Annotated in this window: 79 protein-coding genes; 54 read left to right on the top strand and 25 right to left on the bottom strand. The window is 65.2% G+C overall.

Annotated features, from left to right (window positions below):
• Positions 1–69: 69 nt before the first annotated feature.
• From smrA to CGS25_RS06930, 3 genes are all read right to left on the bottom strand, one after another.
• Positions 70–663 carry a DNA endonuclease SmrA gene (gene smrA, locus CGS25_RS06940; protein WP_101675020.1) on the bottom strand — a complete coding sequence of 198 codons (594 nt, stop codon included), beginning with the start codon at positions 661–663 and terminating at the stop codon, positions 70–72.
• Between the two features lie 203 nt (positions 664–866).
• Positions 867–1,037 (bottom strand): hypothetical protein, encoded by a 171-nt coding sequence (locus CGS25_RS18970; protein WP_157933791.1) that lies wholly within the window; start codon positions 1,035–1,037, stop codon positions 867–869.
• 187 nt (positions 1,038–1,224) lie between these two features.
• Complete coding sequence (locus CGS25_RS06930; RefSeq protein WP_232802296.1) at positions 1,225–1,980, bottom strand: glutathione S-transferase N-terminal domain-containing protein; 756 nt, start codon at positions 1,978–1,980, stop codon at positions 1,225–1,227.
• A gap of 266 nt (positions 1,981–2,246) precedes the next feature.
• On the opposite strand from CGS25_RS06930, the gene CGS25_RS06925 reads away from it, so the two are divergent.
• Both CGS25_RS06925 and CGS25_RS06920 read left to right on the top strand, forming a co-directional pair.
• The gene (locus CGS25_RS06925) at positions 2,247–3,458 is read left to right on the top strand and encodes an acetyl-CoA C-acetyltransferase (RefSeq protein WP_089032498.1); all 1,212 of its coding nucleotides are present in this window, start codon (positions 2,247–2,249) and stop codon (positions 3,456–3,458) included.
• Positions 3,459–3,478: 20 nt separating this feature from the next.
• Positions 3,479–5,635 carry a 3-hydroxyacyl-CoA dehydrogenase NAD-binding domain-containing protein gene (locus tag CGS25_RS06920; protein WP_101675017.1) on the top strand — a complete coding sequence of 719 codons (2,157 nt, stop codon included), beginning with the start codon at positions 3,479–3,481 and terminating at the stop codon, positions 5,633–5,635.
• A 97-nt stretch (positions 5,636–5,732) separates the two neighbouring features.
• Here the strand turns inward: CGS25_RS06920 and CGS25_RS06915 are convergent, their stop codons facing one another.
• Positions 5,733–7,349, bottom strand: a complete 1,617-nt coding sequence (locus CGS25_RS06915; protein WP_089032496.1) for an AMP-binding protein — start codon at positions 7,347–7,349, stop codon at positions 5,733–5,735.
• 109 nt (positions 7,350–7,458) lie between these two features.
• Here CGS25_RS06915 and CGS25_RS06910 point away from each other — a divergent pair, with 109 nt between their 5' ends.
• Entirely contained in the window at positions 7,459–8,022 is a 564-nt protein-coding gene (locus CGS25_RS06910) for a helix-turn-helix transcriptional regulator (protein ID WP_089032495.1), read from the top strand.
• Between the two features lie 55 nt (positions 8,023–8,077).
• Here the strand turns inward: CGS25_RS06910 and CGS25_RS06905 are convergent, their stop codons facing one another.
• The 7 genes from CGS25_RS06905 to CGS25_RS06875 are packed head-to-tail and all read right to left on the bottom strand — an operon-like array spanning position 8,078 to position 13,819.
• Positions 8,078–9,361, bottom strand: coding sequence for an MSMEG_0569 family flavin-dependent oxidoreductase (locus CGS25_RS06905; RefSeq protein ID WP_089032494.1), 1,284 nt, complete (start codon positions 9,359–9,361; stop codon positions 8,078–8,080).
• Positions 9,358–9,702, bottom strand: coding sequence for an MSMEG_0570 family nitrogen starvation response protein (locus CGS25_RS06900; protein ID WP_089032493.1), 345 nt, complete (start codon positions 9,700–9,702; stop codon positions 9,358–9,360). Before CGS25_RS06900 ends, CGS25_RS06905 begins: the two co-directional genes overlap by 4 nt.
• Complete coding sequence (locus CGS25_RS06895) at positions 9,695–10,693, bottom strand: sll0787 family AIR synthase-like protein (protein WP_101675016.1); 999 nt, start codon at positions 10,691–10,693, stop codon at positions 9,695–9,697. The genes CGS25_RS06900 and CGS25_RS06895 overlap by 8 nt, the downstream gene beginning before the upstream one ends.
• Entirely contained in the window at positions 10,690–11,232 is a 543-nt protein-coding gene (locus tag CGS25_RS06890; protein WP_089032491.1) for an MSMEG_0567/Sll0786 family nitrogen starvation N-acetyltransferase, read from the bottom strand. The genes CGS25_RS06895 and CGS25_RS06890 overlap by 4 nt, the downstream gene beginning before the upstream one ends.
• Positions 11,229–12,338, bottom strand: a complete 1,110-nt coding sequence (locus CGS25_RS06885) for an MSMEG_0568 family radical SAM protein (RefSeq protein ID WP_101675015.1) — start codon at positions 12,336–12,338, stop codon at positions 11,229–11,231. Before CGS25_RS06885 ends, CGS25_RS06890 begins: the two co-directional genes overlap by 4 nt.
• Positions 12,295–13,323 carry a Nit6803 family nitrilase gene (locus CGS25_RS06880; protein ID WP_089032489.1) on the bottom strand — a complete coding sequence of 343 codons (1,029 nt, stop codon included), beginning with the start codon at positions 13,321–13,323 and terminating at the stop codon, positions 12,295–12,297. The genes CGS25_RS06885 and CGS25_RS06880 overlap by 44 nt, the downstream gene beginning before the upstream one ends.
• Positions 13,324–13,336: 13 nt before the next feature.
• The gene (locus CGS25_RS06875) at positions 13,337–13,819 is read right to left on the bottom strand and encodes an MSMEG_0572/Sll0783 family nitrogen starvation response protein (RefSeq protein WP_089032488.1); all 483 of its coding nucleotides are present in this window, start codon (positions 13,817–13,819) and stop codon (positions 13,337–13,339) included.
• Between the two features lie 303 nt (positions 13,820–14,122).
• Here CGS25_RS06875 and CGS25_RS06870 point away from each other — a divergent pair, with 303 nt between their 5' ends.
• The gene (locus CGS25_RS06870) at positions 14,123–15,514 is read left to right on the top strand and encodes an aminotransferase-like domain-containing protein (RefSeq protein WP_101675014.1); all 1,392 of its coding nucleotides are present in this window, start codon (positions 14,123–14,125) and stop codon (positions 15,512–15,514) included.
• Positions 15,515–15,607: 93 nt separating this feature from the next.
• Positions 15,608–15,958 (top strand): RcnB family protein, encoded by a 351-nt coding sequence (locus CGS25_RS06865; RefSeq protein ID WP_157933790.1) that lies wholly within the window; start codon positions 15,608–15,610, stop codon positions 15,956–15,958.
• Between the two features lie 12 nt (positions 15,959–15,970).
• On the opposite strand, the gene CGS25_RS06860 is transcribed toward CGS25_RS06865, so the two are convergent.
• A complete protein-coding gene (locus tag CGS25_RS06860; RefSeq protein WP_101675013.1) occupies positions 15,971–16,927 on the bottom strand; it encodes an alpha/beta hydrolase in 957 nt (318 codons plus the stop codon).
• 199 nt (positions 16,928–17,126) lie between these two features.
• On the opposite strand from CGS25_RS06860, the gene CGS25_RS06855 reads away from it, so the two are divergent.
• From CGS25_RS06855 to CGS25_RS06805, 11 genes are all read left to right on the top strand, one after another.
• The gene (locus CGS25_RS06855) at positions 17,127–17,651 is read left to right on the top strand and encodes a sigma-70 family RNA polymerase sigma factor (protein WP_101675012.1); all 525 of its coding nucleotides are present in this window, start codon (positions 17,127–17,129) and stop codon (positions 17,649–17,651) included.
• Entirely contained in the window at positions 17,648–18,640 is a 993-nt protein-coding gene (locus CGS25_RS06850) for a FecR family protein (RefSeq protein WP_101675011.1), read from the top strand. The genes CGS25_RS06855 and CGS25_RS06850 overlap by 4 nt, the downstream gene beginning before the upstream one ends.
• 546 nt (positions 18,641–19,186) lie before the next feature.
• On the top strand, positions 19,187–21,697 hold the full coding sequence (locus CGS25_RS06845; protein WP_232802299.1) for a TonB-dependent receptor: 2,511 nt from the start codon (positions 19,187–19,189) through the stop codon (positions 21,695–21,697).
• A 23-nt stretch (positions 21,698–21,720) separates the two neighbouring features.
• Positions 21,721–23,403: a choice-of-anchor tandem repeat GloVer-containing protein gene (locus tag CGS25_RS06840; RefSeq protein WP_101675010.1), complete on the top strand. Its 1,683-nt coding sequence runs from the start codon at positions 21,721–21,723 to the stop codon at positions 23,401–23,403.
• A 203-nt stretch (positions 23,404–23,606) separates the two neighbouring features.
• Complete coding sequence (locus tag CGS25_RS06835) at positions 23,607–24,284, top strand: heme acquisition protein HasA (protein ID WP_101675009.1); 678 nt, start codon at positions 23,607–23,609, stop codon at positions 24,282–24,284.
• A gap of 82 nt (positions 24,285–24,366) precedes the next feature.
• The gene (locus CGS25_RS06830; RefSeq protein ID WP_101675008.1) at positions 24,367–26,253 is read left to right on the top strand and encodes a choice-of-anchor tandem repeat GloVer-containing protein; all 1,887 of its coding nucleotides are present in this window, start codon (positions 24,367–24,369) and stop codon (positions 26,251–26,253) included.
• Entirely contained in the window at positions 26,250–27,992 is a 1,743-nt protein-coding gene (locus tag CGS25_RS06825) for a type I secretion system permease/ATPase (RefSeq protein WP_101675007.1), read from the top strand. Before CGS25_RS06830 ends, CGS25_RS06825 begins: the two co-directional genes overlap by 4 nt.
• The gene (locus tag CGS25_RS06820; RefSeq protein ID WP_101675006.1) at positions 27,989–29,329 is read left to right on the top strand and encodes an HlyD family type I secretion periplasmic adaptor subunit; all 1,341 of its coding nucleotides are present in this window, start codon (positions 27,989–27,991) and stop codon (positions 29,327–29,329) included. Before CGS25_RS06825 ends, CGS25_RS06820 begins: the two co-directional genes overlap by 4 nt.
• Positions 29,326–30,747 carry a TolC family outer membrane protein gene (locus CGS25_RS06815; RefSeq protein ID WP_101675005.1) on the top strand — a complete coding sequence of 474 codons (1,422 nt, stop codon included), beginning with the start codon at positions 29,326–29,328 and terminating at the stop codon, positions 30,745–30,747. The genes CGS25_RS06820 and CGS25_RS06815 overlap by 4 nt, the downstream gene beginning before the upstream one ends.
• A gap of 102 nt (positions 30,748–30,849) precedes the next feature.
• On the top strand, positions 30,850–31,473 hold the full coding sequence (locus tag CGS25_RS06810) for a biliverdin-producing heme oxygenase (protein WP_101675004.1): 624 nt from the start codon (positions 30,850–30,852) through the stop codon (positions 31,471–31,473).
• Complete coding sequence (locus CGS25_RS06805) at positions 31,470–31,868, top strand: YbaN family protein (protein WP_198588714.1); 399 nt, start codon at positions 31,470–31,472, stop codon at positions 31,866–31,868. The genes CGS25_RS06810 and CGS25_RS06805 overlap by 4 nt, the downstream gene beginning before the upstream one ends.
• 175 nt (positions 31,869–32,043) lie before the next feature.
• On the opposite strand, the gene CGS25_RS06800 is transcribed toward CGS25_RS06805, so the two are convergent.
• The 7 genes from CGS25_RS06800 to CGS25_RS18960 form a co-directional block, all read right to left on the bottom strand.
• Positions 32,044–33,282, bottom strand: a complete 1,239-nt coding sequence (locus CGS25_RS06800) for an alginate export family protein (RefSeq protein WP_101675003.1) — start codon at positions 33,280–33,282, stop codon at positions 32,044–32,046.
• A gap of 207 nt (positions 33,283–33,489) precedes the next feature.
• A complete protein-coding gene (gene cynS, locus CGS25_RS06795) occupies positions 33,490–33,939 on the bottom strand; it encodes a cyanase (RefSeq protein WP_101675002.1) in 450 nt (149 codons plus the stop codon).
• On the bottom strand, positions 33,936–35,303 hold the full coding sequence (locus CGS25_RS06790) for an FAD-dependent oxidoreductase (protein WP_101675001.1): 1,368 nt from the start codon (positions 35,301–35,303) through the stop codon (positions 33,936–33,938). The genes cynS and CGS25_RS06790 overlap by 4 nt, the downstream gene beginning before the upstream one ends.
• On the bottom strand, positions 35,300–36,454 hold the full coding sequence (locus CGS25_RS06785) for an acyl-CoA dehydrogenase family protein (protein ID WP_101675000.1): 1,155 nt from the start codon (positions 36,452–36,454) through the stop codon (positions 35,300–35,302). The genes CGS25_RS06790 and CGS25_RS06785 overlap by 4 nt, the downstream gene beginning before the upstream one ends.
• A gap of 50 nt (positions 36,455–36,504) precedes the next feature.
• Complete coding sequence (locus CGS25_RS06780) at positions 36,505–37,056, bottom strand: OsmC family protein (protein WP_089032471.1); 552 nt, start codon at positions 37,054–37,056, stop codon at positions 36,505–36,507.
• A 63-nt stretch (positions 37,057–37,119) separates the two neighbouring features.
• Positions 37,120–37,434 (bottom strand): hypothetical protein, encoded by a 315-nt coding sequence (locus tag CGS25_RS18965; RefSeq protein WP_198588713.1) that lies wholly within the window; start codon positions 37,432–37,434, stop codon positions 37,120–37,122.
• Positions 37,435–37,482: 48 nt separating this feature from the next.
• A complete protein-coding gene (locus CGS25_RS18960; protein ID WP_157933788.1) occupies positions 37,483–37,746 on the bottom strand; it encodes a hypothetical protein in 264 nt (87 codons plus the stop codon).
• On the opposite strand from CGS25_RS18960, the gene CGS25_RS06775 reads away from it, so the two are divergent.
• The 11 genes from CGS25_RS06775 (at position 37,745) to tusA (ending at position 48,152) form a co-directional block, all read left to right on the top strand.
• Entirely contained in the window at positions 37,745–38,554 is an 810-nt protein-coding gene (locus tag CGS25_RS06775) for an ABC transporter ATP-binding protein (protein ID WP_089032470.1), read from the top strand. The genes CGS25_RS18960 and CGS25_RS06775 overlap by 2 nt on opposite strands.
• Positions 38,555–38,641: 87 nt before the next feature.
• Positions 38,642–39,892: an ABC transporter substrate-binding protein gene (locus CGS25_RS06770; RefSeq protein ID WP_101674998.1), complete on the top strand. Its 1,251-nt coding sequence runs from the start codon at positions 38,642–38,644 to the stop codon at positions 39,890–39,892.
• Positions 39,889–40,716, top strand: coding sequence for an ABC transporter permease (locus tag CGS25_RS06765; protein WP_089032468.1), 828 nt, complete (start codon positions 39,889–39,891; stop codon positions 40,714–40,716). Before CGS25_RS06770 ends, CGS25_RS06765 begins: the two co-directional genes overlap by 4 nt.
• On the top strand, positions 40,716–42,332 hold the full coding sequence (locus CGS25_RS06760; RefSeq protein WP_089032467.1) for a sigma-54-dependent Fis family transcriptional regulator: 1,617 nt from the start codon (positions 40,716–40,718) through the stop codon (positions 42,330–42,332). Before CGS25_RS06765 ends, CGS25_RS06760 begins: the two co-directional genes overlap by 1 nt.
• 67 nt (positions 42,333–42,399) lie before the next feature.
• Entirely contained in the window at positions 42,400–42,816 is a 417-nt protein-coding gene (locus CGS25_RS06755; RefSeq protein WP_232802294.1) for a PaaI family thioesterase, read from the top strand.
• A gap of 2 nt (positions 42,817–42,818) precedes the next feature.
• The gene (locus CGS25_RS06750; protein ID WP_101674997.1) at positions 42,819–43,415 is read left to right on the top strand and encodes a 2-hydroxychromene-2-carboxylate isomerase; all 597 of its coding nucleotides are present in this window, start codon (positions 42,819–42,821) and stop codon (positions 43,413–43,415) included.
• Between the two features lie 104 nt (positions 43,416–43,519).
• The gene (locus CGS25_RS06745; RefSeq protein ID WP_101674996.1) at positions 43,520–44,581 is read left to right on the top strand and encodes an AraC family transcriptional regulator; all 1,062 of its coding nucleotides are present in this window, start codon (positions 43,520–43,522) and stop codon (positions 44,579–44,581) included.
• The gene (gene purU, locus CGS25_RS06740; RefSeq protein WP_101674995.1) at positions 44,568–45,440 is read left to right on the top strand and encodes a formyltetrahydrofolate deformylase; all 873 of its coding nucleotides are present in this window, start codon (positions 44,568–44,570) and stop codon (positions 45,438–45,440) included. The genes CGS25_RS06745 and purU overlap by 14 nt, the downstream gene beginning before the upstream one ends.
• Before the next feature lie 210 nt (positions 45,441–45,650).
• Positions 45,651–46,688, top strand: a complete 1,038-nt coding sequence (gene rlmM / locus CGS25_RS06735) for a 23S rRNA (cytidine(2498)-2'-O)-methyltransferase RlmM (protein WP_101674994.1) — start codon at positions 45,651–45,653, stop codon at positions 46,686–46,688.
• The gene (locus tag CGS25_RS06730; protein ID WP_232802292.1) at positions 46,678–47,910 is read left to right on the top strand and encodes an MFS transporter; all 1,233 of its coding nucleotides are present in this window, start codon (positions 46,678–46,680) and stop codon (positions 47,908–47,910) included. The genes rlmM and CGS25_RS06730 overlap by 11 nt, the downstream gene beginning before the upstream one ends.
• On the top strand, positions 47,907–48,152 hold the full coding sequence (tusA, locus tag CGS25_RS06725; RefSeq protein ID WP_101674993.1) for a sulfurtransferase TusA: 246 nt from the start codon (positions 47,907–47,909) through the stop codon (positions 48,150–48,152). Before CGS25_RS06730 ends, tusA begins: the two co-directional genes overlap by 4 nt.
• A 33-nt stretch (positions 48,153–48,185) precedes the next feature.
• On the opposite strand, the gene CGS25_RS06720 is transcribed toward tusA, so the two are convergent.
• The 3 genes from CGS25_RS06720 to CGS25_RS19110 form a co-directional block, all read right to left on the bottom strand.
• Complete coding sequence (locus CGS25_RS06720) at positions 48,186–49,088, bottom strand: carbon-nitrogen hydrolase (protein WP_101674992.1); 903 nt, start codon at positions 49,086–49,088, stop codon at positions 48,186–48,188.
• A 5-nt stretch (positions 49,089–49,093) separates the two neighbouring features.
• A complete protein-coding gene (locus CGS25_RS06715) occupies positions 49,094–50,122 on the bottom strand; it encodes an agmatine deiminase family protein (RefSeq protein WP_101674991.1) in 1,029 nt (342 codons plus the stop codon).
• 97 nt (positions 50,123–50,219) lie between these two features.
• Positions 50,220–50,879, bottom strand: a complete 660-nt coding sequence (locus tag CGS25_RS19110) for a hypothetical protein (RefSeq protein WP_198588711.1) — start codon at positions 50,877–50,879, stop codon at positions 50,220–50,222.
• A 238-nt stretch (positions 50,880–51,117) separates the two neighbouring features.
• On the opposite strand from CGS25_RS19110, the gene CGS25_RS06705 reads away from it, so the two are divergent.
• Entirely contained in the window at positions 51,118–52,353 is a 1,236-nt protein-coding gene (locus CGS25_RS06705) for a lipoprotein-releasing ABC transporter permease subunit (RefSeq protein WP_089034524.1), read from the top strand.
• Positions 52,346–53,032 (top strand): ABC transporter ATP-binding protein, encoded by a 687-nt coding sequence (locus CGS25_RS06700; protein ID WP_089032459.1) that lies wholly within the window; start codon positions 52,346–52,348, stop codon positions 53,030–53,032. Before CGS25_RS06705 ends, CGS25_RS06700 begins: the two co-directional genes overlap by 8 nt.
• Before the next feature lie 185 nt (positions 53,033–53,217).
• Here the strand turns inward: CGS25_RS06700 and CGS25_RS06695 are convergent, their stop codons facing one another.
• Entirely contained in the window at positions 53,218–53,748 is a 531-nt protein-coding gene (locus tag CGS25_RS06695; protein ID WP_089032458.1) for a DUF2062 domain-containing protein, read from the bottom strand.
• A gap of 187 nt (positions 53,749–53,935) precedes the next feature.
• On the opposite strand from CGS25_RS06695, the gene CGS25_RS06690 reads away from it, so the two are divergent.
• From CGS25_RS06690 to murB, 8 genes are read left to right on the top strand one after another with little or no spacing between them, the layout of a single operon-like run.
• Positions 53,936–56,167, top strand: coding sequence for a DNA internalization-related competence protein ComEC/Rec2 (locus CGS25_RS06690; protein WP_101674990.1), 2,232 nt, complete (start codon positions 53,936–53,938; stop codon positions 56,165–56,167).
• Between the two features lie 14 nt (positions 56,168–56,181).
• Complete coding sequence (locus tag CGS25_RS06685; RefSeq protein ID WP_089032456.1) at positions 56,182–56,811, top strand: MotA/TolQ/ExbB proton channel family protein; 630 nt, start codon at positions 56,182–56,184, stop codon at positions 56,809–56,811.
• Positions 56,808–57,233 carry an ExbD/TolR family protein gene (locus tag CGS25_RS06680; RefSeq protein ID WP_089032455.1) on the top strand — a complete coding sequence of 142 codons (426 nt, stop codon included), beginning with the start codon at positions 56,808–56,810 and terminating at the stop codon, positions 57,231–57,233. The genes CGS25_RS06685 and CGS25_RS06680 overlap by 4 nt, the downstream gene beginning before the upstream one ends.
• A complete protein-coding gene (gene msbA, locus CGS25_RS06675; protein WP_089032454.1) occupies positions 57,230–58,978 on the top strand; it encodes a lipid A export permease/ATP-binding protein MsbA in 1,749 nt (582 codons plus the stop codon). The genes CGS25_RS06680 and msbA overlap by 4 nt, the downstream gene beginning before the upstream one ends.
• Positions 58,971–59,969 (top strand): tetraacyldisaccharide 4'-kinase, encoded by a 999-nt coding sequence (lpxK, locus tag CGS25_RS06670; RefSeq protein ID WP_101674989.1) that lies wholly within the window; start codon positions 58,971–58,973, stop codon positions 59,967–59,969. Before msbA ends, lpxK begins: the two co-directional genes overlap by 8 nt.
• Positions 59,966–60,724: a 3-deoxy-manno-octulosonate cytidylyltransferase gene (gene kdsB, locus CGS25_RS06665; RefSeq protein WP_101674988.1), complete on the top strand. Its 759-nt coding sequence runs from the start codon at positions 59,966–59,968 to the stop codon at positions 60,722–60,724. Before lpxK ends, kdsB begins: the two co-directional genes overlap by 4 nt.
• Positions 60,725–60,776: 52 nt before the next feature.
• The gene (locus CGS25_RS06660; RefSeq protein WP_089032451.1) at positions 60,777–61,277 is read left to right on the top strand and encodes a low molecular weight protein-tyrosine-phosphatase; all 501 of its coding nucleotides are present in this window, start codon (positions 60,777–60,779) and stop codon (positions 61,275–61,277) included.
• The gene (murB, locus tag CGS25_RS06655; RefSeq protein ID WP_101674987.1) at positions 61,274–62,284 is read left to right on the top strand and encodes a UDP-N-acetylmuramate dehydrogenase; all 1,011 of its coding nucleotides are present in this window, start codon (positions 61,274–61,276) and stop codon (positions 62,282–62,284) included. Before CGS25_RS06660 ends, murB begins: the two co-directional genes overlap by 4 nt.
• A 352-nt stretch (positions 62,285–62,636) precedes the next feature.
• Here the strand turns inward: murB and rne are convergent, their stop codons facing one another.
• The gene (gene rne, locus CGS25_RS06650) at positions 62,637–66,104 is read right to left on the bottom strand and encodes a ribonuclease E (protein ID WP_198588710.1); all 3,468 of its coding nucleotides are present in this window, start codon (positions 66,102–66,104) and stop codon (positions 62,637–62,639) included.
• 698 nt (positions 66,105–66,802) lie between these two features.
• Here rne and CGS25_RS06645 point away from each other — a divergent pair.
• The 3 genes from CGS25_RS06645 to sppA are packed head-to-tail and all read left to right on the top strand — an operon-like array spanning position 66,803 to position 69,414.
• Positions 66,803–67,750: an RluA family pseudouridine synthase gene (locus CGS25_RS06645; protein WP_089032448.1), complete on the top strand. Its 948-nt coding sequence runs from the start codon at positions 66,803–66,805 to the stop codon at positions 67,748–67,750.
• On the top strand, positions 67,747–68,424 hold the full coding sequence (locus tag CGS25_RS06640; protein WP_101674985.1) for an HAD-IA family hydrolase: 678 nt from the start codon (positions 67,747–67,749) through the stop codon (positions 68,422–68,424). Before CGS25_RS06645 ends, CGS25_RS06640 begins: the two co-directional genes overlap by 4 nt.
• On the top strand, positions 68,425–69,414 hold the full coding sequence (gene sppA / locus CGS25_RS06635; RefSeq protein WP_089032446.1) for a signal peptide peptidase SppA: 990 nt from the start codon (positions 68,425–68,427) through the stop codon (positions 69,412–69,414). It abuts the gene before it with no gap.
• Between the two features lie 119 nt (positions 69,415–69,533).
• On the opposite strand, the gene CGS25_RS06630 is transcribed toward sppA, so the two are convergent.
• The gene (locus CGS25_RS06630) at positions 69,534–70,124 is read right to left on the bottom strand and encodes a Maf family protein (protein WP_089032445.1); all 591 of its coding nucleotides are present in this window, start codon (positions 70,122–70,124) and stop codon (positions 69,534–69,536) included.
• Positions 70,125–70,274: 150 nt separating this feature from the next.
• Here CGS25_RS06630 and CGS25_RS06625 point away from each other — a divergent pair, with 150 nt between their 5' ends.
• The 14 genes from CGS25_RS06625 (at position 70,275) to rmuC (ending at position 82,419) form a co-directional block, all read left to right on the top strand.
• Positions 70,275–70,793, top strand: coding sequence for a YceD family protein (locus CGS25_RS06625; RefSeq protein WP_089032444.1), 519 nt, complete (start codon positions 70,275–70,277; stop codon positions 70,791–70,793).
• Between the two features lie 18 nt (positions 70,794–70,811).
• Positions 70,812–71,006 carry a 50S ribosomal protein L32 gene (gene rpmF / locus CGS25_RS06620; RefSeq protein ID WP_089032443.1) on the top strand — a complete coding sequence of 65 codons (195 nt, stop codon included), beginning with the start codon at positions 70,812–70,814 and terminating at the stop codon, positions 71,004–71,006.
• Positions 71,007–71,176: 170 nt separating this feature from the next.
• Positions 71,177–72,205 carry a phosphate acyltransferase PlsX gene (gene plsX, locus CGS25_RS06615; RefSeq protein WP_089032442.1) on the top strand — a complete coding sequence of 343 codons (1,029 nt, stop codon included), beginning with the start codon at positions 71,177–71,179 and terminating at the stop codon, positions 72,203–72,205.
• Positions 72,206–72,357: 152 nt separating this feature from the next.
• Positions 72,358–73,287: an ACP S-malonyltransferase gene (gene fabD / locus CGS25_RS06610; protein ID WP_089032441.1), complete on the top strand. Its 930-nt coding sequence runs from the start codon at positions 72,358–72,360 to the stop codon at positions 73,285–73,287.
• 34 nt (positions 73,288–73,321) lie between these two features.
• Complete coding sequence (fabG, locus tag CGS25_RS06605) at positions 73,322–74,056, top strand: 3-oxoacyl-ACP reductase FabG (protein ID WP_089032440.1); 735 nt, start codon at positions 73,322–73,324, stop codon at positions 74,054–74,056.
• Between the two features lie 241 nt (positions 74,057–74,297).
• Entirely contained in the window at positions 74,298–74,531 is a 234-nt protein-coding gene (gene acpP / locus CGS25_RS06600; RefSeq protein WP_089032439.1) for an acyl carrier protein, read from the top strand.
• Positions 74,532–74,818: 287 nt separating this feature from the next.
• Positions 74,819–76,057, top strand: a complete 1,239-nt coding sequence (fabF, locus tag CGS25_RS06595) for a beta-ketoacyl-ACP synthase II (protein WP_089032438.1) — start codon at positions 74,819–74,821, stop codon at positions 76,055–76,057.
• A gap of 14 nt (positions 76,058–76,071) precedes the next feature.
• Positions 76,072–76,869, top strand: a complete 798-nt coding sequence (gene pabC / locus CGS25_RS06590; RefSeq protein ID WP_232802290.1) for an aminodeoxychorismate lyase — start codon at positions 76,072–76,074, stop codon at positions 76,867–76,869.
• Between the two features lie 74 nt (positions 76,870–76,943).
• Complete coding sequence (gene mltG / locus CGS25_RS06585) at positions 76,944–78,002, top strand: endolytic transglycosylase MltG (RefSeq protein ID WP_089032437.1); 1,059 nt, start codon at positions 76,944–76,946, stop codon at positions 78,000–78,002.
• Positions 77,999–78,625 (top strand): dTMP kinase, encoded by a 627-nt coding sequence (gene tmk, locus CGS25_RS06580; protein WP_089032436.1) that lies wholly within the window; start codon positions 77,999–78,001, stop codon positions 78,623–78,625. Before mltG ends, tmk begins: the two co-directional genes overlap by 4 nt.
• Positions 78,616–79,644, top strand: a complete 1,029-nt coding sequence (locus tag CGS25_RS06575; protein ID WP_089032435.1) for a DNA polymerase III subunit delta' — start codon at positions 78,616–78,618, stop codon at positions 79,642–79,644. The genes tmk and CGS25_RS06575 overlap by 10 nt, the downstream gene beginning before the upstream one ends.
• 136 nt (positions 79,645–79,780) lie before the next feature.
• Positions 79,781–80,128 (top strand): PilZ domain-containing protein, encoded by a 348-nt coding sequence (locus CGS25_RS06570; RefSeq protein ID WP_089032434.1) that lies wholly within the window; start codon positions 79,781–79,783, stop codon positions 80,126–80,128.
• A gap of 165 nt (positions 80,129–80,293) precedes the next feature.
• Positions 80,294–81,091, top strand: coding sequence for a TatD family hydrolase (locus tag CGS25_RS06565; RefSeq protein WP_089032433.1), 798 nt, complete (start codon positions 80,294–80,296; stop codon positions 81,089–81,091).
• Positions 81,088–82,419 carry a DNA recombination protein RmuC gene (gene rmuC, locus CGS25_RS06560; RefSeq protein WP_101674984.1) on the top strand — a complete coding sequence of 444 codons (1,332 nt, stop codon included), beginning with the start codon at positions 81,088–81,090 and terminating at the stop codon, positions 82,417–82,419. The genes CGS25_RS06565 and rmuC overlap by 4 nt, the downstream gene beginning before the upstream one ends.
• Positions 82,420–82,780 lie beyond the last annotated feature (361 nt).

Here is an 82,780-nt window from a genome sequence, read left to right as displayed (position 1 = left end):
TCAACGGCACGGCTTACCCGTCACGCTGCCCTGGCTTGCAGCTTGCAGCTTGCAGCTTGCAGCTTGCAGCTATCTTTGCGCGCGGCTCTTTTCGTAAAAAAATTCGCGGTTCTTCTGGCTGGCGTCGCCGCTTTTGCGCAGTAGCGCCAGGGTCACGCCGGCGCCGCCCTGGTTCGGCGGCGCGCTGTGGAAGGCAAGCACCTGATCGAATTCTTCCAGCCAGTGCAGAACGTAGCTTTTCAGCAGCCCCGGGCGCTCGCTGTGCTGGCCCTTGCCGTGGCTGATCAGAACGGTGCGCAGCCCCTGGTTTTGCGATTCGCGGATAAACAGATAGACCTGATCGCGGGCGTCCATCAAGCGTACCCGGTGCAGGTCCAGGCGTTCCTGAACCTCGTATTTGCCCAGCCGCAGTTTGCGATAGACCCCTTCCTGGACACCGTTTTTCTTCAAGCCGATGATGTCGTGAGGGCCGGCCTGGGGCACCTGCTCGGGAACCGTGAGGGGGTTGGGGTCCTGATTGGGGCGGGCAATCGCGGAGGCTCTACGCAGCCGCTGGGTGAGCGAGGGCTCGCGGCGGGGCGCGGTGTAGACCCGGTCGTCTTCGCCAAGCGGGGCCACGCCGGTCATTTCCCGGCGGAACAGATCGTCATCGTAGTCGCCCATGGCAGCTCTCCTGGAAAACCCGGTTCGATACCTGATGGTACACAAACCGCACGGGTTCGTGCAGTGATTGGCGGTGTTAGGAGGGAAGTCCTGGAATTCGGAAAAAACGAAGACGGTGGGGTATGCGAACACACCCCACAACAGGAAAAGCGAGTCTGGCCCTGGCGCGACTGAATCGGTTCGACAATCAGTTCGCGCGCGGATCAGTCCGGCCGGCGGCCCGGGCGGATACGACCCGCCGGGACGGCGGCGTCGTCATCCTCTTCATGATGACGTTGCAGCTTCGCCTCGCGCTTGCGGCGTTCCTTGCTGACTCGTTCGTGCTCTTCCTGCCACTCTTGGGCATCGTAGTCATCAAAATCGCGACGACTCATGTTCGGTACTCTCGTGATTAGCTATTAGCAGTAAACGTTTCACATCGGTCCTGAACGCCGTGGTGCGGGTGGCACCGGGCGCCGGACCGGCGGGGCGCCCGCGGCGGGCGCTCAGCCACTATATAGCACCGAAAACGCCGGTGGAGAAGGGCGCGCGGAGAATATTCTTCAGCCCGTGGGCGCGCCGTTAACGGGCATAGCTGTGTTGCAGGTAATCGAGAATACGGCGGGAATCGAACAGCTCCACGTCGGTGTTGGGGTCGATCAGGTAGGGCACCGCCACCCGCCCGGTGTGTTCCAGCAATGCCACCCGGTTGCGTTGGCCGGGTTGATAGTCGATATCCAGCGCGGTGCGGGCCTGGGGCAGCAGCCAATCCTGCCAGCGGTCGCGGCCGCATTGGCGCAGCAGATAGGGAAGCTGCAGCTCGGTGAGACGCTCGCGCACCAGCCGCGCGAACGGGCTGGCCTCAAAGGAATACAGCTGCAGCGGTTGCGATGGCGTGGCGCTGTCCTGGTGGCGCAGGCCACGCCCGCCGCGGGGCAGCGAGGCGGCCAGGGCGCTGCCGGTGCGCAGGGTTTTGATTTTCCAGCGCGCCGGCGCCGGCCGCCCCCCGTATTCGCTGAACAGGTAGTCGATGATGTCCGCTGACTCATACAGCGCCGCGCCGGTGTTCGGGTCCATCAGATACGGAAACTGCTGGCGACCGCCCAGCTTCTCCACCAGCGGGCGATAGCGGTCTCCACCCTTGGGGCAGGGGTAAATCAACACATCCAGATCAAGCTCGGTGAGTGTTTCCCGCACCAGCCGGCAGAACGGGCAGCCCTCCATGTCGTACAGCTCCAGGGGCTCGGCCGGCTGGCGGGCGGCCGGACGGGTGGCGATGCCACGTAGCTGTTGGGCGGCGCTGGCGGCCAGGGATCGGGCCACATCGATGGAATGCATCAGGGTCTCCTTGTTGAGCGGTTCATTACCCTAGTGGTCCGCCAGGCCGGCGGCAATGGCCCGGCCGCCAGTGGTGATGGGCGGTTCTTTCCGCTCAGGGCTGGTTTTTGTCGCTCAAGGCTGTCTTTTCCGCTCAAGGGCCCTGAACACTCCTGTCATTGTTGGGGCGCCGCCGCTGGGGCACTCTAGCGGCCTGCTTAGATCCTTATTTTTCCAGCGTCGGCCGTTGCGCGGCCGGCATCAGTCCAAGGCGAGAGGATGGTTAGATGACCGAAGCCTATATTTACGACGCGATCCGCACCCCCCGTGGCCGGGGCAAGCGGGATGGCTCCCTGCATACCGTTAAACCCGTGGACCTGGTGGTCGGGCTGATCGATGAGCTGCGCGAGCGTTTTCCCGACATGGATGTGAACCGCATTGATGACGTTCTGCTGGGCGTGGTGACGCCGGTGGGCGATCAGGGCGCCTGCATCGCCAAGACCGCGGCATTGGCCGCCGGGCTGCCGGATACCGTGGCTGGCTATCAACTCAACCGCTTCTGCGCCTCTGGCCTGGAAGCGGTCAACACCGCCGCGCAAAAAGTGGCGTCCGGCTGGGACGATCTGGTGTTCGCCGGCGGCGTGGAAGCGATGAGCCGCATCCCCATGGGCTCGGACGGCGGTGCCTGGGCCATGGACCCGATCACGAACTACGAGACCGGCTTCGTGCCGCAGGGCATTGGCGCCGACCTGATCGCCACTCTGGAAGGCTTTTCCCGCCGTGACGTGGACGAATTCGCCGCCGAATCCCAGGCGCGCGCCGCCGCCGCCTGGGAGAAGGGCTACTTCCAGCGCTCCGTGGTGCCGGTCAAGGACCGCAACGGCATGACGGTGCTGGCCAAGGATGAGCACGTGCGCGCCGGCACCACCGCCGAGGTGCTCGGCAACCTCAATCCGTCGTTCGCGGTGATGGGCGAGATGGGCGGCTTCGACGCCGTCGCGCTGCAGAAATACCACTGGGTGGAAAAGATCGACCATGTGCACACCGGCGGCAATTCCTCGGGCATCGTCGACGGCGCCGCCCTGGTGGCGATCGGCAACGAGCAGGTGGGTAAGGATTACGGCATGAAGCCCCGTGGCCGCATCGTCGCCACCGCCATCAGCGGCGCCGACCCCACCATCATGCTCACCGGGCCGGCCCCGGCGTGCCGCAAAGTGCTCAAGAAAGCCGGCATGAGCGTGGAGCAAATGGACCTGGTGGAAATCAATGAAGCCTTTGCCTCGGTGGCGATGCGATTCATGAAAGACATGGGGCTGGACCACGCCAAGGTGAACGTGAACGGTGGCGCCATCGCCATGGGCCACCCGCTCGGCGCCACCGGCGCGATGATTCTGGGCACCGCCCTGGACGAGCTGGAACGCCGCGACAAGAAATTCGCCCTGTGCACTCTGTGCGTGGGCGGCGGCATGGGCATCGCCACCATCATCGAGCGTCTTTAAGGACCCAACGGAGAATTCCTATGAGCGACAAAGAGAGCACCATCCGCTGGGAACAGGACGCGGACAACATCGTTACCCTGATCCTGGATGACCCCAAACAATCCGCCAACACCATGAGCGAGCGTTACGTGCGTTCCATGGAAACCATGGTGCAACGGCTGGAAGACGAGAAAGACAAGATCGCCGGGGTGATCGTCACCTCCGCCAAGAGTACTTTCTTCGCCGGTGGTGATTTGCGCGAAATCATTCAGGTCAGTGCGGACCAGGCGGAGCAATTCGCCGCCGGGCTGGAAGGCACCAAGGCGCAGCTGCGCCGCCTGGAAACGCTCGGCAAGCCAGTGGTGGCGGCGCTCAATGGCACCGCGCTGGGTGGCGGTCTGGAGATCGCCCTGGCCTGTCATCACCGCATCGCGCTGAACAACCCGAAGGCGCAGTTCGGCTTTCCGGAAGTGACCCTGGGCCTGCTGCCCGGCGGTGGCGGTATCGTGCGCAGTGTGCGCATGCTGGGCATCCAGAATGCGCTCATGCAGGTGCTGATGCAGGGCCAGCGCCTGAAGGTGGAGAAGGCCAAATCGATTGGCATTATCGATGACATCGCCGACAGCGAAGAGGACATGCTGACCAAGGCGCGGGAGTGGATCAAAGCCAACCCGAAAGCCAAGCAACCCTGGGACGAAAAAGGCCACAAGATTCCCGGTGGCACCCCCAGCACCCCGGCCTTGGCGCAAAACCTGCCGGCGTTTCCCGCCAACCTGAAAAAGCAGCTTAAAGGCGCCAATTACCCGGCCCCGCGCAACATCATGGCGGCCGCCGTGGAAGGCGCCCAGGTGGGCTTTGATGACGCCCTGGTGATCGAGGGACGCTACTTCGTGGAGCTGGTTTGTAGCCAGGTTTCCAAGAACATGATCAACGCCTTCTTCTTTAATCTGCAGGCGATCAACGCCGGCGCCAGCCGCCCCAAGGACGTGCCCAAATACAAAGCCGAAAAAGTGGCGGTGCTGGGTGCCGGCATGATGGGCGCGGGCATCGCCTATGTCACCGCCCGCTCCGGCGCCCAGGTGGTGCTCAAGGACGTCTCCCTCGAGAACGCGGAAAAAGGCAAGGCCTACTCCGAAAAGCTGCTCGACAAGGAAGTATCGAAAGGCAAGATGAGCAAGGAGAAAAAAGAGGAAATTCTTTCCCGCATCACGCCCGCCGCCGATGCCAAAGCGCTCGAAGGCGTCGACTTTATCGTTGAAGCGGTGTTCGAAAACACCGAACTGAAACACAAGGTGTTCCAGGAAATCGAAGCGGTGGTGAACCCGGACGCGGTACTCGGCTCCAACACCTCGACGCTGCCGATCACCGGCCTCGCGGAAGGCGTGAAAAATCAGAAAAACTTTATCGGCATTCACTTCTTCAGCCCGGTGGACAAGATGCCGCTGGTGGAAATCATCCGTGGCAAAAACACCAGCGACGAAGTGCTCGCCAAGGCGTTCGACTACACCCTGCAAATTAAAAAGACGCCGATCGTGGTCAACGATTCCCGGGGTTTCTTCACCAGCCGCGTGATCGGCACCTTCATCAACGAGGCCATCGCCATGGTCGGTGAAGGGCAGAACGCCAACTCCATCGAGCAGGCCGCCACCCAGGCCGGTTACCCGGTGGGCGCGCTGAAGCTGATCGACGAGATCAACATGAAGCTGTCTCTGAAGATCGCCGGGGAATACAAACAGGCGGCCGGCGCCGGCGCGCGCCAGCACCCGGCGCTGGCGGTGATGGAGAAAATGGTCAACCAGCTGGAACGCCCCGGTAAGCTGGACGGCAAGGGCTTCTACGACTATCCGGACGGCGGCAAGGCGCACCTGTGGGCGGGCCTGAAAGAGCAGTTCCCGGCTCAGGACGCGATCCCGTTCCAGGACATGCAGGAGCGCATGATGTTCGCCGAGGCCCTGGAAACCGTGAAGTGCTTCGAGGAAGGCGTGATCGAATCGGTGGGCGACACCAACATCGGCTCGATCTTTGGCATCGGCTTCCCGGCCTGGACCGGCGGCGTGGTGCAGTACATGAACCAGTACCAGGGTGGTCTGCGCGGTTTCGTGGCCCGCGCCCAGGCGCTGGCCAGCGCCTACGGCGAGCGGTTCATGCCGCCTAAGTTGCTGGTGGAAAAAGCCGAGAAGGGCGAGATTTTTAAATAGAAAGGACCTGCCGTGAGCCGATGAACGACGTTGAGCCCGGCCCCTGGAGGGGCGGATGATCCGATACAGGGTCTCCGCTCCTTTATTTCATGGAACTTTACTCCGATCCACCTTCCTGAATGAGCGCTTCCCTAAGACGGAACTTCTGGATCTTCCCGGAGCCCGTTTGAGGGAATTCGTCGACAAATCGCCAAATGCGAGGAACTTTAAATCCGGCGAGTTTCCGCCTGCAGAATTTCTCCAGGCTTTCTGGGTTTTCGGGGGCCTTATTCCTGAGCTGGACAAAGGCGGCCACGGACTCGCCCCACTCCGGATCCGGCACGCCGACCACGGCGGCTTGCACAACATTGGGATGTTCGAAGAGTACGTCCTCGATTTCACGAGGGTAGATGTTTTCTCCTCCTCGGATGATCATATCCTTGAGACGCCCCAGTACCCGGCAATAGCCGTATTCATCCATGCTGCCGAGATCGCCGGTATGCAACCACCCATCTTCGTCCAGAGCTTTCGCGGTCGCCGCTTCGTCATCGAAATAGCCCTTCATGACGCAAATACCTCGGGTACGGATCTCTCCACTGTGGCCAAGCGGAACAGTCCGTCCGGTGGACGGGTCGCTGATTTTGACTTCGATGCCGGGCAAGGGCCGTCCGATGGTGGATGCCCATTGCGGGTGCGGATCATCCGGTGATGTATGAGTGATATAAGGAGACGCTTCAGTTTGTCCGAAGCCGATGGCGACTTTTAATTGTCTCTCCAGCTGCGCGCGCTCGACTAAGTGTTGCGGCACGGGGGCTCCACCGAGCGTGACCAGTCGCCAGCTGCCCGTGTCGTAGGAATGGGTGAGCATTTCATCGAGAAGCCGGATCAACATGGTGGGTACGCATAGCATGATGGAGCCCTTTTCCCGCTGTATCAGCGAGGACACCAGCTCAACGTCGAAACCGGCGGCCAGAACATGCGTGCCACCGGTTTGCAAGGCGCCTAGTGTCGCCAGGCCGCACCCGGCGGTGTGAAAGAGAGGCATGGGGTTGATCCAGACATCCTTCTCCCGCGCGTTGATGAAACGCGCATACAGCCGGCTGTTATTGACCAGCCCACGGTGCGTCAGTTGCGCCCCCTTGGGGAAGCCAGTAGTGCCCGACGTATACTGAATTTGTGCGACACTATCGGGAGTAACATCCGGCAACGCCTGATTCGTCCGCTCTGATTGCAAGAAGGATTCCCAGGTATCGAAGGAGATGATTTCTCGAATATCGGGTAACTGTTTTCGCGCGGTCTCCAGGATAGCCAATAGAGACCTGCCTCGATATTCCGGCTGCAAGAAGACACCACAAACCCTGGAGTGGCCGAGGACATGAATCAGTTCACTGTCCGTGTAGGTAGGGTTCACGGTTACCAGGGTCAGCCCTGCAAGCGCGGCGCCCAGTTCCAGCAGTACCCATTCCGGGCGATTGGCGGCCCAAACCGCAATTCTTTCTCCGGGTGCGAAGCGAGCCCCCAACACCCGGGCAACGCTCTCCGCATCAGTCATTAGTTCAGCAAAATTCCAGGCGCGTCGCCGTTGTTCCGCTATGCCCTCGATCAAAGCGGGGCGCTTGCCGAAAGACATAGCGGCTTGCCTTAAGGCGTCGCCGATTGTCATGTCCATCAAGGATTCGGGAGCATCAGGGTGCCAATGCGATTCTTGCAGCTTGGGAAGATCTTCTTTATGCATTGTTATTCCTCGTTGAATGCGAGAAGCTCGACCTGATTTACACGTATGATCCGAATCGTATGGTCCTATTCGGATGGTGTCAACACCATGAAAGAGCGAGAAACGGTTAATGAAATTCAATCCAGTATCCTATGTGGTCCTGGGTCTGATCGGGCTGCGTGGCCCATCGACGCCCTATCAGCTCAAAAGGTCCGCCGGACGATCCATCAACTATTTTTGGTCCTTTCCTCATTCGCAGCTTTACAGCGAGCCTAAACGGCTGGCCGCCGCCGGCCTGTTATCTGAGGAGGTGGAAGAGGAAGGACGGCGACGTAAGCTCTATGACTTGACCGAAAAGGGACGGACGGCGCTGAAGCAGTGGTTGAGAACGCACCCATCGGAGGCGTTTGAGATGAGGGATATGGCGGTACTGCAGTTGTTTTTCAGCGATTTCATGGAATGCCAAGATCTGGAGGAACTCGCCCGGAAGCAGGTCGATGTCTACTGCGATAGACTGGAGGTCTATAAGGAAATCCTGGAAATCAGAAAGGGGAGTCAGGCGTCGGATCGCCGAATGGCGCCGCTGAATTTGGGATTTCGACTGGTCGAAACCTGCATTGAGTTTTGGGAGGAAATCGCCCGAAATCCTCCCGCGAGCGAGCCGGCGGGGTCGGATAAGTATGGCAACTCTTGAACCCTCACCCGAGTAGCCGGGAACCTTCGCGCCAACCAATACGATCATATACAGTCTAACCGGCCAGATATCGTTCGGTGAGCGGCGCGCGGGCCTGGTCCAGGTGCGCCACTATGTACTCGGCGTCCTCGGCGATGGCGTAGATGCGCCCCGACCCCCAGGTGTGCAGCCAGGGCAGCCCGAGAAAATAGAGCCCCGGGCTGGCGGTGACGCCGCGCACTTGTTTGGGGTAGCCGGTGTTGTCGAAGGCCGGCGCCCGGATCCAGGAAAAGTCCGGGGCGTAGCCGATGCACCAGATTACCGCGCCGATGCCGGCGGCTCGCAGATCCAGTTCCTTGCCCGGTGAAGCCGGCGGTTCCCAGGCCGCCTCGTAGGCGGCTTCGGTGGGCGCTTGAATGCCTTCCCGGTTAATGTACTCGTCAATGCTGGCTTTGATGCGTGCGTTGGTGGCGTCGGCGGCGTCCAGGTTTTTCTTCAGGTCATGGCCAAAGCGCGCCATACCCGCGTCGATGTCATGCAGACGGCCATGCAGCGTCATGCCTTCCAAGGCAAACCGACGCAGGTCAATATCGCGACCCCCGTCGCGGCCGGTGACGTAATGATTGGCCTTGGCACGCACCTGCTCCTCGGTGAGATGCTCCTGCACCGGCAGCCGGTAATGCCCCATGTCGTCCAGCCAGTCCACCACATCGCGGCCCCGGTAGAAGCGCGACACACGAGGTGCCGGGCCCACCGCCAGATGCACTTCGCGGCCGGCCAGGTGCAGATCCTCTGCGATCTGACAGCCGGACTGACCGGTGCCGACCACCAGCACGGCGCCTTTGGGTAGGGCCGCAGGATTGCGGTAGGCGGAGGCGTCCAACTGCCGGATCGAGTCGGGCAGACGACGCGCGTACTCGGGGACTTTGGGAACGTGATAGCTGCTTACCGCGATCACCACCTGGTCGGCGGTGAGCGGGCCCCGGTCCGTGTCCAGACGATAGCCGCCGACGGCCAGCGCGATGACCCGGGTCACGGTGACGCCTTCGAACAGCGGCGGATCGAACGAGGCCCGGAAGCGTTCCATCCAGGTAACGATCTGTTCCTTGACCATGAAGCCGTGCGGCTCGTCGTCGTCGTAGGGGTGATCCGGCAAGCGACATTGCCAGTTGGGGGTAACCAGGCAGAAATTGTCCCAGCGTTGGTTTTTCCAGGCGTGGAAGGCTTCGTGTTTTTCCAGCACCAGGTGATCGATGTGGCGTTGGTGCAACAGGTAGCTGGTGGAAAGGCCGGCCTGGCCGCCGCCTACCACGATCACCGGATAATGGCGACGCGGAAAATAACGGGTCGTGGCGTTCATGAGGATCGAGTCTCCTGGATAACAGCGGCGTTCCCCGCCGAGGGCTTGGTGCCGGGGCGGCCGACGCGCAATACCGTGACCGCCGCGTCCATGTGGTCGGCGAATTGCCGGGCGCGCGTTTCGATGGCCAGCAACTGGCTGTCGGCGCTGGTGCAGCGGAAACCGAATCTGGCTTCCACCCGGTCGCCGGCCAGAGTCAGGGCGTTGCGGCTGAGGGTGAGAAATTCCGCCAGCGGGTAGCGGGCACCGGCGCGGAAATAGTCGTGCACCACGCTGGACGGTGAATAGCAGTGCATTTCACTGTCGTCCGGCCAGCGCACATCGAAATAGACTTCAGGCATGACGGCCTCCTTGATGGCTCGAGGGAGAAGAGGCGGCGGACGCGGCGCGGCCGATGAACGGCTCGCGCGACAAATCCCAGAATCGGTCGCGTTCGTCGCCGAGGGTCAGGTCGAAGCACCCGCCAGCGGTGATCCGGCCCGCTTCGGCGGCGGCCAGATCGCGCTGGTGGAACGCCGCCAGCACCGCGTCACGATGCGTCGGCGCCACCGACAACACGAAACCGTAGCTGGGAAAGGTTCGCAGCCAGCGCGCCAAGGGCACGCCGACGGGTTTGGGCAGGACATCGAGGTCGAGAACCGCGCCCACTCCGGACGCCTCCAACAACATCAGCACGGTGCCGACCACGCCGGCCATGCTGATGTCCTTGGCGGCCCGACACAGGCCCTGTTCGGCCAGCACCGGCAGAATCTCCAGATCGTCACGCAGACGCTCGCCGGGGGCAGCGCTGCTGGCGTCCCAGTTATCACCCACGTCGCGATAGCGGCCACGCGCATCGCAGGCGACGATCAGGCTGTCGCCGGGGCGGGCATCGAAGCTGGTGAGCAGGGCCCGCGCCCTGCCGACGATGGCCACCGACAGTTGCGGGCGATCGGTGCGGGTATTGCTGTGACCGCCGACCACCGGCACGCCGTATTTGCCAGCCGCCTGACGCAGGCCACCAACGATCTCGCCGGCGCGCGCCGCGCCGTCGCTCCACAGGGCGTCGACCACCGCCAGCGGCCGGCCGCCCATGGCGTAGATGTCGCTGACGTTGACCATCACTCCGCAGTAGCCGGCGAACTCCGGCTCGGCGGCGACGAACTCGTTGAGAAAGCCTTCGATGGCGACCAGCAGGTGGCCATCGCCATCCGCCAGCGCGGCGCTGTCGTCACCCAGGGGCAGGGCGCCGCTGTCGATACCGGCGAGGCCATTAAGTATCGGCCGGATGTCGCGTTTGTGATCGAACGCGGCGCTGTCGCGCAGCTCACGGATGATGGCGTCCAGTTTCATGACGCCCTCCTGCCGGTGGTCAGCAGGGGCAGGCGATCCTCGGCCAATGGCGGATAATGGTCCAGTTCGGCGCGCATCAGCACGTGCTGCAGGCCATGCAGGTCCAGATGGCGCAGGGTGCGCCAGTGCAGGCGCTGGAACAGCGGCTCGTTGACCGCCTGTACCCGGGCGAAAAAGCTGTCGCAGCCGCGTGCGCGGGCGCCGCCCACCGCCAGTCGGATCAGCGCACTGCCCAGGTGGGCGTCGCGGCGGTAGCCACGAGCCACCGCCAGCCGTGAGCCGTACCAGATGCCCGGCCGGTCACTGTGGATGCGCACCGTGCCGACCACCTCGTCCGGGCCGCCGGCCACATAGGCGAGCGCGACGACGGTCAGGGCATGACGGTCCAGGGCATCGCCGTCGTCGGCGGTGAACAGGCCCTGCTCGGCGCAGAACACCTGCCGGCGCAGTTCGCGGGCGGCCTGATATTCCCAGGCCTCGGTGGTCAATTTGACGGCGTACTCGCAGCTGCGAAACGGGACAACCGGTTCCAGGATCATGCCGGGGTCTCCTCGAACGCGGACAGTGACGAGCAGGCGCCGCAGCGACCACAGCCGGCTTTGATGTCCGACGAGCGCAAGGCGCTGTCGCGTAACAGGGCGCCCAGCGGTTCCAGAATGTCGCGCATGTGCTGCGCCGATGGCGAGGGATGATGTTGCAGGGGCGTGCCGGAGATTGGCACGAATGGCACCACGAACGGATAAACGCCCAGCTCAACCAGCTGCCGGCACAGCGCCAGGGTAGCGCCCACGCTGTCGCCCAGCCCGGCCAGCAGGTAGGTGCTGACCTGGCCGCGGCCAAACACTGCCACCGCGTCGACGAACGCCTTCATATAGTGCTCGACGGTGATCGACGCTTTGCTCGGCATGATTTTTTCGCGCAACGCTGGCGTGGCGATTTCCAGGTGCATGCCCAGGCTCTGGATGCCGCTGTCATGCAGCCGGCGGAACCAGGCGCGCTCGTCCGGCGGTTCGCACTGACCCTGGATCGGCAGATTGATGGCGGCGCTCACCGCTTCGGCGCTGTCGCACAGCACCCGGGCGCCACGATCCTGGAGATTGGGGGTGCCGGTGGTCATCACCATGTGTTTGACGCCGTCCAGTTCCACTGCGGCTTTCGCCACCTCGGCGAGCTGCGCCGGCGTCTTGTGGGCAATGGTGCGGCCCTCGTCCAGGGATTGTCCGATGGCGCAGAACTGGCAGGACACCTTGCGATTATTGTAGCGAATGCAGGTCTGCATCACGGTGGTGGCGAGCACGTCCTTGCCGTGCAGGGTGGCGATGTGGGAATAGGGGATGCCCTCGGCGGTGCTCAGACCGTAAAAACGCGGGGTGTCGGTGAACGCCATGCGGGCGATTTCCTGCCCGTCGCGCGTCAGGGTGGCGCCATCGCTGTTGGCATCGAGCTGATACGGCGAGCGGCTGGCGCCGGCGGTGTGCACCGGAATCATCACCACCCGGCCACCGATCTCCATCGCCTTGTGGTCGGACGGTCCGGCGCCGCCGCGCCGGCTCGGGGCACCGGCGTCCGGGCCGGTCAGGCGTACGCCACGGGTCTGCAGTTCATTGATGAGCTGCCGGTCGGACAGCGTCGGGTTCGCGCTCATCGTCGTTGCTCCTGGATAGGTCGGTGAAAGAGTCGGCTTGTTCGTCCTGGCGGGTGCGGTCATGGAAAGTTGCCGCCGGGCGGCGGTCAATCAGCAGGCTCAGCAGTTCCGGGCGGGCGTAATGGCCCACCGAGTCCATCATGCGTTTGCGCTTGAGGATCAGGGTCATATCCAGCTCCGCCACCAGCAGGCCCTCGCCCTCGGTGAGCGGCTCGCCGAGCAGCTTGCCCTCCGGCGATACGATCATCGTCATGCAGCCACCACGCAGCGCTTTTTGCTGGGCGGGGTCGGCGGTGATTGATTCGATCTGCGCGTCCTCCAGCCAGCCGGTGGCGTTGACCACGAAGCAGCCGGACTCGGCGGCGTGGTGACGCATGGCCGCCTCGATCTGATCGGCGAACACCGGGCCTACCATGGAGCCAGGGAACTGGGCGCAGTGGATCTCCTCGTGCTGTGTCATCAGCGCGTAGCGGGCCAGCGGATTGTAGTGCTCCCAGCAGGCCAGAGCGCCGATCCGGCCGACACCGCTGTCCACCACTCGCAGGCCACTGGCGTCGCCCTGACCCCAGATCATGCGCTCGTGGTAGGTGGGGGTGATCTTGCGGCGCTTGAGCAGCAGCCGGCCATCGTGGTCGAGCACCACCTGGGTGTTGTACAGCGTGCCCCGGTCGCGCTCGTTGACGCCCAGCACCACCACCATCGAATGGCGGCGGGCCAGGGCGGCGATCCGGTCGATCTCCGTGCCTGGTACGGTCACCGCCTGTTGATACAGAGCGAGATGGTCCGGGCCGGAGAACGCCGGGGTGCGTACGAACGAGAAGTACGGGTAGTAGGGCACCAGGGTTTCCGGGAACACGATCAGTTCCACGCCCTGGCCGGCGGCCGCCTCGATCCAGGCGCAGACCTTGTCCAGGGTGCCACCCGGGGTGTTCAGGACCGGGGCGATCTGGGCCGCCGCGGCGGTGACCGTACGGGCTTCGCTCATCGCGCGCCTCCGCTTACAGGGTCCAGGTATCAAGAATGAAAGCATTGTCCTTGCGGTGCAGCAGAACCAGATCGAGAACATCCAGTGGATTGATTGGCGTAATGCCCTCGATCAATGACGGCTCACCATGACCGTACAGCGCCTGTAAGGCGAACCGGCACGCGAATACCTTGCCGCCTTCGCCCATGAACTTGCTGAGCTGGTTGTTGACCGCCAGATGCCCCGGGAAGGCCTCGTCGCCGAGGGTTGGAAAACCCCGTTGCAGGCCCAGGGTGACGCCTGGGCCATACAACAGGACCGAGGTGTCGAAGCCTTTACGCAGCAGGCGCGTGGCCTGCAACATGTTCACCAGGCCGATGGACCCCTCGAAAGCCACGGTATGGAAGGTCACCAGAGCTTTCTCGCCGGGTTCCGCCTTGACGTCTTCGAACACTTTTTCTTCGTAGTCGACAAAAAAATCGCCTTTCTGATGGGGGGCTTTCTCTACGATGGGCATAGTCGTCTTCCTCTGCGGTTGAAGCGGGGTTCGGAGTGTGGAAAGGGCTCCGCCTCTGTTTGATGCAACCTCCCTTTCTGATGTGTTCAATTGCAATCAATATGCCAATCAAAGTGTTAATTGATTGATTGGTCGCATGATTTATGAGCCAATGGGCGGCGTTTCTCAGTAACGGGCCGGTTGCTCTTCGGGCGTCAACCAATCAAAGCGTGCCGGGGCTGCGCGTGGCGTGGACAACCCTGGTGCGGAAAATGAACTCAAACAGTGCGGTGGTGGCCGTTGAATCAGGCGGAGGGGAGGGGAATGAGCGGTAACGTGGCGGCCTGGCGGCCGGTTTTGAAAGACGGGGTGCAGCCCATCTATCTTCGCATCGCTGATGCCATCGCTGATGACATTCTTTCTGGCAGGTTGGCGGTGGGCGAACGTTTGCCGCCCTTGCGTGATCTGGCTTCCGGATTGAAGCTCAACTACGCCACCGTTTCGCGAGCCTACAGCGAAGCTCAGCGGCGCGGGCTGATCTATTCCCGCGTTGGGCAGGGCTCCTTTGTATGCCGCCCTGGCGGCGTCAGCCGGCGCAGCGCCAGTGCCGGGCGCTCGGTGGACATGACCATGAATCTGCCGCCGGAATCCCAGAGCACGCTGTTACGAGAGCGAATGGAGGCAGGGCTGCGTGCCCTCGGCCCGGATCTGCAGCCGTTAATGCGCTATCAGGAGTTCGGTGGCTCCGCCGAGGACAAAGAGGCGGCGGTGGCCTGGCTGCAAAGACGGCCGCTCAACGTTGACGTTGACCGGGTACTGGTTTGCCCGGGCGTGCAGAGCGCGCTATTGGCGGTGTTGGGCAGCCTGGCCCGGCCCGGCGATGTGGTGCTCTGCGAGGCCTTGACCTATCCGGGCCTGCGCGCCATCGCTGGCCAGCTTGGCATCCGTTTACTCGGCTTGCCGCTGGATGAGGACGGCATTGATCCGGATGCCCTGGCGAGACTATGCGCGGAGCATCATCCCAAGGCGTTGTATTGCAATCCGGTATTGCTCAATCCTGCGGTGGTGACGTTGAGCGAAGAACGCCGGCATCGGCTGGTGCAGATCGCCCGTAAGCATAACCTGGCGATCATTGAAGACGACGCCTACGGCCTGCTGCCCAGCCACCGGCCACCGGCCCTGGCAGCCTTGGCGCCGGAGCTGACCTATTATCTGTGCGGCTTTAGCAAGTCCTTGGGGGCGGGATTGCGAGTGGCCTATCTGGCCCTGCCGTCCGCGCGGTTGCGCTCGCGATTGGCGGTAACCCTCCGCGCCACTACCGTAATGGCTTCTCCGATTACAGCGGCGTTGGCGTCCTATTGGGTACAGGACGGTACCGCCGATCTGGCGTTGTCGCTGACGCGAAAGGAGTCCCAGGCGCGTCAGGGCCTGGTCACCAGAATTCTCGGCGGCGCGGATTACCGCTCCCATCCGGAGGCGTTCCACGTCTGGCTGAAAATGCCCGGGCCATGGAGCCGGGTTGCCTTCGCCGCGCGCTTGCGCGCGCAAGGCATCAATGTGGTGGTCAGTGACGCTTTCGCGGTGAACGCCAAGCCTCCGGAAGCGGTACGTTTATGCCTGGGTGGTCCTTTTAGTCGACAGGAATTGGCGCATTCGCTGCACATGATCGCCGATGCCCTGGAACAACCGGGCGCCGCTGGCGCCGGTTTTTTCTGAGCCGTGATGTTGCGCTTTGCTTGCACGAAAGATGAGGTTTGTTTGCACGGTGCGCGCGCACCGTGGGTGGAATCAAGTCAATCCGGAGTGCCCATGAACATTTTCAAGAACGTTGCATTAGCCCTCTGTCTGACGCTGACCGCCGCCCCGGCGGCCTGGGCCAGCCCGGGCCATGGCGGGCCTGAACGCAATTCCCCCCACACCCATCATCAGGCCGGTCACAACAGCGGCCGGCACCACCACGCCGATGCGCATCGGGCGCGCTGGCACCAGGGCGACAGCTTGCCCGGCGGTTATCGCGGCAACCGCTATGTGGTGAACGACTGGCACGCTCATCGGCTACCGCCGCCGGATCGCCACCATCGCTGGGTGAGCGTGAACGGCGACTATCTGCTGATTGCCATTGGCACTGGCGTGATTCTGTCGGTGGTTGCCGCTCACTAGGGCCGGCAGCGATCAGTGCCAGTCCAGCGCCGGCGGCAGGCCCGCCGCCAGGCGCAGTGTTTCAGGCAACGAGGCGCTGAACATGCCGCCGTGGCCCTGGCCGTCATAGAGCCGGTGCCGGACCCGCAGCGCAGGTACTTGATCAAGGCGCCCGGCGAAGCGATTGAAGTCGCGGTTGGCCCGGCGTTTGGCGGCGGCCCATTGTTGCTCGTCCAAATCGTCCGTTCGCCGGCCTTCTTCATTGCCCCGGCATAACCAGACCTCGGCGGGCGGTGTCGGAGCGTGGGCGGCGAGGGCCTTGAGGTAAAGGTTGATCAGCCCGCCGGCCCACCACAGCGATGGGCTGGTGGGGAAATACTGGTGGAACGCGGCCGGCCTGGTGCACAGAGCGAACAGTGTGAACAGCCCCCCGTAAGAATGACCCCATAAGGATGCCCGCGCCGGGTTGATCGGCGCCAGTGTCGCGACCCGTGGTGTCAGGGTGGTGTCGATCCATTCCAGAAACCTGGCCGCGCCACCGCCGCGCCGATCCGCCCGGCGCGGGTCGTGAATCTCGTGCTCGCCCGGCGCCGCCGGGGTGTAGTCGTACTGGCGGGCGGCACCGTTGAACAACAGGTCGGTGTCGTAGCCGATCATCACCAGCACCGGCGGCGTGCCGTCTTGAATCTGGCCCAGCCAGGTCTCCCGCAGCCGGCTGATCACCGCGTTGCCGTCCAGCATAAACAGAGCCGGGTGGCCGCCCGCCGGCGCCGGGTGTTTGGGCTCGGCGATCCACACCCGGTAATGGCGCTGGCGATCCATTGAGGACAGGCGCAGATCCTGGAAGCGATAGAACGCCGAACCACGGTCCGCCAGGGTGGTGCCCATGGTGCGGGTCAGGTCCGGCCGGGCGGTGGTCAGGCCGGGCAGGGCGACGCCGAGCGCGCCGGCCAGGGCCGCCTGAAGCAAATGACGCCGTTGTCGGTCCATGTGCGGGCTCCTTGTCGATGCGTCGAACCGTCGAACAGTGGCAGGGGTTATATAAGATGAGCCTTTAAAAGTAAATGAGTTCTATTTTCATTTGCGTCTGGGTGGAGGGGGGCGTGGCCAGAGGCGGACTTGTAAAAATCATCCGGAGTGATAATAATGAGAACTATTCTCAAAAAGGGTCGGATCGGGGTTACCACCCATGGGCGCGGAATCTTACTACCGGAACGAAGCGGTAAAGGTGTTGTACAGCCACCACCACGGTTGGCTGATGGGCTGGCTGCGTAAAAAACTTGGCTGTTCCCAGCGCGCCGCGGACATGGCGCAGGATACCTTTCTGCGGGTGCTGACCTCCCACGCCGACCTGAACGCGGTCAAGGAACCGCGTGCCTATCTGACCACCATCGCCGGGCGATTGATCATTGATGACGCGCGCCGCAAGAAAGTGGAACACCTCTACCTGGAGACCTGGAGCGCTCTGCATGGCAACGACGTGGCGCCGTCGTCTCAGTCGCTGGTGGAAGTGGTGGAGTTGCTCACCGCCGTCGCCCGCTTGCTGGAAGGCCTGCCGGAGAAACCGCGGCGGGCGTTTCTGATGAGCCGCCTGGAGGGCCGCTCCCATGGCGAGATCGCCAAAGCGCTGGGCGTGTCGGTGAGCATGATCAAGAAGTACGTGGCCCGAGCGTTGTTGCACTGCCTGGACTTGCTGGACGAGGACCAGCGGTGATTCGCGACGAGCAACGGCGCATTCTCGGCGAGGCGGCGGAGTGGCTCGCCACCCTGCACTCCGGGGACGTGGACGATGCGGATCGCAGCTGCTGTCGGGACTGGCGTCGGGCCGACCCGCGCCATGAGCGTGCCTACCGGAAAATGGAAAACCTGTGGCGGCGCTTCGAGGGCCTGGGCAGTGACGGAGGCGCCGCCACGTCCACGCTCAACGCGGTGCTTGGCGCGCGGCGCCGGCAGCGGCTGCGCGGCGGCGGCGCGTTGGCGGTGGTGTTGCTGGTGGGCGCGTCGGCGTCGTTGTTGAGTCTGCCGTTCGCGCCCCTGGATCTGCTCGCCGATTACCGCAGCGCCACCGGTGAACAACGCCATGTGGCGTTGCCGGACGGCAGCGAACTGGTTCTTAACAGTGGCACCGCCGTGGATCTGGATTACAGCGCCGGCGAACGCCGGGTGCGGCTGCGCCATGGGGAACTGCTGGCGCGGGTGGCGCCCGACCGGGGGCGGCCGTTCGTGGTGGAAAGCGCCGCTGGCACCGCCCGCGCCCTGGGCACGGAGTACACGGTGCGTATCCGGGAAGATGGCATGGACGTGGTGGTCACCGAATCCTCGGTGGAAGTGTGCGCCGCGCCGCCGACGGCATCCGCCGCCCATCATGGTCGTGCCCACTGCGCCGCCGCCGTGGCCGGGCAGCGCGCACGGGTGCGCGGCGACCGGGTCAGTGCCCCCCAGGCGGTGGACACCGCCCTGGAAACCGCCTGGGTCAAGCAGCGCCTGGTCGCCGATGACCGCCCCCTGAGCGAGGTCCTCAAGGAGCTGCGCCGCTACCGGAGCGGCGTGCTCCATTACGACGACAAAGCGCTGTCGAACATTCGCGTTTCCGGCGTGTTTCCCCTGGACGACACCGACCGGGCCCTGGATTTGTTGGCCGCCCTGGCGCCGATTCAGGTGCGTCACTACACCGGTTTGCTGACTCTGATCTCGCCCCGTTGATCTCCTCTAAGCGGCCTGCGGCGCGGCTGGTTTTGGTGGTAAGGCCTTGCTCCCACAGCGGCACCGTAGAAAGGTGTTTTTGTGTAGGAGCAGGCCATGCCAGCGACTCGGCTTTGCCGGGCCTGCCTCGCCTTCCAGACTCGGTTCGCTGGCCAGGCCTGCTCCTACGGCGGCTTCGTAGAAAGGTGCTTTTTGCGGACAGGCCATGCCAGCGAATCGGCTTTGCCAGATCCGCCTCGCCGTTGGCTCGGTTCGCGATCAAGGATCGCGGCCACCTCAGAATCAAAATCCGGCGCAGCCGGGCGGCGTTCCCTTTTCCATCAGGTTTAAGTCCCTGTCACGGGAATGACCCGCTTCACTGTCCGGCCTGCGAGCAACACCGGTTGCCGCTCGTTCGCGAACAAGCAAAAAAATCACCCGCCACTGTCCCGTTGCGTCGTTGATGCGTCATCACTAGTAAAACCAGCAAACGAGAATGGGAATCAGTTTATGGTGTTCAGGTTCGCGCGGCGTTGTTGGGGCGCGGTGACGGCAGGGTCCTTGGCGGTGCTGGGTGTGGTCGCGCCAGGGTTGGCGGTGATGGCGGTGGCCGGGGTGTGCCTGGCGGCGATGCCGATGGTGGCCGAGGCGGATGAGACGGCCACGCCGCCGTCCCAGGCACGTCACTATCGCATCGCCGCCGGGCCGCTGGCGCCGGCGTTGAACCGCTTCGCCCTGGAGGCGGGGGTGGTGATGTATTACCCGCCGGAATTGACCGAGGGGCGCCGCACCGCCGGTCTGCAGGGGCGTTACACGGTGGAACAGGGCTTCCGGGCGCTGTTGCGCGATACCGGCCTGAGCGCCGACCGTGAAGACGGCGGCGTCTACACCCTCACCGACGCGGGCGCCGGTGCCGGGGTGGGAGCGCGCCTGGAACGGGTCACGGTGGAGGGTGAAGAGGACCCACGGCGGGACCTGTACTTGCAGCCCGGGTCGGTGAGCATCGTCACCCGCCAGGACATCGACCGCATCGCGCCGCGCAACACCTCCGATGTGCTGGCCGCGGTGCCCGGCGTGCACACCTCGCAGAGCCGCCAGGACCCGGGGGTGTCGGTGAACATCCGTGGCTTGCAGGATTTCGGCCGCGTCAACGTGATGATCGACGGCGCCCGCCAGAATTATCAGCAAAGCGGCCACGGCAGCAACGGCCAGGTGTACCTGGACCCGGAGCTGCTGGCCGGCGTGGACGTGGCCAAGGGCCCCACCTCCACCGTCGGCGGCGCCGGCGTGATTGGCGGGGTGGTCAACTTTCGCACCCTGGAATTCGAGGATCTGGCCCATGACGGCGCCGACCACGGCGCGCGCATTAACCTGACCACCGGCGACAACGCCTACTACTTCGCCGGCAGTGTCGCCGCTGCCACCCGGGTCACCGACAACCTGGACCTGCTGGCGGCGTTCAGCCGTAAGAACGTGGGGGCCTTCGACAAAGGCGAGCGCGGCAGCAAGGACGGCGGCTACTGGCACGGCACCAGCCAGTTCACCGGTCAGGATCAGTGGTCGGGTCTGTTCAAGAGCACGCTGCGCCTGGGCGACGATCAGCGCCTTAAGTTCAGTTACATCGGCCTGGACGCCGAGTTCGATCAGGGCAGCAACACCAGCGTGTTGGCCGGCGCCACCGACTACAACCGGGTGCGCACCGATACCTTTTTGTTCAATTACAGCCTGTTCCCCGCCAGCAGCTGGCTGGATCTGGACAGCAGTCTTTATTACACCCGCACCGCCAACGACCAGGACCGCCCCGACACCGGCGATGGCTATGGCGCCTTCGCGGTGCGTTACGAAACCAACACCGTGGGCGGCACCCTCAGCAACCGTACGCCCCTGGACCTGGGCGACTGGCCAGCGGCGTTGGAGCTCAGCTACGGGTTGGAGTTCTATCACGACTGGACCCGCCCCAACGCCGCCCAGAGCGGCGAAGGCGACGGCGAGCCAAGCTGGTTTTCCGGGCCCACCCCGGAGGGCGAGCGCAGCGTCGCCAGCCTGTTCAGTCAGGCGCGTTTTGCCCACGCCAGCGGCCTGGAGCTGATCGCCGGCCTGCGTTACGACTATTTTCGCCTCAAGGGCGAGGGCGAAATGTTCGTCGGCTCGGACCAGAACCCACCGGGTACGCGCCCACCGTTCACCTCCTATTACAGCGACTTCGCCGTCGCCCGCCACGATGGCTTTGTGTCGCCGACCTTGACCGCCGCCTGGCAAATCACCAACCCACTGCAACTGTTCGCCAGCTACGGCCGTGGTGTGCGGCCGCCGGCGATCACCGAATCGTTGATGTGGGGCTCGCACATCGGCAATTCGTTTCCGTTTTTTCCCAATCCTGGGCTGGAGCCGGAGCGTTCCAGCAACTGGGAGGTTGGCGCCAACCTGCGGCTGCCTGATCTGCTGCGCGACGGTGACCGACTGCGCTTGAAAGCGGCCTGGTTCAACACCCAGGTGGACCACTACATCACCCAGGCGCCGGTGATCAACCCGACGTCGATTGGCGACGCGGGCGATATCGAGGCGTTCGGTTTCGTCAATCTCGACGACGAAGTGCGCTTTCGGGGGCTGGAATTGCAGGCCGAATACGATCTCGGCGTGGCCTTCGCCGAACTGAGCTGGACCCGCACCCTACATGACCTGGGCCGGGGCGGTTACAACCCTTATCCGCTTGGCAACATCACCGGCTCGCAGCCACAGGACGGCGTCGGCGAGCCCAATGGCGGCGGCATCATCTATCTGCTGCCGCCGCGCAAAAAGGGCACGCTGAGCAGCGGCGTGCGTCTGTTCGACCGCCGCCTGACCCTGGGCGCGCGGGTGCGCTACGAAGACAACGACGGCCGCGGCGGCACCATGTACGCGGACGTGGTCGACTGGACCGTCTACGACCTGTGGGCCAGCTACCAGCCCAGCGACGCGCTCACCTTGCGGCTGGCGGTGGACAACCTGCGCGACCGCAACTACGCGGAACTCAACGGCACTTCTTACTGGATCGCCCCGGGCCGCACGGTCACCGGGACGCTTTCGTTGCGATTTTAATTTTTCTTTTTCAGGAGCATGGCATGAACCGTTCTCTCTTCCCTGGTGCCCCGGCGCGGCTGTTTGGCCTGGGCCTGGCACTGTTGATGGCCGGCGCCCCGGCGCTGGCCGACCTCACGCCCCGGGTGCTGCATCGTTTTGACGCCGCCAGTGCCGGCGCCGGCGCCAATCCGCATCTGCCACCGGTGTACCGCCCCGGGGAGGGCGCTCTGCTGGGTGTGACCCCGTTGGGCGGTGCCGCCACGTCCGGGGCCTATTATCAGTTGCGTGATGCGCAAGGCAGTGAATATCAGGCCGCCGCGTTCGCCGAGGCGGGTGGTCTGGGGCTGAGAACCGGTCTGGTGGTGGACAGCCAGGGGCAGGCTTATGTGGGCTCAACCCCCTTTCTGGGGGCGCCGGGAATGTTTCGCTGGGCAGCCGGGGGCGTGCCGTCAAACGCACTGGCCGGCACGCCGCCGGATGGCTCGGAAGACGCGTTCAAGCCGCGCGGCCTGTTCGCCGTGGACGCCGACGACAATGTCTATTTCGGTGGCGGTTCCGGCCGTGCCGGCAACGGCCTGTTCCGGCTCGACGCCGCTGGCGCGCTGACCTGGCTGGTGGATTTCCAGTTACCGGACTATGTGCAGGGCAGTGGCAACCCACAGACCGTTTATCTGAAAGGCCAGTACCCGGTGGCGCTGGCGGTGGATGACGACGCCGATATGCTTTACGGCATCAACGTGCGCGACCAATCCGCCGGGGCGGGGGACGAGTCCGCGGTACCGGAAGGCGACGAAACCGCCGGCACCCTGTTCAGCGTCGACCTCTCCCAGGCGGTGGGCGAGGGCGCCACGCCGGTGACGGTGCTGCACACCTTCGCGAAAAACGCCGAGGGCGAAATCAAGGGCAACGACTCCGGCCAGCAGGCGCTGGTGCACGACGGTGACTGGCTGTACGGCACCACCACCCTGGGCGTGTGGCGCTACCACCTGGACGATGAAGACAGCTTCACCGTGCTGCACCGCTTCGGCGACGGCGAAGACGGCCAGACCCCCTGGGGGCCGCTGGTACTGGCCGAGGACGGCCATGTGTACGGCACCACCCGGCGCACCAGCGCCGGCGGGGCTGGCGCGCTTTATCGCATTCGCATCGGCGCCGCCGATGACCGCGCCGACGACGGCTATGAGCTGCTGCATCTGTTCGATGTGGAAAGCGACGGCGCCTTCCCCAATGGCCTGAGCGCCGGGCCGGTGAACGACGGCATCCAGACGCTCTATGGCGCCACCAACGCCGGCGGCGCCCCCGGGGACACGGTGTCTTCAAGCAGCGCCACTGGTAGCGGCACCGTCTATGCCCTGGATGTGGCACCGCCGGTGGCGGCCAACATCGATATCCAGGCGCAACCGACCACGCTGACCGAAGGCGAAAGCACCATCCTGACCTGGAGCGTCAGCGGCGCCGACCAGTGCGTGGGCGAGGGCGAATGGGGCGGCAACAAGGCATTGCAAGGCAGCGAAACCCTGACCCCGGACGTGGCCGGCGAGTTCACCTACACCCTGACCTGCGTGGACGGCGACAGCGAAACCGTGTCCGCCAGCGCCACCGTCACAGTGAACGCCAGTGGCAGTGAAGGCGGGGAAGAAAGTGGCGGCGGTGGCGGTGGCGGCAGCGTCCACTACCTGATGCTGCTGGCGCTGGCGGCGCTGCTCGGCCGCCGTACCGCCTGAACGGGCGACGACGGCAACGAGCGCAACGACGGCAACGAGAGCAACGACAGTAACGATCGTCCGAACGCCAGCCAGGGCCAGCCTCGGAGAGGGCCGGCAGGGAACGCCGGTCAGTCACGGCACCGGGTCACCGGTGCCGGCTCCATCGGCGGCGTCGCCAGGACGGCACGCCGCCTTCCAATGACTCAGTAAGGAGATTCACCATGAGCATTACCGTGACCTATTCAGCCACTTTCGATAACTACAGTGACTGGAATGCATCTGATGGCCTTTACACTGACAACGAACTGGAAACCGGTTTCGTGAACGAAGACGGTTTTCTCCCCTTCTACAACAACCACTTCGAGATCGCCGATCACAGCGCCAACCCGGGCGCCTTCGCCGGCGCCGAGGACCCCAACCCGGAAGTGGACCTCGGCATGTGGGGCGCCTTTGGCACTTTCTCCGGCACCCAGTACGCCTCCGAGGGCGAGGCCTCTAGCCTGGACCTGGGCTTTATCGTGCAGGCGGCCAGCGGTGAGTACCTGAACTACACCTTCTTCGCCGGCCCCACCCATACGCTGTACGGCGAGATCGGTTCCATCACCTTCGGCAGCGGCCTGAGCCAGGACGCCAACGGCGAGTTCTACTTCACCGAAGAGCTGGTGACCATCGATGGTCTGGACACCATCGGCCTGAACGGTGGCCTGGACGCCAACGGCGATGTGATCGACCGCAACGACGGCGACAACGACACCCACAACATCATCAACGGTCTCAAGGACGGCGATGCCTCCGCGTTGTGGGCGGTGCTGGACGACGCCGGCTACAGCGAAGTCACCCTGACCAGCCTGGCTGGCGTGGTGGAATCGAGCCAGGCGGAACTGGAACTGGCGGCCTGATCGCCCCTGGCCCGTCTTTCGTCCGCCGCGTATGCGCGGCGGGCGATTTTTGCGTTATGGCTTTTGGATTATGGAGAACGTCATGCCCTTGGTCGTTGCCCGCGCGCTTGCCGCCGTGTTGCTGTTTGCCCTGCCGCCCACGCTTGCCGCCAGCGAAGCGATGGAGGTGCTCAACCTGACCACCTTTCGTGGCAGCAGCGGCGACACCACCTGGCCGCCGGCCACCACCCCGATGGCGCCGCCCATCGTGGTGGGGGAGCAGATCCATGGCGCCACCCGCGTCGGGCTGTTCCTGTTGCCGACCTACCCGGCACAATACCAGGCTCCAACGGATTTCAGAGACGCTTTTCCGGAATTTGGCAGTGGTCTGGCTAGCAGCGGCCCGCTGGTGCACGATCCCGAGAGCGGGCGTTTCTATGGTGTCGGCCTGGTGACAAGCGCATTGAGCCGTGGACCCGGTTTGCTCTACCGCGCCGAATCCGATGGCGCCTTCGCGGAAAAGATCGCCGATCTGAATCAACCCAATGGCGTGCTGCTGATTCAGGGCCGCACCCTGTATGGCCTGGACCGGACCCCGCAGGGCCAAGGCCAACTGTTCGCTCTGGATCTGGACGATGCCCAGGCGTCTCCACGCATCGTGCACACGTTTTCCGCGGATCTGTCCGCGTTCCCGCAGCACCTGAATGGCCTGATCGCCGGCGACGATGGTCTGCTTTACGGCCTGATCGCCTACCAGCGTGGCATCCCCTATATGGCCGGCACGCCGTCGGCGCCGGATACCCCCACCGGGGCCCTGTACCGGCTCGACCCGCGACAACCGGACAGCTTCGAGATCGTGCACACCTTCACGCTGGCCCAAGGTGAGCTGCCCTGGACCTATTGCACCGCCATTCGTTGTTACTTTACGAATGCCGACGAATTGCTGGCCTGGCTGGTGCTGGGCCCGGATGGGTATCTGTACGGCACCACCTCGGTGGCCAACTGCAACGCCAAGGGAATATCGGACGATCCCAATCATTCCCAGTACAGAATGGTCCTGCCGTTATGCGGGGGCCGGCTGGAAGCGACCTCCCATCCCGAACGCTATCTCGGGCCGCCGCCGTACTACGACGGCGGGATTCTCTACGGCGCGGTCTATCGGGTACGCCCGGATGGCAGCGACTTTACCCTGGTGCACCGCTTCTCCGGCGACGACGGCGTATTGCCGCGCGGGCCGCTGGCGGTGGGCGCCGATGGGTTGATCTACGGCACCACCTACAGCGGTGGGCAAAGCGGCGTGCCGCAATCGGCGGACTATGATCCGGCGGCGCCGGGCACCCCGGCGCGTGCTTACGGGGGCACCCTTTATCGCATCGACCCGCAAGCGATTGAGGTGCAAGACGGCACCGTGGTGGAAAACGGCTTCGAGTTCCTGCACAGCTTTGTCAGCGAAGTGGACGGTGCTTTCCCGGTGGGCGTGACGGCGGGGAACGACGGCCAGCTCTATGGCGCCAACTCCAACGGTGGTGAGCGCTATATCAACCAGGCGGGCAAGGAGCAGAAAGGTCAGGGCGCGGTGTTCCAGGTCAACCTGGACCCGAGCGCGCCGCGCGCCCGGGTCACGGTGACCACCACCCCGGTGGAGATCGAGAAGGGCGAGAGCGCCACGGTGATCTGGACCACCCAGAATGCCTTGAACTGCGTGGGCAGTGGCGGCTATCAGGGTGATGGCTGGAGCGGCGCCCGTGCCGCCGCCGGTGAGCTGACGGTGAGCCCGCCGGAGGCGGACATCTACCACTACACCCTGACCTGTGAGAACGCGCTTACCGGCGGCCAGGTGGCGGGCTCGGTCACCCTGGGCGTGGGCGGCCTGGATCGCGACAAGGACGGCAATAGCGTTGAGTACGGCAATGGCAGTGGTGGAGGCCTGGGCCCGCTGCTGTTGGCCGGGCTGGCGTTGTTACTGGGGCGTCGGCGGGGCCGCTCATGAGCGCCGCCCCGGTGGACGAGGTGCGCGCCGCGCTCACCGAACAGCGCGGCCTGCTGGCGTCGGTGGCCGCGTTCAGCGCCGCCATCAATATTCTGATGCTGCTGCCGGCGCTGTACATGCTGCAGGTCTACGACCGGGTGCTGGCCTCGGGCAACGGTGACACCCTGTTGATGCTGACGGTGCTGGTGCTCGGCCTGTATGCGCTGATGGGCGCGTTGGAGTGGTTGCGCGGGCTGCTGGTGATCCGCCTCGGCGACGCTCTGGATCGGCGCCTGGCGGCGCGCGTCTATGACGCCGGTTTCGACCGGCAACTGGGCGGCGGCGCCAACCCCGCCTCCCAGGCGGTCAGCGATCTGAACCAGGTGCGCCAGTTTCTTACCGGCAACGCCATCTTTGCCTTTTTCGACGCGCCCTGGGCGCCGCTGTACCTGCTGGTGCTGTTCCTGTTTCACCCGTTGCTGGGTGCGCTGGCGCTGGTCGGCGCCTTGCTGCTGCTGGCGCTGGCGCTGGTCAACGAGCGCTGGTCGCGGCAGCCGTTGCGCCAATCCGGCCTGCTCAACGCCCAGGCCGGCAAGCTGGCCGGCGATCAGATCCGCCAGGCGGAAACGATCCAGGCGATGGGGATGCTGACCCGGGTGCGCGGCCGCTGGGCCGAGCCCCACGGCGAGGCCGTGGACCAACAACACCTGGCCAGCGAACGCGCCGCGCTGATTACCGCGCTCACGCGCACCCTGCGCATCGCCCTGCAATCGCTGATGCTGGGTGGCGGTGCCTGGCTGGCGATTCAGGGCGATTTGACCCCGGGCATGATGATCGCCGGTTCGATCCTGATTGGCCGCATGCTGGCGCCGGTGGAGCAGGTGGTGGGCGTCTGGCGGCAATGGACCGGCACCCGCCTGGCCCATCAGCGCCTGTGTCTGCTGCTTGGCGCTTACCCGCCACGCGCGGCCGGGCTGGCGCTGCCGGCGCCGAGCGGCGCGCTCAGCGTCGAGGGGCTGTCGCTGGCGCCGCCCGGCGGTCAGCGCGTCACCCTGGTGAACCTGTCGTTCAACCTGGCGGCCGGGGAGATCCTCGGCGTGGTCGGTGAATCCGGCTCGGGCAAATCGTCCCTGGCGCGGGCGCTGGTCGGCGTGTGGCCGGCCCGCGCCGGCAAGGTGCGCCTGGACGGCGCCGATCTGCACGGCTGGGATCGCCAGCGCTTGGGCCCGTGGCTGGGCTATTTGCCTCAAGAGGTGGCGCTGTTCTCCGGTACCGTGGCCGAGAACATCGCCCGCTTCGGCCCGGTGGAATCCGAGCGGGTGGTGGCGGCCGCCACCGAGGCCGGTGTGCACGATCTGATCCTGCGTTTGCCGCGGGGTTACGACACCGTGCTGGGCGACGGCGGCGCCGGGCTGTCCGGAGGCCAGAAGCAGCGCATCGGGCTGGCCCGGGCGCTCTATGGCGAGCCGGTGCTGCTGGTGCTGGATGAACCCAACGCCAATCTTGACGAGCGCGGCGAAGCGGCGCTGGCGGCGACATTGCGCGGGCTCAAGGCGCGCGGCCGCAGTGTGGTGCTGATCACCCACCGCGCCGGGGTGCTGGCCTGCACCGACAAACTGCTGGCGCTCAAGGGCGGCGTGGCGCAGGCGTTCGGACCCACCCAGAAAGTGCTGGAAAGCCTGCGCGCCGCGCGTGGCCCGGCCGCTCCGGCGTCGGCGCCCGGCGCTTACCGGGTCGGTCATTGGGGGGCCGGGCAATGAACGCACGGTTACCCATCGACCTGCCGGTGCCCGCCAGCAGGCCACGCACCCGGCGCAGCCGGGTGCCGGCGGCACGGGTTGGCTGGTGGCTGTTGGCCGCCGGCCTGGGCGGCTTTCTGCTGTGGGCGGCGCTGGCGCCGCTGGACGCCGGCGTGGCCCTGGAAGGCACGGTGATGGTCACCGGCCACCGGCAGACGGTGCAGCCGCCCGCCGCCGGAGTGGTGGCACAAGTGCGGGTGGACGAAGGCGATCAGGTGCGGCGCGGTCAGGTGCTGGTGGAGCTGGATACCGACATGGCCAGCGCCGAGCGGCAAGCCGCCCAGGCCCACCGTGCCATGGCCGCCGCCACGGTGGCGCGTTTGCAGGCGGAACGGAGTGGCGCCGGTACGCTGAATGCCGAGCCCGCGCTGCAAGCGGCGGCCCGCGACGATCCGGCACTGGCGGCGGCGCTGGCCTTGCAAAGCCAGCTTCTGGAGAGCCGGGCACTGGCCCTGAACGCCCGGAAGGAGGCGCTGCGCGAGAGCCTGGCCGGGGTGCAGGCGACGTTGGCCGGGCACCGTGCCCGGGTGGTCGCGCAGAACCGGCGGCTGGCGTTGCTGGATGAGCGGCTGGCGGCGCTGCGGCCGCTGGCGGAGCACAACTACGTGCCGCGCAACCGTCTGCTGGAGCTGGGCGAAAGCCGCGCCGCGCTGATTGGCGAGCGGGCCGCCAGCGAATCGGCGGCGCGCACCGCGCAAAGCCGGCTCGGCGAACTGCGCGCGGAACTGGATGGCCTGGGCCGCGAACGGCAGCGCGACGTGGAGCAGGCGCTGGCCGAGCAACGCCTGGAACTGGCACGCCAGGAGCAGCGCTTGGCGGCGGCGCGCTACCAGGAAGCGCACACCCGGTTGCTGTCGCCGGCGGACGGCCGGGTGGTGGGTTTGAAGCTGTACACCCCCGGGGCGGTGGTCGGCGCCGGCGACACGCTGATGGAAATCGTGCCGGACGACGCGCCGCTGCGCGTGGAAGCGCGGGTGCCGGTGGACCGCATCGACACGGTGGCGGCGGGCCTGCCGGTGGAACTGATGTTCACCGCCTTCAACCGCAGCCGCACACCGCGGGTGCAGGGCCGCGTCGAGCAGGTGTCCGCCGACCGCCTGGAAGACCCGGTCAATCACCGGCCTTATTACAGCGCCCGCATCGCCGTGCCGGCCAGCGCCTTGCGCCAACTGGGCGATGCCCGCCTGCAGGCGGGCATGCCGGTGCAGGCGTTCGTGCGCACCGGCGAACGCTCGCTGCTCAGCTATCTGTTCAAGCCGTTGCTGGATCGTCTGCCCCGTGCCTGGGAGGGCGAATGAGCGTGGCCCTGGTTGAGCGCCGGCGGGCGCCGGCACTGCTGTTATTGGCGCTGCTGGTGGCGCTGAGCCCATGGGCCGCTGCCCTGACCCTGGAGCAGGCGTTCGACGCCGCCCTGCGCCACGACGCCGGTTTCCAGGCGGCGATCCAGGAGCGGGTCGCCGGCCAGGAGTTCAAGGCGCTGGGGCGGGCCAACCTGCTGCCCAGCCTGGCCTACACCTATGGCTGGGCGAACAACTGGTCGGAGGTGGAACAGGATTCGTTGTTCGGGCCGGTCACCGAACAGCGCGACTACCGCAGCTACAGTGCCGCGCTGCGCCTGGAGCAGCCGCTGTTCGACTACGGCGCCTGGGTGGCGCGCCGCATCGGCAATGACCGCGCGGCGCGCGCCGAGCTGGAATTCGAGCTGCGGTTGCAGACGCTTGCCACCGACACCCTGGAGGCTTACACCGGGCTGTTGCTGGCCCGCGATCAGTGGCGCCTGGCCGAGCAACAGGTGGCGGTGCTGGTTGCCTTGCGGCAACGCAACCAGGCCCTGGTCGGGGCCGGGGAGGGGACCGTCACCGAGCGCCTGGAAACCGGCTCGCGGCTGGCGCTGGCCGAGGCCGAACGGATTCGTGCCGAGCAGGAGCTGGCGCTGGCGCGGCGGCGCCTGAATACCCTCACCGGGCTGTCGCCGGCGTTGGCGGCGTTGCCCGAGCGCGGCCCCGCCCGGCCGCCGCCGCTGCCGCCGATGACGCTGGCCGACTGGTTCGAGCAGGCGTTGGCGCACAGCCCGGCGCTGGGCGTGCAACGGGGCGAACTGCGCCTCGCCGAAGGTGAGGTGGAACGCCAGCGCGCCGGGCATTTCCCGCGCATCAGCCTGTACGCCAGCAGCCGGCAAACCGATTCGGACAGCGAGAACACCTACGGCCAGCACTACGACACCGACAGCATCGGCGTGCAGGTGCGCGTACCGCTCTATGACGGCGGCGGCGTCAGCGCCGCGCGCCGCCAGGCGGTGGCCCGTCGTGCCGCCAGCGAATACCGACTGCGCGAGCAGCGCGAAGCGATTCTGGCGGCGGTGGAGCAGCGCTGGCGCGAGTGCCAGGGCGACCGTCAACGATTGCAAGCGCTGGCCCGGGCGGTGGACAGCGCCGATCAACTGGTCACCGCCACCCGCCGCAGCCTGGAAGGCGGTGAGCGCAACAACCAGGATCTGCTCGAAGCGCAACGCCAGGCGCACCAGGCGCGCCGTGATCTGGCCGAGGTGCGCTATCACTATCTCAACGCCTGGCTGGGCCTGCACCGCGAGGCCGGTGTGCTAACGATGGCGCGGCTGCGCGAGATCAGCGCCGCCCTGCAGGCATCGCCCGGCGCTGTCCCAGCGCGCTCTTCAACCGTCATAACGGAAAACAGCAGCAAAAAAAGGGTGAGGTAACCCTCTTCCTCGCTGGTCTTTTATGAACCGGTCTTTGTGAGCGGACCTTTGTGAACAGATCGTCCGGCCCAGCGCCGGTCAACCAATGTGCAAGGAACACCGATGAACGTGATTGCCGATTCCGCCGTGGACGCCCCGCTGTCCGCCCGCCTCAAGCAGCAAACCCATGCCATTCACGACAGCCTGGACAGCCGCATCAGCGGCCTGGCGCCGTTTCTTGATCGCCAGCACTACGTGCGCTTTTTGCGCGTGCAGTTGCGCTTTCAGACCGCCACCGCGCTGCTCTATGAAGACGCCACCTTGCAAGCGCGCTTTCAGGGGCTGCTGGAGCGCAGCCGGCTCGACCTGATCGAACAGGACTGCCGCGATCTGGGCGTCAGCGAGGCGGACATCGCCGCCGACCGGGCCGCCGGCGAAGCGGCGGTGATCGGCGAGGGCGTGGCCGCGGTGGGCTGGCTGTACACCAACGAAGGCTCTAACCTGGGAGCGGCGTTTCTGTTTAAACGCGCGCAGCAGGAACTGCAACTCAGTGCCGAATTCGGTGCCCGCCATCTGGCCGGCCATCCGGACGGGCGCGGCCTGCACTGGAAGCGTTTCAAGGCGCAATTGGACGAGCTGGACCTGAACGCCGCCGAGATCGATCAGGCGGTGGCCGGGGCGGTGGCGGCGTTCGCGTTGGTGCGCGCCGCCGTGGAGCAACTGATGGGAGATGTCGCCGAGACATGATGCGGCTGTTGTTGTGGCGCCTGCTGGCGGTGCTGGCACTGGCCACCGGCATGGTGGGCGTGGTGTTGCCCGGCCTGCCGACGGTGGAATTCCTGTTGCTGGCGGCCTGGGCGGCCGGCAAGGGCTGGCCGGCGCTGGAGCGCTGGCTGTTGGCGCACCCGCGCTTCGGCCCACCGATCCGCCAGTGGCGCGAACACGGCGCGGTGCCGCGCCACGCCAAGTGGCTGGCCACCGTGACCATGGCGGTCAGCGCACTATTGATGGCGCTGTCTTCCCTGCTGCTTTGGGCGAAGCTGTTGATCCCAGCGATCATGGTGGCGGTGTTGGTATGGTTATGGCGGCGCCCGGAGCCGCCGGGGCCGGGCGTTCGGCGGACGCTGGACGTTAGGCGCTAGACGCCGGACGCTGGAATCAAAACCCCACGCGGCCGGCTTTGCGGCCTCGCAATTGCCGTTTTCGTGACCTCAGGCTGCCTGAATAGACCGGCTTCAGGCATCCGCTATCGTGGCCCTCGGTTGTCGGCCATCGCCGTGGCGACGGGCCACGAGATCAAGGTACGAGACGATCCACTCAATAGCTGTATTGAAGCTGTACCCAGGCTTTGTCGGTGTCCACCGAGAAACCCTCTTCGCGGTAGCGGGCTGCCTTCACCGTTGCCATCAGGCCTTTGACGCCGGGGATCGGATGGCCGTAGGCGAGGTTGATTTCGCGCCCGTAGCGATCGCCGCCCTGTTCGGCGCGGAAGTCGTGGTACCAGCCTTGTAGTTTGCCGCCCAGCAACGCCAGTGTGCCGCCCAGGTAGGCGTCCTTGATGCCGTCCGCCGGGGTCACCAGAAACTGATCCGCCCAGCCCTGGTAAAGATGCTTGGTGCCCAACGGCGTCTGGAAAGCGCCGTTGGGGCCGTTGCCGCCACCGAGCACTTCATAGCCGGCTTTCACCATCCAGGTGGTGTGTTGATATCCCAGCTCGGCCAGATAGTAATCGCTGTCCAGACGCCAGGGGTTGCCAGCGGCGTCTTTCTGGTTGGCGTATTCCAGGCTGTAGATCAGATCATGGTAAGTGCCGGTCAGACGTATCCCAGCGTTGTTGGTGGACTGGGTCTGATAAGGCGCGGTGGGGCTGAGCGCCAGATCCTGCAAATCGAAATGGTAGTAGTACAAGGTCGCCTTGAGGGCGGCGGAGAACGCATAGGCCAGGTTGATCAGGTGGCTGTCGCTGTCGATGGTGGCGGCGTTGTTGGGGTGTCCGTTATGGCCGTCCGGGCCGAAGACGGTGCTGACCTGATCAATGTAGGCGTAGGTAAGAGTCAGTCGGTCGCTGGGGTTGAGCACCAGGCTGGCGGCGTCGAAGGTCTGCTCGTTCTGCCGCCAGGCGGCGCCACCAATGTAGCGCTGGTTGTCCAGGCCGAACCGTTGCCGGCCCACGGTCACGTTGGCGTATTCACCCTGATAACGCAGCAGGGCCTGGTTGATGGCGGTGCCGTCCGGGTCCGGCACCAGGGCGTAATCACTTTTGCCGTTGCGGCTGTCGTTGTAGCGCTCGGCGCCGAGGCGGGTCACGTTGTCCGCTTCAACAATGGCGGAAAACCCGTACAGCGGCGCGGTGGCGAAACCGACACGGGTGCGCAGGGTTTGGGCGTGGGCGTTGTCGAGACGGTTGTCCTGGTCGACGAATTCGTAGCGATAGCGCAGATCAAGAATCGGCGTGCCGTCGCTGAATGCCGAAGCAAGCGTGTTCGAAGGCGCGGCCTGGGCCGCGAACGGCACGGCAAGGGCCGCGCCCAGCATAATGGGCGTAACAAAGCGCATAGCAAAATCCCCAAGGGGCGATGACCGGAGAGGGCCGGCCATCGCGGTGGTCGGCGGACGCTGGATGCTGGACGCTAGACGTTGGACGCTCAACCTTGGCTCCGAAGGCTGCGGAGTGTTTTCTGTAACGCCCTGGCAGAAAACACACCAAACCTTCCAGCAGCGGGTTAAGCGTCTGGCGTCCAGCGTCTAGCGTCCAGCCTTCCCTCAATACTGTTTGTAGGGCAGGAATTTCCCGGTCATCAGAACCTTCACCCGATCGCCTTTCGGGTCCGGCTGGCGCTGAATGTCCAGGTCGAAGTCGATGGCGCTCATGATGCCATCGCCAAATTCCTCATGGATCAGTTCCTTGATGGCGCCGCCGTAAACGTGCACCACTTCGTAGAGCCGGTAGATCAGCGGGTCCTTGTGCTGGGTGTCGGAATCGCCGGCTTTGTGCGGCACGATCTGCAGCCAGGCGACCGCTTCGTCGGAGAGTCCGAACAACTCGCCGACGGTTTGTGACTGCTGTTTGCTGAGCGCCATCTGCCCCAGGCAGGCGGCGGTGGTCCACTCCTTGCTCTGGCCGACGGCGTCGGCCACGGAAGACCAGGTCAGGCCCTTGGACACCTTGGCGGCAAGGATCATCTCGGTGACATCGGTACGGTTGGCAATCATGGTTGCATCTCCAGGGTGGTTGAAGGCGGTGCGGTGCGCGGCTGACCCACGCTCAGGGTTGAGATGGCGCGGCCGTCACGGCGCTGCTCCATCAACAGATAATCGGGGTCGTCGGTGACCACGCTCCAGGGTTGGTCGGGGCTGTGTTCGCCGCGCAGCACGATCGGCAGGCGCCGGGTCTTCAGGCGCACCACCGGTGTCCGGTGGCCGTAGCCGGGGTGCTCGATGCCGAGCATGGCGTGGGCGATGGCTTCCGCCTGGCGGGCAATCGGTTCGATAAAACGGCACGGGGCGCCTTCCAGGCTGATGCAATCGCCCAGGGCATAAACGTGTTCGGCGCTGGTGGCCAGGGTACGGGCGTTGACGATGATGCCGCGCTCGAACGCCAGGCCGGCCTGGCGGGCGAGCCGGGATTCGGTGATCAGCCCGGTGGCGGCGACTACTTCGTCCACTTCCAGGTGCTGGCCGCAGCGGGTGTCGATGCGTTTGCCGTTGGCGTCAGCGGACAGGGCGGTGATCTCCACGCCGCCCATGAAGGTGACACCAAGATCGGCAAGGTGGCGGGCCAGCCGTTTGGTGGCCGGCGCGGGTAGCAGGCTTTCCAGCGGTGCCTGCTGGCGATCCACCAGGGTCACGCTGTGCCCGGCCTGGGCCAGATCCTCGGCCAGTTCGCAGCCGATCATGCCGGCGCCGATCACCGCCACTCGACGCGTGGCGCCGTGCAGCGCGGCGCGCAGCCCGGCGAAACCGTGCAGATGATTGATGCGCCAGCAGAGGCTGGCGGGCAGCACCGCCGGCAGAGCCGGGCGGGCCCCGTGGGCCAGCACCAGGGCGCGGTAATTCAGGGTGCCGCGGGTGGTGCGCAGTTGCCGCAGAGCCGGCGACAGGCCCACGGCGAAGGTGTCGCTCAGCAGCCGCACACCCAGGCGCCGGGCGGCGTCGGCACCACTTTCCCGGGCCAGCTGTTCGCTGGCCAGATCGCGGCTGATCGCCACCGACAGCTCCGGCTTGTGGTAGACGTCGCCCTGGCAGGCGGTCACCAGGGTAATCGGAATCTCGCGATCCAGGGCTCGCACTGCCTGGGCGACACTCCAGCCGGCGATGCCGGCGCCCACGATAACGATGCCGTCGCGGCTGGGCGCGCTGGCCGGGGCCGGCGGCGGTGCGGCGGCCGCCGCCGGCGGCTCGTAGAGTTCGAAGTCACTTTTGCCGACACCGCACAGCGGGCATTCCCAATCGTCGGGGATGTCTTCAAAGCGGGTGCCCGGCGGCAGGCCGCCGTCCGGGTCGCCTTGCTCCTCGTCGTAGATCAGGCCGCAAGCCAGGCAAATGTACTGGCGCCAGGCGCGCTGCTGTTCGCTCATTGCGCCCCCTCCCGAGGTTGCGGCCACTGTTCGCGGGACAACTGATCCATTTCCCAACGCAGGTGCTTGATGGCGGGGGTGACGATGCCGACGAATTGGGCTTCGCGCAGGCGTCGCTGGGCGGCGGCGGAAAGCACATAGCCGCGCGCGCCCTGATGCAGCATCGCCGATTGCGCGGCGCGCAGGGCGAACTCCGCGCCCTGGGCGCGCAGATCAAGCACATCGAGCAGATAATCCCGGGAGGTGTCGTAGGGGGTGCGCGCCAGGGTGGCCAGACGTTGCATCATGTCGGCCAGCTCTGCTTGCAACTGCGCCGGGCGGTCGTCGAGGAACTGATTGACGTGGCCAAGCTGGCCTTCCACGTCGATCATCGATTCCAGGGCGCCTTCGGCGACTCCCAGGGCCATGCCCACCTGCAGCAGAATAAAACCGCCGCGAATCCGCGCGATAAAGGGCCGCGCCGGGCTGGCGATGATCCGCTCCGGCGTCACCGGATAATCGTTGAGGCGGATGCCCCAGGTGGAGCTGCCCTCCATGCCGGCGAAGGCGGGGCATTGGCGCAGCTCCACCTGGTCGTCGCAGTCGAGCAGGAACATGATCTCGCCGAGATCGTTGCCCTGGGCATCGCGCACCGCGGCCAGCGCGCCGCAATACTGGCCGGCGCCAATATGGCTGACCCACGGCAGCACACCATTCACCCGGTAGCCATCGCCGTCCGGGTTGGCCACCAATGCCATGCGCTCGATGCCGGAGAGCGCTTTCATCGGGTTGGACAAAGCGGTGCCGCCGAAGCGCAGGCCCTGACTGTGCGCGGCAAGGCGCTCGCCACTGAGCGCGGGGTTTCCGGACTGTTCAAGGTAAAGACCACACACCTGATGGGCCCAGACCAGGAAACCGGTGGTGCCGCAGCGGCGGCTGACTCTTTGCATGGCGGCGATGGCCAGATCAAAGCGCTGGCCGTTGCCGTCCAGATGGGCACCGAGAGCACCGGCCTGGCCAAGTTGGGCCATGATATCCAGTGGATAATAGCCTTCCTGGTCGATGCGATTGGCAAGGCCCGCCAGCGGCCCATCGGCGATTCCGGTGACGGTGTCCAGGAACTGCTCGTCGGCATCGGCGCTGGCCGGGGCGATTGGTTGCGCGCTGTTCATAGGCGTCTCCCTTTGCCGTGGCCGGCGCGGCCGGCCACGGCGTGCGTGTGTCAATCGGCCAGCGCGATCTCGAAGTTGATCGGGTTGCGCATGGTGTTGGCCACCGGCGAAAAGTAGTTGGCCTGCTGCACGATGTCGTCGAGCTGCTCACGGCTGGCGTCGCCTTCCAGCAGCACCCGCACACGGATTTCCTGGAAGCCCATTTGCGAGGGAATGCGCTGCGCGCCGCCGGCGCCCCAGGCGGCCGGGTTGCCGATGTCGCCCTCCAGAAACAGCTCCAGGCGGGACAACTTCACTTCTTTCCAGGTGGCCACCGCGGTGATCCCCACCGCCAGGCAGCCGCCCAACGCGGACAACACGATCTCCCCGGGTGCTGGCGCGGTGTCCTGGCCGAACAGGTGCGGCGGCTCATCCACCACCACCGGCTGGTGTTCGCCGACATAGCTAAGGGTGCGGTATTGGCCTTCGCAAACCGTGTGGACCTTGTTGGTGCCCCGGCTGTTGGGGTTGTTACGGCCTTTCTCCGCGAAGCCGAGCAGGCCGTCGCGATCAATCGGGCGTAGGTAGGTGCTGACGGTTTTGGCGGTGCTTGGGTTGCTCAAGGGACTACTCCTTTTTTTGAGAGAAAAGCGGCGGGGCAGGGAGCTGGTCATTTATCCCGCCGTTCAGGCTTCTGCCAGAGACAGGGCAAGCCTTGTGCCAATATCACGCGGGAAAACAATTTTTAAAAAATAGTCCTTATAAAACAAAATGTTAGAAATAAAAAAATCGCCATGAAGGGTTGATTCCGGCGATTCTGGCGCGCGTAAGGAGACTCGGCCAAAGTCAGCAAAGCCGGACAAAGAATGACAATGTCCATCTTTGTCGATTGATTGTTCATGGCGGGCGGGCGGTGAGTTTCGCCGCCGCTCAAGCGACAGCTCCCTCTGCTTTATATAAAGCATCGATGGTGTTGGGCCCGGCGCCGGCGGGCTTCGCATGGGCGTGGTCAGCCCGGTCGGACAAAGTCCAACAAAGCGGACAATGATTCATTTTGTCGCATTGTCGTGATCGGTAAGGGGCGGGTAGATTCGCTGTATCCCGCCGATTTTTTCCAGGCCGATACGATCGTTTGAATGTTGCTTGCAGGTGTTTGATGGGAAAGGTTTTATTTTTTTTTTCCGCTTTTTGAACGCGGCTGGATGATGACGTCGCAAGAGCACTTTCGCTGCTTTTTTGTGATCTGGCACGGTTTCTGCTGTTGAGTACACATCGACCCGATTGGGCCAGTTGTCAGCGGAGTATCCACACATGGGCGCATCCATCAGCCTCGACGGCATTTCCCATCGCTATAAGCCCGGTGCCAGCACCGTGCTCGAGGGCATCGAGAACCAGATTGGCAGCGGCGAATGCGCGGTGCTGATCGGACGCAGTGGCTGCGGTAAATCCACCCTTCTGCACATGATGGCCGGCCTGTTGCTGCCCAGCGAGGGCTGCGTGCGCATCAATGGCCGCCAAGTGGTCCGCCCCTCGGCGAAGTGGAACATGATGTTCCAGAAGCCCTCTTTGTACCCCTGGATGAACGTGCGCCAGAACGTCGGGCTGGGGCTGGAGTTCGCCGGCACCGGCAAGGCCGAAGTGCGCGACAAAGTGGACCAGCTTCTCGATCTGGTGGGGCTGGCCGACAGCAGCACGGTCAACGTGCAGAGCCTGTCCGGCGGGCAGCAGCAACGGGTGGCGCTGGCGCGTTCGTTGGCCACCCATCCGGATGTGCTGTTGTTGGACGAGCCGTTCTCGGCGCTGGACGCCTTTACCCGGGCCAGCCTTCAGCAGGAAGTCACCGCTATTTGCCGCGCCCGTGGCATCACCCTGGTGACCGTGACCCACGACATCGACGAAGCGATTCTGATGGCCGACCGGGTGCTGATCATGACCCGTAACCCGGGCCGTATCGAAAATGAAATGGCGGTGCCGTTGCCGTGGCCAAGGGACACGGCGTCGTCCTCGTTTCAGGGGCACCGCCGCGCGTTGATGGATCAGTTCGAACAGTCCGACGGCGTGACGCCGCTGCCCGAACCGGAAAGCGACCGGGTGCGTTTTCGCCGGGTCAGCAACGGTTAATCCCTTGAACACACTGAACGCCGCCATTCGGCTACCGATTTCGCGCGCCAGCAACGCCGCGCCTTTGCCCCGTCAGGAGAGCAACCCATGAGCGACCACCGCCACGATGACGATCAGCTGCATACCTGTGAAAGCTGCGACACCGGCTTAAGCCGTCGGGATTTCATGCGCGATATTATCGCCGCCACCGGTGCCGGTATGTTCGCCGCCGGCTCACTGGGCCTTCCCGGCCAGGCGTTCGCCGCCCCGGACGACGAAGTACTGCGCATCGGCTATTTGCCCATCGTCGATGCCGCCGTGCTGTTGGTCGCCCACGCCAAGGGCTTTTTTGAGGAAGAGGGCGTTAAGGCGGAAAAGCCGACGCTGATTCGCGGCTGGTCACCGCTGGTGGAAGGGTTCGCCAGTGGTAAGTTCAACATGGTCCACTTCCTTAAGCCGATCCCGATCTGGATGCGTTACAGCAGTCATTTCCCGGTCAAGATTATGTCCTGGGCGCACGTCAACGGCTCGGCCATCGTGGTGGGCCGGCACACCGGCGCGCAGGAGTTCGCCGACCTGGGCGGCAGCCAGATCGCGGTGCCGTACTGGTACTCGATGCACAACGTGGTGTTGCAGATGGGCCTGCGTCAGGCGGGGCTCACGCCGGTGATCAAAGGGCAGGGCGAGCCCTTGGGCGAGAAGGAAGTGAACCTGCAGATCATGCCGCCGCCGGACATGCCGCCAGCGCTGGCGGCGCGCAAGATCGATGCTTTTATCGTCGCCGAACCGTTCAACGCCGCCGGCGAGATGCTGGCCGGCGGCAAGGTGCTGCGTTTTACCGGCGACATGTGGAAAAACCATCCCTGTTGCGTGGTGTGCATGAACGAGAATCAGGTCAACGCCAACCCGGTGTGGACACAAAAAGTGATGAACGCCCTGGTACGGGCACAGAACTACGCCCAGGCCAACAAAAAGGAAGTGGCTCATCTTTTGTCCAGGGACGGCAAAGGCTATCTGCCCATGAAAGCCGGCGTGGTGGAGCGTGCGATGACGTTCTATAGCGACCAGGACTACGCCTCGCCCGACGCCATCCGCCACCCGCAGTGGGGCAATGGACGGGTCGATTTCCAGGCCTGGCCATACCCTTCCGCCACCCACTTTATCGTTGAACAGATGAAACAGACGCTGGTCAGCGGCGACACCGCTTTTCTCGCCGACCTGGACCCGGCGTTTGTCGCCAAGGATCTGGTCGACGACCGCTTTATCCGTAAATCCCTGGAGGTGTTCCCGGCCTGGAAAAAAGACGCCGGCGTGGACCCGGATGCGCCCTATGTTCGCAAGGAGGTGATCAGCGTATGAAAGCCGCCACCTCCCCGGCCGCCATCGCGGCGCCGCGCCAATCTGGCCCGGGCCTGCTGAACCGCTTGCAACCGGTTACTTATCCGCTGGCCGGCATCGCCGTGATGTTGTTTGTCTGGTGGCTGGGTGGCGAGTACATCGCCAGCAACCCGGACACCATGATCTTCGCCAGCTTCGCCCCCGGGCCGACCTTCGTCGCGTTGTGGAATATGCTCGGCCAGGCATCGCTGTGGGACGCGATTGGCGCCAGCCTCTACCGCATTGGCGCCGGTTTGTTCTGGGGGTGCCTGTTGGGCGTGCCACTGGGCATTCTGGTGGGCTACTTCACCACCGCGCGACAAATGGCCAATGTGCCGTTCCAGTTCCTGCGCATGGTCAGTCCGCTGGCGTGGATGCCGCTGGCGGTGATGATCTTCGACAGTTGGAATGGCGCCATCGTGTTCCTGATTCTGATGGCGTCGTTGTGGCCGATCCTGTTTTCCACCGCCCACGGCGTCAAGCGCATCGACCCGGGTTGGTTCAAGGTGGCGCGCAATCTCGGCGCCAGCGGCCCGCAGATGCTGCGCCGGATTATTCTGCCGGCGGTGATGATGGACATGATGGCGGGCATTCGCCTGGCGGTGGGGGTGGCCTGGGTGGTGCTGGTACCGGCGGAGTATCTGGGTGTCACCAGCGGTTTGGGCTACGCCATTAACGACGCCCGCGACACCCTGGATTATTCGGCGTTGGCGGCGGTGGTGCTGGTGATCGGCGTGATCGGCTACGCCCTGGACGGCCTGTGCGGCATGCTGATGCGGCGTTTCAACTGGCAGCTGGAGGGCTGATGGCCGGCGCCGATCCGCACGCGCTGACCGGTGACACCCAAACCGGTGACGGCGACCTCACGGTACTGCGTGAAGCGGCCCGGCTGATCGGTCGCGCCGAGGCGCCGGAGCTGGCGATCAGCGGTATCCTGCGGTTGCTCTCGCAAATGCTGGGTCTGAACCGGGCGCGGGTAATGTTGCCGCGCATTCAGGATCAGGGGTTGAGCATTCGCTACGCCTACGGCCTCACCGACGAGGAACGCGCCCGCGGTGTTTACGAAGCGGGCGAGGGCATCGCTGGCCGGGTAATGCAAAGCGGGCAGATCGCGGTGGTTCAGGACATCGACGAAGACCCGATGTTTTTGTTTCGCGCCGTCGACCGGCGCACCTTGCCCGATGAAATCGTCGCTTATGTGGCGGTGCCGCTGATGGACGCCGGCGTGCCAATGGGCGTGTTGGCCGCCCACCGGCTTCGACAACGGCCGCGCAAATTCGACCGCGATCTTGCCACCTTGCAGACGGTGGCCGTGTTCATTGTCCAGATCCTTAAATTCAACGCCCTGTTGGAAGAACGCACCGCGACGTTGCGTGACGAGAACCGCCAACTCAAGGACGCGCTCAACAGCGCCCAGCCGGCGCACGGCATTCTGGGCGAGAGCGAGAGCTTGCGCGAGGCCCTGCGCAACGCGCTCAAGGTGGCCAACACGGAGGTCACGGTGCTGCTCACCGGCGAGTCCGGCACCGGCAAAGAGCGCTTCTCCGAATTGCTGCACGATCAGAGTCAGCGCCGCGATGGCCCGTTGCTGGCGATCAACTGCGCCGCGATTCCGGAACAACTGCTGGAATCGGAATTGTTCGGCCATGAAAAAGGCGCCTTTACCGGCGCCACCGCCGTCAAGAAAGGCAAGATCGAAATGGCCGACGGCGGCACCCTGTTTCTCGATGAAATCGGCGACATGAACCCGGATCTGCAGAGCAAGCTGCTGCGGGTATTGGAAAAACGCATGATTCAGCGGGTCGGCGGCCACCGGGACATTCCGGTGGTGGTGCGCATCATCGCCGCCACCCACAAGAACCTGCAGCAGGCGGTCGGCGAAGGGCGCTTCCGGCTCGACTTGTACTATCGGCTCAATGTGTTTCCGATTCATCTGCCGCCGTTGCGCGAACGTCGCGGCGATGTGCGCTTGCTGACCCGCCACTTTCTCTACCGCACCAACCGCGAATACCAGCGTAACGTGGTACTCGGGCCGGGCGTGCTGGAGCGGCTGGAGAGTTACCCCTGGCCGGGCAACATCCGCCAGTTGGAAAACATCATTCGCCGCGCCGTTCTGATGGCCCGGGGACACACCCTGGAGGGCGCCGAACTGGAGGCGATTCTGGCCAGCGAGTCGAGCCAGACGCAGGCGCAGAGCGCGCCGCCGGCCTGGCCCGCCACGACCAGCCCTGCGCCCCCGGCGTTTGCCGGCGAGGCGGAGGGCTTGCGTCCCTATCGCCGGGTTCGTGCACAGGACAGCGCCATGCTGATCCAGGCCCTGCAACAGGCGGGCGGCAACAAATCCCGCGCCGCGCGCAGCCTTGGCATGACACCCCGTCAATATCGCTACCATCTGGATAAGCTGGGCCTGAACCCGCCCTGACCGGGTGGCTGGCTATCGACGCCGTAATCGTCAATGCTGAGTGCTTCGCAATCAGGGGAGCACTCAGGTGGACAGATCGGAGCCATTGGCGTGGGTGATGCAGGCGCCCTTTCTTGAATTGTTGGGGGTGGAAGCGGTTGCCGTGTCACCAGGAGAGGTGACGTCGCGGCTGGCGCTTCGCCGGCAGTTGCAACAGCAAAACGGCTACGTGCATGCCGGCGTGGTGGGCACCATCGCGGATCACACCGCCGGCGCCGCCGCGGCCACGATGATGGCCGACGGCATGATGCCGCTGACCGTGGAATTCAAAGTGAATCTGTTGCGCCCGGCGCTGGGCGCGGCATTGGTGTGCGTGGCGCGGGTGCTCAAAGCGGGCCGGGCGATCACCGTTGCCGAGTCCGAGGTGTTCGCCGAAGACGCCGCCGGGGAGCGCAAGCTGGTGGCCAAAGCCACGGTGACCCTGGCGCTGGTGGCGCGGAGGTAGCCATGGCCGAACTGGAGTTCTGGTTTGATTTCGCCAGCCCGTATTCTTATCTGGCCGCCGAAACGGTGGAAGCCGCCGCCGCGGATACCGGCGTGGCGGTGATCTGGCGACCGTTTCTGTTGGGTCCGATCTTCTCCGAGCAGGGCTGGTCCGATTCCCCGTTCAATCTGTACCCGGCGCGGGGCCGGTATCTGTGGCTGGATCTGAAACGTGAGACTACTCGCCACGGGATTCCCTGGCAGCGACCGGCGCGTTTTCCCTTCAACAGTGCGCTGGCCACCAAAACCGCCAGCTGGGTTGAGCCCGGGCCGGCGTTGAGCCGGTTCTGCCAAGCGGTGTTCCGCGCCGGATTCGCTGAACGGCGTGACCCGGCCACCCGCGCGGTGATCGAAACCTGCCTGCGCCAGGCCGGGCTCGATCACGCCCCGCTTGAGCGGGCGCTGGCCGACGGCGGCGGTGACCGTTGTCGCGACGATGTGGGCGCCGCCCGCGACCGGGGAATCTTCGGCGCGCCCTCGTTCGTGGTGGCGGGGGAGCTGTACTGGGGCAACGAGCGCATGGCCGCCGCGCTGGAACGTGCCTGGGCAGTATCCCGGTAAACCACCCCGATAACCCTCAACGTCTGTGCCAATTGCCGTCAGTTTATTTATCATGGGGCGCTTGCCCGGGCAGGGCGGGGTACCGTGACGCTTCAGGATGGCCGATGATTCAGCGAAGAACAATCAATGTGCACCGGGTGGTGAAGGTTCTGCAGGGGGCCGCGCGGGGTGGCGTGAGCATCCCGGCGCTGCTCGACCAGTGTGGTATTGAGCGGCGTCTTCTTGAACAACCGGACGCGCGCATCGAACGCGATACCTTTATCAAGCTGATGCTGCTGGTGATGGAGCAGACCCAGGACGAGTTTCTGGGCTTCGGCCAGGGGCGCAAATCGAAACCGGGCACGTTTTCGATGATGGCCCACGCGGTGATCAATTGCCCCAATCTGGAAGCGGCGGTGGAGCGGGGCATCCGCTTTTACAGCCTGTTCAACCTGAGCATGGACAGCGATCTGGTCCGTGAGGACGGCCACGCCCGGCTGATCACCCGGGTTGACCCGCGTCTGGATTTTCGCGATGTGATCATCGAGACCATGCTGTTCCTGTCGGTGCGTTTCATGGGCTGGCTGGTGGGCAAGGCGGTGGTGCCGGAAGCGGTGTATCTGGATTACGAACCGGTGCGGGAGGACGACGAGCACCGGTTGATGTTCAACTGCCCCACCCATTACAACAGTGAGCGCAACGAGGTGGTGTTTCCGGCCCATTATCTTGATCTGCCCCTGGTGCAGAACGAACTGTCGTTGTCCAAGTTTCTGCGCGATTCCCTGGCGCAGCTGTTCGACGGCAACGTGCACAATGTCGGCCTGCCGGCACGGATCCGGGCGATCATCTCCAACGATTACGGCAATCACTTCCCGGATTTCACCGAGATCTGCGAAAAGCTGGAGATGACGCCGCAGACCCTGCGGCGCCGGCTTAAAGACGGCAACACCAGTTATCAGGAAATCAAGGACTCAATCCGCAAGGACGCCTCGGTGTATTATTTGTCCAAGGCGGAGCTGAGTATCGATGAGATCGCGCTGTTGATGGGGTTCAGCGAGGCCAGTTCGTTTCATCGGGCGTTCAAGAAATGGACCGGCATGACCCCGGCCACCTACCGACGCGACCAGTTTGGACAACCCCCCGGCCATTCCGGCCAGAACCCTGGAGATATCAATGAGCCCCGCTGACGCCGCCACCGCGCGCCTGTTGGTCACCTGTCCGGACCAGCCGGGCATCATCAGTGCCGTGTCCACGTTTTTGTACAACCACGGCGCCAACATTACCGATTTCGACCAGCATTCCAGCGATCAGCAAGACGGACGCTTTTTCCTGCGTCTGGAATTCCAGACCCCGGATCTGGATTGCAGCCGCGACGCGCTGGAGAGCAATTTCCGCAACCGGGTGGCGCAGCGGTATGGCATGCAGTGGCACATCAGCTACGCGGACGACAGAAAGCGCATGGCGATCCTGGTGTCGCGTCACGATCACGTTTTGATGGATCTGCTGTGGCGGGTGTCCCGGGGCGACATGCCGGCGGTGATTCCCATGGTGATCAGCAATCACGACGATCTGCGTGGCGAGGTCGAGCGTTTCGGCATCCCTTATCACCACATCCCGGTCACCGCGGACACCAAGGCCGAGGCCGAGGCCCGCACGCTGGAGCTGCTGGAAGGGCAGGTGGATCTGATCGTGCTGGCGCGCTACATGCAGATTCTCAGCCCTGAGTTCGTTAGCCGCCACCCGCACCGCATCATCAATATCCACCACTCGTTCCTGCCCGCGTTCGTGGGCGCCAACCCCTACCAGCAGGCCCACGACCGCGGCGTCAAACTGATTGGCGCGACCAGCCATTACGTCACCGAGGACCTGGACCAGGGCCCGATCATCGAACAGAACGTGCAGCGTGTGTCGCACCGGCACTCGGCGGCGGAGCTGCGTGGCCTGGGCCAGGACGTGGAACGCCAGGTAATGCTGCGCGCGGTGCGCTGGCACCTGGAAGACCGGGTGATCGTCGACGGCAACAAGACGGTGGTTTTTGTTAAGTAGCCGCAAGCCACGTTTTCGTAGGGGCGGCTTCAGCGGCGATTGAGGCGCAGTTGAAAGTTGAAAGTTAAAAGTTGAAACGCGGGTTGACGCATGCCAACGGTGGGGCCGTGCAAGATCGTTTCAGTGCGGACCTTTCAACTTTTAACTTTGAACTTTTAACTGGCCTTGGCATGGATCGCGGCTGAAGCCGCTCCTACCAAAGGAGGTAACATGTCCGAGGAAGTCTTCCTGGCCCTATGCCGGCCGGGTTTTGAATCCGATCTTGCCGCGGAGCTGAGTGACCGCGCCGTTGATCTGGGTGTGGCCGGTTACCCGCGTACCGACCGGGACAACGGTTATGTGCTGTGGCACAGCCAGCAGGGCTCGTTGATGCCGCTGCTGGACACCGGGCTGATTTTCGCGCGCAGTCTTTACCCCTGCGCGCACGCTTTTACCGAGCTGCCCGAGGCGGACCGCATTGGCGCATTGTGGCCGGCGCTGCAACAGCAGGGGCCGTTCAATGAGCTGTATCTGGAGCACGCGGACACCAACGATGGCCGCGAGCTGGCCCGTTTTCTGCGCGGTTTCCGTAAGGCGTTGGAGCCCCGCCTGCGCAAGGGCGGGCTGTTGCGTGAGCGTGCCGAGCGCCGCCTGCATCTATTTTTTCAGGACTCCCGCAACGGCTGGCTGGGTGTCAGCCCTGTCTCCCTGCCGCTGCCCGAGAACGGCGTGATGCGGTTGCGAATCTCGCCGGAGGCGCCGAGCCGCTCGGCGCTGAAGCTGGAAGAAGCGATGTTGCGGTTCGTTGGCCGCGGTCGCCCGGATGGCGTGCACACGGCGGTCGACCTGGGCGCCGCGCCGGGCGGCTGGAGCTGGCATCTGGCGCGCCTGGGCATCAAGGTCACCGGTGTCGATCACGGTAAGCTGGCGCCGGCGCTGCTGGATGAGTACCCGGTACGCCATGTCTCCGCCGATGCCTTTACCTGGCGCCCGGAGCGACCGGTGGATCTGGTGGTGTGCGATGTGGTGGACAAACCCGCCCGCACCCTGGCGCTGATGCAGCGCTGGTTACTGCAAGGCTGGGCGAAAACAGCGTTGTTCAACCTGAAGTTGCCGATGGCGCGCCGTTACCGGGAGAGCCGCGATCTGCTGACGCGGTTGGATCAGGGGTTGGAGAAGGGCGGTGTGCAAGCCTTGATTCAAGCCGCCCATCTCTATTACGACCGCGAGGAGATCACCGTCTGGGTGGACGCCCGCCGTGACCACTGAGCGCGCCGCGCTGGCGCCGCTGCTGCTGGGCACTTTGTCGGCGCTGTATTTTCTTCAGGGGCTGCCCGCCGGTCTGCTCGCCGAGGCGGTGCCTTCCCTGGGCCGCGAGAGCGGCCTGTCGCGGGAGTGGATCGGCCTGGCCGGCCTGGCGGCGGTGCCCTGGGTATTGAAGTTCCTGTGGGCGCCCTGGGTCGACCGCCTGGGCCGGGGCGGCGCGGATCACCGCAAGCGCTGGATACTGGCCTGTCAGGCGTTGGTGATCCTGGTGTTGCTGGCGCTGGCGGTGGGCGAGCGCGCCTTCTGGTTCGGTGCCGGTTTCCCTCTGTTGCTGGCGGTGCTGTTGTTGCTCAACGCCGCCAGCGCCACCCAGGACATCGCCACCGACGGCCTGGCGGTGCGTTTGCTGAGGCCGTCTTTGCGTGGCCCGGGCAACAGCGTTCAGGTGATCGGCTATAAAGTGGGCCTGATGCTCAGTGGCGGGATGCTGCTGATCGCCACCGACTGGCTCGGCTGGCGCACCACCTTATTGCTGATGGCGGCGCTCACGCTGGCCTTGCTGATTCCGGTATTGCGATTTCCCGAGCCGCTGGAACAGGTGCCGATGCCGGCCCGGCGTCAGGGTGGCTGGCGCATGTTCACCGGTTTCTGGCGCCGGCCGGGCCTGGGGCTGTGGGCGGTGCTGCTGATCGGCTACAAAATCGGCGACGGCTTTGGCTCGCGCATGATCAAGCCGTTTCTGGTGGACCAGGGCTGGAGCCAGACCGCCATCGGCCAGCTCGATCTGGTCAGTTCCATGGCGGGGTTGGGCGGCGCTTTGCTGGGCGGAGTGAGCCTGCTGTGGTTGAGCCGCCGCGCCGGTTTGATCGGCTTCGGCCTGTTGCAGGCGCTGGCGTTCGTGGCGTGGGCGGCGGCGGCGCGAGGCAGCGGCGATTGGATCTGGCCGGCCGCCTTGTTCGAGCAGTTCGCCGACGGTCTGTCCACGGTGGCCCTGTTCGTGGTGATGATGGACTATTGCCGCCGTGACAGTGAGGGCACGGATTACACCCTGCAGGCCTCGCTGTTCCCGCTGGCCGCCGGGTTGTTCACTCTGGTCAGCGGATTCAGCGCCTCGGCGCTGGGTTACGGCGGCCACTTCCTGCTTGCCGCCGCCCTCGGCGGGCTGGTTATAATAGCCGCCCTTTTCTGGACCCCACTCAGCGACACACGGGCAGAGACGCGATGAGCGACGCCACCGAAGCGCAACACCTGCTGGACGCCACCGGCCTGGTTTGTCCCGAGCCGGTCATGCTGCTGCACGGCAAAGTGCGCGACATGGCCCCCGGCGAGGTGCTTGAAGTCCGCGCCACCGACCCCTCCACCGAGCGCGACATTCCCAGGTTCTGTCAGTTTCTCGGCCACCGATTGCTGGATCAGCGCCACGATGGCGAGGTGTATCGGTATTGGATTGAGAAGAAAAAGAGCTGACGCCCGGCTCTATCCTGAATCCTGAATCCGCTGTTAATCCCGGTAACGCTTGGTCAGATCGCCGTAGGCGTCGATGCGGCGGTCGCGCAGATAGGGCCAGATGCGGCGGACGTCTTCGGAGCGGCGTTTGTCGATGTCGGCGATCAGGATCTCTTCACCGTCCTGGCCGGCGTGGGCCAGATACTCGCCCTGCGGGCCGCAAATAAAACTGTTGCCCCAGAACTGAATGCCGTCGCTGTCGCGGGTGGTGTGGGGGGCCGGTTCGAAGCCGGTGCGGTTGGCGACCAGCACCGGCACACCGTTGGCCACGGCGTGGGCGCGCTGCACGGTGATCCAGGCGTCCAACTGACGTTGCTGTTCATCGTTGTCGTCGCTGCGGTCCCAGCCGATGGCGGTGGGGTAGAGCAACAGTTCAGCGCCGGCCAGCGCCATCAGCCGCGCCGCTTCCGGGTACCACTGATCCCAGCACACCAGCAGCCCCAGTTTGCCGGCGCTGGTGTTGATCGGTGTGAAGCCGGAGCGCTGGTCGTTGAAGGTGGCGTCGCCGGGAGTGAAGTAGAACTTCTCATAGAAGCCGGGATCGTCGGGGATGTGCATCTTGCGATAAATGCCGGCCAGGGTTCCATCGCGCTCAAGCACCACGGCGGTGTTGTGATACAGACCGGTGGCGCGCTTTTCGAACAGGCTGCCGACGATCACGATGTTCAGTTCATCGGCCAGCGCGCCCAGCGCATCGGTAGTGGGGCCAGGGATGGTCTCGGCCAGATCGAACACGTCGGTGTCCTCGGTCTGGCAGAAATACAGACTGCGATGCAGTTCCTGCAGCATCACCAGCTCGGCTCCGCCGGTGGCGGCTTCGCGAATCTTCGCCATCGAGCGCGACAGATTGTCGTCCAGGTCGGCGCTGTTGTGCTGCTGGATCACGGCGACGCGCATAAAGCTCACTCCTCGGTGAACGTCGGGTCGAGAACGCCTTCGGGCAGTTGCATGGTGACACAGTGCAAACTGCCATGCTGCTCGATCAACGCCCGGCACGGCACGCCCACCACCAGCCGCTCGCCGGCCACGGCGCCGAGGGCGTCCAGGGCGGCGGCGTCGGTGGCGCACCGGTAGGTGGGCACCAGGATCGCCCGGTTGGTGATCAGGAAGTTGGCGTAGGTGGCGGGCAGCCGCTCGCCTTCGGCGTTGTATTGCGGCACCGCCATCGGCAAGGCCACCAATGTCAGGCCGTGGGCGTCGGCCAGCGCTTGCAGTTCACGCTCCATGGCGGCCAGGGCCGGATAGTGATCGTCGTCGCGGTCCTGGCATTGCACATAGGCGATGGTGCGCGGGTTGACGAACCGGGCCAGCGTGTCCACGTGGGCGTCGGTGTCATCGCCTTCCAGGTAGCCGTTTTCCAACCACCAGATGCGCTCCACGCCGAGCTGCTTTTTCAGGCCGGCTTCCAGTTCCGCCAGATTCAACGACGGGTTGCGATTGGGATTGAGCAGGCAGGCGCGGGTGGTCAGCAGGGTGCCCTGGCCGTCGGTGTCGATGGCGCCGCCTTCGAGCACCAGGTCCACCGCTTCGCGCTCCGCCGACCAGGGCAGGGCGGCGTTGAGGGCGTCGTCGTTGGCGCTGCCAAATTTGCCGCCCCAGCCGGTGAAGCGGAAATCCAACAGCAGGGGCTGGCCATCCTGCTGCACGGTGATCGGCCCGAAATCCCGTGTCCAGGTGTCGTCGTAGTCGGCGATCACGGTGTGCAGACGGTCAACACCGATGTCGGCGGCGCGCAGGCGTTCACGCACCGCGTCGGCGCTTTGCGCATCGCGGCACACCAGCAGCACGCGCTCATGGCCGAGAATGGCGCTGAGAAGATCCTGGTAGCAGCTTTGCGTGTCTTCCAGGGCGTCGGCCCAATCGGTTCGGGCATCGGGCCAGGCCAGCAGCACCCCCCATTGGGGGTGCCATTCGGGGAGCAATCGGCGCATGTCGGGGCTCGGTCAATGGATAGCGGGTGGCGCCGCGATTGTGTTACCCAGGCCCGGTGCCGTCAATATCCGGCCAGCGGCAAGACCGGCCGGCGGGTCAGGGCGCGTCCCCCGGGTTGGTGACCGGCACCAGGCTGCCCCCGTTCGGGGTCGCCACCGGCGGCGTGCCGTCGCCATCGGGGCGCACCGTGTCAGGCGTGCTTTCCTCAGTGGTGATGATGCGACCGCTGGCGGCGTCGTAGCGAGCGCCCCCGGTCTGGTCCTGTCGCGGATCGTCGAGTTCGGCGCGGGGCGTGCGGCCGGCCGGCGAACTCATCGACTCCCGGGCCCGCTCATCGGCGGTTGAATCCGCTGGCGACGAGCGCTCATCCTGGGGCTCGCGCGGCGCCGACTCGCGGGGTTCAGTCACCGGCGGCGGCCGCTGTTCTTGCCCGGCGCCCGGCTGCGGCGCCTCCTGGGATAAGCGCGGATCGACCCGCACCGCACCGGCCCGCGGGTCGGCGGCGCTGGCGCCGGCGTCGGCCTGTTCCATCACCGTATGCAAGGCACGGTCGTTTTCGAAGTAGACGGTAAAGCCCGGGTAATGCCAGCGGGTGATCGGCGGCTGGCCGACCGCGGGCTGTACCCGCCCCGGCGTGCCGAAGCGCTCGCGCACCTGTTGCTGGCTCATGCCGCGCTCCGGCACGTCGGCGGCGCGGGCGGTGAAGGGCACGAGCAAGCTGATGGCCAGCGCCAGGGCGGTGAATTTGATCGTCATGGTCGTTCCCCAATTGAATAAACCGGCGCTCGGACGCCGAGCCTCCATGATAGCAATGCCACCGCCCGATTTGTTATCCCCGGGTCGCGATGGTTGAACCTCTGGTCATCGGCGGTGGTCAATGCTGCGGGCCACCGCGATGCCGTGCATGATTACAGCAGCAGCGGGCGCCGTGGTCTTGGATGCCAGTCACAAAGCGGCTGGCGTGTCTGTCGATTTTAATGCTTAAATGCGCGCCATGTTCCGACCTTTTGCACTGTTTGTAGGGCTGCGCTACACCGGCGCCCGTGCCCGTAACAGCTTTATCTCAGTGATTACCCTGATCTCCGCGCTCGGGCTGATGCTCGGTGTCGCCGTCTTGATCACCGTATTGTCGGTGATGAACGGCTTCGACCGGGAGCTGCAGACCCGCATCCTGGGGATGGTCACTCACCTCTCCGTGCATGGCCGTGAACCGGTGCGCGACTGGCAGGCGCTGGCCGACCGGGTGCAGGGTTATCCGGGCGTGGAAGCGGCGGCGCCGTTTCTGCAGCTGGAAGGCATGCTGACCCACAAGGGCAACGTGGCCGGGGCGTTGATCAACGGCGTGGAGCCGGCGTCGGAGCGCAAGGTCTCGATCGTCGGCGATATGATGTGGCAGGGCAATCTGGAAGCCTTGAAACCCGGCGCTTTCGGTGTGGTGCTCGGCTATGGCGTGGCGCGCAAGCTGGACGCCGACGTGGGCGACAAAATCACTCTGGTGTTGCCCGAGGCGACGGTGTCGCCGGCGGGGGTGATGCCGCGCTTTAAACGATTCGATGTGGTCGGCATTTTCCGCGCCCGGGCGGAAGTGGACGGCCTGTACGCGTACATCAACGTTGACGATGCCGCGCGCCTGCAGCACCAGCCCGGTACCGTGGAAGGGGTGCACCTGCGTCTCAGCGATCTGTTCGCCGCTCCGGAGGTGGGCTGGCAATTGCAACAGGGGCTGGGTGAGGCCTATTACACCACCGACTGGACCCGCACCCATGGCAATCTGTTCCAGGCCATCAAGATGGAAAAGACCATGATGACGCTGTTGCTCAGCTTCATTGTCGCGGTGGCCGCGTTCAATATCATTTCCAGCCAGGTGATGCTGGTCACCGAAAAGCGCGGCAACATTGCCGTGTTGCGTACCCTGGGCGCCTCACCGGGCACCATCATGCGTATTTTCATGGTTCAGGGCACCGTGATCGGCCTGGCCGGAACCATCGCCGGCACCGCCCTGGGGGTGCTGCTGGCCAGCAATGTCAGCGAAGTGGCGGCCTGGGTGGAGGCCACCTTCAACACCCGGCTTTTCGATGCTTATTTCGTCAATTATCTGCCTTCGGAACTGCAGTGGAGCGACGTCAGCGTGATCGTGGCGATCGCCATGCTGATCAGTTTCTCGGCAACGCTTTACCCTTCGTGGCGGGCCAGCCGGGTACAGCCGGCGGAGGCGTTGCGTTATGAATGATGAAGCGGTGCTGGCCGCGCGCGGGCTGAAAAAACGCTATCAGGAAGGCGCTGGCATGTTGGAGGTGCTCAGCGGCGTGGAGCTGACCGTGGCGCGCGGCGACATGGCGGCCATTATCGGTGCCTCCGGCTCCGGCAAATCCACCTTGCTCAACCTGCTGGGCGGGCTGGATACCCCCAGCGATGGCAGCGTGGCGATCGGCGGCCAGGCGCTGGCCGGGCTTGGCGACCGCGCGCTGGGGCGCATTCGCAACCGTTATCTGGGGTTCGTGTATCAGTTCCACCACCTGCTGCCCGAGTTCACCGCCCTGGAAAACGTGGCCATGCCCTTGCTGATCCGGGGCACCCACCCCAAGCAGGCCGCGGAACGCGCCGCCCCGCTGCTGGAGCAGGTCGGCCTGGGACAACGCACCACCCATAAGCCGGCCACGCTCAGTGGCGGCGAGCGTCAGCGCGTGGCGATTGCCCGGGCGCTGGTCACCGACCCGGCGCTGGTGCTCGCCGACGAACCCACTGGCAATCTGGATGAACGCACCGCCGATCAGGTTCAGGACTTGATGCTGGAACTGAACCAGCGCCTCGGCACCGCCTTTCTGCTGGTCACCCACAACCATCATTTCGCCAGCCGCTGCCACACCCGGCACGAACTCCATGACGGTTTGTTAAGGCGCGCGGACTGACACGCCGTCATGGCGCCTGGCTGACATCGTTACGAGCGTTTCTCTTCGGTTATTTTCCTATCCCTGCGGACACCGCCAACGCCCTTTTGGGGGTAGGATCGGTTTTCAGTTTTCAGTTTTCAGTAAGACAACACGCCTCTCCGGGCGGCGTCTTTTACTGAAAACTGAAAACTGAAAACTCTTTTTTACTCCCCATCTTTGGGGCGGGTGCGTTTTCTGCGCCGGTAGCGGGCGCGCAGGTTCCAGCTGCGAATCACCGCCAGGCGCCAGAACAGGCGCACGGTGAGAAACGCCAGCAGGCCGCCGGTCACCGCGCAGACCAGGGAACCGGCCCACAGCGGCACCAACTGCTGCACGAACCAGGCGACGTCGATGCCGTGGGGTGGGCTCGGTGTCATGCCGAGCATCCAGGTGCCGACCCGGTAGGTGAAGTAGAAAATCGGCACATAGGTGAGCGGATTGGAGAGCCACACCAGCACCACCGAAAGGGGCAGGTTGCAGTGAAAGCGCAGCGCCAGCAGGGCGGCCAGGCCCATTTGCATGGGGATCGGCAGCAAGCCGGTGAACACGCCGATAAAGGCCGCCCCGGAGAGCGAACGCCGATTGATATGCCAGAGATTGGGGTCCGACAGAATGCCGCCAAGAAAGCCCAGGGCTTTATGGCCCTTGAGGCGTTCCGGCGAAGGCAGATATTTGCGGAATAACCGTTTCGGCATGGAGATCGCGGTCCCGGGTGCGGTAGGCCGGCGCCATTATGCCGCCGGCGGCGGCAAACGCCTACAAACTGATTGGGTTCGGAGCGGCCGCCAAGGCATGAAGTTCGCCCCAGAGCCACCGGCGGGCCGCTGATTCCACTCTGTCGACGCCGGCGGGGCGTTGATGATAACAAGACCCGGAGCAAGGATGCGATGGTGGTGCGGTGCCGCGGCCCTGGTGGCGGCGGTCTGGTCGGGTAGCCCGTGGCCGTTGCTGGCGGCGCCGGTGCTGATCAGGCGGCGTTGGCGGTTTGGGCTGGTGCTTTTGTTGTGCTGGCTGCATGGGCTGGTGGCCTTGCACCACGGGCTTGCAGCGCGGCTGCCGGAAGCGCTCAACGGCGTCACTCTGGCGGTGCAGGCTCGGGTGGAAGGGCTGCCGGTGACCGAAACGGCTTTCCGCTACGGTGAACCGATGCGGCATCAGCGTTTGCAACTGCGGGTTCGCCTTACCGATAACGCGGGCCGCTGGCCGGGCTGGCATCGGGTGCGGGTGTCGTCCTGGGCGCCGCTGCCGGTTCTCGGGGCCGGTGATCGCTTTCAGGGCGAGGTGCGTCTTTATTTTCCCCATGGCTGGTACAACCAGAGCGGCGTGGATCGGACTCGCATTGACTTGAGTCAGGGCATTGATGGACGCGGCGCCTTGCTGACGGTGGCGCAGCGCCGGCCGGGGCAGGGCGGCCTGGCCGTTCTGCGTGAACGGCTCTCGGCGCGGTTGTTTGATCGGTTGTCGCGCAGCCCGTTGGGCGCGGCGGTGATCCCGGCGCTGGTGGCCGGCGATCGGCGCGGCATTGACGAGCCGCTCTGGTCTCTGTTCCGTGAGCTGGGCACCGCGCACTTGCTGGCCATCTCGGGGTTGCACCTGAGCCTGGTGGTGGCCCTTCTCTGGGGGCTGGGGCGCGCCGTGCTGGCGCCGCTGGCGCAGTGCTTGATCCGGCCGGCGCGGGCGGTGGCGTTGCAACAATTGGCGTGGTGGCCGGCGCTCGCCGGTGCCGCCGGCTACGCCGCGCTGGCCGGGTTCGCGGTGCCTACCCGGCGCGCGCTGATCATGGTGGTGGTGCTGGCGGTGTGCCGCTGGCGCCGGCGGGCCTTGCCCGCTGGCAAGGTGCTGGCGATGGCCCTGGTGGTGGTGCTGTTGATCGATCCGCTGGCGGCCCTCTCGGAGGGGCTGTGGTTGTCGTTCTCGGCGGTGGCGGCGATCACCCTGCTGACCGGCGCGGGCGGCCGCTGGCCGGTGATGGTGGCCCTGCCGACGCTGATGGCGGCGCTTAGCGGCTGGTTGTTCGACGCCTGGGGCTGGTGGAGCCCGCTGGCCAACCTGGTGCTGGTGCCGTTGTTCAGCCTGCTGGTGGTGCCGCTGGCTCTGCTCGGCGCATTGTTCGATCACAGCGGCTTGCTGCTGGCTGCCGCCAGCGGGGTGGAATTGGCGACCGCGATCATGGAGGCCATGCAGAGCTGGCCGGCACCGTCACTGCCGCCGTTATCGGCGGTGGCGGCCTTGGCGCTGCTCGGCGCCGGCCTGTTGATGCTGTTGCCGGCCTGGCCCTGGCCGCGCCGGTTGTTGCCGCTGTGGTTGCTGCCCTGGTGGTTGCCAGCGATGGATTTGCCCGGCCCGGGCCAGGTGGACATGGTGGTGTTCGAGGTCGGGCAGGGGCAGGCCATTGCCCTGCGCACCCGCCACCATGTACTGCTCTACGATGTGGGCCCGGGTTGGCCGGGCGGTTCCGCCGCGCGGCGGGTGCTGGTGCCGTGGCTGCGTGAGCAGCGGCGCACCCCAACCCTGACCCTGGTCAGCCATGGCGACAGCGACCACGCGGGGGGCCTGGCGGACCTGACGGAGGTCGGCCGGCTGTTGAGCGGGGAACCGGATCGCGTGCCCGGCGCGGGCCAGTGCCTGGCGGGCCAACGCTGGCAATTTGACGGCGTGCTGTTCACGGTGGTGTGGCCGCCGCGGTCGGGCGCCTGGCGGGGCAACGCGGCCAGTTGCGTGCTGCGCGTGCAGGCGGCCGGCGCCAGCGCGTTGCTGACCGGCGACATCACCGATCAGGTGGAATACCGTCTGCTTGGATCGGTGGCGCCGGTGACGGTGCTGCAACTGGCCCACCACGGCAGTGCCAGCGCCAATACCGCCGCTTGGATCGCCGCGCTTGAGCCGCGTTGGGCGGTGGCGTCGGCGGGCTACGCGAATCGCTTTGGCCATCCCAACGGGGCGGTGATACACCGCCTTCGGGAGGCAGGGGTCACGCTTCTGCGCACCGACCGGGATGGCATGATTGTGTTTCGCCTGGGTGGCCTTGATAATGCCGCGCTTATAACAAAGTGGCGTTTCGACCATGGCCGGCCCTGGCATCGGCCCGGTTCGGATGTCTTTGATCTTTTGTGAAAGGGGATCGATTCGTGCAGGATCTTGTGCAGTCCGGGGGCTGGATGATGCTCCCGATCCTGATTTGTTCAGTGGTCGCCCTGGCGATCGTGGCGGAGCGCTTCTGGACACTGCGGCCTTCCCGGCTGGCACCGCCGCGGACCTTGCCTCAGGTGCGCGACTGGCTGAAGAAGAGCCAGCTTAACGGCCAGCGCCTCAAGCAGCTGCGCGATGAGTCGCCGCTGGGGCGCATTCTCGCCACCGGCCTGATCAACGCCCGGCACGGTCGGGAGATCATGAAAGAGAGCATTCAGGAGGAAGCCGCGGCGGTGGTCCATGAGCTGGAGAAGTATCTCTCCACTCTGGGTACCATCGCCACCATCGCGCCGTTGCTGGGGCTGCTGGGCACGGTGATGGGCATGATCACGGTGTTCGCCGCGATTATGATCCACGGCACCGGCGACGCGGCCCAACTCGCCGGCGGCATTTCCCAGGCCTTGCTGACCACCGCGGCGGGTTTGATGGTGGCGATTCCGGCGGTGTTCTTTCACCGCTTCTTCCTGCGTCGCGTGGAGGAGATCACCGTCGGCATGGAACAGAACGCGGTGCGGCTGGTCGATCTGGTGCACGGCGATCGCGAGCCGGCCCCCGGGAGCGCCCCGTGAGGTTTCCCCGGCCCCGTCAGGAACCGGCCGGCATGGATCTGACGCCACTGATTGATGTGGTGTTTCTGCTGTTGATTTTCTTTATGGTGTCCACCAGCTTCACCCGTGAGACTCAGCTTTCGCTGACGCTGCCGGAAGCCAAGGGCATAGCGGCGGAAAACGAGGCCGGTGCGGTGCAGATTCTGGTATCGCCGCTGGGCGAATACGTGATCAATGGCGAGAAGCTGGCGGAAAGCAGCGACAGCGCCCTGCGTTCGGCCCTGTTACGACTGGGCCAGGAGAAAACCACCTTGCCGATGATCATCACCGCCGACGCCAACGCCAGTTATCAGGCGGTGGTACGGGTGATGGATGTGGCGGGACAACTGGGCTTTGATAAGCTGTCGCTCACCACCCGTGAAGCGGTTGAAGAGGGCGAATGAGCCAACTACCGGATGATTCCTGGCAGACCTACAAACGTTTGCTTGCTTACGTTAAGCCGCACTGGCTGATTCTATTGGCCAGTGTGTTCGGGTACGCCATCTATGCCGCCACCCAGGCGGCGGCGGCGCAATTGGCCGGCTACCTGGGTGAGACGGTGGTCAATCCCACGCCGGCGCGGGTGCTGGTGGTGTCGATCGCGCCGCTGGCCCTGGCGCTGGCCCAGGGCGTGGGGCAATTCATGGGCAGCTATTCGCTGGCCTGGGTGGCCCAGGAAATCGTCTACCGGCTGCGCAACGAGGTGTTTGGCCATGTGCTTCGTCTGCCCCAGGCGGAGTACAACAACAATGCCTCCGGGCGCATCATGTCGAAAATCATCTTCGACGCCCAGCAGGTTACCAGCGCCGGCACCGATGCCATCATGGTGATGGTGCGCGAGGGGTTGTCGGTGATCGGGTTGCTCGGTTTTCTGTTCTGGCAGAACTGGAAACTGACGCTGATTCTGCTGGTGGTGGCCCCGGTGATCGGGCTGGTGGTGAATCTGACCAGCAAGCGTTTTCGCAAGATCAGCCGGCGCATTCAGGCGTCCATGGGCAACATCACCCAGTACCTGGGTGAAGCCATCGAAGGCAATCAGGCGGTTAAGATTTTCGGTGGCCAGAAACTCGAGGGCGACCGTTTTCATACCGTCAGCCGCCGCTTTGCGCGTCAGAACACCAAACTCAACGCCAGTAAGATCGCCTCCACGGTGATCGTGCAACTGTTCGTGGCGGTGGGCATTGGCGTGATCACCTACCTGTACATCACGCTGATGGGCGAAAACCTCACCGTTGGCGGTTTTCTGTCGTACATCGCCGCGGCGGGCATGGTGCAGAAGCCGCTTAAGCAGCTTACCGACGTGAACGTGAAGATCCAACGTGGCCTGACCGGGGCCGCCTCGCTGTTTGAGTTGATGGACCGCCCCGCCGAGCCCGACGACGGCAGCCGCGAGTTGGCGCGCACCCAGGGCAATATCGAATTCCGCAATGTCAGCTTTGGCTATGACCCGGCCCAGCCGGTGCTGAATAACCTCAGTTTCTCCATGAAAAGTGGAGAAACGGTGGCGCTGGTGGGCCGCTCCGGTGCCGGCAAAAGTACGATTTCGGCGATGCTGCCGCGCTTTTTTGACCCGGACCAGGGCCAGGTGCTGCTTGATGGCGTGCCCCTGGCTGACTATAAGCTGGCGCATCTGCGCCATCAGATCGCCATGGTCAGCCAGAAAGTGGTGCTGTTCAACGACACGGTGCGCAACAACATCGCCTACGGCGAAATGCGCGGCGCCGACGACGCGGCCATCGAGGCGGCGGCCCGCAACGCTTTCGCCTGGGATTTTATTTGCAATCTGGACAAGGGCTTGGACACCACCGTGGGCCAGGACGGCGCCCAGCTTTCCGGCGGCCAGCGGCAACGGGTGGCGATCGCGCGCGCGCTGCTCAAGGACGCTCCGATCCTGATCCTCGATGAGGCGACCAGTTCGCTGGACACGGAATCCGAGCATCATATCCAGCGCGCGCTGGAGCGGTTGATGAAAGGGCGCACCACCCTGGTGATCGCCCACCGGCTCTCCACCATCGAGAAAGCCGACCGTATCCTGGTACTGGACCAGGGGCAGTTGATCGAGCAGGGCAGCCATGCGCAACTGCTGGAGAACAATGGCCTCTACACCCAGCTCTATAAAATGGACTTCGCCGACGTCGGCAATGGTTGATCTGGCGCGCCGTCTCGAAAAGGGCTGGTACCACGACAGCCCCTGGCTGGCGCCGCTGCGGCCGCTGGGCTGGCTGGTGGGCCGGGTGGCGAGCCGGCGCTTGCGGCGGTTCCGCCAGCGGCCGCCGGCGCCGCCAGTGCCGGTGTTGGTGATCGGCAATGTCACGGTGGGTGGCACCGGCAAAACGCCGCTGGTCATCGCCCTGGCGCAACGCGCCACCGAGCGGGGTTTGAAGGTGGTGGTGATCTCCCGGGGCTACGGTGGCAAGGTCGATCAATACCCCTACCGGGTAACCGGCGACGACGACGCCTCCCGGGTGGGCGACGAACCGGTGCTGATCGCACGCCGAGCGGCCGTGCCGGTGATTCTCGATCCGCGCCGCGACCGGGCTTTGCACGAAGCCCTGAGCCTGCGGCCGGATCTGGTGATCAGCGACGACGGCCTGCAGCATTACGCGCTGGCGCGCTCCGCCGAAGTGGCGGTGATCGACGCCGGGCGCGGGCTTGGCAACCGTCGCTGCCTGCCGGCGGGGCCATTGCGTGAACCCGCCGAGCGCCTGGGCCTGGTGGATTTCGTGATCGCCAATGGCGGCGACTGGCCCGGCGCCAGCGCCATGCACCTGGTGGCCGACAGCCTGATCCGCCTGCACGACGGCGAGCGGGTGGCCGCCGAGCGCTTCCACACCCGTTTCGGCGCGGTTCACGGGGTGGCCGGCATCGGCCACCCACAGCGCTTCTTTCTGAGCCTGGAGCGTCTGGGGCTGGCGGTGACCCACCACGCCTTCCCCGATCACCACCGATTCTCGCCGAAGGAACTGGATTTCGGTGATCAGCGGCCGGTGATCATGACCGAGAAAGACGCGGTAAAATGCCAGGGCTTCGACAATCCCCATTTATGGATGCTGCCGGTGCGGGCGGTGCTGCCCGATGGTGTTCTGGACGCGATCCTCGACCGTGCCCTCGGCCAAACCAGTAAAAAGGAAACCGCATGAGTTACTACGTGGTGGTGCCGGCGCGCTTCGCCTCGTCCCGTTTGCCGGGCAAGCCTCTGGCGGACATCGCCGGCCAGCCGATGGTGGCGCGGGTGGCGCGCCGCTGCCAGCAAAGCCGCGCCCTGAAGGTGTTGGTGGCCACCGACGACACACGCGTGCGCGACGCCCTGGACGGCGTGGTGCCGGTGGTGATGACGCGGGGCGATCATCCTTCGGGCACCGACCGCCTGCAGGAAGTGGCCGCCACCTTGAAGCTGAATGACGACGACATCATCGTCAACGTTCAGGGCGACGAACCCCTGATCCCGCCAGCGGTGATCGATCAGGTGGCGGAGAATCTGGCCGCCAACCCGCGGTGCCGCATGGCCACCCTGTGCGAGCCCATTGAGCAGGCCGAGGATCTGTTCAACCCCAATATCTGCAAGGTGGTGTTCGACGCCTCGGGCCGGGCGCTGTATTTTTCCCGCGCGCCGATTCCCTGGCACCGGGACGGTTTCGCCCGTGACCGGGATGACCTTGCCGGCGGCCGTTGGTGGCGGCACATCGGCATCTACGCCTACCGGGTCGGCTTCTTGCATGACTTCGTGGCCTGGGCGCCGGCGGAACTGGAACGGCTGGAATCCCTGGAGCAACTGCGCGCGCTGGCCAACGGTGTGGCGATTCATGTGGCGGAAGCCCGGGAGCCGGTTCCCGGCGGGGTCGACACCGAGGATGATCTGCGACGCATGCGCGATTGGCTGGCGGCGCAACCGTGATCGGCGGGGCTGTGGCGCGGACGTTCCGACAGCCGCCATCGGAGAATAAACAATGAGCGATTCGACAACCGGCACGGCGGGTCCCATTAAGGTGTTGTTCGTCTGTCTCGGCAACATCTGCCGCTCGCCCACCGCCGAGGCGGTGTTCAGTAAACAGGTCCAGGACGCCGGCCTCGCCGACCGCCTTCTCACCGACAGCGCCGGCACCGGCGACTGGCACCTCGGCCACGCGCCGGATCAGCGTGCCCGCGCCGCCGCCGCGACCCGCGGTTACGCCCTGGATCATCTGCGTGCCCGCCAGGTGAGCGCCGAGGATTTTCTGCACTTCGACTACATTCTCGCCATGGACAACGCCAACCTCGAGGACCTGCGCGCCCTTGACCCGGGCCACGGCCGTGCCCGCCTGATGCGGTTTCTGGACGTGCTCGAAGAGGGCGGCCCGGGCGAGGTGCCGGACCCCTACTACGGCGGCGAAGACGGATTTGGCGCGGTGCTGGACCTGGTCGAGCGCGCCAGCCAGCGCTGGCTGGAACGGCTGCGGAGCGAACTGTGATTGAACGGAACGCGGATTTGTCCCGCGCCAATACGCTCGCGTTGCCGGCCCGGGCCGAATGTCTGGCACGCCCGGACAGCGTGCCGCGACTGGCCGAGGTGCTGGCCGGGCGCGCCCGCCATGAGCCCCTGTTCGTGCTCGGCGAAGGCAGCAATGTGGTGCTCGCCGGCGACCTGCCCGGGCTGACCGTGATTCCGGCCCTGCGCCATATTGAGCGCCTGCGTGAAGACGAACAGCATGTCTGGGTGCGCGCCGGCGCTGGCGCGGTCTGGGATCAGCTGGTGGCGGAAACGGTGGCGCGCGGCTGGCTGGGATTGGAAAACCTGTCGTTGATCCCCGGCACGGTCGGCGCGGCCCCCTTTCAGAACATCGGCGCCTACGGCGCGGAACTGGCGGACGTACTGGAAGAGGTTGAAGCGGTGGCGGTGGAGGATGGCCGCACCGTGCGTTTCAACGCCGAGCAATGTGACTTCGGTTACCGGGACAGTCTGTTCAAGAGCCGGCGGCGCGGCGAATTCCTGATCACCCATGTGACGGTGCGTCTGAATCGGCAAGGCCATTGCCGCACTGACTATGGCGGCCTGGCGCAACAATTCGACGACCTGCCGGCGCGGCAAATCACTCCGGCGGCGGTGCGCCGCGCGGTGATTGCCTTGCGGCAAAGCAAACTGCCGGACCCTCGCGCCCTGGCCAACGCCGGCAGTTTTTTCAAGAACCCGGTGGTCGATCATGCCCACCACCAGCGACTGCTGGCGCAGTATCCGGACCTGGTCGCCTTTCCCCACCAGCAGGGCGTTAAGCTGGCCGCCGGCTGGCTGATCGAACGGGCCGGTTGGAAAGGCCGCAACCTGGGTCCGGTGGGCATGCACCGCGAGCAGGCGCTGGTGCTGGTCAATCACGGCGGCGCCAGCGTCAGCCAGGTGCTGACCCTGGCCGGCGCGGTCAAAGACGACGTGCAGCGGTTGTTCCAGGTGGAGTTGGAGCAGGAACCGGTGGTGTTACCGTAGGGTTCGGTGCGGGGATCAGGATTCAGGGATCAGCGTGGGACAGGCCCAGCAGCCACGTCTTTTAGCCGAGTAACACGGGCGTGGTTGCGTTGCCCGAACCTGGTTCGCGGATTAGCGGGAAGTCTCGCTCCAGCCGGGGCGCGGCTCAGGGCGCGACGCCCTTCCGGGACCTTTTTTGGCAGGGATGCCAAAAACGGGAGCGCCCATGGATGGCTCGAGCGATCCCGGAAGGCACCCACACAGATTCGCGTCCCGGATAGAGACCTCCCGAATCGATTTCCAGCTAAAGCGCGATGAACAAAAAAAAGCCGCCCCGGTGACCCCGGGGCGGCTTTTTTAATCAGCGGGTCAATCAGGCGCTGGGATCGGCGTCCTGATTGTCCGCTTTTGCCTGTTGCTCGGCTTGTTGCTGCCGGCGACGCAGGCGCGGGTCATTGCTGGCCCGGCCCTGGGGGCGTTGCGGTGCGGCCGCCGGCGGTTCCGGCGTCACCGCTTTCGGCGCTTCCGGTTTCGGTGCCGGGGTTGTGGCTTCGGGTTCCGGTTGCTGGTGCTCGGGCTGCGGTTCGCTGACCGGTTTGGCAGCGGACGGCGCCTGCGCTTCGGGCTGACGTACCGGCTCGGTCACCGGCGCCGGGCTTTCCGGCTTGGCCGGCTCGGCGACGGGCGCGGGTGCCGCGCCACGGGCGCGCGGGTCGTTGCCGGCCCGGCTGGCGTCGTCTTCCGACGCTGCCTTGTCGTCTTCCGGCTGGACCGCTGCCTTGTCGGCGGGCCGTGGCTCGGTGACCGGGTGGGCATCGGCGGGTTCCGCGCCGGTGTCCGCCGGCGGCTTGTCGCTTGGCACCGCCGGTTCTTTACGCTCGGCGATTTTATCCGGCTGGGGGGCCGCCGGGGCGGTTGGCCGGGGTTCGGCGTTCTGAGCGGCGACCGCCGGTGCCGGTTTGGCTTGCTCGGAGGTCGGCGCGTGGGGCGGTTGCGGCGCGTCTTCCTTGTCGGTCTCCTTAACGGTCTCCTTAACGGTCTCCTTAACGGGCTCTTTAACCGGCTCCTTGGCCGGTTCCTTGACCTCTTCGGCCGGCTCTTTTACCGGTTCTTTTATCGGTTCTTTCACCGGTTCCTTGGCCGCCGCCGGTGGCTGCGGCTGGGCCTGGGGAGCGGCCTCGGCGGGTTTCACCGCCGGGGCCTGTTCCGGTGCCGTTTGGTTGGCGGCTTTGGGCTGGCCATCCTGAGCGGTGGTGTCAGCGTTGGCGGGCTTGGCCTGGTTGTCGTTGCCGTTGCTGGCGCGAGACTGCACTTCCCGGGCCGGCTGGCCCGGTTCCGGCGGCACCAGCTTGGCTTTCGGGTGACGGTTGTCACCGCGCTCCTGGTCCCGTCCGGGGGTATTGTCCTCGGAGGTCATGCGCGGCGGCGTGGCGGCAGCGGCGTCGTCACCGGCGGCCTGGTTACCCTCCGCGACGGGGGGCTGGGCAACGGCATCGGCGGCTTTGTTGTTGCCACCGTTGTCGTTGCCACCATTGTTGTTGCTGTTAGGGCGCTGACGTTCGCGCAGCGGGCGGTCGTCCTTGGCATCGTTGCGGCGCTGGGCTTTCGGGCCGTCGTCTTTGCGGGCTGGCTTGTCGCCCTTATCGGCGGCGGCTTTCTCGGGGGCCTTTTCAGGGGCTTTTTCCGCGCCTTTGCCGCTGTCGGGCTTGCTGTCGTTTTGGCGATTGTCGGCCTGCTTGTTGTCGGCTTGCCGGGCGTCGTTGTTGCGTCCGCCACGGCCACCACGACGGTTGCGGCCGCCGCGACGATTGCCGCCTTCATTGCGGTTATCGCCGCCGTTGTCATCGTTGGCGTCGGCGCTTTTGCGGTTGTCGCCGCCTTTCTCGCCTTTGTCGTTGGCGCCACCGGCGCGGTTGTCGTTGCGGCGGCGGTTGTCACCGCCACGCCGGTCATCGCGGTCGTCGGAGCGGTTGCCGCCACGGCGGTTGCCGGTGTCGCGGCGGTTGCGAGTGTCGCCTTTGGCGCCGCGTTCGTCCCGGTTACGACGCTGGGCGTCGCCGGCTTTGCCTTTTTTCGCGGTCTTGGCGCTGTCTTTGCTGTTGTCCGAGCCGGAGAACAGGCTGGCCAGCCACAGGAAAAAGCGCGCCAGAACGCCGCTCGACACGGGGGCGGCGGCGGTCGGCGGCGCGGCGGCCGGTTTGGCGGGCGCTTCGGCGGCGGGGCGCGGCGCCGGGGGCGCGGTGTCCGGGGCGATCAGTTTGACCGCCGGTTCCTGGGGCTTGGGCGCGTTTTCCTGGGCGTTGGGCGCGCTTGGCTCCGGTTGCGCTTCCAGAAGATCCAGCTCGTGGCTGATCTGATCCTTGGTCTGGTCGTCGCGGATGCGCTCCACCTGGAAGTGCGGGGTCTCCAGGTGCGGGTTGGGAATCACCAGCAGGCGGACATTGTGGCTGGTTTCGATTTCACGCAGCACCTGGCGCTTCTCGTTGAGAAGGAAGGTGGCCACCGCCACCGGCACCTGGGCCTGGATTTCCCCGGTGCGTTCCTTCATCACTTCTTCTTCGATCAAGCGCAGGATGCTCAGCGCCAGGGATTTCACGTCGCGGATGTGGCCGAGGCCGTCGCAACGGGGGCAGACGATGCTGGAGGTCTCACCGAGGCTGGGGCGCAGCCGCTGGCGCGACAATTCGAGCAGGCCGAAGCGGGAAATGCGGCCCAGTTGGATGCGCGCGCGGTCCGCCTCCAGGGCTTCGCGGATACGGTTTTCCACGTCGCGCTGATTGCGCGCCGGCCCCATGTCGATGAAGTCGACCACGATCAGGCCGCCGATGTCACGCAGACGCAACTGGCGGGCGATCTCTTCCGCCGCTTCCAGGTTGGTCTGCAGGGCGGTCTCCTCGATGTCGGCGCCTTTGGTGGCGCGTGAGGAGTTGATGTCGATGGACACCAGCGCTTCGGTGGGATCGATCACGATGGACCCGCCGGAGGGCAGTTTCACTTCCCGTTCGAACGCGGTTTCGATCTGCGATTCGATCTGATAGCGGGAAAACAGCGGCGTGTCGTCGTTGTAGAGTTTGATCTTGTGCTGGAAGTCGGTCATCACCTGCTGAACGAACGCCTGGGCTTCGTTGTAGACTTTCTCGGAATCGATCAGAACTTCACCGATGTCCTTGCGCAGGTAATCGCGGATGGCGCGAATGATGACGTTGGATTCCTGATAAATCAGGAACGGCGCCTTGCGGGTTTCCGAGGCCTCGGCGATGGAGCTCCACAGCTTGAGCAGGTAGTTGAGATCCCACTGCAGCTCTTCGGCGGAGCGGCCGAGCCCGGCGGTGCGCACGATCACGCCCATTTCGTCGGGGATATCCAGGCTGCTCAGCGCTTCCTTGAGCTGCTGACGTTCCTCGCCCTCGATGCGGCGGGAGATGCCGCCGGCGCGGGGGTTATTGGGCATCAGCACCAGGTAGCGGCCAGCCAGGCTGATAAAGGTGGTCAGGGCGGCGCCCTTGTTGCCACGCTCTTCTTTGTCGACCTGAATGATCACTTCCTGGCCTTCGCGCATCACATCCTTGATGTTGATGCGGCCCTGAATGTCCTTGGGGTCTTTCTGGAAGTATTGGCGGGAGATTTCCTTCAGGGGCAGAAAGCCGTGGCGCTCGGCGCCAAAGTCCACGAAGGCGGCTTCCAGGGAGGGCTCAATACGGGTGATTTTACCCTTATAGATATTGGCCTTTTTTTGAATGCGGGTACGGTGTTCGATATCCAGATCATAAAGACGCTGGCCGTCCACCAGTGCCACCCGAACCTCTTCGGGGTGAGTGGCGTTGATCAACATACGTTTCATTTTTGTGCTACCACAAGGTTCGTGGCGGCGTGCAGCGGGCCGGTATGCGCCCGGTATCAGATCAGTCGCCCTGGTGGAGCATGGAAAAGCCGGACAGGGGGCATCGTCACGGGTGGCGGCGCGCAGCGCTCCACACGATCATGGTGTTCCTGTTGTCGCTCTTCCTGATGTCTCCGGGCTCATACGAAGTTGTGCCGTTGGCGTTATTGCTCGGGGGCCTTGGCCCGTGAATCCTGCGTCACGCTGTGTCCGGTGCAAATCGCGGCACCGGACCGGGTAAACTTTTGTCTGTCTGTACCGGCTCAGATCAGTGACGGATCGTCCCGTGTTCCACGCCCTGATAACAATAGAGCGGCGTGGTCCCGAGGCCTGTCACCGGCCTGGCTTGTCTTCGACCGGCTGCAAACCACCTGTCGTTGGTTGTCCGACCCGCCGAGGTCGATTGTGCCATCGGGGGGTCGTTTGCAGCGTCGGGGCCCGGTTTCGGGCCTGTTCGACATAGTATCGGGCGGGGCTGGCGGGTATCTTAGAACCGACGGCGAATGGTCGCTGCGCGTCGCCGTTGGCCAGCCGCGGCCGACACCGGACTATAGCAGTAAAATGACTGTGCGATCAATCAGATAGCGCCGCCGTGTTTACTTGCACGCGGACCCGGTCAGCGCTAGCGCCGGCGCGCCGGCTTGGCTAGAATTCGCCGCATGTCCGACACTCCCGCCGCCGATCGTGTCACCTTCGTTACCATCGATGAGGGGCGCGACGGCCAACGCCTGGATAATTTCCTGATCACCCATCTCAAAGGGGTGCCCCGTTCCCGTATCTACCGGATCATCCGTTCCGGCGAGGTAAGGGTGAACAAGAAACGCGCTAAGCAGACCACCCGGTTGTGCACCGACGACGTGGTGCGGGTGCCGCCGGTTCGCACCAGCGAGTCGGAGGCGCCTCCGGTGGTCAGCGACGGCCTGGCCGAGCGACTCGCGCGCGCGCTGATCTACGAAGATGAACGCATGTTCATCTTCAACAAGCCGGCCGGCCTGGCGGTGCACGGCGGCAGCGGCGTCAGCCTGGGGCTGATCGAGGCGCTGCGGGTGCTGTATCCGCACGAAGCCAGCCTGGAGCTGGTGCATCGGCTCGACCGGGACACCAGCGGTTGCATCATGGTGACCCGCCACCGGGCTTTTTTGCGCCGTTTGCAAAAAGTGATGGTGCAGGGTGGGGTGGAGAAGCGCTACTGGTTGCTGTGTCAGGGCTTCAAGGGCAGCGAGCGGCGCATCGAGGCGCCGCTGTTGAAGATGATGCAGGGCAATGAGCGGGTGGTGCGGGTGTCCCGCGAGGGCAAGGCCTCGGTGACCGATTTCCGGCTGCTGGAGCGGCTCGGTGACGTCGCCTTGCTGGAGGCCACTCTGGGCACCGGGCGCACCCATCAAATCCGTGTGCACAGCCAGTTTGGCGGCTTTCCGCTGCTTGGCGATGACAAATACGGCAGCGACCGCGGCGATCAGCGCCTGCAGGCGCTGGGCGGCACCCGGCGTCTGTGCCTGCATGCCCGCTCGCTGACGTTCAAACACCCGGACAGTGGCAAAACGGTCAAGGTGACCGCGCCGCTGGATCAGGATTTCGAGACCATTCTGGCGGCTCTGCGTCGATGAACTACGATCTGGTGATTTTCGACTGGGACGGCACCCTGATGGATTCCACCGGGCGCATTGTCGCCTGCATGCACCTGGCCGGCGCGGACGTGGCGCTGCCCCGGCTTGAGGATGACCAGGTGCGCGGCATCATCGGCCTGGGGCTGCCGGAGGCGATCCGCACGCTCTGGCCCGGCATTGTCGATGACCATCTTGAGCGGCTGCGGGAGCGCTACGCGGTGCACTTCGTGGCCGCCGAGCAAGTGCCCAGCGCGCTTTATCCTGGTGCCCGCCTGGTGCTGGATGCCCTGGCGGGCGCGGGCTGTCGGCTGGCGGTGGCCACCGGCAAGAGCCGCAAGGGGTTGCAGCGGGTCTGGCACAGCAGCGGCTTGGGGGAGTGCTTCCAGGGCTCGCGTTGCGCCGACGAAACCCACTCCAAACCGCACCCGGCGATGGTCGAGGAGTTGCTCGAGGAAATGGCGGTGCCGGCCGGCCGCGCCCTGGTGGTGGGCGACACCTCGTTCGATCTGGAGATGGCCCGTGCCGCTGGCGTGGACCGGGTGGCGGTCAGTTACGGCGCGCATCCGGTGGAAACCTTATTGAACTATCAGCCCCTGGCGGTGATCGATGCATTACCGCAGTTGTTGCCCCTGATCGGGGTGCCGGCCAGCCATCAGTCCGAGGAGACGGTATAAATGGAATACGACAATAATCAACGGCCCCGCTCTGGGGAGGGCCCTTCCGGCCGTGAGTGGACGTTGATCGAGAAGTTGCTGGGCCAGGCGCAGGCGGAACAGCGCAAGAGCCGGCGCTGGGGCATCTTCTTTAAAAGCCTGACCTTTATTTACCTGTTCGCGCTGCTGTTCATGATGTTTTCCAATCGCGGCGGCGATGCCCTGGCCATTGCCGAGCCGCATGTGGCGGTGGTCAAGGTGAACGGCGTGATCGCCGCCGATTCGCCGGCCAGCGCCGACCTGCTGGTGGAGGGCCTGCGCGATGCCTTCGAGGCGGAAAACGCCCAGGCGGTGATGCTCAAGATCAACAGCCCGGGCGGGTCGCCGGTGCAGGCCAATTACGTCTACAACGAAATCCGCCGTTTGCGCGGCGAGCACCCGGACAAGAAACTGTACGCGGTGATCACCGACATGGGGGCCTCGGGCGCCTATTACATTGCCTCCGCCGCCGATGAAATCTACGCCGATCCGGCCAGTATCGTCGGCTCCATCGGGGTAATCATGGCCAGTTTCGGCATCCAGGAGGCAGCCGAGAAGCTGGGCGTGGAGCGCCGCGTGTACACCGCCGGCGAACATAAGGACATCCTCGACCCGTTCGCGCCGGTGAAACCCTCGGATCGGCAGCATCTGCAGGGCATGCTGGATGACATTCACCAGCAGTTCATCGCCGCGGTCAAGCAGGGCAGGGGCGACCGGCTCAAGGTGGACGGCCACCCGGAGCTGTTTTCCGGGTTGTTCTGGACCGGTCAGCGCGCCCTGGAGCTGGGCCTGGTGGACGGCCTCAAGAGCCCCGGCCAGGTGGCCCGCGACGTGGTCGGCACCGAAGAAACCGTGGATTACAGCGTCAGCGCCTCGGCGGTGGACCGCCTGCTCAAGCGCTTCGGCACCTCGGTGGGCAGCGGTATTGGTAAAAGCCTGGGGCTGGAAGGCGGCGCGCCGACGTTGCGTTAGAGGTGAGCTTCAAGCTTCAAGCTGCAAGCTGCAAGCTGCAAGGAAAACGCGCGCTACGTAGCCGCCCTTGCAGCTTGTAGCTTGTAGCTTGCAGCCGTTTCCCAACGGCACGGCGTGGTCTATGGAACCCCCACCCCTTCCGCATTGAGAAAATCCGTCAGCATGATCAACGGCAGGCCGATCAGGGCGTTGGGGTCGCGGCCTTCGAGGGCTTTGAACAGGGTGATGCCGAGGCCTTCGGATTTGAAGCCGCCGGCGCAGTTGTAGGGCTGCTCGGCGTCCACATAGCGCGCCAGTTGCGCGTCGCTGAGGGTGCGGAAATGCACCGTGAAGCGCTCGCAGCCGGTTTGATGGCGGCCGCTGGCGCTGTTGAGCAGGCACAGGCCAGTGACAAAACGCACCGAGCGGCCGCTGGCGCGGCGCAGTTGTTCCAGGGCGCGTTCGCGGTCGCCGGGTTTGCCGGCGATATCGCCATCCAGGACGCTGAGCTGGTCGGAGCCGATGATTAGTGCATCGGGAAACGCTCCGGCCAGTGCCTGGGCTTTCTCCCGGGCCAGTCTCATGACCAGGGAGGTGGGGCTTTCGCCGGGGCGTGGGGATTCGTCGATGTCCGGGCTGCGGTGCTCGAAAGGCTGCCCCAGCTTATGCAGCAATTCGCGGCGGAACGGCGACGAAGAGGCGAGGATCAGAGGGGGCTGCGCTGGGCTCATAACGGGCTCCGAAATAGCGGGGACCGGAATGGTACTCAGGCAGCCTTTTCGGTGCACGAAAAATCCAGTTTTCTCAGGGGCTTAAGCCGCCCGGGCGAGGCTCAATTTGGCTTTGACACGGGGCGGGCTCGCGCCTAGAATTGCGCGCTTATGTTTTCAGGGCAACTGCCGACGTACCTGGACCCCCGCAAATACGCGGACCAGGAGCGCGTCATCGAAGGCGAAGCCCGCGTAGGGGATTTACCCCGGCTGCGGGAATATCGCGAGAGTCTGGACCAGCCGGTGCGGATCAGGCTGGCTTTTAGCCGGGATGACGATGGCCGGCGCCATGTGCGCGGCAGGGTGGAAACCACCCTGGCACTGGTTTGCCAGCGCTGTCTCGAGACGGTGGAAAGTCGGATCGTCGCGGACGTGGATCTGGTGCTGGTGTGGACCGAAGAGCAGGCCAAGGCGCTGCCGGCGGATCTCGATCCGCTGCTGGTCACCGGCGAGCGCATGACACTGGCCGAGGTGCTGGAAGAAGAGCTGCTGCTGGCCTTGCCGCTGATCGCTCTGCACGACCAATGCCCGAATTCGCCGCTGGAGGAATCCGGCGAGGCGGACGAAGAACAGATCAAACCGGATAACCCGTTTGCCGTGCTGGCCCGTCTCAAGGGTCGCCGCAAGTAACACGCCGAGGAGCATGAAATGGCTGTTCAACAGAATCGCAAGACCCGTTCCAAGCGCGGCATGCGTCGTTCCCACGATGCGCTGTCCGCGCCGACCCTCACCGAAGACACCAACACCGGTGAAGTGCATCGTCGTCACCACATCTCTCCGGATGGCATGTACCGTGGCCGTCAGGTGATCCGCACCGCGGATCTGGACGACGAAGAAGAATAAGGGACACCCGGTTCGCCGGGGCCCGAATGTCGTGGCCGCCGCCGCTCGCTAGAGCAGGCCGGCGACCACGGCGGAGTTAGGCGGGAGCCCTGGTGGCTCCCGTTTCTCTATCCGCGGCCGTGCTCCTCTGCGTATGATGGCCGTGGCTTCGCCAAGCAGGATGAATTGCCATGTCAGCGGTTGTGACTCTGGCGGTGGACGCCATGGGCGGCGATCATGGTCTGCCGGTAACCGTGCCCGCCGTGGCCCGGATGCTGAGCCGCCATCTTGAATTGCGTGTGATTCTGGTGGGAGAACCCACCGCCCTGGCGCCGGCGCTGAAAAAAGAAAAGCTCGAAGGCCACCCGCGGCTGATCGTGCAGCCCGCCTCCGAAGTGGTGGCGATGGACGATCCGGTTGCCGTGGCTCTGCGCCAAAAGAAAGATTCCTCCATGCGGGTGACCATCAACCAGGTCAAGGACGGGCTCGCCCAGGCGGCGGTCAGCGCCGGCAATACCGGGGCGTTGATGGCGGTCAGCCGGTTCGTGCTGAAAACCCTGCCCGGTGTGGACCGCCCGGCGATCTGCACCGCCATCCCCACCGCCCACGGCCATTGCCATATGCTCGATCTGGGCGCCAATGTGGATTCCGAACCCGAGCATCTTTTGCAGTTCGCCCTGATGGGGCAGGCGGTGGTGCGTGCCGTGGACGGCAACCAGTCACCCCGGGTGGCGTTGTTGAACATCGGTGAGGAAGACATCAAAGGCAACGAACAGATTAAAGAGGCGGCGGCTCTGCTGCAGCAGGCACCGAATCTCAACTACGCCGGGTTCGTGGAAGGCAATGGCATTTTCCTCGGCGATGTGGACGTGGTGGTGTGCGACGGCTTTGTCGGCAATGTATCGCTGAAAACCATGGAAGGCGTGGCCAAGATGATTGGCGGCATGATCCGTGAAGAGGCGGACCGCTCGCTGCTGCGCAAGCTCAGCGGCCTGTTCGCCCTGCCGCTGTTGCGCGGCCTGAAACGGCGCATGGACCCGGAGCGTTACAACGGCGCCAGCCTGGTGGGCCTGAACGGGGTGGTGGTGAAAAGCCACGGCGGCACCGGCGTGGAGGGCTTTGTCTGCGCTCTGGAGGTGGCCCAGCTGGAGGCGCGCCGCAATGTGCCGGCCCTGATCAAGGACGCGCTGGCGCCCATCGATCCGGCCGTGGCGGGCTGAACACCGGCGTGCGGCGCCGGTCATAATTTGTTGCAGGGCCGGGCGGACAGGCGCCGGCGTTGCCGGCATACTGCCGCCTCGACCCGCGCATCGCGGACCGGCACCACCGTGGTGGACGGTCCAGGAACGCGAACAGTGAGAGAGGACAACGCATGTCGAAAACCGCCTTCGTGTTTCCCGGTCAGGGCTCCCAGACTCTGGGCATGCTGGCCGGGTTCGCCGATCGCACCGCGGTGCGTCAGGCCTTCCAGGAGGCCTCCGGGGCTCTGGACATGGATCTGTGGGCCCTGGCCCAGGAGGGCCCGGAAAGCGCCCTTAACCGCACCGAAAACACCCAGCCCCTGTTGCTCACCGCCGGCGTCGCCCTGTGGAAGCTGTGGGAGCAGAGCGGTGGCCCGCGCCCCGACCTGCTGGCCGGCCACAGCCTGGGTGAATACACCGCGCTGACCTGCGCCGGGGTGATCAACCTCGGCGCCGCCGCCCGTCTGGTGCGCACCCGTGGCCAATTGATGCAATCGGCGGTGGCCGAGGGCGGCGGCCGGATGGCGGCGATCCTCGGCTTGCAAGACGACCAGGTGCGCCAGGCCTGCGCCGAAGCTGCCCAGGGCGAAGTGGTGGAGGCGGTGAATTTCAACGCTCCCGGCCAGGTGGTGATCGCCGGCCAGGCGTCCGCCGTGGAACGGGCCATCGAGGCGTGCAAGAGCGCCGGCGCGAAACGGGCGATGGCGCTGCCGGTGAGCGTGCCCTCCCATTGCGCGTTGATGCGCCCGGCGGCGGAGTCCCTGGCCGAGGAACTGAAAGCGGCGAAATTCCATGCGCCGGAACTGCCGGTGATCAATAACGTGGACGTGGCCCGCGAGAGCGACCCGCAGCGCATTCGCGATGCTTTGGTGCGTCAGCTCTATTCCCCGGTGCGTTGGTCCGAGAGCGTGCAGGCGCTGGCCGCCGACGGCGTGAGCACCCTGTACGAATGCGGCCCCGGCAAGGTGCTGTGTGGTCTGGTCAAGCGCATCGACCGTGCCATGCAGGCCCGCCCATTGGAAAACGAAGCCGCCTTCCAGGCCGCTCTGAGCGGCGAATAGGCGCTCAGGCCTGACATCATCCAAGGAGAGCTCAATGAGCGAAGAACGCAAGGTGGCGCTGGTCACCGGGGCCACCCGGGGCATTGGCCGGGCGATCGCCACGGCGCTGGCCGAGTCCGGTTTTTTCGTGGTCGGCACCGCCACCAGCGAAAAGGGCGCGCAGGCGATCAGCGAGGCGCTGGGTGCCAGTGGCACCGGCGTGGTGATGAACGTCGCCGAGGACGAATCGGTGGCGGCCACCCTGAAAAGCATTGGTGAGCAGCACGGTGCGCCCCTGGTGCTGGTCAACAACGCCGGCATCACCCGCGATAACCTGATGTTGCGCATGAAGGCCGATGAGTGGTCCGATGTCATCAATACCAACCTGAATTCCCTGTATCGCGTTACCAAGGCGTGCCTGAAGGGCATGACCAAGGCGCGCTGGGGGCGGGTGATCAACATCAGCTCGGTGGTGGGCACCATGGGCAACGCCGGCCAGGCCAACTACGCCGCCGCCAAAGGCGGCGTGGAAGGCTTCACCCGGGCGTTGGCCCGGGAGCTGGGTTCGCGCAACATCACCGTTAATTCGGTGGCGCCGGGCTTTATCCAGACCGACATGACCGATGCTCTGCCCGAGGCCCAGCGTGCCACGTTGCTCGGGGAAATCCCCCTGGGCCGGCTGGGCAGCGCCGACGAAGTGGCCAGCGCGGTCAACTGGCTGGCCAGCGATGGCGGCGGTTACGTGACCGGCACCACCGTTCACGTGAACGGCGGCATGTTCACGGGTTGAGACAAACGGAGCACAAACCGCTAAGCTGCGGCTCTGTGTTATCAGTAGTGTGTTTCGAGGACGCCCCCTCGCGGGCGGTCAGAATCCGCGGAATCTCCGAGGGCCCGCAAAGGATCTTCGGAGGCTCCTTAAACATTTGGAAACTTATGTCACCGGCAGCGGCTTGCAAGCGCAAACAGCGTTCACCTAGAATAGCCGCTCATAGGTGCTCGCACACCATCAATAGGAGAGTTATAAGATCATGAGCAGCATCGAAGAACGGGTCCAGAAGATCATCGTCGAACAACTGGGTGTTAAGCCTGAAGACGTGAAGCCGGCCTCTTCCTTCGTGGAAGATCTGGGTGCCGATTCCCTGGATACCGTTGAGCTGGTAATGGCGCTCGAAGAAGAATTCGAGACCGAAATCCCGGACGAAGAAGCTGAGAAGATCAGCACCGTCCAGGCCGCCGTGGATTACATCAAGGCGCACGGCTGATTTCGGTCGCAGCTAACGTCTACTCGTAAAAAAAAGCCGCAGGCTCACCGAGCTTGCGGTTTTTTTTGGGTAGGATTCCAGGCCCGCCGCCCCGCGTGCGCCGCCGTTTCCGACGGGCGCTTATCGGGTGGGGATCGTGGTAGAGTGGCTGGCGGCCCTGGTCGCTGATCGCAGCCGCCGACGCGGCGCGGAGCCTGGTTTCAAAGGGCCGCCGGAATGTTGTCGCGCCGTCGCCATGCCTGGCGCGGGCGCCTGCCCGGCGATGCCTCAACTCGGGAGGAAAGCAGGTGACACGACGTCGTGTAGTGATAACCGGTATGGGCATGCTCAGCCCGTTGGGGGCCGATGTGGCCTCGACCTGGGATGGCATCAAGGCGGGCCGCAGCGGTATCCGCATGATCGAGCACTTCGATACCAGCAACTTCGCCACCAAATTCGCCGGCCTGGTGCCGGACTTTGATCTGGAAGCCTTCATGCCGGCCAAAGAGGCCCGCAAGATGGATCTGTTCGTCCAGTACGGCATGGTGGCGGCAATCCAGGCGATCCAGGACGCCGGGCTGGAGATGGACAAGGAAAACGGCGAGCGGATTGGCGCGGCCATCGGCTCCGGCATTGGCGGCCTCACCAACATTGAGGAAAACCACCGCAAATTGCTGGAATCCGGCCCGCGTAAGTTGTCGCCGTTCTTCGTGCCAAGCACCATCATCAATATGATCGCCGGCAATCTGGCCATTCTGTACGGCCTGAAAGGCCCCAATTTCGCCACCGTGACCGCCTGCACCACGGGCACTCACAACATCGGTTTCGCCGCCCAACAGATTCAGCTCGGCACCGCCGACGTGATGATCGCCGGCGGCGCCGAGAAGGGCTCCACGCCGCTGGGCATGGGTGGCTTCGCCGCCGCCCGCGCGCTGTCCACCCGTAACGACGATCCGCAAGCCGCCAGCCGGCCCTGGGACCGCGACCGCGACGGTTTCGTGCTCGGCGACGGTGCCGGTGCCGTGGTATTGGAAGAGTACGAACGCGCCAAGGCCCGCGGTGCCACCATTTATGGTGAACTGATCGGCTACGGCATGAGCGACGACGCCTACCACATGACCGCGCCTTCCGAAGACGGCGACGGTGCCGCCCGCTCGATGGGCAATGCGATCCGCGACGCCGGTATCGACCCCGCCGAAGTGAGCTACCTGAACGCCCACGGCACCTCCACCAAAATGGGCGATCTGGTCGAGATCAAGGCGATCAAGCAGGTGTTCGGTGACCACGCCGGCAAACTGGCGGTGAGTTCCACCAAATCCATGATCGGCCACCTGCTCGGCGCCGCCGGCGCGGTGGAAGCGATTTTCACGCTGTTGGCGATGCGCGATTCGGTGGCGCCGCCGACCATCAATCTGGACAACCCGGATGAGGGCTGTGATCTCAATCTGGTGGCCAACCAGGCCCAGTCCATGGAGATCCAGGTGGCGTTGTCCAATTCGTTCGGTTTCGGCGGCACCAACGGCTCGCTGCTGTTCCGCAAGGTGTGAGACCGGCGGCGGACGTGCACGGCGGCCTGCTGGCCGGTGACGACCGGGGGCTGGCCTATGGCGACGGGCTGTTCGAGACGTTGCGCGTGGACGCCGCCGGCCGGGTGCCTCTTTGGCCGCGCCACCGGGCGCGGCTGTTGGCCGGCGCCCGCCGGCTCGCGATTGCCATTGATGCCCCCGCTCTGGAGCGTTGTCTCGCCGACACCCTGGCCGGCGCGCCGGGCGCTGGCGTCGCCAAACTGATCGTGACCCGGGGCGGCGGCGGGCGCGGCTATTTGCCCCCGGCGGCGCCGCGACCGACGCTGATCGGCCGGTTCGCGCCCTTGCCGGTGTACAGCGACGCGGAACGCCGCCGGGGCATCGAGACCGGCCTGTGCCGGCTCACCTTGCCCGACGATCCGCTCGCCGGGCTCAAGCATCTCAACCGCCTGCCTCAGGTGCTGGCCCGCGCCGAGGTGGCCAGCCAGGGATGGCGGGAGGGCATCGTGCTCAACGCCCGGCGCCAGCCGGTGGAAGCCACCGCCATGAACCTGTTCGCGCTCTACGGCGACACCCTGTGGACGCCGGCGCTGGAGCGCGCCGGGGTGGCCGGCGTGGCCCGCCAGTGGCTGCTGGAACAGGCCGCCCGGCACGGTCTGCGCACCTCGGTGCGGTTGCGGCCGCTGTCACAGCTGCGCGTCGCCGACGGCGTTTTTCTCGCCAATAGTGTTGTGGGCGTGCTGCCGGTGCGTAAACTGGCGCAATGGGTTTGGCCGGTGCCGGAGACGGTGATCGGGCTGCAAGGCGATCTGGACGCGCTGTTTCAGGCCTGACCCCGACCGCCCGGCACACCCGGCCTCAAAGGCTCATTCTCAAGCTTTCTTTGTCAAGGAACCGTTCTCACTTCATGCGTCGAAAAATACGAATATTCGGTCTGCTGCTGGTGCTGGCGATCATCGCCATTCCGGCGGCCGGCTTCTGGTTGGGGGGCTATTTGCACCGCCCGTTGCTGCTTGAGCAGCCCACCGTGGTGGAGGTGCCACGTGGCGCCAGCTACACCGGCATGATCCGTGGTTTGCAGAACGACGGTCTGTTGGGGGAGGGCAACGAGGCGCGCCTGCGCCGGCTGGCCGCGCGGCTGTACAGCAGCTTCACCGATGTCGCCGGACGCATGTACGTGGGCGAGTATCAGTTGCAACCCGGTGATTCGCTGCTCACCTTGCTGGAGAAAATCGAGCGCGGCGACGTGTTGCAGCGCAGTGTCACCCTGGTGGAGGGCTGGAGCTTCAAGGAATGGCGCACCCGCCTGGCCGGGCTGGACGGCCTCAAACACACCATCGAGGGGCTCTCGGGGCGGGAGATCATGGCGCGCCTGGACCTGCCCGACAACGAGCCGGAAGGGTGGTTCGCCCCGGAAACCTATTTCTACACCCGTGGCACCAGCGATCTGGAGATCCTGCGCCGGGCGCTGGAGCGGCAACGGCGCGCCCTGGACGAAATCTGGCTGGGCCGCGACGACGACCTGCCTTACCAGAGCCCCTATCAGGCCCTGGTGATGGCCTCGATCATCGAAAAGGAAACCGCCGTGCCCAGCGAGCGGGGCGAAATCGCCGGGGTGTTCGTCAACCGCTTGCGCAAAGGCATGCGCCTGCAGACCGACCCCACCGTGATCTACGGCATGGGCGAACGCTATCAGGGCAATATCCGCCGCTCGGATCTGCTGCGCCCGACACCCTATAACACCTATGTGATCGTCGGGTTGCCGCCCACGCCGATCGCCATGCCGAGCCGGGAATCGATTTTCGCGGCGCTGCATCCGGCCGCCACCGAGGCGGTCTATTTCGTCGCCCGTGGTGATGGCAGCCATCACTTTTCCAGCACCCTGGCCGAGCACCGCCGGGCGGTGCGCGAGTACCAATTGCAACGGCGCGCGGACTACCGCTCGCGCCCGGAGGCAACGCCGTGAGCGGTCGCTTTATTACCCTGGAAGGCGGCGAGGGCGCCGGCAAAAGCTCCAATCTGGAATGGCTGGCCGAGGCGCTGCGCGAGGCCGGTGTGGCGGTCACCGTGAGCCGTGAGCCCGGTGGCACCGAACTGGCCGAGCGGATTCGTCAGGTGTTGCTGGAGCCCGGTGCCGAGCCGATGGCCGACGCCACCGAGTTGCTGCTGGTGTTCGCCGCCCGTGCCCAGCATCTGGCGGCGCGCATCCGGCCGGCGCTGGCGCGCGGTGAGTGGGTATTGTGCGATCGCTTTATCGATGCCACCTGGGCCTACCAGGGGGCCGGGCGCGGCCTCGCCCGGGCCGACATCGCCGCCCTGGAAACCCTGGTGCTGAAAGGGCTGACACCGGACCGCACGCTGCTGTTCGATGTGCCCGTGGACATCGGCCTGGCGAGGGCCGGCAAACGCTCGGAACCGGATCGCATCGAACGTGAACAGCGTGATTTCTTCGAGCGGGTGCGCCAATGCTATTTGCAACGCGCCGCCGCCGAACCGCAACGCTTCCGGGTGATCGACGCCGGCCAGGAGTTGCCCGGGGTGCGCGCGCAACTGCGCGCCAGCCTTGAGGAGATGCTGACGTGGCGGTAACCGCGAATCGGGCAGCGATCCAGGTGCCGTGCCCCTGGCATCAGGACGACATGGAACGGTTTGTCGAGCAGCACCGGCAGGGGCGTTTGCCCCATGCGCTGCTGCTCACCGGCAGCGCCGGCATCGGCAAGGCGCGGCTGGCCCGCTCCCTGGCGCAGACGCTGCTGTGCCAGCGGCCGGCGGGGGCACTGCCGTGCGGGCAGTGTGACGCCTGCCACCTGAGCGCCGCCGGCACCCATCCGGATCTGCAGAGCCTGGCGCCGGAGGGCGACAGCCGCGTGATCAAGATCGACCAGGTGCGCCGGCTGGTGGAGTTCTGCTCGCGCACCGCGCAGTACAACGGCGCCCGGGTGGCGCTGATCGCACCGGCGGAAGCCCTCAACCGCAGCGCCCAGAACGCGTTGCTCAAGACCCTGGAAGAGCCCGGCGAAGGCATGGTGCTGATTCTGATCAGCCACCAGCCCAGCCTGTTGCTGCCCACCGTGCGCAGCCGCTGCCAGCGCCGCAGCTTGCCATTGCCCGCCGCCGAACCGGCGTTGCGCTGGCTGGTGCCGCAGGTCGGCGAACGGGAGGCCCCGGCGCTGTTGGCGGCGGCTCAGGGGGCGCCGCTACGGGCGGTGGAACTGCAAGACGCGGAATGGTTCGCGGCCCGTGGCCGGCTGATCAACGAGCTGGTCGCGGTGGCCCAGGGGCGCGTCTCGCCGAGCCAGGGAGCCCAGGCGCTGGCCGCCCACGACCCGCGCATCATGGCCCAGGTGCTGTACGGCTGGCTGGCGCGGGCGGCGCGGCTGGCCTGCTGTCTCGACGGGCAGGGCGAGCAGAGCGACATGCCCAGCGGTGAAGTGCATGACCCTCTGGTGGAACCGGCCCTGGCGCAACTGGCCCGGGCGGTGCCCGCCACGCGCCTGCTGCGCGTGGCGCAACGGGTGATGGAAGGGCGCCGTCAGTTGCTGGGCGGCGCCAACCCCAACAAGGAATTGCTGATGGAGCAGTGGCTGCTGGCGCTGGGCAACCGCTAAGCAACCAGCACGGGGGACGCCGGCGCACCGCCGTTGACGCTGTGGCCGCCGGCTTCTAATCTGCGTATCAACAAGGGCACCTCTGAATAACGCCCACGCTGTCCAGATAACAACCGTTCCTGGGGGATCGCGAGCAATGAAAATGCCAGGTGGACGCAGCGGTATTCTGTCGCTGAGCATCAAGGACAAGGCGGCGCTGTATTCCGCCTACATGCCGTTTATTTCCCATGGCGGGCTGTTTATTCCCACCGATAAGAGCTACCAGCTCGGTGAGGAAATTTTTCTGTTGCTGAACATCATGGACGAGGCCGAGAAGATTCCGGTGGCCGGCAAAGTGGTGTGGATCACCCCGCGCGGCGCCCAGGGCAACCGCAGCGCCGGCATTGGCGTGCAGTTTTCGGATCAGGACGACACCGCCCGCCGCACCATCGAGAACCACCTGGCCGGCTCGCTGCAGTCGGATCGGCCTACCCACACCATGTAAACGCCGCCGCGTGGCGCGGCCGGGTTGAAACGCCTGGAACAGAACAGGGATCAGCGCGGGCGAGGCCGCCCGGGTCTGGCCAAGCGCGGTCCGCGTCGCTACCCTTGGCGTCGCCGTGGTTGCCACGGGCGCGCCTTCCCCCGATCTGAGCAGGAGCTTTCTCCCATGTCCGACGCCGTCCTGGATCTGGTCGATTCCCACTGTCATCTCGACCGGCTCAATCTGGACGCCTACCAGGGCGATTTCCAGGCGATGCTCGACGCCACCCGTGCCGAGGGCGTTTCGCGGATGCTGTGCATCGGCGTGGATCTGGAGACCTTCCCCAACGTGCTGGCCCTGGCCGAGGCTCATGACGATGTGCACGCCAGTGTCGGCGTGCACCCGCTTTATAAGGACTCCCGTGAACCGGACGCCGCCACCCTGATGGCGCTCGCCGATCACCCGCGGGTGGTGGCGATTGGCGAGACCGGCCTGGATTATTTTTACGCCAAGCAGGAACGGGACTGGCAGCGCCGCCGTTTTATCGAACACATCCACGCCGCCCGCGACACCGGTTTGCCGTTGGTGGTGCATACCCGCGGCGCCAAGGACGATACCCTGGCGCTGTTGCGTGAGCATGGCCAGGGCCGGGTGCGCGGGGTGCTGCATTGTTTCACCGAAGACCTGGACATGGCCGAGCAGGCCATGGCGCTGGGCTTTTATATTTCCATTTCCGGTATCGTGACGTTCCGCAACGCCGAGGCCCTGCGCGAGACCGTGAAACAGGTGCCCATGGAGCGGCTGTTGATCGAGACCGACGCGCCCTGGCTGGCGCCGATTCCCCACCGGGGCAAGCCCAATGAGCCCCGTTTCGTGGCCCACGTGGCCGAGTGCGTGGCCGATCTGAAAGGCGTGCCGGTGGCGCAGCTGGCGCGTGTCACCCGGGATAATTTCTACACCCTGTTCAGCAAGGCCGCTGTATGACTCCGCTGTTGATCGCTTCGCTCAGCACCGCCGCCGGCATCGCGCTGACCGCTCTGGTGGCGCTGTTGTGGGCCCGTCACGCTCTTAACCGGCTGGCCGGCGAACGCGATCAGGCCCGCCATCAGCTCGACGGCCTGCGCCAGCAGCACGAACAGCAGCAGCGGCAACGGGCTGATCTTGAGCAACGTCTGGAAAGCGGTCAGGCGCGGGCCAGCGAGCTGCAGGCAGACAAAGCACGCTTGGAAGAGCGGCTCGCCGGCCAGCAGGACAAACTGGCGTTCCTGGAAAACAGCCGCGAACAGCTGCGTCAGGAATTCGAGAATCTGTCGGCCAGGATTTTCGACGCGCGCAGCAAACAGTTCGAGGAAAAAAACCGCCAGGGGCTGGATCAGCTACTGCGGCCGTTTCGCGAGCAACTGACCGATTTTCGCCGCCGGGTGGATCAGATTCACAGTGACGACACCCGCTCGCAGGCGGCGCTCAGCGAACAACTGCTGCATCTGAAAAGCCTCAACCAGCAGATGCACCAGGACGCCCGCAATCTCACCGAGGCGCTGCGCGGCCAGGTCAAGGCGCAGGGCAACTGGGGCGAGATGATTCTGGAACGGGTATTGGAAAGCTCCGGGCTCAGCAAAGGCCGCGAATACGAAACCCAGGTGGCCTTGAAAGACGAGAGTGGCCAGCGCCGCCTGCCCGACGCCATTGTTCACCTGCCCGAAGGCAAGGACGTGGTGATCGACGCCAAGGTCTCGCTGGTGGCGTATGAGCGGCTGGTGCACGCCGACAACGAAGAGGACCGGCTGCTGGCTCGCGAGCAGCATTTGCAATCGCTGCGCAGCCACATCAAAGGGCTCGACGCCAAGGATTACAGCGGCCTGGAAGGGGTGCGCAGCCTCGATTTCGTGTTGCTGTTCATCCCCGTGGAGGGCGCCTTCATGAGCGCCATGGAAGCGGACCCGGCGCTTTATACCGATGCCTACGAGCGCAACATCGTGCTGGTCAGCCCGACCACGCTGCTGGTGACCCTGCGCACCATTCAGAATATCTGGCGCTACGAATATCAAAACCGCAACGCCCTGGACATTGCCAGCCGCGCCGGGCGCATCTGCGATCAAATCTCGTTGTTGGCGGAATCCCTCGGTGACGTGGGCGATAAACTCGACAAGGCCCAACAGGCCTGGGATCTCTCCTACAAGCGCTTGACCGAGGGGCGCGGCAATCTGCTCGGCCAGGCCCATAAGTTGCGTGACCTGGGTGCCAAGGCGCGCCGCGCTTTGCCGGCCGCCAGCGACGATGACGGTAACGACGACGATCACGGTGGTGATTAATTAAGCGTCAATGCTTGCGCCGCCGACCACCATTGGCGGGGCGCATTCACGCAACACGCTGGCACGCCAAACCCTCGGCCCGCTTGCCGCTCGCGAAAACATTAGGTTCATCGCGGAATAGCGGGAATTGACTCATTCCGATCCACCCCCCATCAAGGCCACCCCGTTGTGTCGCCCCTCGGGTACCCTTCATTCTCCATCTCTCTATTCTCCAAGGACGGAGCCGCGGGAAATTGATGGCCGGGTCGGCGACTTAGCGAGAATTCGTTTCTGACCAGAGGCTTTGCGGTCGGTTTTTTAGGGTGAGGTTGATCTCTCCATCCGGGGTCGGGCAACCGGGTCGGGCTGGCCAGGACACGCA

This window comes from Alloalcanivorax mobilis (genome assembly GCF_002864685.1).
Classification (GTDB): domain Bacteria; phylum Pseudomonadota; class Gammaproteobacteria; order Pseudomonadales; family Alcanivoracaceae; genus Alloalcanivorax; species Alloalcanivorax mobilis.
The sequence above is the reverse complement of the archived record's forward strand: the minus strand, read 5'-3'. Positions and strand labels throughout refer to the sequence as shown.

Excerpts from the sequence above, each read along its gene's own strand:
- CGS25_RS06570 (WP_089032434.1), top strand. The coding sequence starts at position 79,781 with ATGAAAATGCCAGGTGGACGCAGCGGTATTCTGTCGCTGAGCATCAAG.
- sppA (WP_089032446.1), top strand. The coding sequence starts at position 68,425 with ATGGAATACGACAATAATCAACGGCCCCGCTCTGGGGAGGGCCCTTCC.
- rmuC (WP_101674984.1), top strand. The coding sequence starts at position 81,088 with ATGACTCCGCTGTTGATCGCTTCGCTCAGCACCGCCGCCGGCATCGCG.
- CGS25_RS06695 (WP_089032458.1), bottom strand. The coding sequence starts at position 53,748 with ATGCCGAAACGGTTATTCCGCAAATATCTGCCTTCGCCGGAACGCCTC.
- CGS25_RS18960 (WP_157933788.1), bottom strand. The coding sequence starts at position 37,746 with ATGTGTGGATACTCCGCTGACAACTGGCCCAATCGGGTCGATGTGTAC.
- CGS25_RS06840 (WP_101675010.1), top strand. The coding sequence starts at position 21,721 with ATGAACCGTTCTCTCTTCCCTGGTGCCCCGGCGCGGCTGTTTGGCCTG.
- cynS (WP_101675002.1), bottom strand. The coding sequence starts at position 33,939 with ATGATTGCCAACCGTACCGATGTCACCGAGATGATCCTTGCCGCCAAG.
- CGS25_RS06765 (WP_089032468.1), top strand. The coding sequence starts at position 39,889 with ATGAAAGCCGCCACCTCCCCGGCCGCCATCGCGGCGCCGCGCCAATCT.
- CGS25_RS06875 (WP_089032488.1), bottom strand. The coding sequence starts at position 13,819 with ATGCCCATCGTAGAGAAAGCCCCCCATCAGAAAGGCGATTTTTTTGTC.
- CGS25_RS06860 (WP_101675013.1), bottom strand. The coding sequence starts at position 16,927 with ATGGACCGACAACGGCGTCATTTGCTTCAGGCGGCCCTGGCCGGCGCG.
- CGS25_RS06870 (WP_101675014.1), top strand. The coding sequence starts at position 14,123 with ATGAGCGGTAACGTGGCGGCCTGGCGGCCGGTTTTGAAAGACGGGGTG.
- CGS25_RS06920 (WP_101675017.1), top strand. The coding sequence starts at position 3,479 with ATGAGCGACAAAGAGAGCACCATCCGCTGGGAACAGGACGCGGACAAC.
- fabD (WP_089032441.1), top strand. The coding sequence starts at position 72,358 with ATGTCGAAAACCGCCTTCGTGTTTCCCGGTCAGGGCTCCCAGACTCTG.
- fabG (WP_089032440.1), top strand. The coding sequence starts at position 73,322 with ATGAGCGAAGAACGCAAGGTGGCGCTGGTCACCGGGGCCACCCGGGGC.
- CGS25_RS06930 (WP_232802296.1), bottom strand. The coding sequence starts at position 1,980 with ATGCATTCCATCGATGTGGCCCGATCCCTGGCCGCCAGCGCCGCCCAA.
- CGS25_RS06880 (WP_089032489.1), bottom strand. The coding sequence starts at position 13,323 with ATGAGCGAAGCCCGTACGGTCACCGCCGCGGCGGCCCAGATCGCCCCG.
- CGS25_RS06645 (WP_089032448.1), top strand. The coding sequence starts at position 66,803 with ATGTCCGACACTCCCGCCGCCGATCGTGTCACCTTCGTTACCATCGAT.
- CGS25_RS06790 (WP_101675001.1), bottom strand. The coding sequence starts at position 35,303 with ATGAGCGAACAGCAGCGCGCCTGGCGCCAGTACATTTGCCTGGCTTGC.
- CGS25_RS06630 (WP_089032445.1), bottom strand. The coding sequence starts at position 70,124 with ATGAGCCCAGCGCAGCCCCCTCTGATCCTCGCCTCTTCGTCGCCGTTC.
- lpxK (WP_101674989.1), top strand. The coding sequence starts at position 58,971 with ATGGTTGATCTGGCGCGCCGTCTCGAAAAGGGCTGGTACCACGACAGC.
- mltG (WP_089032437.1), top strand. The coding sequence starts at position 76,944 with ATGCGTCGAAAAATACGAATATTCGGTCTGCTGCTGGTGCTGGCGATC.
- CGS25_RS06705 (WP_089034524.1), top strand. The coding sequence starts at position 51,118 with ATGTTCCGACCTTTTGCACTGTTTGTAGGGCTGCGCTACACCGGCGCC.
- CGS25_RS06885 (WP_101675015.1), bottom strand. The coding sequence starts at position 12,338 with ATGAGCGCGAACCCGACGCTGTCCGACCGGCAGCTCATCAATGAACTG.
- CGS25_RS18965 (WP_198588713.1), bottom strand. The coding sequence starts at position 37,434 with ATGCGAAGCCCGCCGGCGCCGGGCCCAACACCATCGATGCTTTATATA.
- CGS25_RS06800 (WP_101675003.1), bottom strand. The coding sequence starts at position 33,282 with ATGCGCTTTGTTACGCCCATTATGCTGGGCGCGGCCCTTGCCGTGCCG.
- CGS25_RS06770 (WP_101674998.1), top strand. The coding sequence starts at position 38,642 with ATGAGCGACCACCGCCACGATGACGATCAGCTGCATACCTGTGAAAGC.
- CGS25_RS06905 (WP_089032494.1), bottom strand. The coding sequence starts at position 9,361 with ATGAACGCCACGACCCGTTATTTTCCGCGTCGCCATTATCCGGTGATC.
- CGS25_RS06760 (WP_089032467.1), top strand. The coding sequence starts at position 40,716 with ATGGCCGGCGCCGATCCGCACGCGCTGACCGGTGACACCCAAACCGGT.
- msbA (WP_089032454.1), top strand. The coding sequence starts at position 57,230 with ATGAGCCAACTACCGGATGATTCCTGGCAGACCTACAAACGTTTGCTT.
- CGS25_RS06700 (WP_089032459.1), top strand. The coding sequence starts at position 52,346 with ATGAATGATGAAGCGGTGCTGGCCGCGCGCGGGCTGAAAAAACGCTAT.
- CGS25_RS06890 (WP_089032491.1), bottom strand. The coding sequence starts at position 11,232 with ATGATCCTGGAACCGGTTGTCCCGTTTCGCAGCTGCGAGTACGCCGTC.
- CGS25_RS06750 (WP_101674997.1), top strand. The coding sequence starts at position 42,819 with ATGGCCGAACTGGAGTTCTGGTTTGATTTCGCCAGCCCGTATTCTTAT.
- CGS25_RS06715 (WP_101674991.1), bottom strand. The coding sequence starts at position 50,122 with ATGCGCCGATTGCTCCCCGAATGGCACCCCCAATGGGGGGTGCTGCTG.
- CGS25_RS06745 (WP_101674996.1), top strand. The coding sequence starts at position 43,520 with ATGATTCAGCGAAGAACAATCAATGTGCACCGGGTGGTGAAGGTTCTG.
- CGS25_RS06785 (WP_101675000.1), bottom strand. The coding sequence starts at position 36,454 with ATGAACAGCGCGCAACCAATCGCCCCGGCCAGCGCCGATGCCGACGAG.
- acpP (WP_089032439.1), top strand. The coding sequence starts at position 74,298 with ATGAGCAGCATCGAAGAACGGGTCCAGAAGATCATCGTCGAACAACTG.
- CGS25_RS06825 (WP_101675007.1), top strand. The coding sequence starts at position 26,250 with ATGAGCGCCGCCCCGGTGGACGAGGTGCGCGCCGCGCTCACCGAACAG.
- CGS25_RS06900 (WP_089032493.1), bottom strand. The coding sequence starts at position 9,702 with ATGCCTGAAGTCTATTTCGATGTGCGCTGGCCGGACGACAGTGAAATG.
- CGS25_RS06895 (WP_101675016.1), bottom strand. The coding sequence starts at position 10,693 with ATGAAACTGGACGCCATCATCCGTGAGCTGCGCGACAGCGCCGCGTTC.
- CGS25_RS06810 (WP_101675004.1), top strand. The coding sequence starts at position 30,850 with ATGAACGTGATTGCCGATTCCGCCGTGGACGCCCCGCTGTCCGCCCGC.
- CGS25_RS18970 (WP_157933791.1), bottom strand. The coding sequence starts at position 1,037 with ATGAGTCGTCGCGATTTTGATGACTACGATGCCCAAGAGTGGCAGGAA.
- CGS25_RS06910 (WP_089032495.1), top strand. The coding sequence starts at position 7,459 with ATGAAATTCAATCCAGTATCCTATGTGGTCCTGGGTCTGATCGGGCTG.
- smrA (WP_101675020.1), bottom strand. The coding sequence starts at position 663 with ATGGGCGACTACGATGACGATCTGTTCCGCCGGGAAATGACCGGCGTG.
- tusA (WP_101674993.1), top strand. The coding sequence starts at position 47,907 with ATGAGCGACGCCACCGAAGCGCAACACCTGCTGGACGCCACCGGCCTG.
- rlmM (WP_101674994.1), top strand. The coding sequence starts at position 45,651 with ATGTCCGAGGAAGTCTTCCTGGCCCTATGCCGGCCGGGTTTTGAATCC.
- purU (WP_101674995.1), top strand. The coding sequence starts at position 44,568 with ATGAGCCCCGCTGACGCCGCCACCGCGCGCCTGTTGGTCACCTGTCCG.
- CGS25_RS06915 (WP_089032496.1), bottom strand. The coding sequence starts at position 7,349 with ATGCATAAAGAAGATCTTCCCAAGCTGCAAGAATCGCATTGGCACCCT.
- CGS25_RS06565 (WP_089032433.1), top strand. The coding sequence starts at position 80,294 with ATGTCCGACGCCGTCCTGGATCTGGTCGATTCCCACTGTCATCTCGAC.
- CGS25_RS06690 (WP_101674990.1), top strand. The coding sequence starts at position 53,936 with ATGCGATGGTGGTGCGGTGCCGCGGCCCTGGTGGCGGCGGTCTGGTCG.
- CGS25_RS06830 (WP_101675008.1), top strand. The coding sequence starts at position 24,367 with ATGCCCTTGGTCGTTGCCCGCGCGCTTGCCGCCGTGTTGCTGTTTGCC.
- CGS25_RS06775 (WP_089032470.1), top strand. The coding sequence starts at position 37,745 with ATGGGCGCATCCATCAGCCTCGACGGCATTTCCCATCGCTATAAGCCC.
- rpmF (WP_089032443.1), top strand. The coding sequence starts at position 70,812 with ATGGCTGTTCAACAGAATCGCAAGACCCGTTCCAAGCGCGGCATGCGT.
- rne (WP_198588710.1), bottom strand. The coding sequence starts at position 66,104 with ATGAAACGTATGTTGATCAACGCCACTCACCCCGAAGAGGTTCGGGTG.
- CGS25_RS06720 (WP_101674992.1), bottom strand. The coding sequence starts at position 49,088 with ATGCGCGTCGCCGTGATCCAGCAGCACAACAGCGCCGACCTGGACGAC.
- plsX (WP_089032442.1), top strand. The coding sequence starts at position 71,177 with ATGTCAGCGGTTGTGACTCTGGCGGTGGACGCCATGGGCGGCGATCAT.
- CGS25_RS06855 (WP_101675012.1), top strand. The coding sequence starts at position 17,127 with ATGGGCGCGGAATCTTACTACCGGAACGAAGCGGTAAAGGTGTTGTAC.
- CGS25_RS06625 (WP_089032444.1), top strand. The coding sequence starts at position 70,275 with ATGTTTTCAGGGCAACTGCCGACGTACCTGGACCCCCGCAAATACGCG.
- CGS25_RS06835 (WP_101675009.1), top strand. The coding sequence starts at position 23,607 with ATGAGCATTACCGTGACCTATTCAGCCACTTTCGATAACTACAGTGAC.
- CGS25_RS06815 (WP_101675005.1), top strand. The coding sequence starts at position 29,326 with ATGAGCGTGGCCCTGGTTGAGCGCCGGCGGGCGCCGGCACTGCTGTTA.
- CGS25_RS06865 (WP_157933790.1), top strand. The coding sequence starts at position 15,608 with ATGAACATTTTCAAGAACGTTGCATTAGCCCTCTGTCTGACGCTGACC.
- CGS25_RS06820 (WP_101675006.1), top strand. The coding sequence starts at position 27,989 with ATGAACGCACGGTTACCCATCGACCTGCCGGTGCCCGCCAGCAGGCCA.
- CGS25_RS06660 (WP_089032451.1), top strand. The coding sequence starts at position 60,777 with ATGAGCGATTCGACAACCGGCACGGCGGGTCCCATTAAGGTGTTGTTC.
- CGS25_RS06640 (WP_101674985.1), top strand. The coding sequence starts at position 67,747 with ATGAACTACGATCTGGTGATTTTCGACTGGGACGGCACCCTGATGGAT.
- CGS25_RS06805 (WP_198588714.1), top strand. The coding sequence starts at position 31,470 with ATGATGCGGCTGTTGTTGTGGCGCCTGCTGGCGGTGCTGGCACTGGCC.
- CGS25_RS06925 (WP_089032498.1), top strand. The coding sequence starts at position 2,247 with ATGACCGAAGCCTATATTTACGACGCGATCCGCACCCCCCGTGGCCGG.
- CGS25_RS19110 (WP_198588711.1), bottom strand. The coding sequence starts at position 50,879 with ATGACGATCAAATTCACCGCCCTGGCGCTGGCCATCAGCTTGCTCGTG.
- kdsB (WP_101674988.1), top strand. The coding sequence starts at position 59,966 with ATGAGTTACTACGTGGTGGTGCCGGCGCGCTTCGCCTCGTCCCGTTTG.